The 93,069-nt window shown below is 28.3% G+C and carries 83 protein-coding genes, 4 tRNA genes and 1 other RNA gene; 38 read left to right on the top strand and 50 right to left on the bottom strand.

The genetic code is table 11. The features are described 5' to 3' along the window. Positions 1-167: 167 nt before the first annotated feature. From IMK15_RS02680 to IMK15_RS02670, 3 genes are read left to right on the top strand one after another with little or no spacing between them, the layout of a single operon-like run. On the top strand, positions 168-1,154 hold the full coding sequence (locus tag IMK15_RS02680; protein ID WP_046328891.1) for a LacI family DNA-binding transcriptional regulator: 987 nt from the start codon (positions 168-170) through the stop codon (positions 1,152-1,154). A gap of 1 nt (position 1,155) precedes the next feature. Further along, positions 1,156-2,109 (top strand): sugar kinase, encoded by a 954-nt coding sequence (locus tag IMK15_RS02675; protein WP_192941787.1) that lies wholly within the window; start codon positions 1,156-1,158, stop codon positions 2,107-2,109. Continuing rightward, on the top strand, positions 2,106-2,732 hold the full coding sequence (locus IMK15_RS02670; protein WP_226869172.1) for a bifunctional 2-keto-4-hydroxyglutarate aldolase/2-keto-3-deoxy-6-phosphogluconate aldolase: 627 nt from the start codon (positions 2,106-2,108) through the stop codon (positions 2,730-2,732). The genes IMK15_RS02675 and IMK15_RS02670 overlap by 4 nt, the downstream gene beginning before the upstream one ends. Positions 2,733-2,752: 20 nt before the next feature. Here IMK15_RS02670 and IMK15_RS02665 read toward each other — a convergent pair whose 3' ends face one another. From IMK15_RS02665 to IMK15_RS02615, 11 genes are all read right to left on the bottom strand, one after another. Further along, entirely contained in the window at positions 2,753-3,733 is a 981-nt protein-coding gene (locus IMK15_RS02665) for an ATP-binding cassette domain-containing protein (RefSeq protein WP_192941786.1), read from the bottom strand. Continuing rightward, the gene (locus IMK15_RS02660; RefSeq protein WP_192941785.1) at positions 3,714-4,514 is read right to left on the bottom strand and encodes an ABC transporter permease; all 801 of its coding nucleotides are present in this window, start codon (positions 4,512-4,514) and stop codon (positions 3,714-3,716) included. Before IMK15_RS02660 ends, IMK15_RS02665 begins: the two co-directional genes overlap by 20 nt. Before the next feature lies 1 nt (position 4,515). Continuing rightward, positions 4,516-5,322, bottom strand: coding sequence for an ABC transporter permease (locus IMK15_RS02655; protein ID WP_192941784.1), 807 nt, complete (start codon positions 5,320-5,322; stop codon positions 4,516-4,518). 287 nt (positions 5,323-5,609) lie between these two features. Continuing rightward, positions 5,610-7,364 (bottom strand): beta-glucuronidase, encoded by a 1,755-nt coding sequence (gene uidA / locus IMK15_RS02650; protein ID WP_192941783.1) that lies wholly within the window; start codon positions 7,362-7,364, stop codon positions 5,610-5,612. Positions 7,365-7,376: 12 nt separating this feature from the next. After that, positions 7,377-9,089 carry a glycoside hydrolase family 3 protein gene (locus tag IMK15_RS02645; protein ID WP_192941782.1) on the bottom strand — a complete coding sequence of 571 codons (1,713 nt, stop codon included), beginning with the start codon at positions 9,087-9,089 and terminating at the stop codon, positions 7,377-7,379. Next, positions 9,073-9,876, bottom strand: coding sequence for an HAD family hydrolase (locus IMK15_RS02640; RefSeq protein WP_046328897.1), 804 nt, complete (start codon positions 9,874-9,876; stop codon positions 9,073-9,075). Before IMK15_RS02640 ends, IMK15_RS02645 begins: the two co-directional genes overlap by 17 nt. Continuing rightward, a complete protein-coding gene (locus IMK15_RS02635; RefSeq protein ID WP_192941781.1) occupies positions 9,866-11,284 on the bottom strand; it encodes an MFS transporter in 1,419 nt (472 codons plus the stop codon). The genes IMK15_RS02640 and IMK15_RS02635 overlap by 11 nt, the downstream gene beginning before the upstream one ends. A 3-nt stretch (positions 11,285-11,287) precedes the next feature. Next, a complete protein-coding gene (locus IMK15_RS02630; protein ID WP_192941780.1) occupies positions 11,288-12,097 on the bottom strand; it encodes an SDR family oxidoreductase in 810 nt (269 codons plus the stop codon). Then, positions 12,087-13,142 carry a mannonate dehydratase gene (gene uxuA, locus IMK15_RS02625; RefSeq protein WP_046328900.1) on the bottom strand — a complete coding sequence of 352 codons (1,056 nt, stop codon included), beginning with the start codon at positions 13,140-13,142 and terminating at the stop codon, positions 12,087-12,089. Before uxuA ends, IMK15_RS02630 begins: the two co-directional genes overlap by 11 nt. Position 13,143: 1 nt before the next feature. Continuing rightward, positions 13,144-14,532, bottom strand: coding sequence for a glucuronate isomerase (gene uxaC / locus IMK15_RS02620; protein ID WP_192941779.1), 1,389 nt, complete (start codon positions 14,530-14,532; stop codon positions 13,144-13,146). 105 nt (positions 14,533-14,637) lie between these two features. Continuing rightward, a complete protein-coding gene (locus tag IMK15_RS02615) occupies positions 14,638-15,621 on the bottom strand; it encodes a LacI family DNA-binding transcriptional regulator (protein ID WP_192941778.1) in 984 nt (327 codons plus the stop codon). A gap of 556 nt (positions 15,622-16,177) precedes the next feature. Between IMK15_RS02615 and gpmA the strand changes: the two genes are divergently transcribed. The 6 genes from gpmA (at position 16,178) to IMK15_RS02585 (ending at position 22,691) form a co-directional block, all read left to right on the top strand. After that, positions 16,178-16,867, top strand: a complete 690-nt coding sequence (gene gpmA / locus IMK15_RS02610) for a 2,3-diphosphoglycerate-dependent phosphoglycerate mutase (protein ID WP_046328903.1) — start codon at positions 16,178-16,180, stop codon at positions 16,865-16,867. A 107-nt stretch (positions 16,868-16,974) separates the two neighbouring features. After that, positions 16,975-17,946: a 6-phosphofructokinase gene (pfkA, locus tag IMK15_RS02605; protein WP_046328904.1), complete on the top strand. Its 972-nt coding sequence runs from the start codon at positions 16,975-16,977 to the stop codon at positions 17,944-17,946. A 30-nt stretch (positions 17,947-17,976) separates the two neighbouring features. Next, a complete protein-coding gene (gene pykF / locus IMK15_RS02600; RefSeq protein ID WP_226869171.1) occupies positions 17,977-19,428 on the top strand; it encodes a pyruvate kinase PykF in 1,452 nt (483 codons plus the stop codon). Positions 19,429-19,491: 63 nt separating this feature from the next. Then, positions 19,492-20,082: a recombination mediator RecR gene (recR, locus tag IMK15_RS02595; RefSeq protein WP_192941777.1), complete on the top strand. Its 591-nt coding sequence runs from the start codon at positions 19,492-19,494 to the stop codon at positions 20,080-20,082. Then, complete coding sequence (gene metK / locus IMK15_RS02590) at positions 20,072-21,226, top strand: methionine adenosyltransferase (protein ID WP_192941776.1); 1,155 nt, start codon at positions 20,072-20,074, stop codon at positions 21,224-21,226. The genes recR and metK overlap by 11 nt, the downstream gene beginning before the upstream one ends. Continuing rightward, positions 21,219-22,691 (top strand): peptide ABC transporter substrate-binding protein, encoded by a 1,473-nt coding sequence (locus IMK15_RS02585; RefSeq protein WP_192941775.1) that lies wholly within the window; start codon positions 21,219-21,221, stop codon positions 22,689-22,691. The genes metK and IMK15_RS02585 overlap by 8 nt, the downstream gene beginning before the upstream one ends. Before the next feature lie 170 nt (positions 22,692-22,861). Here IMK15_RS02585 and IMK15_RS06440 read toward each other — a convergent pair whose 3' ends face one another. The 6 genes from IMK15_RS06440 to IMK15_RS02555 all read right to left on the bottom strand — a co-directional run bounded on the left by IMK15_RS06440 (position 22,862) and on the right by IMK15_RS02555 (position 28,397). Then, a complete protein-coding gene (locus tag IMK15_RS06440) occupies positions 22,862-23,131 on the bottom strand; it encodes a hypothetical protein (RefSeq protein ID WP_226869170.1) in 270 nt (89 codons plus the stop codon). A 365-nt stretch (positions 23,132-23,496) separates the two neighbouring features. Beyond that, a complete protein-coding gene (locus IMK15_RS02575; RefSeq protein WP_192941774.1) occupies positions 23,497-24,027 on the bottom strand; it encodes a YadA-like family protein in 531 nt (176 codons plus the stop codon). Next, positions 24,024-25,079, bottom strand: coding sequence for a hypothetical protein (locus IMK15_RS02570; protein WP_192941773.1), 1,056 nt, complete (start codon positions 25,077-25,079; stop codon positions 24,024-24,026). The genes IMK15_RS02575 and IMK15_RS02570 overlap by 4 nt, the downstream gene beginning before the upstream one ends. A gap of 105 nt (positions 25,080-25,184) precedes the next feature. Further along, positions 25,185-26,144 carry an ROK family protein gene (locus IMK15_RS02565; protein ID WP_046328908.1) on the bottom strand — a complete coding sequence of 320 codons (960 nt, stop codon included), beginning with the start codon at positions 26,142-26,144 and terminating at the stop codon, positions 25,185-25,187. A gap of 11 nt (positions 26,145-26,155) precedes the next feature. Then, on the bottom strand, positions 26,156-27,523 hold the full coding sequence (locus tag IMK15_RS02560) for an NADP-dependent glyceraldehyde-3-phosphate dehydrogenase (RefSeq protein WP_192941772.1): 1,368 nt from the start codon (positions 27,521-27,523) through the stop codon (positions 26,156-26,158). Then, positions 27,516-28,397, bottom strand: a complete 882-nt coding sequence (locus IMK15_RS02555; protein WP_192941771.1) for a serine aminopeptidase domain-containing protein — start codon at positions 28,395-28,397, stop codon at positions 27,516-27,518. The genes IMK15_RS02560 and IMK15_RS02555 overlap by 8 nt, the downstream gene beginning before the upstream one ends. Positions 28,398-28,839: 442 nt before the next feature. On the opposite strand from IMK15_RS02555, the gene IMK15_RS02550 reads away from it, so the two are divergent. Then, a complete protein-coding gene (locus tag IMK15_RS02550; RefSeq protein ID WP_192941770.1) occupies positions 28,840-29,973 on the top strand; it encodes a carbohydrate kinase in 1,134 nt (377 codons plus the stop codon). Next, entirely contained in the window at positions 29,960-30,853 is an 894-nt protein-coding gene (locus IMK15_RS02545) for a tRNA dihydrouridine synthase (protein WP_046328912.1), read from the top strand. Before IMK15_RS02550 ends, IMK15_RS02545 begins: the two co-directional genes overlap by 14 nt. 24 nt (positions 30,854-30,877) lie before the next feature. Here IMK15_RS02545 and trxA read toward each other — a convergent pair whose 3' ends face one another. The 8 genes from trxA to IMK15_RS06435 all read right to left on the bottom strand — a co-directional run bounded on the left by trxA (position 30,878) and on the right by IMK15_RS06435 (position 37,870). Next, complete coding sequence (gene trxA, locus IMK15_RS02540; protein ID WP_192941769.1) at positions 30,878-31,210, bottom strand: thioredoxin; 333 nt, start codon at positions 31,208-31,210, stop codon at positions 30,878-30,880. 10 nt (positions 31,211-31,220) lie between these two features. Beyond that, entirely contained in the window at positions 31,221-32,549 is a 1,329-nt protein-coding gene (gene nox, locus IMK15_RS02535) for a H2O-forming NADH oxidase (protein WP_192941768.1), read from the bottom strand. 46 nt (positions 32,550-32,595) lie between these two features. After that, positions 32,596-33,540: a tRNA dihydrouridine(20/20a) synthase DusA gene (gene dusA, locus IMK15_RS02530; protein ID WP_192941767.1), complete on the bottom strand. Its 945-nt coding sequence runs from the start codon at positions 33,538-33,540 to the stop codon at positions 32,596-32,598. Then, positions 33,541-34,761, bottom strand: a complete 1,221-nt coding sequence (locus tag IMK15_RS02525) for a replication-associated recombination protein A (protein ID WP_226869169.1) — start codon at positions 34,759-34,761, stop codon at positions 33,541-33,543. After that, positions 34,751-36,229, bottom strand: a complete 1,479-nt coding sequence (malQ, locus tag IMK15_RS02520; RefSeq protein ID WP_192941766.1) for a 4-alpha-glucanotransferase — start codon at positions 36,227-36,229, stop codon at positions 34,751-34,753. The genes IMK15_RS02525 and malQ overlap by 11 nt, the downstream gene beginning before the upstream one ends. Before the next feature lie 15 nt (positions 36,230-36,244). Next, the gene (hemW, locus tag IMK15_RS02515) at positions 36,245-37,330 is read right to left on the bottom strand and encodes a radical SAM family heme chaperone HemW (RefSeq protein WP_192941765.1); all 1,086 of its coding nucleotides are present in this window, start codon (positions 37,328-37,330) and stop codon (positions 36,245-36,247) included. Positions 37,331-37,336: 6 nt separating this feature from the next. Next, an RNA gene (gene rnpB, locus IMK15_RS02510) (RNase P RNA component class A) lies at positions 37,337-37,668 on the bottom strand. Between the two features lie 49 nt (positions 37,669-37,717). Beyond that, entirely contained in the window at positions 37,718-37,870 is a 153-nt protein-coding gene (locus IMK15_RS06435) for a hypothetical protein (RefSeq protein ID WP_226869168.1), read from the bottom strand. A gap of 491 nt (positions 37,871-38,361) precedes the next feature. On the opposite strand from IMK15_RS06435, the gene IMK15_RS02500 reads away from it, so the two are divergent. The 6 genes from IMK15_RS02500 to IMK15_RS02475 are packed head-to-tail and all read left to right on the top strand — an operon-like array spanning position 38,362 to position 44,531. Continuing rightward, the gene (locus tag IMK15_RS02500) at positions 38,362-40,443 is read left to right on the top strand and encodes a BglG family transcription antiterminator (RefSeq protein WP_192941764.1); all 2,082 of its coding nucleotides are present in this window, start codon (positions 38,362-38,364) and stop codon (positions 40,441-40,443) included. Beyond that, positions 40,424-40,852, top strand: a complete 429-nt coding sequence (locus IMK15_RS02495) for a PTS sugar transporter subunit IIA (protein WP_192941763.1) — start codon at positions 40,424-40,426, stop codon at positions 40,850-40,852. Before IMK15_RS02500 ends, IMK15_RS02495 begins: the two co-directional genes overlap by 20 nt. A 15-nt stretch (positions 40,853-40,867) precedes the next feature. Next, positions 40,868-41,185 carry a PTS fructose transporter subunit IIB gene (locus IMK15_RS02490; protein ID WP_046328919.1) on the top strand — a complete coding sequence of 106 codons (318 nt, stop codon included), beginning with the start codon at positions 40,868-40,870 and terminating at the stop codon, positions 41,183-41,185. Positions 41,186-41,196: 11 nt separating this feature from the next. After that, positions 41,197-42,390, top strand: a complete 1,194-nt coding sequence (locus IMK15_RS02485) for a PTS fructose transporter subunit IIC (protein ID WP_046328920.1) — start codon at positions 41,197-41,199, stop codon at positions 42,388-42,390. Beyond that, positions 42,377-43,573 carry a MalY/PatB family protein gene (locus tag IMK15_RS02480; protein ID WP_192941762.1) on the top strand — a complete coding sequence of 399 codons (1,197 nt, stop codon included), beginning with the start codon at positions 42,377-42,379 and terminating at the stop codon, positions 43,571-43,573. The genes IMK15_RS02485 and IMK15_RS02480 overlap by 14 nt, the downstream gene beginning before the upstream one ends. Further along, positions 43,548-44,531 (top strand): M20/M25/M40 family metallo-hydrolase, encoded by a 984-nt coding sequence (locus IMK15_RS02475; RefSeq protein WP_192941761.1) that lies wholly within the window; start codon positions 43,548-43,550, stop codon positions 44,529-44,531. Before IMK15_RS02480 ends, IMK15_RS02475 begins: the two co-directional genes overlap by 26 nt. A 318-nt stretch (positions 44,532-44,849) precedes the next feature. Here IMK15_RS02475 and IMK15_RS02470 read toward each other — a convergent pair whose 3' ends face one another. The 9 genes from IMK15_RS02470 to hpt form a co-directional block, all read right to left on the bottom strand. Then, positions 44,850-46,856 carry a YadA family autotransporter adhesin gene (locus tag IMK15_RS02470; RefSeq protein ID WP_192941760.1) on the bottom strand — a complete coding sequence of 669 codons (2,007 nt, stop codon included), beginning with the start codon at positions 46,854-46,856 and terminating at the stop codon, positions 44,850-44,852. Between the two features lie 145 nt (positions 46,857-47,001). After that, positions 47,002-48,324 carry a TonB-dependent receptor gene (locus IMK15_RS02465; RefSeq protein WP_192941759.1) on the bottom strand — a complete coding sequence of 441 codons (1,323 nt, stop codon included), beginning with the start codon at positions 48,322-48,324 and terminating at the stop codon, positions 47,002-47,004. A gap of 159 nt (positions 48,325-48,483) precedes the next feature. Beyond that, positions 48,484-48,627 (bottom strand): hypothetical protein, encoded by a 144-nt coding sequence (locus tag IMK15_RS02460; RefSeq protein WP_192941758.1) that lies wholly within the window; start codon positions 48,625-48,627, stop codon positions 48,484-48,486. 295 nt (positions 48,628-48,922) lie between these two features. Continuing rightward, entirely contained in the window at positions 48,923-49,696 is a 774-nt protein-coding gene (locus IMK15_RS02455) for a Nif3-like dinuclear metal center hexameric protein (protein WP_192941757.1), read from the bottom strand. Beyond that, the gene (locus tag IMK15_RS02450; RefSeq protein WP_046328926.1) at positions 49,693-50,550 is read right to left on the bottom strand and encodes a hypothetical protein; all 858 of its coding nucleotides are present in this window, start codon (positions 50,548-50,550) and stop codon (positions 49,693-49,695) included. The genes IMK15_RS02455 and IMK15_RS02450 overlap by 4 nt, the downstream gene beginning before the upstream one ends. Next, on the bottom strand, positions 50,547-50,999 hold the full coding sequence (locus IMK15_RS02445; protein WP_192941756.1) for a DUF2207 domain-containing protein: 453 nt from the start codon (positions 50,997-50,999) through the stop codon (positions 50,547-50,549). The genes IMK15_RS02450 and IMK15_RS02445 overlap by 4 nt, the downstream gene beginning before the upstream one ends. Next, a complete protein-coding gene (gene purB / locus IMK15_RS02440) occupies positions 50,996-52,426 on the bottom strand; it encodes an adenylosuccinate lyase (protein ID WP_192941755.1) in 1,431 nt (476 codons plus the stop codon). Before purB ends, IMK15_RS02445 begins: the two co-directional genes overlap by 4 nt. Before the next feature lie 2 nt (positions 52,427-52,428). Further along, positions 52,429-53,709, bottom strand: coding sequence for an adenylosuccinate synthase (locus tag IMK15_RS02435; RefSeq protein WP_046328929.1), 1,281 nt, complete (start codon positions 53,707-53,709; stop codon positions 52,429-52,431). Positions 53,710-53,928: 219 nt separating this feature from the next. Next, positions 53,929-54,459, bottom strand: a complete 531-nt coding sequence (hpt, locus tag IMK15_RS02430; RefSeq protein WP_192941754.1) for a hypoxanthine phosphoribosyltransferase — start codon at positions 54,457-54,459, stop codon at positions 53,929-53,931. Positions 54,460-54,605: 146 nt separating this feature from the next. Between hpt and IMK15_RS02425 the strand changes: the two genes are divergently transcribed. The 4 genes from IMK15_RS02425 to IMK15_RS02410 all read left to right on the top strand — a co-directional run bounded on the left by IMK15_RS02425 (position 54,606) and on the right by IMK15_RS02410 (position 55,984). Then, positions 54,606-54,681 (top strand) — tRNA-Val (locus tag IMK15_RS02425). Positions 54,682-54,686: 5 nt separating this feature from the next. Beyond that, positions 54,687-54,763 (top strand) — tRNA-Asp (locus tag IMK15_RS02420). 3 nt (positions 54,764-54,766) lie between these two features. After that, positions 54,767-54,842, top strand: a tRNA-Phe gene (locus IMK15_RS02415). A gap of 59 nt (positions 54,843-54,901) precedes the next feature. Beyond that, positions 54,902-55,984 (top strand): MGDG synthase family glycosyltransferase, encoded by a 1,083-nt coding sequence (locus IMK15_RS02410; RefSeq protein ID WP_192941753.1) that lies wholly within the window; start codon positions 54,902-54,904, stop codon positions 55,982-55,984. 28 nt (positions 55,985-56,012) lie between these two features. Here the strand turns inward: IMK15_RS02410 and IMK15_RS02405 are convergent, their stop codons facing one another. Beyond that, complete coding sequence (locus IMK15_RS02405; RefSeq protein ID WP_192941752.1) at positions 56,013-56,834, bottom strand: hypothetical protein; 822 nt, start codon at positions 56,832-56,834, stop codon at positions 56,013-56,015. A 122-nt stretch (positions 56,835-56,956) separates the two neighbouring features. Between IMK15_RS02405 and IMK15_RS02400 the strand changes: the two genes are divergently transcribed. The 17 genes from IMK15_RS02400 to lysS all read left to right on the top strand — a co-directional run bounded on the left by IMK15_RS02400 (position 56,957) and on the right by lysS (position 74,506). After that, positions 56,957-57,664 (top strand): queuosine precursor transporter, encoded by a 708-nt coding sequence (locus IMK15_RS02400; RefSeq protein WP_046328933.1) that lies wholly within the window; start codon positions 56,957-56,959, stop codon positions 57,662-57,664. 3 nt (positions 57,665-57,667) lie between these two features. Next, entirely contained in the window at positions 57,668-58,432 is a 765-nt protein-coding gene (locus IMK15_RS02395; protein WP_192941751.1) for an exodeoxyribonuclease III, read from the top strand. Between the two features lie 33 nt (positions 58,433-58,465). Continuing rightward, positions 58,466-58,549: transfer RNA gene (locus IMK15_RS02390), tRNA-Leu, on the top strand. 22 nt (positions 58,550-58,571) lie between these two features. After that, positions 58,572-59,366: a hypothetical protein gene (locus IMK15_RS02385; RefSeq protein ID WP_046328935.1), complete on the top strand. Its 795-nt coding sequence runs from the start codon at positions 58,572-58,574 to the stop codon at positions 59,364-59,366. Continuing rightward, positions 59,366-60,061, top strand: coding sequence for a tRNA (guanosine(46)-N7)-methyltransferase TrmB (gene trmB / locus IMK15_RS02380; RefSeq protein WP_192941750.1), 696 nt, complete (start codon positions 59,366-59,368; stop codon positions 60,059-60,061). The genes IMK15_RS02385 and trmB overlap by 1 nt, the downstream gene beginning before the upstream one ends. Positions 60,062-60,069: 8 nt before the next feature. After that, entirely contained in the window at positions 60,070-61,692 is a 1,623-nt protein-coding gene (locus tag IMK15_RS02375) for a uracil-DNA glycosylase (RefSeq protein ID WP_192941749.1), read from the top strand. Next, entirely contained in the window at positions 61,689-63,149 is a 1,461-nt protein-coding gene (gene guaB, locus IMK15_RS02370) for an IMP dehydrogenase (protein WP_192941748.1), read from the top strand. The genes IMK15_RS02375 and guaB overlap by 4 nt, the downstream gene beginning before the upstream one ends. Further along, entirely contained in the window at positions 63,149-65,131 is a 1,983-nt protein-coding gene (ligA, locus tag IMK15_RS02365; RefSeq protein ID WP_192941747.1) for an NAD-dependent DNA ligase LigA, read from the top strand. Before guaB ends, ligA begins: the two co-directional genes overlap by 1 nt. Positions 65,132-65,153: 22 nt before the next feature. Further along, a complete protein-coding gene (gene asnA / locus IMK15_RS02360) occupies positions 65,154-66,158 on the top strand; it encodes an aspartate--ammonia ligase (RefSeq protein WP_192941746.1) in 1,005 nt (334 codons plus the stop codon). Then, positions 66,158-66,829 (top strand): dTMP kinase, encoded by a 672-nt coding sequence (locus tag IMK15_RS02355; RefSeq protein WP_046329313.1) that lies wholly within the window; start codon positions 66,158-66,160, stop codon positions 66,827-66,829. Before asnA ends, IMK15_RS02355 begins: the two co-directional genes overlap by 1 nt. After that, the gene (gene hisS, locus IMK15_RS02350; RefSeq protein ID WP_192941745.1) at positions 66,826-68,052 is read left to right on the top strand and encodes a histidine--tRNA ligase; all 1,227 of its coding nucleotides are present in this window, start codon (positions 66,826-66,828) and stop codon (positions 68,050-68,052) included. Before IMK15_RS02355 ends, hisS begins: the two co-directional genes overlap by 4 nt. A gap of 1 nt (position 68,053) precedes the next feature. Continuing rightward, positions 68,054-69,781, top strand: coding sequence for an aspartate--tRNA ligase (gene aspS, locus IMK15_RS02345; RefSeq protein WP_192941744.1), 1,728 nt, complete (start codon positions 68,054-68,056; stop codon positions 69,779-69,781). Positions 69,782-70,021: 240 nt separating this feature from the next. Next, complete coding sequence (gene mutL / locus IMK15_RS02340) at positions 70,022-71,665, top strand: DNA mismatch repair endonuclease MutL (RefSeq protein ID WP_192941743.1); 1,644 nt, start codon at positions 70,022-70,024, stop codon at positions 71,663-71,665. Positions 71,666-71,715: 50 nt separating this feature from the next. Continuing rightward, the gene (locus IMK15_RS02335; RefSeq protein WP_192941742.1) at positions 71,716-72,174 is read left to right on the top strand and encodes a 23S rRNA (pseudouridine(1915)-N(3))-methyltransferase RlmH; all 459 of its coding nucleotides are present in this window, start codon (positions 71,716-71,718) and stop codon (positions 72,172-72,174) included. Between the two features lie 12 nt (positions 72,175-72,186). Beyond that, complete coding sequence (locus IMK15_RS02330) at positions 72,187-72,642, top strand: hypothetical protein (RefSeq protein ID WP_046328944.1); 456 nt, start codon at positions 72,187-72,189, stop codon at positions 72,640-72,642. A gap of 6 nt (positions 72,643-72,648) precedes the next feature. Further along, positions 72,649-73,026 carry a hypothetical protein gene (locus IMK15_RS02325; protein ID WP_046328945.1) on the top strand — a complete coding sequence of 126 codons (378 nt, stop codon included), beginning with the start codon at positions 72,649-72,651 and terminating at the stop codon, positions 73,024-73,026. Between the two features lies 1 nt (position 73,027). Further along, positions 73,028-74,506 carry a lysine--tRNA ligase gene (lysS, locus tag IMK15_RS02320; RefSeq protein WP_046328946.1) on the top strand — a complete coding sequence of 493 codons (1,479 nt, stop codon included), beginning with the start codon at positions 73,028-73,030 and terminating at the stop codon, positions 74,504-74,506. 25 nt (positions 74,507-74,531) lie between these two features. On the opposite strand, the gene IMK15_RS02315 is transcribed toward lysS, so the two are convergent. From IMK15_RS02315 to IMK15_RS02245, 15 genes are all read right to left on the bottom strand, one after another. After that, positions 74,532-76,106: a YadA family autotransporter adhesin gene (locus IMK15_RS02315; RefSeq protein WP_192941741.1), complete on the bottom strand. Its 1,575-nt coding sequence runs from the start codon at positions 76,104-76,106 to the stop codon at positions 74,532-74,534. Positions 76,107-76,255: 149 nt separating this feature from the next. Then, a complete protein-coding gene (locus tag IMK15_RS06655; RefSeq protein ID WP_192941740.1) occupies positions 76,256-78,769 on the bottom strand; it encodes a YadA-like family protein in 2,514 nt (837 codons plus the stop codon). Positions 78,770-78,981: 212 nt separating this feature from the next. After that, complete coding sequence (locus IMK15_RS02305; protein ID WP_192941739.1) at positions 78,982-80,277, bottom strand: YadA family autotransporter adhesin; 1,296 nt, start codon at positions 80,275-80,277, stop codon at positions 78,982-78,984. A gap of 387 nt (positions 80,278-80,664) precedes the next feature. Next, positions 80,665-83,229 (bottom strand): phosphoenolpyruvate carboxylase, encoded by a 2,565-nt coding sequence (gene ppc / locus IMK15_RS02300; RefSeq protein WP_192941738.1) that lies wholly within the window; start codon positions 83,227-83,229, stop codon positions 80,665-80,667. A 6-nt stretch (positions 83,230-83,235) separates the two neighbouring features. Then, positions 83,236-84,819, bottom strand: coding sequence for a DEAD/DEAH box helicase (locus tag IMK15_RS02295; RefSeq protein WP_046328954.1), 1,584 nt, complete (start codon positions 84,817-84,819; stop codon positions 83,236-83,238). Further along, complete coding sequence (gene ylqF / locus IMK15_RS02290; protein WP_192941737.1) at positions 84,809-85,690, bottom strand: ribosome biogenesis GTPase YlqF; 882 nt, start codon at positions 85,688-85,690, stop codon at positions 84,809-84,811. Before ylqF ends, IMK15_RS02295 begins: the two co-directional genes overlap by 11 nt. Then, positions 85,683-86,357, bottom strand: coding sequence for a 16S rRNA (cytidine(1402)-2'-O)-methyltransferase (gene rsmI / locus IMK15_RS02285; protein WP_192941736.1), 675 nt, complete (start codon positions 86,355-86,357; stop codon positions 85,683-85,685). Before rsmI ends, ylqF begins: the two co-directional genes overlap by 8 nt. Further along, positions 86,357-87,658: a S41 family peptidase gene (locus IMK15_RS02280; protein ID WP_192941735.1), complete on the bottom strand. Its 1,302-nt coding sequence runs from the start codon at positions 87,656-87,658 to the stop codon at positions 86,357-86,359. The genes rsmI and IMK15_RS02280 overlap by 1 nt, the downstream gene beginning before the upstream one ends. Next, the gene (locus IMK15_RS02275) at positions 87,648-88,397 is read right to left on the bottom strand and encodes a TlyA family RNA methyltransferase (RefSeq protein ID WP_192941734.1); all 750 of its coding nucleotides are present in this window, start codon (positions 88,395-88,397) and stop codon (positions 87,648-87,650) included. Before IMK15_RS02275 ends, IMK15_RS02280 begins: the two co-directional genes overlap by 11 nt. After that, complete coding sequence (locus tag IMK15_RS02270; RefSeq protein ID WP_192941733.1) at positions 88,394-88,840, bottom strand: divergent PAP2 family protein; 447 nt, start codon at positions 88,838-88,840, stop codon at positions 88,394-88,396. The genes IMK15_RS02275 and IMK15_RS02270 overlap by 4 nt, the downstream gene beginning before the upstream one ends. After that, complete coding sequence (locus IMK15_RS02265; protein WP_046328959.1) at positions 88,833-89,159, bottom strand: YhbY family RNA-binding protein; 327 nt, start codon at positions 89,157-89,159, stop codon at positions 88,833-88,835. The genes IMK15_RS02270 and IMK15_RS02265 overlap by 8 nt, the downstream gene beginning before the upstream one ends. Then, positions 89,146-89,862, bottom strand: a complete 717-nt coding sequence (gene rlmB / locus IMK15_RS02260; protein ID WP_046328960.1) for a 23S rRNA (guanosine(2251)-2'-O)-methyltransferase RlmB — start codon at positions 89,860-89,862, stop codon at positions 89,146-89,148. Before rlmB ends, IMK15_RS02265 begins: the two co-directional genes overlap by 14 nt. Beyond that, a complete protein-coding gene (gene murA, locus IMK15_RS02255; RefSeq protein WP_046328961.1) occupies positions 89,859-91,127 on the bottom strand; it encodes a UDP-N-acetylglucosamine 1-carboxyvinyltransferase in 1,269 nt (422 codons plus the stop codon). The genes rlmB and murA overlap by 4 nt, the downstream gene beginning before the upstream one ends. Then, the gene (locus tag IMK15_RS02250; RefSeq protein ID WP_084710368.1) at positions 91,120-91,722 is read right to left on the bottom strand and encodes a DUF1694 domain-containing protein; all 603 of its coding nucleotides are present in this window, start codon (positions 91,720-91,722) and stop codon (positions 91,120-91,122) included. Before IMK15_RS02250 ends, murA begins: the two co-directional genes overlap by 8 nt. A gap of 34 nt (positions 91,723-91,756) precedes the next feature. Next, positions 91,757-92,761 (bottom strand): PTS transporter subunit EIIC, encoded by a 1,005-nt coding sequence (locus IMK15_RS02245; RefSeq protein ID WP_192941732.1) that lies wholly within the window; start codon positions 92,759-92,761, stop codon positions 91,757-91,759. Positions 92,762-93,069: the final 308 nt, after the last annotated feature.

Here is a 93,069-nt window from a genome sequence, read left to right as displayed (position 1 = left end):
TTTTATCTTTTCTTGTAAGTTTACTCATAAAAAAACTGCACCTCCAATCTTGTGTCCAAGATTTTGGGTGCAGTACAAATTTAATTTGGCACTTTTTTAGTATTCTATTGAATTTTTAAATTTTAGGTAGTATAATATATATGTGTATCGGTTTCTAAGGAGGTTATATGGAATTAACAATAAATGATATTGCTAAATTAGCCAATGTTTCTAAGACTACAGTTTCAAGATTTTTAAATGGTAAGTATGAATTTATGTCTTCTGATACTAGAAAACGTATTCAAGAGATAATAGACAGTACTGGATATACTCCTAGTAATCTTGCAAGAAGTCTTAAAACAAGAAAAGGTAAGATTATAGGTCTGACTATTGCTGATATGCAAAATCAATTTTCTAGTTTTATCTTCAAGGGTATTAGTGAAGTTTGTTGTAAAAAAGGTTATCATGTTTTAGTGACTGAAGTTAATGGCGATGAAAAAGACGCAATAAATTCTCTATTATCATATAATATAGACGGATTAATAATTAATACAATAGGTGGTAATGATGAATATATTATAGACCTTGCAAAGAAAAAAAATATACCTATAGTCCTAGCTGATAGAAGTATAGGCTCAAAAAACACTATAGATACCGTTACTTGCGATAATTATATAGCTAGCTATAATTTAATGAAACATTTAAAAAAACAAGGTTTTGAAAATGTAGCTTTTTTTACAAGCAATATGAAGAATAATAGTGTTAAGAATTTAAGGTATAGTGCATTTTGTGATGCTATGTCAGATATTTTTAAAAGAAACCCTAAAGACACTACCTATATTGATAACTTTAACTTAAAAGACTTTATACAAAAATACAGAAATTCTAATACAGCCATATTTTGTGTAAATGGATCTATATTACTTAAAGTTTTAGATGAGGTTAATAATCTTAATCTATCATTAAAAGAAGAAAATATAGGGATTTGTAGTTTTGATGATTGGGGATGGCAAGAATTATTAAATATCACAACTATACGCCAAGATTCATATGAGTGTGGTAAGATATGTGCTAATCTTTTATTCAAGAGACTAGAAAATATGGATAAAACTGTTGAATTTATAGAATTACCAACAAAATTAATTGTAAGAAATTCAACAAAAAATGAGGTGTAACATGAAAAATATATTATTATTAGGTGAACCCCTAGCATTGTTAGTCGCTGAAGAAATAGGTGATTTAGAAGATATTAATACGTTCTATAAAACAACAGCAGGGGCTGAGTTAAATGTTGCTGTCGGTTTAACTAGGTTAGGTTTTAATACACAATATGTCACAAATTTAGGTGATGATCCTTTTGGAAAGTCAATATATAATTTTATAAAAAAAGAACATATAGGTCTAAAATATATTAATGTTTTAGAAAATGAAAAAACTGGAATAATTTTAAAAGCTAAAACAAATGTAGGTGACCCTAAAGTATATTATTACAGAACCAATAGCGCTGCAACAAAATTAAATGTTTCGAATATAGAAAATATTGATTTTGAAAATATCTGCTTATTACATATTACTGGAATACCTCTTGCAATTTCAAATTCATTCAGAAATGCTATATTTTACGCAATAGAAAAAGCTAAAAAACATAATATTACAATAACTTTTGATCCAAATATTAGGCTATCAATGTGGAAGGATATGGATGACTTAAAAGATACTATACTTAAAGTTGCAAGATTATCTGATTACTTTATGCCTGGTTTAAATGAATGTAAGACTTTGATATCTGAAACTAATATTAATAATATTAAGGAAAAGTTCTTATCAACAGGTATTAAAAGGATAATAATTAAAGATGGTTCTCTTGGATCATATTACATAGATGAAAATCAAACAATATTTGAACCAAGTTTTGTTGTTAAAAAAGTTGTAGATACAGTTGGTGCAGGTGATGGATTTGCTGTTGGGATAATAAGCTCTATATTAGAAAATATAGACTTACATTCTATGCTAATACGTGCTAACGCTATTGGAGCAATACAAGTAACAAGTAAAAGTGATAATGAAGATTTACCATCAAGAAATGAATTATCTAATTTTATATCTAAAAATGAAAGGAAAAAATTATGAAACAAAAAATTTTAAGTAAAATTAAAGAAAATGGCTTAGTTGCTGTTGTTCGTGGTACAGATGATATTAATGCTGTAGAAATTTCAGAAAAAATAATAGAAGGTGGAATAAAAACTATTGAACTTACATTTTCTACTAGATATGCAGACAGTGCAATAAATAAATTAAGTAGAAAATACCATGATGATGAAAATATTTTAATTGGTGCTGGTACTGTATTAGATGATATTACAGCAAGAATTGCCATATTAAATGGTGCTCAATTTGTTGTATCTCCTCATTTTGATAAGAACATTTCTAAAGTATGCAATAGATACTCTATTCCATATTTAGCAGGTTGTGGTAGTGTTACAGAAGTTATATCAGCAATTGAAAATGGATCTGATATAGTAAAAATATTCCCTGGAGGAGTATTAGGAACTAACTTTATTAAAGATGTACATGGACCTATTCCTTATGCAAATATGATGCCATCAGGTGGTGTAAATATCGATAATATGGATAAATGGATAAACGCTGGTGCATACGCTATAGGTATAGGATCTGCACTAACAAAAGGTGGTATGGATAAAATCGTTGATACTACTAAAGCATTCGTTAAAAAATATAATAGGATAAAATAAGGGTAGGCTAAAAACTTACCCTACTCCTCATATATTTTTTTAATAATTTTATCTATATTAACCTCTTCAAATCTTATCTCATCAATATCTATTGCTTGGAAGACTTTAGATAGAACTTTTTTTTCAATTTGTATATCTTTTTTTATTGTTAATTTTAAGATGTTGTTTTCTATGCTATATGATTTAACTAGGTCTTTCATGGTTTCCATTGTATTTTTAATATCCCCTACATTTCTTAGAGTTAATTTTATTAATTTATCATTTCCATAATATTCTTTTAATTTTTCTAGACTATCATCATATATTATTTCACCATAGTTGATTATAATAGCCCTATTACATAAATATTCAACATCTCTCATATCATGAGTTGTTAAAAGAATTGTAACACCCTCATCCTTATTAATCTTTTTTAATGATTTTAATATTTTATCCTTTATTACAACATCTAAACCTATAGTTGGTTCATCTAAAAAAAGTATCTTTGGACTATGTAGCAATGCTCCTGCAATGTCTGCTTTCATACGTTGACCAAGCGATAAAGATCTTATCTGACTATATTTAATTTCATCTAAATTTAAAATTCCATTTAAATATTCATATCTTTTTTCAAATCCTTCATTTGTTAGTCTGTAGATTTCTTTTAAAAGACATAAATTATCCCAAACTGATAAGTCCCACCAAAGTTGTGTTCTTTGTCCAAAAACTACACCTAGATTATATGCATTTTGCTTCCTGTTTTTTATAGGACTAAAACCATTAACAAGACAATCCCCAGAAGTTGGTGTTAGTATTCCTGTTAGCATTTTAATAGTTGTAGATTTACCAGCACCATTAGGACCTAAAAATCCAACAATTTCACCTTTTTTTACGTTAAAGCTAAGGTGTTTTACAACTTCTTTTTCGCTTTTTTCTCTTTTAAATATTCCTATTCTTTTGTAGGTAGTAAACTTTTTAGTTAAATCATTAACTTCTATTATTCTATGATCCTGAGCTTTCATAACGTTTTTCTCCTTCTTTCCAAAATATGCTAGTAAATACGATTAAGATAACTATTAAAAGTATTATAGATACAAAATCCTTTATCTTCATAGGTTCTAGTAATATGTACTTAATAGGGTAATATGCTGTAAATCCATAAGCTAAAATATATGTTAGTATCATTTGCATTACTTTCGGATATATTGTTATAGGATACTTAGCAAAATCTGATACTGAGTATATTGCTCTTAAAACTGTGAAACTACGTTTAATAAAAAATGCAAAAGTTGTTCCTATAATTTTTATAGACGTATAGATTATGCAAGCAATTACTATGAAAAATATTGTTTTTACTAATATTGTGTAGCTAAATGATATATTTAAAGCTTTTAATGAATATATGTATAGGGCAAACCCTGTAATAATTTCTCCTAGTGCATCGAATTGTACGGTTTCTATAATAATCTGAAATAAAGGATTTAATGGTCTTGTTAAGTACTTATCATATGTCCCACTTATTACACCATTTGATGCAAAAAACCAAAGGTAGTCTGAATAAAAATGATCTAGACCCCTTGTTATTTGAGAAAATCCATACAAGGCTATCATTTGATTTAAGTTAAATCCAGCAATTTCTGGAGTTTGTTTGAAAATTATACTAATAAAGAATAATCCACTTATTTGAATTAGCAAAAAGGCTGTAACACCTATAAAAAAATTAACTAGAGAATTACTAAATATCTTAAACGAATATTTAAATCTAATAATATATACTTTAAAATAGTGTAAAAATGTATCCATATTACCCTCCATTTACTGTCAAATACTTTTGTGCTGATAACCAAAGCAAATGTGTTAGTATGCCTAAAATTACACACCATAAAATTTGTATACATATCAATCTATATGTTTCATAAGGGCTAAATTGATTAAGAAGTATAGATACTGGTCCGAAATTCATGTAATAAAAGGGAGTTAGTTTAAGTATCATTACTACTTTATCAGGGAAAAAGGTTAGTGGGAATAGTTGACCTGTAACTAGTGCCATTATAGTAGATTTTAATGTGAAAAATCCCCAGATGTAATTTAAATAGAAAGCTGCAAGACCTATTATGAAACTTAACATAAAGTTTAGTATAATACTAAATATTACCGTTATAGCATAAAAGAAAATACTTAAATATGTGACGTTAAATTTTGTTTTAGAATAAAGTGTATAACAGATAAGTCCAAATATTACTGGAAAAATTAGAAATAGAAAGGTAAATGATATTTCCCCCATTGTTTCTCCAATTAATCTTTTAAAATATGATACAGGTCTTATAAAGTTATTTACTACCTGACCTGACGAAACCTCATCTGCAATAGTATGTTCAATTTCACTATTATACATTCTAACAGTTAAATTAGACATTATTGTATATAGGATTAGTGAATTGAAATCAAATCCTTTAATTAGGTGATTGCCATTGTTTCTATAAACAACATACCAAATAAACATCATACTTATTACATGGAAAATATTAGCAAGTACACCTATAATGAAATTCCATCTATATACTAAGTTCGTCTTCCAAACACTTCGTATATATATTTCCATTGTCTTCATTTTTACCACCTTTTTTAATAGTTTATATGTTATTATATATTTTTTTAAGTTTTATTGTCAATTATATTTTGACTAAAATTAATTTTAATATTGAATATTATATAAAAATTGCTTTTTTAATACACTCTTACAAAAAATCCCTCTATCTTTAAAAATAGAGAGATTTACACACTATAACATTTATACCCCACCATATAGCAAGTGGTTAACATTTACGAACCGAATTATTTATATCCCACACCATCGGCAAGTGGCCAACATTTATCTGATTATATTATATCACAGTATTATTTCTTTTCCAATACTAATTCCTTATACCCATAATTTGGTATCATAGTCCATCTGTTTTTTAGGTGCTTTGCAATTGACTTAGGATTTCTTTCTCTTGTAAATATTCCTTTCTTATTACCTTGAACTCTAAATAGACCATATTTAGTTTGAAAGTCTGCATAATTCCATGTTTGTTCTCCAATAAAGTATGATAAACTATCGAAAACTTCTTCATTCATTTTGTAATACTCTATTTGAAATTCTTCAGAAAAAGGTGTCATTTCATCTATATCATGTATACCAGCTATAGTATCTACGCCATATTCTGTAAACATTATTGGTTTATTAGGATATTTTTCATGCCATAGATTTAATTCTTCTAGCATTTTTTCTCTAGCAACTTTTAAATCTCCTAAATTTACATACCAACCATAATATCTATTAAGGCAAAGTACATCACATAAACTACTAGCTAGACATTTATTTACTGGTGCTAACATAATATTTGCAAAAGTACAAGGTCTTTTTTGCTTATCTAATTTTCTAGCTAATTTAAATAATGGTTCAAAATATTCATAAGCCCCTTTTTCTGCAGTAGATGGTTCATTTGCTATAGACCACATTACAACACAAGCATAATTTTTATCTCTATCTATTAGTTCTCTTATCACTTGTTCATGAGCTTCCTTTGTATTTATTTTTCCCCAAGTATTCTTTTTTTCAGTTGTTCCAATTAAATCAAAACCAAAATTAGCCATAAGACCAACAGCTGTTGTTTCATCTATTACAACAAAACCTTCTCTATCAGCTAATCTCATCATTTCCTCAGAATATGGATAATGTGATGTTCTAAATGAATTTGCACCTAACCACTTCATTCGATTAATATCAGATACATTTAAAACTTCATCTAAGCCTCTTCCATGTATATATGAGTCTTCATGTCTACCAAATCCTTTAAAATAGAATGATTTTCCATTAATTAAAAACTTATTATCCCTAACTTCTACAGTTCTTATTCCAAACTCTTCTGTATATTCATCGATAACTTTGTCATCATTTGATAGTAGTTCTACTTTTGCTTTGTATAAATATGCATTTAACGGCTCCCATAATCTTATATTTGTAATTACACCATCAGTTGACACAACAGTATTTTCTTCATCTAGTATACTTATTTTCAATTTAGGATTTTCAATATTTGTTTTTACATCAAAACTTACTTTAGCATTATTTTTATTAACTTCATATGTAATTACTATATCATCTATATGTTGCTTAGGTTTTATCCATAGTTTAACAGGTCTATGTATACCTGCATAATTAAAGAAATCAAAATTTTCATCAACTTTTTCTTGACCATTTTCATTACTATAGTTTCCAACAGGTAACGAAGTATAGTCTAACTTATTTGAAACAATAACTTTTAATCTGTTTTCTCCTTCTTTTACATATTTATTTATATTAAATTCAAAAGGCGTAAAACCACCTTTATGTGTTCCCACTAATTCGTTGTTTATATATACCTTTGCAATATGTGTAACTGAACCAAATCTTAAAAATATTTCGTTTAGTAACATTTCTTCTTTTATCAAAAAGTCTTTTTGATAAATTAAATTTCCTACATAATTTTTCTTATCATGTCCTACCACTTGATCATTAAACGAACCAGGAACAGCTATCATTTCTTCTTTTTCATTCTCAAAATTAAATTTCCATATACCTGATAAATCTATTAAATCACGTGTTTTAGTTTGTAATGGATACAACATATTATCACCTCGTTATAGTTTAGCTTGAAATTGATTAGCCCAAACATTTTCATTAAAATATTTTCCTTTGAATTCTGATTTACCTAATAGTTTATCTACTAGTTGGTTAATTGTTTCCTTGCAATCAGAATATGCATTAATGTAGCACTTTGCCATTGTTAAGTCATGTAAATGATTTGTAAAATTAAATGAAACAACAACAGTAGGTACTTCATGAACAAACCAAGGTATTTCATTTGACATAGGCCCGCTATATTTAATTCTCATATTATTTTGTTCAGCATACCCTTTAACATCTACAAATACTAATGCTAAATCAACTTCTTTTTTGTATTTTTCTACACTTCCTTTAGCACGAACTCCTCTATCATTTAAAGTTACTATAAATCCTTCTTTTTCTAATTTTTCTACACATAATTTTTCAAATTCTTCGTTTGGCTTATATATTCCATTCTTTTCACCTTCTATTATGTATAGTCTTACTCTTTTATGTTTTTTATTATTAATAGGCAAAACATTTTTTGTATCTTTAATTAAACTAATTCCTTTATCTATAGCTTCTTTTTGCATTTCCTTGTGTTCTTTGCAACCAATTACATCTAAATCTTTTAGATTTCTTTTTGGTTTTTCAATATTTAGTCCTAACTTTGCCTTAAGACCTAAAATTCTTCTTAATGCATCATGTAATCTTTCTTTTGTTATCACACCATTTTTATACCCATTTAACATATAGTTAAAGTCTTCATCTATATCATTGAAGAATAAGAACATATCACAACCAGCTGCTATTGCCTTAGGTACATAGTCTTTTCTTTGCATACTAGAAGTCATACCTAGCATATGTGATGCATCTGTAATAACTAAACCATTAAAGTTTAATTTTTCTTTTAATAAGTCTTGTATTAATTCACTTGCTAATGTTGCTGGTAACACATCTTTATCTTCTAATCCTTTAACTAAGTATTTTTGATAATTAGGTAGTGCAATGTGACCTGCCATTATCATTTCAACACCATTATTTATATGAGTTCTATATACTTCTCCAAAACTTTTTTCCCAATCTTCTATACTTAAATTGTTAATTCCTAACACTAAATGTTGGTCTCTTTCTTCTATTCCATCTCCAGGGAAATGTTTTATGCATTTTATTACTTTGCTCTTATCTAAACCTTTTAAATATGAGACTGTATGTTTAATTACAACATCTGTATCTCTACCATATGCTCTTGTATTAACAATTGTATTTCTAAAGTTTTTTATTATATCTACGCAAGGATCAAAATTAACATTTATTCCTAGTGCTTGTTCTTCTACTCCACTAACATATCCAGCATTATATGAAACAGTTTCATCTCCACTAGCTTCACATTGTGCAGCTGTTGCTATATATGTACCATCGCTACAAGCACCATCTCCACCTGAATCACAATTAGCTGCAACTAATAGAGGTATTTTTGAATATTCTTGTAAATCATTTATTAAATTCATTACAGCTTCTTTATTACCACCTTGGTATCTTGCACCTCCTATATGATATTTTTCTATAATTTCCTTATTTGTTAAATCTGTTTCAGTAAATTTTCTATCTTCTAGACTGAAAAGATTAAAGAATAGTTGTCCTATTTTTTCTTCATCACTCATTGAATTTATTGTATTTTCAACCCATGAAATTTGTTTATCACTCAAATTATATGGTTTTTCTTTTAAATTAACTGTTCTTGGCATCTAAGTCACCTAACTTTCTTTCATATTTTTCTATATATTCAGCATCTTTGTATTCATCTTTCAAAAATTTTTCTAGGATATGGTTTATGAATAAATCCCAACTCTCATTTTCTTCGTTTACTATTATAGGGTACATAAGAACATTATTTTCTTTTGCAGACAATATATCTCCTGGTGAATCACCCATCATTACTATATTTTTAGGTTCATACCCTTTATCAATTAAATATTTAATACAATCTTTCTTTGTACCTTGACTTTGACCCATTACATAATCTACATAATCTATTAATCCAAATTTTTCCCATTCGTCTTTTATAGCCTCATTATTTGCTGCTGACACTATTGCTATATCCACATATTTTTTCATCTTATGTATTGCATCTTTAACGCTAGAAAAAGGCTTAGCCATATATTTTATACCTTCTATTTTTTTATTAACTTCATTGCTCCATATAAGTGCCTTTTCTAGCTCACCACTCTTTTTTTTCGAAATTTCTTTCTCTAAAGACTTATTAGATAACTCATTTGTCGAATTTATCCATGCTTTTAAATCATTTAAAGGTTTATTTATACTATCAAACACTAAGGAAAGTCCAACAAATCTATTTACTCCTCTTGTTTTTGAATAAAGATTTATCTTATTCCATTTTTTTAAAAATTCTTCTTTTTCCTTTATATTAAACACTCTTACAGCAATAGGTCCAAAACAATATATATGTTTGTAATTCATGGTATCCATAGCACAACCATCTGAATCTATACATACAATTTTCCTATTTTGCATTTTCTACCTCTCTACGTTTATTTAATTTTTCTGTATTTATCATAACTTGCTTTATACCTAAAGGATATATAAATAGTAGTACTACACCACATAAAATACAACCTACTCCTTGTGCTAATGTGTATATTGAATAAATACTATTGCTTACACTTACACTTTGTATTACTTGACTTGAATTATATCCTATATATGATAATATGAATCCTGTCATACCTCCTGCTAATGCTTGACCTAACTTTCTAGCAAATGAATACACAGCATATACTGTACCATCTTCTCTACAACCTGTTCTAACTTCTTGATCATCTATTATGTCTGTTATAAAGGCCCAAACTATTACGTTAAAGTATGATGTACCTAGTGCACATAGTACAAAGAACGCAAAGAATACCCATGCATTATTAAGTCTTAAAAGGTATAGGATTATGAATATACCTCCTGATATTAATAGGCCTATTGAACCTGATGTCTTTTTACCTATCTTTTTTACTATTTTACTTGCAATAGGTGAAACAGCAAATGTTAAAATTGCTCCTATCATACCTGAATATGCTAATACTTCTTTGTTTTTAAAATAATCAATATAAATATATGCTGATAAACCACTACCTAACATTGTTGTTAATAAATATATTAAAGATATTACTAAAAATACTTGTAATGATCTATTAACTTTCAAACTATTTCCTATCTTCTTTACTTCTTTTAAAAAACTCTTTTCTTCTTTATTATACTCACAAATTTTAACTTTTACTCTTTCTATAGAAAATTTATAGCAAAACATATAGAATATGAATGATAAAATTGAAAATGCTAAGGCTAAAATTGTAAATCTTTCTGGGACTATTACATTTTCTAACTTACCATTTATATACTTTTCAACAAATATCACTTTAGGAACTATATATGAGATTAATAAAATTGATATACTTGCTCCTACGCTTCTATATACTGATAATGATGCTCTTTGTTCACAATCTATAGTTATGACTGAAGCCATTGATCCATACGGAATATTTATTGCTGTATAGCATATGCTTCCCCAAAAAATGTATGTAACAAATATATATGCTATTTTTATAGGCATTGAAAAGTCTTTAACTACATATACAAATAGTAAAAATGATGATAAACTTACAAAAGGTGCAACCATTTTTATCCAAAATCTAAATTTACCTTCTTTTCTTGGTTTGATTACGTCAACTAATCTCCCCATCCCTATATCAGTAAATGCATCAACTATTCTTGCTGTTAAAAATAGTAATCCTACTACTGCTCCTGATATACCTAATACCTTAGTATAGAATACCATTAAATACATCATTACAAATATAAATGACAAATCATTTGCTACGTCACCTGACATGTATGCTAATTTATCTACCATACCAAATTTTCTATATTCCATATATTATACCCCCGAATATGCACTGAATCCGCCGTCAATAGGTATTATTACTCCTGTAATAAAACTTGCTTTTTCATTATCTACTAAAAATTCTAATGCTCCTAACATTTCTTCTGGTTCTCCAAATCTTTCCATTGGTGTGTTTCTTAATATCTTACCTGTTCTTTGTGTTGGTGTTCCATCATCATTGAATAATAACTTCTTATTTTGATTAGTTACTAAAAATCCTGGTGCTATTGCATTACATCTTACACCTACTTTTGCTAAGTGTACTGCTAACCATTGTGTAAAGTTATTTACACTAGCTTTAGCACCTGAATATGCAACTATCTTTGTTAATGGTGTGTATGAGTTCATACTTGATATATTTATTATGCTACATCCTTTTTCCATATCTTTTGCAATTACTTGTGTTGGTAATATTGTTCCTAAAATATTCAAATCGAAAACAAAACTTATACCTTTAGGATCTAAATCAAAAAAGCTTGTACCCTTGTTTTCTTTATCGTAGAATTCTTGGTCTGCTGTTGCTTTTGGATTATTTCCTCCAGCACCATTTATTAATACATCTACCTTACCCAAATCCTTTTTTATATTTTCATAAACTTCTTCAATATTTTTTTTATCTAAAACATTACACTTATATGCCTTAGTCTTTAGCCCTTCTTTTGCAAATTCTTCTTCATATTCTTTTGCTTTTTCATAATTTAAATCTAGCATCGCTACCTTTGCACCTAACTTTGCAAAATGTTTTGCTATCATTGAACAAATTACACCTGCTGCTCCAGTTACAACTACTACTTTATTTTTCATTTTTACCCCCTTTTAATTTTTCACACATTTCCCATAATCCGTTTATATATGCTACTCCTAATGCTCTGTCATATAGACCATAACCTGGTTTACCTGTTTCTCCCCATATCATTCTTCCATGATCTGGTCTAAAGTAACCTTTGTAGCCTAGATTATAGTATGTCTTAACTATTTCAGAAAAATCTAAACTACCTTCTTTGGTGATATGACCTGATTCTTCAAAGCTTCCATCTTCTAGTATCTTTATATTTCTTAAATGTGCAAAATGTATTCTTCCTTCACTACCAAATTCTTTAACCATAGCTATATAATCATTTCTAGGATCACATCCTAAACTTCCAGCACACATTGTTAAACCATGGTGTTTATCAGGATATATATCTAAAAATCTTCTTAAATTATCTCTGCAAGTTATTATTCTTGGTATACCAAATATTGAATATGGTGGATCATCTGGATGTATTGCCATATATACATCATTTTCTATAGCCACTGGTATTATTTCTTTTAAGAAGTATTCTAGATTCTTCCATAATCCTTCTTCTCCTAATTCTTTATACTCATTAATTAACTTTGCCATTTCTTCAACACTATATGATGAATCCCATCCAGGAAGTGCTAATTTTGTAGGGTCAAGTTTTTTTATTTGATCCTTATAGAATACTAAACATGTTGATCCATCTTCTCTTTTATGATCTAATTCACTTCTTGTCCAGTCAAATACAGGCATGAAGTTGTAGCATATAACCTTTACTCCAGCTTTTGCACATCTTCTAATATTTTCCTTATAGTTTTCTATATATCTTTTGTAATCTCTTTTACCTAATTTAATATCTTCATGTACTGGTATACTTTCTACTACATGGAAGTTAAGTCCTACCTTATTAGCCTTTTCTTTTAACTCTAATATATCTTCCATAGGCCAAACTTCTCCTACTTTTACGCTGTATACAGCTGTTACTACTGTATCTACATTCGGTATATGTCTAATATATTCAACTGGTATATTATCCTCTGTACCGTACCATCTAAATCCTATTTTCATTCTATCTACCCCTTTTTTCAAAATATCTTTTTGCGTTATAGTAACAAATGTTTTGTATTAGTTCTTTTAACATATCCATATCATTTGGTATTTCGTTTCTTTCAACTAAATCAGCAATAAAGTCACATAAAATTCTTCTAAAGTAATCATGTCTTGTATATGATAAGAAACTTCTTGAATCTGTTAACATACCTACAAATTTTGAGAATAAACCATTATTTGCTAAGCATTTCATTTGTTTTAACATACCTTCTTTAGTATCATTAAACCACCATGCAGCACCAAATTGCATATTTCCATTGTTTGGTTGGAAATTTGCTATGGTGCTTGCTATCAAATCATTATACATAGGGTTTAAGTTATATATTATCATTTTAGGTAAACTGTCATTTTCTACCATTTCATTTAATAAGCCATTTAATTTGTATGCTAAATTTGTATCATCAGTAATTGAATCAAATCCTGAATCATAACCTAACTTTTCAAAGTACTTCTTGTTATTATCTCGTATAGCACCAAAATGTATTTGCATAGTCCAGTCATATTTTTTGTATTCTTTGCTTAAATCTACTAAGAGTCTTGTCAAATATTTATTTACTTCTTTTTCACTTAATTCCTCTTTATTTAAAGCTTTCTTAAAAATTTCTTTTACTTCTTCTAAACTAGCCTTTTCAAATGGCATATATGTTAGTCCATGGTCACAAACACAAGTACCATTTTCATCAAAATATTTTATTCTTTCACTTAATGCTCTAACTAAGTCCTCATATTCCTTTATTTCATAACCTACAACAGAAGGAATTTGGTTAATAAAGTTATAGAACTTAGGTTTACCTATACTTAATGCTTCATCAGGTCTAAATCCTGGTAACACATTAGTTTTAAATTTACTTTCACGTATTAATTTATGATATTTTAAATCTGATATTGGGCTATCAGTTGTACATAAAGTATTTACATTAGATATTTCTATCAACTTTCTTGGACTATACTTTATACTATTAACAGCATCCCAAATAACGTTTGCATTTTTACTTGTTAATATTTCATCTATATTGAAATATCTTTTTAATTCTAGTGCATTCCAATGATAAAGTGGATTTAATATGCACTTATCAAGTGTACTAGCCCATGCATAAAATTTTTCATAATCTGTCTTATCACCTGTAATATATTCTTCACGAATTCCATTTGCCCTCATAGCACGCCATTTATAGTGATCGCCATTTAGCCAAATTTCAGAAATATTAGAAAATTCCTTATCTTCATATATTTCTTTAGGGTCTAAATGACAATGGTAGTCATAAATAGGTGCATCTTTCGCATATTCAGCGTATAGCTTATTAGCTAATTCACTATTAAGCATAAATTTTTCCATATCTAATTTCATTTTTGCCTCCTTTTGTCCTCGTTGTCATCTTCTACTACATTGTAACTCGATTTAGAATTTTGTCAATAAAAAAAAAAAAAAAAATAGCCATTTTTTTATGACTATTTATATTGTAGATTCTCTTTCAATAATTTCTGCTGGTATAACCATACTTTTAGGTCTATCCTTATTTTCTATAAGTTCAACTATCTTATCTACTAAATTTTTAGCTATACTTTCGAAATTTTGTTTAATTGAACTCATGCTTGGATATGTTTCGTTACATATAAAGGTATTACCGAAGGTTATAAACTTAAAATTCATTGGACAAGGAATTTTTAATTTATTAATTGCTCTTACAGCACCTAAGCCTAAAACATCACTACCTATTAATGCTCCATCATACAAACTATCTTTTAGATACTTTTTAGTTATTAAAGCTTCAACATCAAAACTAGTTCTGTAATTATAGTGTATATTTTCATCATTTATCATGTATCCAACACTTTTTAGAGCATCAGCATAACCTCTAACCTTTTCTTTATTAGTTATTGTATCTGGATCATCTAGTATTATTGCTATATCCTTACACTTTTTTTTAATAAGTGCCATTGTTGCAATATATCCACTTTCATACTGATCTGTTCCAACACATACATACTTATCACTAATACCTGACATCACAACTGGAAGTTTATCTCTAACAGCCTCTTCTATATCTTCCATTTTTTTAGGGTTCAAAAAGATTATACCCTCATAAAAACCCTTATCTATTTTACCTAAATTATTTCTTTTAACCTTATCTAAGCTTTCATGTACTATAATAGTATAGTCTTTCATTTTCGCAAAGGTTAATATATGATGTAGTATAATATAGTTCTTACTCAATTCATTACTTTTTGTATTTGTTATTACACCTATTTGTCTTGTTCTACTGCTAGCAAGTCTTTTAGCGTTATAATTTACACTAAAGTTTTGTTCTAATAAGATCTTTTTTACTTTTTCTTTTGTTTCTTCCTTTACATTATCTTCATTATTAATAACTCTAGAAACTGTTTTAAACGACACACCTGCCAATTTTGCAATATCTTTAATCGTTAATTTCTTCATAATACCTCTTCAACAATTCATTTTAATTCTAGCTCTATTCTACAACATTTTTTTATAAAACAAAAGAAAAAAAGTTGTCATACAACAACTTCATTTTTCTTATATAAGCATAAATCACACACTTATAGCTATTCTTTTAGCTATTGACCCTAAAAGTGTAAAATCAATGTATTTCCCCAAATACATATGCATTATACCTTCAATCTTTCATAATGTCAAACCAGACTTTTCCCTTCATTTTTTTCAGTATTTAAAGATGTAGTTGGTGTAATTTAATAAGTCTTTATTTTTTGTATTTTGAAAAAATTGAAAAAATATTTTTTTGAGTAGTTTTCTTAATATTATAAATTTTTTATTATTTTTTCACAACATATCTGCTATTTACAAATATATTTTCTGTCATTTGTTAAGTTATTATCCATTAAACTTCTTTTAATTTTGTACATTTTTTTCATGGTTTTCACTTGTATTTTTCATTTTAATCTTTTTTTATTGATAAAAGTACCTGAATATAGTATAATGTATTCAAAGAAAGTTGAAAGGAGATACATACTATATGAAGTTAGTATTAATACGTCACGGACAAAGTGCTTGGAATTTAGAAAATAAGTTCACTGGATGGACAGATGTAGATTTAACTGAAAAAGGTGTTGAAGAAGCTAAAAATGGTGGAAAAACACTTAAAGATTTAGGATTAGAATTTGATGTAGCATTCACATCTTACCAAAAAAGAGCAATCAAGACTTTAAACTACGTACTAGAAGGAATAGACCAACTATATCTTCCTGTATATAAATCATGGAGATTAAATGAACGTCACTACGGTGCATTACAAGGTCTAAATAAAGCTGAAACTGCTAAAAAATATGGTGATGAACAAGTTCACATCTGGAGAAGAAGCTTCGATGTTGCTCCACCTAAGGTTGAAGTAACTGATAAAGAAAGATATCCTAAATTCGACAGAAGATACAAAGATTTAACAGATGAAGAATGTCCAAGAGGAGAAAGTTTAAAAGATACAATTGCAAGAGTATTACCATACTGGAACGATGTTATTTCAAAAGAAATAAAAGATGGTAAAAATGTAATTATTGCTGCTCACGGTAATAGTTTAAGAGCATTAATTAAATATCTTTTAAATATTTCTGATAAGGATATACTAGATTTAAATTTAACAACTGGTAAGCCTTTAATTTTTGACATAGATAAAGATTTAAATATTCTTTCAAAACCTGAAAGTTTTTAATAAATAGCTAGGTTATGCCTAGCTTTTTTTTGTTTTTAATATTGAAAAATCTGCCAAAAAGTGCTATTATCTACTTAACTAAAAAATGTGATCAGAAGGAGTAAATTATGAAAAAAATAGCTATTCTAACTAGTGGCGGTGATGCACAAGGTATGAACACTGCAATTCGTGCCGTTGCAAAAACAGCAATGTTTAAAGGTTGGGAAGTTTATGGTATCAGAAGAGGTTACAAAGGTATGCTTGAAGATGACATATACAAAATGACACCACTAGACGTTTCAAATATTGCAGATAAAGGTGGAACAATATTAAAGACAGCTAGATTGCCTGAATTTAAAGATCCTAAAGTAAGAGCATTAGCTGCAGAAAATTTAAAGAAAAGAGGTATTGACTCTCTTGTTACAATAGGTGGTGACGGTTCATATCATGGTGCATACTATTTAAATATTGAACATGGTATACAAACTGTTGGATTACCTGGTACAATAGACAATGATATTGCAGGTACTGATTTCACTATTGGTTTTTACACTGCATTAAACATTGTAATTGACGCTATATCAAAATTACGTGATACTGCTCAATCTCATGACAGAACTATCCTTGTAGAAGTTATGGGAAGAAATTGTGGAGATATTGCTTTAAATGCTTGTATCGCTGGTGGTGCAAACGGTGTTATTATCCCTGAAATGCCATATAAAATAGAAGCTATTGAAGAAATAATAAGAAAAAGAAGAGAAGAAGGAAAGAATTTTGATGTTATAGTCGTTTCTGAAGGTGTAAAAGAAGGCACTCAAGAAATTGCAAGACAATTAAAAGAAAGAAATCCTAAATTAGATGTAAAAGTTACAACTCTAGGACATATACAAAGAGGTGGATCTCCTACAGCATTTGATAGATTACTTGCAACTAGATTAGGTGTAGCTGCAGTTAATTTAATAGAAAAAAATGAAGCAGATGGAGTTATGCTTGGAATAGAAAAGACTTTAGTTGTTACACACAAATTACAATATGCTTGGGAAAACTATGAAAAGAAAGATCAAAAATTCTATGAAATTGCAATGATGTTATCAATCTAATATAATATATAATATAACTTAGGAGGAAATATGAAAATTAAAATGACAAAAGTTGTTTGTACTATAGGGCCTAAAAGTGAAGATCCAAAGGTATTAAAACAATTACTATTAAGTGGAATGAACGTAATGAGATTAAACTTCTCACATGGTGACCACGAAGAACACGGAAAAAGAATTAAAACATTAAGAAAGCTTTGTGAAGAAACAGGAAAATTTGTTGCAATAATGCTTGATACTAAAGGACCAGAAATTAGAACTGGTGAATTTAGAGAAGGTGACGTTAAATATGATTTAGTCGAAGGTCACAAAATCACATTAACAACTGACTATGCATTCAAAGGTGATGACAAGAAAATATCTGTTTCATACAAAGATATTACAAAAGACTTAAAACCTGGAGATACTGTTTTAATTGATGATGGTTTAATCGCATTAAACGTTGATTCAATCGAAGGTGAAGAATTACACTGTACAGTTAAAAACAGTGGTGCTTTAGGACAAAAGAAAGGTGTTAACTTACCAAATGTTTCAGTAAGCTTACCTGCTTTAGCACCTAAAGATATATCTGACTTAAAATTCGGTTGTGAACAAGGTGTAGACTATGTTGCTGCTTCATTTATAAGAAAAGCATCAGACGTTGCTGAAGTTAGAAAAGTTCTTGATGAAAATGGTGGAGAAAACATTAAGATTATTCCTAAGATTGAAACTCAAGAAGGATTTGATAACTTTGATGAAATACTAGAATTATCAGACGGTATCATGGTTGCAAGAGGTGACTTAGGAGTTGAAGTACCAGTTGAAAGAGTACCATACATGCAAAAGGTTATGATAAAGAAATGTAATGAAGCTGGAAAACCAGTTATTACAGCTACTCAAATGTTAGACTCTATGCAAAAAAATCCTAGACCTACAAGAGCAGAAGCAGGAGACGTTGCTAATGCTATACTAGATGGTACTGATGCTGTTATGTTATCAGGAGAATCTGCAAATGGTAAATACCCAGTAGAAGCTGTTAAGACTATGGCTAGAATTTCAAGTGTAACTGATGAAATAGGAGTTGGAAGAAGAAGTTATACACCAACATCTATGACTATTACTGAATCTATTAGTAAGAGTGCAGTTTATGCAAGTGAAACATTAAATGCTAAATTAATAGTTTGTTGGACTAAGACAGGTAGAGCTGCTAAGATGATAAGAAAGTATAACCCTACTGTACCTATCATTGCTTTAACTGACCACCCACAAACTGCAAGACAATTATCTGTTGTTAGAGGTGTAAGATCAGTATTAGCTACAGGACTTGATAAGACTGAAGACTTCTTCAAAAAAGCTGTAGAAGTTGCTGAAAGTCATGCATTTACAACTGAAGACGAAAATTACACTGGTATTAAAAAAGGTGATTTAATCGTATTAGTTACAGGTATATCTGAAACAGGAACTACAAATACACTTAAAGTTACTAGAATAGGAGAAAACCAATAATAGTAAATATAAAAGGAGTATATTTACCAAAATATACTCCTTCTTTTTTGTAAAGGAATATATATGACAAAATTAGATGAATTAATAAAGGCTTTTTCTGGTCTACAAGGTATAGGAAGAAAAAGTGCTGCAAGAATTGCTTTTGATTTATTAAAAAAAGATGAAAAAGAAGTTAATAAATTCATAAATACTTTGACTGAAGCATATAATACAATTAAACCCTGCACTATATGCAATACTTTAACTGACAGTGGTGTATGTAATATATGTACTAATGAAAAAAGAAACCATTCTGTAATATGCATAGTTGAAGACACTAAAGATGTTTTTGCAATTGAAAATTCTAATGTATATAACGGCATATATCATGTACTTGGTGGAAAAGTTGATCCCCTAAATGGTGTTGGTATAGATGACCTTAATATTTCAACACTTTTAAATAGGCTAGATAATGTAAAAGAAATTATCTTTGCACTAAATCCAGACCTTGAAGGTGAAACTACCATACTTTACCTAACAAAGCTATTGCCTAAAAGTATAAAAATAAGTAAAATAGCAAGTGGTATACCTATGGGTGGTAATATTGAATATACCGACATAGTTACGCTTACTAAATCATTAGAAGGGAGACAAACGATAAATAATGAACAATAATTATTCTTTTTTTACATCAGAATTTGTATCACCTGGGCATCCAGATAAAATATGTGATCAAATTTCAGATGCAATATTAGATGAATGTTTAGCAGATGATATAAATTCAAGAGTTGCTTGTGAAACATTTGCAACTACTGGTTTAATTTTAATTGGTGGTGAAATAACTACTAATACATATGTTGATGTACAAACAATCGCAAGAGGCGTTATAAAAGAAATAGGATACAAACCTGGACTAGGGTTTGACTATGACTGCGGTGTAATAAACACTATTCACGCTCAATCACCAGATATCTCTATGGGTGTTGATACTGGAGGTGCTGGAGACCAAGGTATTATGTTTGGTGGAGCTGTTGATGAAACACCTGAACTTATGCCACTTGCAATTACACTAGCTCGTGAAATAATAAAGAGATTAACTAAGTTAACTAGAGATAATACTCTTCCTTGGGCAAGACCTGATGCTAAATCACAAGTTACACTAAAATATGATAATGATAAAATAGTTGGTATAGATGCCATTGTATTATCTGTACAACATGATGAAAGTGTAACACAAGATATGATTAAAGAAGAAGTTAAAAATCTTGTATTTGAACCTGTACTAAGAAAATATGGATATGATTTACAAGATGTTAAAAAAATCTTCATAAATCCAACAGGACGTTTTGTAATAGGTGGTCCTCATGGAGATACTGGTCTTACAGGTAGAAAGATAATAGTTGATACCTATGGTGGATACTTTAGACACGGTGGTGGTGCATTTTCTGGTAAAGATCCATCTAAAGTTGATAGATCTGCTGCATATATGGCAAGATACATTGCAAAAAATATCGTTGCAGCTAAATTAGCCAAAAAATGTGAAGTTCAATTATCATACGCAATTGGTGTAGTAGATCCAATATCTATTAAAGTTGAAACATTTAATACATCAAATGTTCCAGAACAAAAAATTGAGGAAGTTATACCTCAACTATTTGATTTATCACCACGTGGTATAGAAAAAACATTGAATTTAAGAACACCTAATTTTAAATACAAAGACCTTGCAGCCTTTGGGCACATTGGTAGAACAGATATAGAATTACCATGGGAAAAAATTGATATGGTAGATAAATTATTGGGGGCAATACATGATTAAAAAACTACTTATTTTACTTCTTTTTTGTTTTACTTTTAGTTGTGGTAATACAAATACAACTTTAACATACAATATGGTATCAGAACCTACTACAATAGATCCACATCATTTTAATGAATTAGTAAGTGTACAACTTATGAATAATATTTATGAAGGTCTTCTTAGATTAAATGATAAGAATGAATATGAACCTTGTCTTGCTAGTTCGTATACAAAAAATGGAAATACATTAACTTTTACAATAAGGAAAAACTTAAAATGGAGTGATGGTAGTCCTTTAACTATAGATGATATATTATTTGGATTTAAAAGAGCATTAAATCCAAAAACTGCGTCTAGATTTGCCGAATTACTTTATCCTATTAAAAACGCAAAAGAATACAATGAGGGTAAAGTTAGTGAAGATGAACTAGGTGTTAAAAATGTTAATGGTAAACTTGTCATAACACTAACTAAACCAACTGTATATTTTGAAGATATACTAACCCTACCCATATCTTTTCCTGTAAAAAAAGGAACGACAAAAGATATAGGGGACTTTAAAACAGCACTATACAATGGACCATATATAATACAAAAAATGGATAACTCAAGTATTCTTCTAAAAAAGAATAAGTACTATTGGAATAGTAAGAATGTATACTTTAGTAATGTAAAGTTACTATTTATCTCAGATTTCTCTGTTTTAGAAAATTTAATAAAAAACGATGAAGTTGATCTTGCTCGTGTTGAACCTTATGATCTTGAAAGTAAGAAGAAGAATAATGAGTTAATAAATTATCAAAATGGTAGACTTTGGTACTTAGACTTTAATCTTGATAATCCAATACTAAGTAAAAAAGAAAATAGACTTGCTATACGTGATAGTATAGATAGACAAAAATATGTAAATGTAATTAAAGAAGATGGATCTATTGTAAGTAAATCAATAGTATCTAATGTATTTAAGAAATATAGACAAATGTATCCAGATAAAGATTACTTTAAGGACAATGTTAAATCAAACATATTATCTGGTAAAACTTTAAGACTTCTTACTGGTAATACATCTGTAGAAGTTAAAGAAGCAAACTTTATACAAGAAGAATTAAGAACTAAATTAAATTTAAATGTAGTTGTTACAACTGTAACATTTAAAGATAGACTAGCTCTAACAAGAGCACGTGACTTTGACATTGTATTAAATACATATAGTCCGAAATTTAATGACCCCGTTAGTATGCTATACAGATGGGGCAATAAGGGAAATAAAGAATATGATGATATATTATCGAAAATAGATAATGAACAAAATGAAAATGCTCGTTATTTACTTGTAAATAAGGCTGAAAGATTATTAGTCGATAATGCCATCATTGCACCTCTTTACTACTCTACTGAAAATTGGTTCATACGTAAAGGTCTTAAAAATATTGTAATACACCCCATCACTAATACGATGGATTTATTTAGAATAAAGAAATGAAAATGATACTCTGAGATTTTTTTAAATGTCGGTCTAAATACCAAAAATATCGGCTTAAGGTTTATTACCTTATAGCCGATATTTTATACTATTTGAATACTTCTCACAAAAAATATCTAATGATTTATGCCTTGTAACTTGAATATTTAACTTCAATAGGGCTAATTTTTTTACCATCTGAAATTATGACCATTTGTAGCTAAAATTTGTGCTATAACATTTTCATAAAATATACCTAAATTAACATTTAATTTATCACTTAATAATTTTAAATAAATGTCATTATCAGTAAATTCCCTGTCTTTAAACATTAATGTTACAAGTAATCCTATATCAGATAGGTATAGCTTCATATATACTAGATACTTTCCACTATTATCTATTTTGTAAAAATCATCGGAATACAAATTGATTATTTCTCTTTTAACATCATCTACCATTTTAAGATTATTTGTATTAATAATGTTGTAAATTACCTAAAAAAATCTTTTTATCAAATACTTCTTTTAATATCACCTATAGCCCATAAAAATTCTTCATAGTCTAATGGGTACATATTAATTTTTTTATTGCTTGTCTTGCAGTTGGATAAAACTGCACTTCATCAAAAACTATTAGTGCTTCTTTTTCATTACATTCATGTTTCCGCATTTTTTAAAAGTGGATTTTATCATGTTCCCGCACTTTTTCACATTTTAGCTTTTTGCTACATTTTTCTATTTATTTTTTTTAATTTTTATGATATTATACTCATATAGATAGATTTCCTTTATTATTGTTTTGGTTTTCATATTATAGGGTCTATCTATTTTTTTATTAACTTTCTTAATTCTGTTACTTCTTCTTTTAATTCTTTTATAGTTTCTTCCATTCTCTTCATCTTTTCATCTTTTGTACTACTTACTACTGTCATACCAAAGCCTAATCCTACTCCTACATTTCCTCTCATATTTGTTGATACTCCCAACTTATATGAAAATCTTTCTGTATTTCCACTGATTCCTACTGCTAATGCGTGTTCTCCTCCATACGTTCCATATGCCCCTGTTATATTCAACAATCCTTCTCTTGGTTGTGTCATACTTGACATAGCTATTGCATTGGCTACTCCAGATAGAGCTAAGTTTGATTTTACATTGATACCTTCTAGTTTTTTGTCTACTTCTGCTTTGTTATAGTAATTTTTATACAATTGACCACCTGTAATTACATCTGTTGAATTTTCTTCTATCTTTCCATCTGAAATATTTGTTAGTACTTTCTTAACTGCTGGTTGTAATACTATTTCTCCTTTTGCTTCATTAGGTTGTTGTTCATTTCCACCTTTATTCTTCATTTACCATTTTCATATTTTAATTCTTTAATATCACTAGGCTTATATAACTTTCCATCTTTAGCTTTTACTAATTGTTCATTCCCATCTTTTAATACATAACTAATTGCTCCACCACCTGAAGAAGAATTAGCTGCAACATAATCTTTTAATTGTTTTACATTAACTGCATCTGTATCATCTGTACCAGCTTTAACATATTTAATTTGTCTAGTTGTTTTATCATTACCAATTGATACTGCATTTTCTATTGCTTTAGAACCATTACCTATTACTATTGCGTTATTTTTTTTTGCCATTTTAACACCATTCCCTAAAATAATATTATTATTATAACTTGTAAAATTATTTGACCCTAATACAATATTATTTTCACCATATATTTCATTATTATTACCATGTACCACATTACCATTTTCATTTGTTTCAGATAAATTATTTTTTAAACTATTACTATTATATTTATTACTAGAAGTATTAACAAAACTAGAACTCATATCATCATAATTTATTTCTTCAAATTTTGCTGTTATACTTATATTTTTAGTTATAAATGGATCACTATCTAATTTTAAAATATATGACGGATGTTCTGACTTATATTTTTCTACCAGCAATTTATATGTACCTGTTTCACTAAATCTTTGATATGGCTCTTCATCAGTTGTTTGACTACAAGTCAGACCACTGCAATTACCATATTTGTCTGGAAAGCATAAACTATATGTTAAAGTTACTTTCTTTTTCTTACTTTTTTCATAATCTTTTTTAGAATTATATACTTTATTTCTATTACCTAATATTAAATTATTACTTCCAAATATTTTATTTCCTTCTCCTATAGAGTATATTTTATTACCTACTGATATACTGCCTACACCTATAGTAGTTGAATTATCACCAATAGTTCTAACTTTTGTTCCTATTGCATATGAATTTTTTCCATCTACATATGCGTCATCTCCCATTTCATTTTTTATATCACTAGCTAACACTATTCCACTTTGTATTATAGACAAAATGAAAATAATCTTCCCTAAATAAATCTTTTTCATAATAAGTCATCCCTTATATATATTATTTAACTAAATCTTACCCCCCCCGAAGTTTTGTCAAGTTTTATCGAACAAAAAAAACAGCTTTCGCTGCTTTTCTGTTTCTTACTTATTTTCTTCTTCTAGCATTGATAAGTAGGCTGCACCATATATTCCTGCATCATTTCCAAGTATTGCTGGTTTAATTTCTAAGCCTTCTAGTACTGGTGGTAGGACGTATGCTTTCATTTTCTTTTTTATTCTATCAAATAGTATATCTCCTGCTAGTGCAACTCCCCCTCCTATTACTACAACTTGTGAATCTGTAATATTTAATACATTTGATATACCTAATGCCATCTTATCTGTAACACTTTCAACTATATCTAGTGCGAATGCATCACCTTTTTTAGCTGCATCAAAGACATCTTTTGCTTCAACTTTTCTATCTTGTACCATTTCATAAAGAAGATTATTCTTATTAACTTCTAATCTAGATTGTGCTTCTCTTGCTATACCTGTTGCTGATGCATAAGCTTCAAAACAACCTTTTTGTCCACAACCACATAAAGCTCCATTTGCTACTAACTTTATATGCCCTATTTCTCCACCTGCACCAACTTTACCTGAAATTAATTTGCCATTTGCAACTACACCTGCACCTATTCCAGTACCTATGGCAAGTCCTAGAACATCTGTATAACCTTTTGCTGCTCCTGTCCAAACTTCACCTAAAGTTATTACATTAACATCATTATCTAGGTATACAGGTTTTTTTAAGTATTTTTCAAATTCTTTTGCTAAATTCAAATTTTTACCCCAAGGAAAATTAGCAAAGAACTTAACAATTTTCTTCTTAACTACGGGTCCTGGAATTCCAACACCAAATGATACAACATCTTCCATTGAAATTTCTGCTGCTTCAATTTCATGAATTAATACTTCACAAATTCTTTTAACAGTTATTTCATAACCTTCTTCAGATGAAGTTTTAATATTAGTCTTTAATATTAATGTTCCTTTTTCATCTAACAACCCTATTTTTGTATTTGTTCCACCCAAATCAATTCCACCATAATACTTCATTTTTCTATCTCCTATATATCAAATATTATATTTTTTAATCTTGTCATACTTTCAATGCTATACTTAATTCCTTGAACACCTAATCCACTATTTTTTACACCTAAAAATGGAAAATTATCTGGTCCTCTTTGTGTCTTGTTATTTATATGAACACTTCCTACTTCTAATTTTCTTGCAACGTAGAAAGCTTTTTTCATATCTTTTGTAAATACAGAACTTTGTAATCCATATTCAGACTTATTTGCTATTTCTATACCTTCTTCAACATCTTTTATTGAAATTATTGGTAAAACTGGTCCAAAAGGTTCTTCAAAATATATTCTCATATTTTCTTTAACGCCATCTAATACACATGGGTATATTAAATTCTTTTCTCTTTTATCACCTATTAATACCTTGGCACCTTTACTTTTTGCATCATCAATTAAACCTTGTACATAATCTGCACTCTTATCATCAATTAACGGTGTAACAGTTGCATTATCCATAGGGTCTCCAACCTTTATTTTACCCACTTTATCTAGTATCAATTGAACTAGTTCTTCTTTCACACTTTCAACAACCAATACACGTTTTATAGCGGTACATCTTTGACCTGAATAATTAAAAGCACCTTTTACTATTTCGCTACTTGCCTTTTCTAAGTCTGCATCTTGTAGGACTATAGCGGCATCTTTACCACCTAATTCCATCATAAGACCTTTTAATCCAGCTTGATTTGAAATTCTTTCTCCAACTTTTGTACTTCCAGTAAAGTTAATAAATGATATATCTTTATGTGTATTAATGTAATCTCCTATTTCACTTCCACGACCTGTTACTATTTTCAATATACCCTTAGGTAATACTTCATTCATTAATTCAACTAATTTTGTACAAACTACAGACCCTTGTGTAGGTGGTTTAAATAGGACAACATTACCTGTTATTAATGCAGGAACTATCTTAGATAAAGAAAGGTTAATAGGATAATTAAATGGTGCTATGCACAATACTACACCTAGAGGTTCTCTTATGCTAAGACATATCTTATCTTTAACTCCATATGCTTCCCCACTAGACATTTCACCTTGTAATCTTATACCTTCTTCTATAGTATAGTCTATCATTTCAACTGATCTTAAAACTTCTGTCAGGCTATCCTTATACCCCTTAGAAATTTCTTTAGTCATCAAAAGTGCTAATTCTTCAGAATGTTCTTTTAAAACTGCACTTACTTTCTTTAAATATTCTGCTCTTTTTGTAACAGCTAATTCACTAAATGTCTTAAAATTTTCTTTTAATTCTTTTATCATATCATCTATATGTTCTTTTGTCATAGCAGGCACTTCGCCAATATATTCATTGTTAATGGGTGAATATATTTTAATACTACTCATTTGTTACCTCCTTTAGCCATTCATTTATTTTACTATATACTACGTCCTTATTTACTTCAAGTAAACTATTTCTTCTACCTTTTTCATTTTTAAATATTCTAATATTTCTTGTATTACTATTTATTCCTATCATATATTTCTTTATTTTATCACTATTTAAATATATGTCTTCTCCACCATAAATATTTAGTATATTAACTCCATCTGGAATATTTTTAAAATTCTTTTTTACATATCTACATAGTCTTAACATATCATTAAAGTATGCAGGACTTGCAGATATCATATATTTTTTATCTTCTTTTAATTTTTTCTTAAAATTACTATCAGCTGTTATCATACCATGCACACCTTCTTTAAGGTATTTTTTAGATGTACTATAGTAATACTTATTTAATCTGCTATTTTTTACATTTGCTTTTTCTTCTATTTTAGATAAAAGTATATTTGCGTTAATTGTTATTAAATTTTCCATAAATAGGGAAGAAAGTATAAGGGTATTAAATTTATTACCTATGAAGGTATAGTAACTAATTAAAGCTCCTATTCCTTGACCTACTAATATTATATCGCTATATCTTACATTAACAAATTTTTTATGTATAAATATATCTATATCTTTTAAAACTGCTTCTATTCTTCCTTCGCCAAAATCTGTATATTCTTTTTCACGTAAATTACCATTACCTCGTATTTCTGGTACATATACATCATAGCCCTGATTAAAAAAATATTCTATAAAATCTGTATATAGGTCTATATCCTCAAACATATCATGTATTAATACTATCTTCTTACATTTTTTATCAGTATGTTCTTTCATATAGTACTCTATATTTTGGTGGTTATAACCCTCAAAAAACTCTTTAACCATTGCTAAATCCTCTTTTCTTTTTTTATTTAAATTATATCAGAACTTAAAGTAAATATCTAGTATTTAGAAGTGTAAAAAAATATATATTTTGTTAACAAAACTTAAAAAAGTTCTATGCAAGCCCTTGCAAAAAATATATATTCTTTTTATTAGTTTTTATAATATATATTGTCCTACAGTTTTTTCATGTTGCAAAGTATAATAAAAAAACAAAAATATATTTAAACATTTTTCGGATTATATCTCATATTTCTTGCAGTTTAACCTTACATTTTTCTTATTTTTATTAAAATATCTCTCATTTTTTCAATATACCCACCCTCAGGATATACACTTTATGCTTTTTTTAACTTTGTTATTTTTTTATTTTTAATATATGTTGATTTTTTTTTTTAGAAACATATATAATAGTTCTGTACTTAAAAATAGGAGGGATTTTTTTATGACAAAAAGGGAAAGACAAATTTATGAGCTTATAAAATCTAGACCTAGTATTACTCAAAATCAAATAGCAAGAGAACTTAAGATCTCAAGAGCTTCTGTTGCAGTACATATTACACATATAATTCAAAAAGGATTTATACTTGGAAGACAATATGTTATTAAAACAGATCCAGCAATACTAGTTATAGGAGCTTGTAACTTAGATTTACAAGGTGTCCCTGAAGATACCTTAAAATTTCATGACTCAAACATTGGAAAAATAAATATTAGACTTGGCGGTGTCGCAAGAAATATAGCAGTCAACTTGAAGAAATTAATGACTAACATTAAATTCATAACAGTTTTAGGTGAAAATTTCTACAGTAACAAATTAATAGACGATTTAAATATTCGTAGAATAGACACAACTGATATTTTAAGAGTTCCTGATGAAACTATATCTATGTACTTATCAATATTAGATAATAACGGTGAAATGGTTTCTGGCATAACTGATATGGATATATTAAAATATATCACACCAGACTTCTTAAAAGAAAAAATTGATGTTATTAAAAATGCTGAAATTATCGTAGTTGATACTAATATTTCTCAAGAAAGCTTAGAATATTTAGCAAGTATCAAAGGAACTAATCAAAAATTAGTTGTTGATACTGTTTCAATTAAAAAGTCTGAAAGAATTAAAAACATTTTAGATAAGATTGATGTTTTAAAGACTAACAAACTTGAACTTGAATCTATCTTCGGTAAAACATTTAGAAACAAAAAGGAAATGAGACAAGCTATGAGAGAACTTATAGCCAAAGGTGTTAAAGACGTTTACATAACTCTTGGTTATGACGGCATCTTAGCTATGAACGCTAAAAAATCTTTAAAATTGCCTCTACCTATAGTAAAACATGTTGAAGATATCACAGGTGCTAGTGACATATTTACAGCTGCTTTAGTATACTGTGCAAAGAATGACTTACCATTAACTAAAACTGCTAAAGTTGCACAAGCTGCATCAATTTTAAAGATGTCACAAACTGGAACTATTCCAGAAGAATTTTCATTTGACTTATTAAATGAAAAAGTAAAAGAACTATACAATCAAGCTATATTCAATGGCGAAGATGATGAAGAACTATAAAATATACATTGCTCCAATGTCTGGTATAACCGATTATTCGTATCGTCAGATATTAAAAAAGTTCCATCCAGATCTTATGTATACTGAGATGGTTAATTCCACTTTATTTACTCGTGAAAATGAAAAAACATTAAAAACTATCATGAGAATGAGTAAAGATGAAAATACTGGCATACAATTATTCGGTTCTGACATGGATGAACTTTTTTCAAATTTTTGCAAACTACATGAAATGGGCTACCATGATTTACTTTTAAATATGGGCTGTCCTAAACCAAAAATTTTGAAAAATGGTTCTGGAGCTGGCTTACTTGATAGAATAGATGATATCGATTCACTGCTTACTAGGCTAAATAGGGAAAAAATTAAAGTGTCACTAAAGATTAGACTCTGTGACAAAATCGATGAATACTTCGCCTTAGCGTATAAACAGGAAATTCCTTATCTTTGTGTTCACGCAAGAAGCTTACAAGAAAAATTTGAGTCTGATTCACATTTTGAAGAAATCAAAAGGTTATCTAAATTACCTAGAAACTTTGAATTTATCGCTAATGGTGGGATATATTCACTTGAAGACTTCAAAAATATACAAGACATAAATATAGATGGTATTATGCTTGCAAGAGGAATAATAGGAAATCCTTGGTTAATTTCAGAAATACAAAATGGCATTAATTATACACCTACATTAGATGAAATTAAATCTACATTAATTGAACACATTCAATTAATTAAAGAAGACAAAGGAGAAAAAAAGGCTGTTATAGAAATAAATAAATTTTTAGAACACTACTTTAAAAACTTTAATATCAACTATACCGACATTATGTTAGAAATGGATTATGCTAAAAAAATTGAGTATATAAAAAGGGCTATCTAAACTAGTTAGAGAACCCTTTCTTTTTTATTTAGTTGCTTTTTCAACATCTTCATTTAATTGTTCTTTTGATCTTCCACCTATTAATGTATCGACAGGTTTTCCATCTTTAAATATTACTAATGTAGGAATACTTCTAACTCCATAGAATGCTGCTAAATCTGGATATTTATCAACATCTACTTTTACTATTCTGTATTCTACTTCCATAGATAACTCATCTAATACAGGCCCTAATGCTCTACATGGTCCACACCATGTTGCAAAAAAGTCTACTACTGTAACTCCTTTTTCTAAAACAGCTGATGCTAATAAGCTATCTACTACATTTTCTCCTTCGTAATGAACTACTTTACTCATATTCTCCCCCTTATTTTGCAGATAATGCTGCCATTGTTATATAGTTATATGGTTGGTTAAAGTGTGGTAAGAAGAATATATCTAATAATTTAAACTTATCTATTGTTATACCTTCTTGTATTGCTAGTGAGAATACATGTATACCCATAGATATGTCGTATTTAGATGCAATTTGTGCTCCAACTATTCTTCTTGATTCTTTTTCATAAACTATTTTTATCATAACTTTTTCATTTTCAGATTCCATAAATCCTGGTTTTTGAAGATCGTTATAACTTGTAGATAATACATCCATTCCTAATGCTTTTGCCTTTTCTTCACTTAAACCTGTTGAAACCATATTAAATCCATAAATTGATATACCATTTGAACCTTGTACACCTATTGATTCTAACTTAGTTCCACAAGCATTGTGTGCTGCGATAATACCTGATCTAACTGCATTAGTTGCTAATGCAATGTAGTCTATACTTCTTGTTGCATTGTCATATATACTTGCACAGTCTCCTATTGCATATACATCTTTTTGACTTGTTTCTTGGTTTCTACTAACCTTGTATGCATTCTTGAATAATTCTAACTTATCTTTCAATAAGTCTGTGTTAGGTCTAAATCCTACACAAAGTATAACCATATCTGTGTTTATAGTTCCCTTATCTGTTTTAACACCAGTTACCTTTGTATCTCCTAGTATTTCTACTAATTTTTCACCATAGTGAGTTTTGATTCCATGTTCAACTAATACCTTATTCATTTCTTCTCTGAATTCTTTATCATAGTATGTTGTTAAACACATTTCTTTAGCATCAAGTAATGCTACTTCTTTACCTATTCTCTTAAATGCTTCAGCTAATTCAACTCCTATATATCCTGCACCAACTACTGTTACATGGTTTATCTTTTCATGATCAATCTTATCAATTACTTCTTGAGCGTTTTGGAATAGTTTTACAAATTGTACATTTTCTAAGTCTCTTCCAGGTACCTTTATATCTATTGGTAATGAACCAGTTGATAATATTAATTTATCATATTTTTCTTCATATTTCTTTCCATCTTTTCCTACTGCATAAACAACTTTTTTGTCAAAGTCTACATTTGTAACTTCTGTTTCCATATGTACAGTTGCACCTTTTCTTTCAAAAACGTCTTTTGAGCAATAGAACAATCCATCTGAACCCTTTATTTGCTTACCTATCCATAATGCCATTCCACAACCTAAAAAGCTAATGTTGCTATTTCTTTCAAATACAACTACTTCATTTCCTTTATAGTTGTCTAAAATTGTATTTACAGCAGCTGTTCCTGCATGGTTTGCACCTATTACAACAATTTTCATTTTCATACCTCCATGTTTTTTTATTCAAGTTTATTTGACATCTTTATTATATCATATCTTTTAATTTTTTCAAGAATTCTTTTAAATCTGCCACTGTTATACTCGAATTAGATGCAACATTTTTCCATATTTTACTGTATTTTGTAGCGTAAAATAGACCTAATGTGTGCATAGTAAAATGATAAACTCTTCCATCATATTTTTCTAAAAATTTTATCATTTTTTCTAATATTTCTATTCTTGATATCCTATCTTCGTTAAATAGCATGGGGTTATCGTAACTTGCTCTACCTATCATAACAGAATCTACATGCTTTAATTGTTCTTCTACATCTTCTAATGTCTTTATACCACCATTTATCTCTATATCATATTCTGGTCTATCTTTTTTTAACCTATACACCATATCATAGTCTAATTGGGGTATAGTCCTATTTTCACTTGGACTAAGACCTTTTAATATTGCTATTCTTGCATGAATAATATTTCTTTTAACACCAGCTTTATGTAATTTATCAACAAAATTAATTAATTCTTCATAGCTAACTATTTTTCTATCATTTTCTAGTATACCTGTACCATCTATACCTATTCTATGTTTTACCGTTACATCTTTTTGACAAATATCTTGTATTACCTTAACCATATCGCAGACCAAATCTGGTTGGGACATTAAATATGCTCCCATATGGTTATCCGATACCCTATCAGATGGACAACCTGCATTAATATTAATTTCATCAAAGCTATATTCTTTCAGTATTTCACAAGCTTTTTTTGTATACTCTATACTAGAAGTTGCTAATTGAAATACTAATTTATGTTCATTTTCATCAAATTTTAATATTCTATCTCTATCACCATTTATTACTGCCTGAGCCGTAATCATTTCAGTGTATAGGGTAGATTTTGTATTAAACATTCTAATAAATTGCCTAAAATTATATGTCGTCCTATCCACCATAGGTGCTATACTCATTTTTTCTACCATCTAGTTATTTTCCTCTTTTATTTTACTCCAAACTTCTTTCATGCTCTTTTCAAACTTATTGTCTGAATACTCATAAAATTTAATTGGATTATTCATATATACTTGTTTTGTGTAATGATTCTTAAAATTATGTGGATAAACATATTGCTTAATACCTTCTCTTGTTAAGTGCTTAGGTACATCTTGAACTCCATTTTCACGTATATTTTCTAGTGCACTATTTATCGCGTTATAGCTACTATTACTCTTAGGTGATAGGGCAAGATATATTACACACTCTGCTAAAATTATTCTAGCTTCTGGTAAACCTATTTTTTCAACTGCACGCATGCACGATACAGCTACATCTAATGCTTTTACATTTGCAAGCCCTATATCCTCACTAGCTAATATTACAAGTCTTCTTGCTATATACAATATATCTTCTCCACCATCTATCATGCTTGCTAGCCAGTAAATGCTTGCATTTTCATCACTACCCCTAATACTTTTTATCATGGCAGATATCCTATCATACTTGTCACTATCGTTATATCTTCTCCTAATATCTAAGCCCTGCTTTACAACATCAAAGCCCACTTTACCAATCAATTCTAGTGTGTTTATAGCTATTCTAGCATCTCCATCATAAATAGATAATATATATCTTCTTATTTCTTCTGTCACCTGTATATCATATTTTTTTGAAACATTGTCCACTATTTTTAAGATTTCATCAGTACTTAATTTATCGAATTTTAAAACTACACATCTTGATACTAATGCCTTGTTTAGGTTATAGAAAGGGTTTTCTGTTGTTGTACCAATAAGGATAACATTCCCCTCTTCTATGTCTTGTAATAAGGAATCTTGTTGTGATCTATTAAATCTATGTATTTCATCAAAAAGTAATATTGTCTTTTTGTTATTCAAGTTCATCATTTCTTTTGCTCTTAAACAAACACTTTTTACTTCTTGTACACCTGTGTTAATAGCATTTAGGTACTCAATATTATACCCCAACTCTTTAGCAAGTATTCTTGATAAAGTTGTTTTACCAGTCCCTGAAGGCCCATATATTAAAAGATTTACTAATTCTTTTTTCTTTACTATTTTCTCTATTATTCCCATAGCATAAGATTGACCTACAAATTCTTTTAAACTTGTAGGTCTTGCTCTATATGCCAATGGCTTATCTTCTTTTTTACTATATATCCCTAATTGCTCCATATTATCTTCCATATATTTCAGTTATATGCCCTATAGCACTAGCTAATTCATGTGTTAATACTCCTTCTCTTAACTTGAATTGCCAGTTACCTGAACCTACACCTGGAACATTCATTCTTGTATCGCTACCATAACATAAGTAGTCTTGTATAGGAATTATACTATACTTTGCTACACTTCTATGTGCAAGACGTATAAGTCTCCAACACATACCATCATCGCTTGCTGAGTCTGTATAATCTCTTACAAGTCCTCTTTCATATTCATTTAATGAATTGTACCAACCTTGTGTTGTATCATTGTCATGTGTACCTGTATATACTACACAATTAGTTGTTGTGTAATTATGTGGTAAGTAAACATTATCTGGATCATCATCAAATGCAAATTGAAGTATCTTCATTCCAGGATATCCTGTTTCTTCTACTAATTTAATATCTTCTTCTTCAAGATTACCTAAATCTTCTGCAATAATTTTTAAGTTTGGATATTCTTCTTCTATTGATTTGAATAAGTCTATTCCAGGTCCTTCTACCCATTTACCATTTATTGCAGTTTCTTCACCATAAGGTATTTGCCAGTATGCTCTAAATCCTCTAAAGTGATCTATACGTATTATATCGCATAATTTCAAGTTAGCTTTTATTCTATCTTTCCACCACTTATACCCTGTTCTTTTTAGCTTCTTCCAGTCATATAGAGGGTTACCCCATAATTGACCTGTAGCACTAAAGTAATCAGGTGGAACTCCTGCTACACAAACTGGTTTTCTATCTTTGTCGAATAAGAATATTTCTGGATTTGACCATGCATCTGCTGAATCAAATGATACAAATATTGGTATGTCCCCTATAATTTCTATTCCCTTGCTATTTGCATATTTTTTAACATCATTCCATTGTTTGAAGAATAGGAATTGTATGAATTTTTGCACATCTACTTCTTTTTCTAATTTCTTAGCATATTTGTCCTTAGCTCTCTTATGTGCTAATCTTAATTCCTTATCAGGCCATATATCCCATGATGCTCCATTGAAATAGTTCTTGACTGCTATAAACAACGCATAGTTATCTAGCCATTCTGCATTTTCTTGTTTAAACTTATCGAATTCTTTTTCTAAAATTTCTTTTTTGTCATACGCTTTCATAAGTATTGGGTTTTTTACATTGTATAATTTACCATAATCTATTACTAAATCATTTGTTCTCATAGGTTGTATATCATCGTATGTAAGTAAACCATTTTCAACTAACTTTTCTAGGTCAATTAAATATGGGTTACCTGCAAATGCTGAAAAACATTGATATGGTGAATCACCAAAACCTGTGGGTCCTAGAGGAAAAATTTGCCATAATTTTTGTTTTGCCTCATGTAGAAAATCAATAAATTCAAAACACTTTTTACCTAATGTACCTATACCATATTCACTTGGTAATGAAATAGGTTGCATTAAAATTCCTGCTTTTCTTTCTTGTTTCACTTTAATACCTTCTTTCTATATTAACTCAAGTATAACGCTATCTGCTAGCATTATTCCCTTTTTCGTCAAGTATATTCTATTATCTTTGTGTGTGATTAGCCCTCTTTCTATTAGACTATCAATTTTATGCTTATCTTCTTCAAAAAATTTTGCTCCCGTTTGAAGTTTTCTTAACCCTAGAATATATTCTAATTCTTTTTTATCTTTTTCATTAACTTTTTCTAGAGTTAGTAGGTTAATCGGAAGCTTACCTTCATCAATTTCTCTATAATATGTTAAAAGTTTTCTTGCCTTCTCATATCTTTCGCCTTGTAAATAGCTTGATGCACTTATACCAACACCAATATATTCTTTGTTTTCCCAATACTTCATATTATGCCTACCATACAACTTCTTTTTACAAAAACTTGATATCTCATAATGTTCATAGCCTAATTTTTCCAAACTATTCATAACATACTCGTACATATTAGCTTCCATCTCTTCATCTAGCTTTTCTAATTTATGCTCCCTTAAAAGTTTAGAAAATCTTGATTTTTCTTCCCATATTAAGGAATATATGGATATATGATCTGGATTAAGTTTTTTTATCATAGATATATCATACTCTAAATCTGACATACTCTGTCCTGGAACAGCGAATATTAGGTCTATGGAGATATTTGTAAAGCCTGCTTTTCTTGCCTGCATAAATGTATCTATGTTATCCTTTGCTGTATGTTCTCGATTCATAAGCTGTAATATCTTATCATTAAAACTTTGCATACCTATGCTAAGTCGATTAATTCCTAGTGAGTGTAATTGACATAGTTTGGTATAGTCCATATTTGTTGGATTAAGTTCTAAAGTAATTTCTGTTTTTTCTGTAAATTTAAGTGTATTTAATATTCTTCCTATTTGTTCTACACTAAGTACAGATGGTGTACCTCCACCAAAGTAAATACTATCATATACGACATCTTTATCATACATAGATATTTCCTTTATTAAATATTCTGTATATTTTTCATACTGATTTTGCATATTAGTTAGAATGTAAAAGTCACAGTATGAACATTTTTTATTGCAAAAAGGAATATGTATATATATACTATCTACCATAAATTTCTCCTTGGCACTTTATAAGCCGAATTCTGTATTTGTTAATCATTTTTCTAGACTTATACTTGCGTATAGGTTCAAGCGAATACCCCAAAGACTCAGCGGGCAACCGATATATCTTTAATTTTTCTTGCTTCAGAAGGGGTTTACCTAGCTATCTTAGTCTCCTAAGACACTGGTGAGCTCTTACCTCACCGTTTCACCCTTACAATTTCTTGCGGTCTATTTTCTGTGGCACTTTCCTTAGAATTACTTCTAGCAGCCATTAACTGCCTTCCTGCCCTATGAAGTTCGGACTTTCCTCAAAGTTTTACCCTTGCGATTAACCAAAGTACCAAGGCAAATAAATTATACTATAATTTGCATTGTTTTTCAAATTGAATGATTTTATAATTCAAAAAAATTATTCATAAGTAAAATTTTTTTTATTCCAATGTAGTAAATTCCATACTCATCGTATCTTGGAACTATATTATCTTTAACAATAATAATTTTTTTAAAGGAATCATCAATTCGTTTTAATGAGTTTCTTTTATTCATATCAAAAGATGATTGAATATAGTATCTGCTATTTCCTTTATTAATAACAAAGTCAACTTCTAACTGTATTCTACATTAAATCCTCTTCTTATTAAATCATTATATATAATATTTAAGCGGTGTGGAAAAGTATTTTGAACCTTTAATGTCATATCTTTTATCAGAATACAAAATATATGTTTCTTCAAATAGTATCTTTTGCCATCACTTATTTTACTTTTTATATATTCATTTTTTTAATAAATAATTCTTGTACAGTTCAAACAACAAATATGACTTACCACATCTTCTGATAACTGTAATGATTTTGCTCCTTACGAATAATTTATGTGAATTCCCACGTTTTTTATTCGTACATATTTTAACATAAAAAATATGTACAAGAAGAAAGATATGTATAATTCCTTTTATTTCATTAAATATTGAAAAAATTTAAATCTTGAATTATACCATTGTGCGATTATACTAATAATAATAAGGAGGACATATATATGCTAACTAAACGGAGTATTGATTTGATTTATGATATTTCCACAGAAAAATATACTCTCACTGAACTAGCTAATAAACATCATATATCTGATAGAATGTTAAGATATGATATAAATGAAATAAATGAAGTTTTTATTAAATATTTTAATGATAATATTATTGAAATAAAAAATTCAAATGTATATTTATTAATAGATCCTACAACATATAATAAATATATTTCTCAATTACCTATAGAAATTTATACTCTTACCTCAAATGAACGTGAATACTTAATTATTTTAGATATTTTATTATTTAACAATAAATTTAAGATTCAAGAAATATGTGATACATATTTAGTTAGTAAAAGTACTACAAGACAAATCATAAAAAATATTTCTTATATACTATCAAAATATAAATTAAAACTTTGCGTATCATCAAGCATAAATAAAGGTTATACACTTGTAGCAAATGAATTAGACATTAGAAAATTTTTGATTAATCATTTACAAGACAAACGTCAAATAACAGAAAATAATCCTTTTATGAAAAAATTAATTGAAAATAAAATAAACAAATTCTCTTATGTAACTACAATAAAACAAGCTAAAAATGAAATTTTAAATTTTTTAAAAGAATATGACCTAAACATTAATGATGAAGCTTTTATGATTGTTTCTTATTACTTATTTCTTGCTAAAAATAGAAATTATCAAGGTTTTTATATTAAAAATGAAAGTATAGATAATAGAACATTTTTATACAACACAAAAGAATATAATTGTGTTAAGCAAAAAATAAATAAAGTATATTTTAATGAAAATGATATTTTAGTTATAACTGATTTTTTAATAGGTCTGTATAATTTCAATAAAAACTATTCTTTCTTCGCAAATTGGGTTTTAACTGAACAACTAGTGTTTAATATTTTAAAAAAATTAAGTGATGAATTTAGCATAGATTTTACTAAAGATAAAATTTTAATAAATGAATTATTGCATCATATTAAACCTGCAATTTATAGAATGAAAAATAATTTAAAATTAAGTGAAAGTATTGTAGATCAAGTTATTAAAGAATATGGTGAAACTTATTTCAAAGTAAATAAAGCTTTAGAATATTTGAAAGATATTCTTAATATAGAATTAGATGCTGATGAAATATCCTTTATCACAATTATGATACAAAGATCTGTAAAAAGAAATTCGAAAATTAAAGTAAGTAATTATCCTAAAATACTAATAATTTGTGGATTTGGTTACTCAAGTTCAAAATTAATAGCAGAAAATTTAAATGAAAATTTTTATGTAAATATAGTGGATACTATTCCATATAATAAGCTACAAAATTATAAAAATATATCTAATATTGATTTAATAATAACAACAATAGATATTACACTAAATACTCATGATATTTTAAAAGTGAACACTATTTTCAATGAAGAAGATATAAACAAATTATCTGATTATGGACTTGTAAAAAGAAATATAAAAATTCCTGAAAAAGAATTATTAGAGTTTATTGAAAATAACAGAAATCTCTCTAAAGAAAATTTAAAAATAAAAATAAGAGAAAACTTTAAAAATTATATTTTAGAAGAAATTGATGAAAATAATTACAAAAAATTTTATGAATTTTTAAATAAAAATAATACTAGATTCCAATTAGATATTAATAGTTTAGATGAACTTTTAAATACAATCAATGAATTAATGTGTTCTAATGGATATACTACTCCAAAATATATTGATTCTCTAAAAATACAAATTAAAAAATATGGTTCATATATACAAATCGGCAAAAAAACAATTCTACCTCATGGAGAATTAAACGTTGATGTTTTAAAAACTGGGTTTGTTTTAATAACTTTAAAAAAACCAATAAATTTCTTTGGAGAAAAAATAAGTATAATTATTGCTCTAGCGTCTAAAAATGTTGAAGAACATAGACTTGCAGTTTTAGATATAAATAAATATTTGAAAAATAATGATTTTGAAACAAAATTAGAAAAAATAAAAAATTACATTGAATTAATTAAATTTTTAAAGTCATTATCTGTAGAAGGTGATTCTAATGAAAATAGTAGATATTAATAATATCTTATATAAAGAAAAATTAAAAACGAAAGAAAAGATTATAAAAAAAATGCTAGCTAAAGTTACTAATGATACATTAAAAGAAAAAAATCTTTTCAATGAAATTATTAAACGTGAAGAAATAGAAAATACTGTCATTGGCTTTAATTTCGCTATCCCACATTCGAAAACTGATTTTGTTGACAAACCTTATGTTATTTATGCACAATTAGAAAATGAAATTGAATGGGCTAAAAATGAAGAACTTGTAAAATATGTCATGCTAGTTCTAGTACCTAAAAAAAATTCTGATGTTCACATTGATATTTTAAAAGATATTTCAACAAAACTTATTAATGAGGACTTTAGAAAAAAATTAGAAAATGTAAAAAATATTTCAGAAATATATGAAGTATTAAATGTTTAAGGAGATGAATATATTATGGCAAAATTTGTTGCAATCTGTGCATGCCCTATGGGATTAGCACATACATTTATGGCAGCTGATTCTTTAAAAAAAGCTGCTGAAGAATTAGGAGTAGAAATTAAAATAGAAACTCAAGGTGCTGATGGCATAAAAAATGAATTAACAAAAAAAGACATTAAAGAAGCTGATGCTGTTATACATGCAATTGCTATCACACCTCAAGGTATTGAAAGATTTGATGATGTTGATGTTTATGAAATATCATTGAAAGAAGCTATTAGAGAAGGAAAACAAGTTCTTCAAGAAATAATGGAAGAATTAAATTTAAAATAGGAGGATAGTTTATGGCTATAAGAAGAAGAGGACATGAAGTCTCAGGATTTCAAAGTTTTTACAAACATATTATGACAGGTATATCATATATGATACCTATTCTAATTATGGGTGGATTAATTGGAGCATTTTCACAAGTAATTCCATATGTAATTTTTAAATTAAGTCCATCAGTATCAATTTTAGATGCTATAAATTCTGGTAATTTTACAGGTATGAATCTACAATTATTAAAATTAGCTTCACTTATGGAAAGCTTTGGATTTACATTATTTTCATTTGCTATACCTATGTTTGCAGCATTTGTTGCAAATTCAATAGGTGGTAAGACTGCATTAGCTGCAGGATTTATAGGTGGATATATTGCAAATAAACCTATATCTGTTATAAAACTAGTTGATGGTGTTTTTGATAAAGTATCACCTGTTCCAAGTGGTTTCTTAGGAGCTATATTAATCGCTATATTTGTCGGATATACTGTTAAATGGCTAAATAAACATATTAAATTACCTGAAAATTGGTTAGCATTTAAAACTACATTTTTAATACCATTATTATCAGCTGTATTATGCATGATAGCTATGATTTTCGTAGTAACACCAGTAGGTGGATGGATAAATATCCAAATTAGAAATATTCTAGAATTAGCTGGTAAACAAGGTGAATATGTTTATGCATTAATATTATCAGCAGCAACTGCTTTTGATTTAGGAGGACCTGTTAATAAAGCAGCAGGATTTGTTGCATTAGGATTTACAACTGAAAAAATATTACCTTTAACAGCAAGAAATATTGCTATAGTAATACCTTCTATTGGTCTTGGATTATCAACTATGATAGATAGATTATTAGTCGGTAGAAGAGTATACAATAAAGAATTCTATGATGCTGGTAAAACTTCTATGTTCTTAGCATTTATGGGTATAAGTGAAGGAGCTATTCCTTTTGCATTGGAAAATCCTATGTTTGTTATCCCACTATATGTAATATCTGCAATAATAGGATCATTAACTGCAATTTTACTTGGTGCTGTACAATGGTTCCCTGAATCAGCAATATGGGCATGGCCATTAGTAGAAGGTTTACCTCAATATATACTTGGTATTTTAGTAGGTTCAGTTATAATTGCTATTGTAAATGTATTCTATAGAAACTATCAAATTAAAAATGGAAAAATACAAGTAGATGACGATGATGAAATATAATTTTGATGAAATTGTTAATACAAATAATGATATAAGAAGAAAATGGAATAAGGATATAATTAGAAATGTTTTTAATATAGAACCTACTAAAAATTTTGTACCTTTATGGATAGCTGATATGGATTTTAAAATGCCTGAAAATCTAAAAAACGAAATAATAAAGTTTATTTCAGAATCAAATATGGGTTACACTTTTCTTACCGATGACTTCTTTAATTGTATAATAAATTGGTATAATAAAAGGAAAAATATTGTATTAAAAAAAGAATGGATAAATATTACATATGGTACTGTTGGAGCATTACATATATTAAATCAAGTATTTCTGAATGAAAATGATTGTTCACTTATACTTACACCAGTATATGAACCATTTAAAAATGCAGCAACAGATAATAACAAAAATATTGTAACATCTAAATTAATTATAAAAGAAAATCGATATTATATAAATTTTTTAGATGTAGAAAATAAAATCAAAAAATTTCATCCAAAATTATTTATCCTATGTAATCCACATAATCCATCTGGAAGAATATGGAACTTAAATGAATTAAATAAAATTGCTAAATTATGTTATGAAAATGATGTTATACTTGTTTCTGATGAAGTCCATTCTGAAATGATTCATATTGGAAAATATTATAGTTCTTTAAATATTGATAATAAATATATTAATAATTTAATTGTTTTGAGTTCACCTAATAAAGCATTTAATCTTGGTGGACTTAAAACATCATATTCTATCATACCTAATAAACTACTAAGAGAAAAATTTAAATGTGGAATGAAAAAAAATTCTGTAACATCTCCTAATATAATAGGTTTAATTTGTTTAGTTACAGCATATAATAAATGTGAAGATTGGTTAGATGAATTAACAAAATATATTTATGAAAATTATAAACTTTTTTCATCTAATTTAGAAAAAATAGGGCTATCTTATCAAAAAATGGAATCATCATATCTAATATGGGTGAATTTAGAAAATACAAAAAAAGATGGAAAATGGTGGACAACTAAACTTAAAGAAAAAGGAATATTAGTTGAAACTGGTTATGATTTTATTGAAAATGGAGAAAATTTTATAAGAATAAATTTAGGTATCCCAAGAAAATATCTATTTAAAGTACTAGAAATAATGAAAGAAGAATGTTATGAACTTACTAGAAACTCTAAGTAATTTAGATGCTGTTGCTTCTAATGAAGATGAAATTAAAAACTTTTTAAAAACTGAATTGTCACAATATGCAGACGAAATTCTGTATGATAATCTAGGATCAATAATATTTAAAATTGGAAATAATGATAATTTTAAAATTATGCTTGATGCTCATATAGACGAAGTAGGTTTTATTGTAAAAAATATATTAGATAATGGAAAAATATTATTAAAAGAATTAGGAAATGTTAATGATTATGCAAAATTTAACATTAGAGGTAGAATAACTACTACTTCTGGAAATAAAGTATACGGAATAATTAATGGAGGCTCTAATGACTTACATTTTGATTTAGGAATAACTAATAAGACTGATATTGAAAAATTAGGAATAGAAGTAGGTAATATGGTTTGTTTTGCTACTGAATTTAAAGATTATAAAATAAATAATATCGTTGAAGGTAAAGCATTAGATAATCGTGTTGGATGTTATATTTTGGCACAAACTATAAAAAAATTAAAAAATAAAAATCTAAATTCAAGTATATATTTTGCATTTTCATCAAGTGAAGAAGTTGGATTAAGAGGTGGAAAAACTGCAGCTAGTTTAATAAATCCAAATATTGCTTTTGTAATTGATGTAGTTAGTGCAAAAAATGTATTTGATAATAGTGGTTTAAATACTCGAAAAAATGGAAATGGTTTTTTAATAGAAGTTTACGATAAAACTTTTGTCCCATCTAAAAAAATGATTAATCTAGTTAAAAATATTGCTATAAAGAAAAATATTAAATACCAACTTGATACTATGAATGGAGGTGGAACTAATGCTGGAGAAATACATAAATTAGGAAAAGGTATTCCAAGTCTAGTAACTGCTATTTCTCTTAGATATTGCCACGGATCTCATAGTATGGTAAATATGAATGATGTAAATGATTTAATAAATGTATATGTTCAGTTATTACAAGAAATATAAAAAAAGGGAGTGTGTAATAAAGTGTGTAAATTATAAAAATAATTTATGCACTTTATTTTTATTTAAAAACAATATATATCAATAGAAATAAATTGAAAGAAAATGAATTAATTTGTTATGTTAGTAAGAAAAAATAAATGTAGTGAAGCAAGTAAAGCAATAAGCAAAGGCTATTGCCTAAAAGTGATAAAGAGATGCAAGATGCTCTTTATGAGAAATATTAAAAATAGTGAGACCTATAATGCTTCTCATAGATTTTGAATACATTATATATTTAGTCTCACTAAAATAAAATTTACATAACTTGCTTGTCAAATTCTAATTTTTTTTAATTAATTTTCTTAATTCTTTCATTTCATTTTCTAATTCTTTAATTTTTTCGTTTTGTTCTTTACTTTCTTTCATATACTCTAGAATTTTCTTTCCCATTCTTTTTATAACATCATCTTTTGTACTACTTACTACTGTCATACCAAAGCCTAGTCCTACTCCTACATTTCCTCGCATATTTGTTGATACTCCCAACTTATATGAAAATCTTTCTGTATTTCCACTGATTCCTACTGCTAATGCGTGTTCTCCACCATATGTTCCATATGCCCCTGTTATATTCAACAATCCTTCTCTTGGTTGTGTCATACTTGACATAGCTATTGCATTTGCTACTCCACCTAGGGCTAAGTTTGATTTTGCATTAATACCTTCTAGTTTTTTATCTACTTCTGCTTTGTTATAGTAATTTTCAGCTGAAAAAGAATTAGCCGCAACATAGTCTTTTAATTGTTTTACATTTACTGCATCTGTATCAGCTGTTCCTTTTGCAACAAATTTTAATTGTCTTTGTGTATTCTCATTACCAATTGATACTGCATCTTCTATTGCTTCAGAGCCATTACCTATTACTACTGCGTTATTTTTTTTATTAATTTTAACTTCATTCCCTAATACAATATTATTTTCACCATATATTTCATTATTATTACCATGTAATATATTATTATTTCCAACAGTAATATTTTCAACTCCAAATACTTGATTTTTATCTCCTTTAGTATAGTTTTTTTCACCTATAGAATTAGAACCATTACCAAAAGTTGCACTATTAGAACCAATTGTTACAGAGTCAACACCCATTGTTAAAGCATTAGTACCTATAGCATAAGATCTAATCCCTATTGCATATGAAGAAGTTCCATATGCTAAATTATCTTCTCCTTTATATTCAATACTTTTTAAAAGTCCCTTCAATTCATCATTAAATTTTTCTTTCCATTCTGTAAAATATGCTGTTCTTTCTTTAAATTTATTTAACAAATTTTCTTTATTTTCTACTTCTTTCTTTAACTCGTCACGTGTTTTTTTTACTTCGTAGTGTGACACTTTATTCCTAAAAGCAATTTTGTATAACTCTTCACTACAATTATCCATCTTATCAATTTCAAATTCTTTATGAGCTTCCAAAAAACTTTGTATTAAAGGCAATCTATATGTTTTTATTTTTGCCTTTATATCCTTAACATTTTCATTTATTATATTATTGTCTTGTGGTTTACCATAATATGGACTAATGTCATATACATTACCTGACATAGGCTCTTTTAATTTATAACTAATACAATCTGATAAATATTTTTTCAAATTTTTTTCATCATCTAATTTCAAATAATCCCAAACAACTTGATCATTAATAAATCCTTTTATTTTAGCCTTACTTAAATTAGAATTTCTATTATCATCAGCTTCATCTTTAAATGTAATATTTTCTATTTTTTCACCAACTAATCCTTTTTTATCTATTAAATAATCAGCTATTTTTCTCAAAGTAGCTCTATATGTTCCAATTTGTGTAATAAGATTAAAATTATTTTCATAAGTTTTTAATATTATCGTATTAGCAACTTTTATAAATCTATCTCTATCATCTGTAACTTGTTTTAATTGCATTTCTACTTTTTGTTTATCTTCAAAAAAATTATTTATTATTTTCATTTGACTTTCTATATAATTTATTCTTTTTAATTTTTCTATATATTGTTTTTTTATACCATTAACTCTATTATCTATATCTGCTTTTGTTTTTTGTATTTCATTTTCTATTTTACTCTTATCAGTTAAATTTGGATCATAATATTCAAAATAATTATCTAAAGAATTAGAATTTGTTCCAATTGCTATACTATTTTTTGTTAAACTTATACCATCACTACCTTTAACATAAGAATTTTCACCTATTTCAAACTCTTTTGGTTCATTCTCAGATAAAGTAATACTACCAGTAATTACAAATAAAATTATTATTAATATTTGTCTTGTATTTTTATTCATTTCTACCTCTCCCTATCCCATTATATACCCCCCCCCGAAATTTTGTCAAGTTTTATTATCCAAATGTTAACTTTTTTTCATCAAAAAAAAACCCTAGCTACTATACTAGGGATTAAAAACAATTATATATCAAACGTGTTGATAACTATTTCCATTCATATTTTAAGTTTAAACTTGTTTTAATTTGAGTATCTGTATACTTAAATTCTTTTCCAACTGTCTTAAATTTAACTGGAGTTTCAACACTTCCTGTTAATGTTAATGTGTCAGTCGGTTTGTATTCAGCTGATACTTTTGGTGTTAATGTTAATTCTGTACCTGTTAATGTTCCTTGTAATGTATTCAATGTAAGGTGAGCTGTTGCTTCTGGTGTTACATTAAATTTTTCATTTACATCATATTTGTATTTTGCATTTACATCAAAATCAAATTTACCATGGTGAGCCATTCCTACTCCATTTAATAGTAGAGAAGCTCCTTGTAATTTAGATTTACCTGTTAATGTTAATTTATCGTTTAACATCTTGTATTCAGCTTCTAAGTTTACACCATATGTTACTATATCAGAACGTAATACATAAGTTTCAAATAGGTTGTAGTGCCCTAAGAATGGATTAACAGTTAATTTTAATCCTTCAACACCTGTATATATCGCTTTGAAGTCATATGTATCTGAGTAATTGTATGCTCCTATTGTATCTTTAAAGTCACCATCATCTAATTTTGCAACCTTATTTACATTTACCTTAAAGTCAAATGCTCCTTCTAGTCTTAATTTTTCTACACCTTCATAAGCTGCACCTAAGTGACCTGAAACGTAGTCTACTCTTTCTCCAGGTTTTACAACATTTTTAGCATAGTTATGTTTGATTTCAAGATTTGATTCTACATCTCTTAATCCTTTAACATATACATCTTTATCTTTTTCACTTTCAACAAAGATTTTGTGAGTTGATTTAACATATCTACCATAATCAGCAGCAGTTGCTTCAACAAATTTATCATTTTCATATGCATATGTTTTGTTACTAAATGGGAAGTTAGTCTTAGAATTAAATCCAAATGTTAACATATCATGTTTGTAGCTTATTTGTCCTTCTAATTCTGCACTACCTTTATCTACGTTTTTTGGAGTAACATTCTCAAGAGTTGCATCATTTCTAGCTTTATCTTTAGCTTTTTGTACAGCTTCATAAGCATCACTAACTCTCTTTTTAGCGTCTACCATATTATTTATACCATTTATTTTATCAAACGTAGCTTTAAGTGATTCTGCAGATGCTGTTTTACTTCTCTTTAAAATGTTTACATATACTCCTGTTAGATTTTTTTCTGAAATTACTTTGTTTATTTCATTTCTTAATTTTTCTGTAGTTTCTTTTCTTGCTTCATCCACTCTTTTGTTTACATCAACGTGTTCTTCTAATATTCCCACAAACTTAGGACTAACACTTGCCTTAACATACATATTAAGTCCTTCAGTTAATTCAGGTAATTCATATTTAGCCCATATGCTTGAGTGGTTTAATAGGTTTGGTTTTGTGATTTTACCTAATTCTAAGTCTTTTGCTACAAAGTCTCCACCAAAGCTAAATCCTGTTCCATTTACTTTAACTTCTGTTTTAACTCATGTTTTCTTTGCTACAAATCTTGGCTTTTCACCTTTTACAAATGTAGCTTCATTTTCGTTGTATGCTTCAACTGATCCAGTTGTTGCTGCAAATGTAGTTACTAAAGCTATTAAGCTTGCTAATAGTAATGTCTTTTTCATAATTTTTCTACTTTTTAATATAATATATTTATAGTAGTCAAGATATTTTACATTAAATTAGAGGTAATAAGAATAAAGGTTTAATTAATTTCTTACTTATTTTTTAACCACATTAATTTTAATATGTGTCGAGGTTTTTGTATAATGACATTCTTTTATGTACTACTTTTTTAACCTTTTGTGTTTTTTTAATATTTTTCTTTAAAAATACAATAATATACTCTGACTAATATAAATTTAAAAATATTTTTATGAAAAAAATGATGGAATTTTATCTTCCATCATTAATATATTATTAATAAATATATACTGGATTGTTGTGAAACTCAACAATTTGTATATTTGTAGTTTCTTTTAAATAGTTTGATAACAGGTCTACTGCATGAACTTCACTTTCAAGATGCCCAAAGTCTATTATACTAACACCTTGTTCTAATGCATCTTGTGCTTCATGATATTTAACATCTGCTGTAATGAATAAGTCTACCTTATCTTTTACCTCATTAAAAAAGTCCATACCTGATCCTGTTACAAGAGCAAAACTCTTTATATCTTTTTTTGTATAATACTCATCATATATTACTCTAAGTTGAGAAATATTCAACTTTTCTTTTACAACTTCTACCATTTCTTCAATAGTCATCTTTTTAGTTAGATTAAAATATCGAAGTGGTCTATTTTTAGTTTCATCCTCATACATTCTTTTTGCATCTAAATCTAGTAATTTAAACACATAATCATTTAATCCACCTGTTGCAGAATCAAGGTTAGTATGCATAGCATATACAGCTATATCATTTTTTAAAAGACGCATAATTCTTGAGCCTATCATGTCATCTTTTGTAATTTTCTTTAAAGATTTAAATATTAATGGGTGATGTGATATTATCACATCAACTCTTTCTTGTATAGCCTTATCAATAGCTTTAGAATTAACTTCTAGGGCTATTAAAACCTTTTTTACTTCTTTATCTTTGTCGCCTAATAGTAGACCAACATTATCCCATGATTCACAAATATTTTCTGGAAATTTCTCATTCAACTTATCTATCAATTCAGTTAATTTCACGCTTCCTCCGTTTCACTAACCTTTTTTAATATATCATTTAGCATTTCATCATACTTTTTATCCTCTATTTTCAATGCTTTGCATATATCATCTTTAGTATTCTTTTTATCTTCTAAATTTAAATACTTAATTAAAAGATTTTCTTCAAAATAGTTGAACATGAATATTTGTCTATTACTATTAAATTCATCAGTAACTTTTTCTGTATATGAGTATACATCTCCTAAATCTTCTATTTCTATACCCCTATACATTTGATCTAGATTTTCAAAGTATTCTTTCTTTAGACCCATACCTTTCAATACACTATTTAATTCTTCATTCTTTTCTAGTCTATCTCTAACTTTTAAGTAGACTAGTATTGATATCTTAGTAGAAAATTCTTCATTTTCCTTCTTTATTTGTAGCATAAGTTGCTTAATAGCACAATAAACATCAAAAATTTCACTTATCTTTTTTTCATCATACTTCTTAGATAATTTAGGATAGAAATTTTTTAAAAATTGTAAGGTTATTAAATTTGTTTCATTTATTAATTCAATCAATGAAAAGTGTGCCTTAATATTTTTAATAGCTTGTATTACACCTCTATCTATTAAGTTACTAAATACCTTATCCTTTATTCCTTCCTTATTTTCACCTTTTCGTATACTTTCTAGGTAAAACTTAGTTGTATCACTAATTTCTGATGTAGCATCTTTTTTATCATATGATTCTCTAACTTGTGCTATGTTATTATCAACAATATACGTAGAAAGAAGTAAAGCCTTAATATCATCTAAAATTAAAGTCTTTAACTCTAAATTTAAATCTATACTCTTACTTTTTTCTATTTTTTTCAATAATTCATTCATTTTTTCAAGCCCTCAACAAATTTTTCAACATCTTTTTCTACATATTTCTTATACTCTTCTTTGGTCTTTTTTTCTAAGCTCTTTTTAAATGCAACACTTCTAACTATGCAGAATAAGCTTGCAAACCCTATTATACACATTAAAAGGACATTAGAATTAGGTTTAAATCCAAAAGCGACTATGCATGTAATTACTAGCATATATATAGCAAAAAAGATTACTTCTCTAAAGAATATTCTTTGTGCTCTTTTAACGTATTGTTTATAGCTTTCTTTTACTACTTTATTTAATTCATCTTGGTCATATTCTTTTAAAACTTCTTTGTAGTCTTCCTTCTTGTCTTCTATATACTCCCTTATTTTATCAAAAACATATTCAGCTTGTACCAAATTATCTGAACTTTCTTTTAAGATATCTAATAATTTACGTATATTTTCTTTAACTGTCATAGAGTCACTTCCTCGTCTTCTATATCTAGATACTCTTTATTCTTATCTAAAATTTTTCTAACTTTTTCTAGATACTCTTTTGTTTGTTTAACAGAAAATCCTATATATTTACTAGGTATTAATATATTATCTAATTCTTCCTTAGTTAATTTTAATCTACCATCAGAAACTATTCTATCAATTAAATGATTATCATTTCCATGAATTTTAATACTCTTAACTTCTTCCATAGATAATTCTCTAATTATTTCATGTACTTCTTGTCTATCCATACCTTTTTTTACAGCATCCATTATTATATTCTCTGTTGCCATAAATGGTAATTCTCTAATTACATTCTTTTTTATCATTTCTTCATAGACTACAACACCATTTAATATGTCTTCTATTATCACCAATATTGCATCTACTGCTAAAAAACTTTGTGGATATGAAAGTCTCTTGTTTGCTGAATCATCTAAAGTTCTTTCAAACCATTGTGTCATATGTACTAAATGCCCATTTAATTCTTGACTTATTACAAACTTAGCTAATGAAGACACTCTCTCACATCTCATAGGATTTCTCTTGTATGCCATAGCTGAAGACCCTATTTGGTTTTTACCAAAAGGTTCTTCTATTTCTTTTTCATGTTGCAACATTCTAAAATCATTAGTAAATTTATGTGCAGAACTTGCAAGTGATGCTAGTGTTTGTAATATATATGTATCTTGTTTTCTATCGTATGTTTGCCCACTTACTTCTTGTTTTTTACTAAATCCCATTTTTTGAGTAACTAATTCATCAAGTTTTTTAAATTTTTCATAGTCATCTCCAAATAGTTCTTTAAAGCTAGCACCAGTCCCTGTAGTACCTTTTACACCTCTAAATTCCAAGTTTTCTATTCTTCTATCAATTTCATCTAGGTCATACATAAATGACTTTAACCACAGTGTAGCTCTTTTACCCACTGTACTTAACTGTGCTGCTTGATAGTGTGTGTATGATAAGCAAGGTAAATCCTTATATTTATCAGAAAATTTAACTAAATTTTGTATTACAGCTAGCAGTCTCTTTTTTACCAATATTAGTGCTTGTCTTATTTGTATCAAATCTGTATTATCACCAACATATGCACTTGTAACTCCTAGATGTATTATCCCTCTAGCTTTTGGACACACATCTCCAAATGTATATACATGAGCCATGACATCATGACGTAATTTTTTCTCATATTCTCTAGCTACATCAAAGTCAATATTTGATATATTATCTTTCATTTCTTTTAATTGTTCATCTGTAATATTTGATAAACCTAATTGCTTTTGTGATTCTGCTAGTGTATACCACAATTTTCTCCAAGTTGTAAATTTATTATCACTAGAAAATATATACTGCATTTTCTTACTTGCATATCTAGTACATAATGGATTTTCATATCTATTCATACTTAAAACTCACTTCTATATATATTTTGTGTTCTTTCAGGCCCTACTGATACTAATGATACCTTAACACCTAAATGATTTTCTATAAACTCAATATATTTTCTACAATTTTCAGGTAATTCGCTGTATTCTTTGATATTAGTAATATCTTCAGTCCATCCTTTAAATGTCTTGTATATTACTTTAAATTTCTTAGATTGTCTTAAGCTACTAGGATAACTGTCATATACCTTACCATCTATTTCGTAACCTACAGCAACTTTAATTTCTTCTAATCCTGTTAATACATCTATTTTTGTTAATACTATATCAGTTAAACCATTTATCATAGTTGCATATTTACCCATAACAAGATCTAACCAACCACATCTTCTTGGTCTACCTGTTGTAGCTCCGTATTCATATCCTTTTTTTCTAATTAATTCTCCTAAATCATCTAATAGTTCAGTAGGATATACACCTTCACCTACTCTTGTTGTGTATGCTTTCATTACACCTAATATTCTATCTATTTTCTTAGGACCTACACCTGTACCTGTACATACTCCACCTGCTGTTGGTGATGAAGCTGTTACATATGGATATGTTCCAAAGTCTATATCCAACATTAAGGCTTGTGCACCTTCAAATAGAACTCTTTCACCTTTTTCTATTGCATTATTTAATACGCTAACGCAGTCAACAACCCTATTAGAAATCTTTTCTGCTAACTTCATATATTCATTATACATTGTGTCAAAATCAAAAGTTTCTTTGCCGTATCTTGTTAAAATGTCATTCTTTTCTTTTAAGTTCCATAAAAGTTTGTCTTTAAATCTATCTTTATCTAAAAGATCTCCTATTCTTATACCATTTCTTGCAATTTTATCGTTATAGCAAGGACCTATACCTCTTTGTGTAGTCCCAATCTTGTTTTCCCCTAAAGCTTCTTCTTTAGCTTTATCAATTGCAATATGATAAGGGAATATTATATGTGCTCTTTCATCGATGTATAAATTAGATAAGTCATATCCTCTTTTTTCTAATTCTTCCATTTCTTCTAGTAAGACCTTAATATCTACTACTACTCCAGCACCTATAATGCACTTACCTTTTGAACTAATTATACCTGATGGTAATAGGTGTAATACAAATTTATCTTTTCCTACTACTACAGTATGCCCTGCATTATTCCCACCTTGAAATCTAACAACATAATCTGCTGTTGGTGCTAAAACGTCAATAATCTTACCTTTACCTTCGTCACCAAATTGTGTTCCAACTACTACAAATGTTTTATCCATTATTCTTCCTCCTGTACAACTCCAAAATTTAGCCCTTTTATATTATTTAATTTGCTCTATTTTTCCATACATATATTACACTATTATTCATAAAAAAGTAAATAGTTTGTGTATAAAAAATAGTTACTAGGCAAGTAACTATTTATACTGTTTTTTTTCTTGAAACGAATTTCCTTTACAACAATTTTATATCATATTTTAAATTATTGTTCAACTAACTTATTCTTTATCTTGCACAACTTCTCCTAAATAAGGTAATGTTCTATATTGTTGTGCATAATCTATACCATATCCTACAATAAATACGTCTGGTATTGTAAACCCTATGTAATCTACCTTAACATCATGTATTCTTCTTGAAGGTTTGTCTAATAGAGTACAAATTTTAAGGGTTTTGGGATTTCTCTGTAATAGAAATTCCTTTATTTTGTATAATGTTGTACCTGTGTCTATTATATCTTCTATAATCAATACATTTTTACCACAAATATCTTCATCTAAATCTTTTTTTATGTTGATATTTCCACTAGTATTCATTTCATTACCATAGCTAGAAACGCACATAAAATCTATACGACATTTACTTGTAATTTTTCTTGAAATGTCAGCTAAAAATAGGGCTGATCCTCTTAATAACGCTACTAAAATTACCTCTTCATCTTTGAAGTCTTCTGAAATTTGTTTTCCTAATTCTTCAATTCTTTTTGCGATTTTTTCTTCGCTTATCAGTTCTTCAATATGATGTTTCAAATTAATCCCTCCATAATAATTGTTTCGTAAAAATGCTTTTTACTTTTTATTTTACCACTTATATGATTTTTTCGCAAATTATTCCCCACAAAATATTTTTTTGTTGACAATAGGTTTTTTTTATTGTACACTATGCTAGTAAGTGTGGTCGCATAGCTCAGTTGGGAGAGCACCTGCCTTACAAGCAGGGGGTCATTGGTTCGAGCCCAATTGTGACCACCATACGTGGAGGTGTAGCTCAGTTGGTTAGAGTGCTTGCCTGTCACGCAAGATGTCGCGAGTTCAAGTCTCGTCACTTCCGCCATTTGCCCAGATAGCTCAGTCGGTAGAGCAAGGGACTGAAAATCCCTGTGTCCGTGGTTCGATTCCGCGTTTGGGCACCATAACTCTTTAAATACTTTGAGCTATAGTTTAAAGTATTTTTTTAAATTCAGGAGATTTTATGAAGTATTTAATTTTAACCGCTGCAACAGGTGGTGGTCATATTCAAGCTGCTAACAACTTGAAAAAAGAAATAGAAAAAGATGGAGATACTTGTATTGTTTATGGGCTTTTTTCAAAATCTAAATTTAAGATTGTTGAAAAAGGTTATGATTTTTTATTAAATTCTAACCTATTAAAAGCATATAGCCTATTATACAAAATATCTGACATCGACTTTGTTAATCAATTCATTTTAAAGAATACCTTTATACACTACGAATTGAATCTAAAAAAAATTTTGGAACAAGAAAAACCAGATGTAATAATCTCAACACATCCATTTGGTGTTCCGATTTATTCACAATTAAAAACACTATTTCATTTTAAAATACCATACATACAGATAATTACAGACTTTAAAGCTCACTCTACTTATATAGACAAAAAAGTAGATGCATATATCACTGGTAGTGATTATACAAAAGAAACTTTAATAAACAAAGGTATTGATAAAGACAAAATATTTGTATTTGGTATACCAGTAAAAGAAGAATTTAGAAATACTACTTCTAAAAAAGATGATAATAGCTTTAATATATTAATTATGGGTGGATCTTTAGGTCTTAAAAAAATGGAAAATGTTGTTGATACATTGATGCATTCTAATTTGGATATAACATTAGATGTGGTTTGTGGTAAAAACATTAAATTGCAAAAAAGAATAACTAAGATTTTAACTAAGGATATTATCGAAGGAAAAGCTAATGTATATGGATTTACTGATAAGGTTAGTGAAATTATGGATAGATCTAAATTGATCATTACAAAGCCTGGTGGTCTAACTTCTAGTGAAGCGATTAATAAGCATATACCTATGCTAATACCATTTTACATACCTGGTCAAGAAGAAGAAAATACAAGCTTCCTTGTTGAATCAAATATGGCACTAGAAATACGTAATATTAACTATATACCTGAATATGTTAAATTTTTAAAGGATAATAAGGAATATTATGAAAAGATGGTAGATAATATGAAAAAATTATCTAAATGCTATTCGGTTAGTAAGATTATTGAACTTGCAAAGAGTTTAAAAAAATAGCTAGTAGAATTAACTACTAGCTCTTTTTTTATGCTAACATAATGAATAAATTAAATGTCTTTAGTATTGAATAAAAGTCAACAACTGCTTCTTTATTTCCTTCTAGTAAATCTACAAAAATATCTCTTATCTTATCTGTAAAATCTTTTACTGTCTTGATATCAGAAGCTTTTATTACATTCTTTTTAACATTATTACCCTTTAAGTATTTGAAGATATAGTCACATTGTTCTTTTGATAATTCTATTTCTTCTATATTCATACAATAAAAATCAAATGCAACCTTAGTTAAAACTTTATCGCTTTCTGTAACTGTTAAGACTTCTGTAAATTCTCCTCTTTTCCCAAATTCTCTATTAATTAAATTTAAATTTCTAATACATGCGTCCACTAGTCTTACTAAACCATCTATACAGTATGCATGTATATTTATCTTACCACGATTTTCTTTTCTAATATTAGAAATTTTTTCTAAAACTTTATCAATCTTATTTTTAGTTAATAATTCTAATACTTCTTTTTCTTCTTTAGTATCAGCCTTTATATCTTCTAACTTTCTGGTATTTTGTAAAAATTGAATTACACTACTGTCAAATTCTAAATAAAATCTTCCCTTTACTTCTTTGACTTCCTTTTTAGAATTTAGCTTACTTTCTATCTTAGAATCAATATATTCAGCTAATTTTCCTTCTTTATTTCTAATATCTTCACAAAATACTTTTAAGTCTTCTAAAGTCTTTATATTATTAATCTTTTCTTCATATTTTTTGTTAATATTGTTCTTATTGATAAAGTTGATTATACCTTTTTTTGTCATAGGATGTAACTTATTTTTCAAATTATCTGACATAGCTTATTCTCCTTTTTTTAGTTAAGTAAATTATATATAATTTAATATTCATAGTCAAGCATAGTTTGTGTTTTAAAATATTTTATGTTATTATTTAATAAATATTTTTAAAAGGAGATTTTATGGGAAGAAACGAACTTATTTGGTTTTGCTATTTAGTAGTTAATTACGGTTTTATACTGTACGCTTACAAAAAATGGGGTAAAATTGGACTTATGTTATTTATACCTCTTTCTATCATTGTAGCTAATATACAAGTCAATAAATTTATATGTCTATTCGGCATAGATGCTACTATGGGAAACATTGCTTATGGGGGTATATTCTTAGTTGCTGATATTTTATCTGAAAATTATGGTAAAAAATACGCAAAACATATTGTTAGTATGGGATTTTTAACAATGATATTTATGACGGTTATAATGAACATAGCTTTAAAAATATCACCTACACCTATTGATACATTACAACCGCACTTAGAAGCTTTATTCACACCATTGTATCGTTTAACTTTCGCATCTCTTGTGGCATATGGTGCATCAAGCCTTATAGACGTATACTCATATCAAGCGATAAGAAAGGTTTTCCCAAGCTTTGGATCTATATGGATAAGAAACAATCTTAGTACCATATTCAGCCAAATTATTGATAGTGTAGTATTTACAGTTATAGCGTTTATAGGGGTAGTAGATACTAAGACTCTGCTTTCTTTCATCTTTACAACTTATGCACTTAAATTTATTGTAGCACTTTGTGATACACCTTTTGTGTATATAGCTGCACACTGGAAGAAAACTGGTAAAATTAAGGAATTAATAGAAAGCGAGTAATATATGTTAAAACTTTTTTCATGGAATGTTAATGGTTTTAGGGCTGTATTAAAAAAAGGATTTATGGATTTTTTCAATGAAGTAAATCCTAGTATTATAGCCTTACAGGAAATTAAGTTGTCTTGTGGTCAAATAGACTTTTCTATACCAGGATATACATTGTATTGGAACTATGCAGAAAAAAAAGGATATTCTGGAACAGCAATTTTTACAAAAAAAGAAGCACTTAATGTTCAATATGGTATAGGTATAGAAGAACATGACAAAGAAGGTAGGGTAATATCTCTTGAATACGATGACTTTTTCTTTGTAACTGTCTATACACCTAACTCAAAAGATGGACTTTTAAGACTAGACTACAGAATGGAATGGGAAGATGCCTTCCTTAACTTCCTGAATGAATTAAAGAAAAAAAAGCCAGTAATTGTTTGTGGGGATTTAAATGTTGCACATAATGAAATTGACTTGAAAAACCCAAAAACAAACACAAAAAATGCTGGATTTACTATACAAGAAAGAAATAAATTTAGTAATTTAATAGATAACGGGTACGTTGACACATTTAGATACCTATACCCTACTATGGAAAATATGTATACTTGGTGGTCATATAGACAAAATTCAAGAGCTAAGAATACTGGTTGGAGAATAGACTACTTCGTTGTCTCAGATAACTTAAAAGGCAAAATTGAAGATTCTATAATTCATTCAGATGTTTTAGGTTCAGACCATTGCCCTATACAATTAAATATGAACTTGACATTTTAGGCTAAATTTAATAAAATAGGGTGTCATTTAGGTGCCTGGGTGGCGAAATGGTAGACGCATCAGACTCAAAATCTGACGGAGAAATCCATAAGGGTTCAAGTCCCTTCCTAGGTACCATTTTTATATATTAGGAGGAATTATGTTAACACTTGAGATGACTAGTGATGAATTAAAAGCTGTAGAGTATAACGAAGAAGCTATAAAAAATATTCTAGTTTCAAGAGCGATATATAACGAAAGCTACAATTATGAATTTAACGAAAAGGAAGCTGAAGAAATTAAATATCTTGAAAAAAATGAAATAATACGTTTATACATGCACAAAACTGTAGAACCTAGAGTTATTGTCACAGAAAACTCTATTATAGACAGATATAACAAGGATAAGGCATATTTTGATAATCAAAACATACCTTTTACAAAGGCTCATGAAATAATTAAGAGTCAATTAAATGCTGAAGTAAACTATGGTCTTGAACAAGATTTAGTTACTAATTTAGTTCATAATATGGCTGATACTGTAACTTTAAAAAAGGAAGATATTATCTTTTCTAAAGGAGATCCTGAATTAATTAAAACTATGGTTCTTTTTGAACTACTAACAATAGAAGCTAATAAAATAGACTTCTTCAATAAGTATGCAAAAGATATAGATATACTTAAAAAAGAAGTTAGAATTAAATACTACGTTAACCACATCTGTTCTAAAGATATTAAAATAACTGAAGAACAAGTAAGTAAGTTCTATGTAGATCACACAAATGATTTTTCAGGTGTAGATATACAAGTTGCATACAACAACATTGCATCATACTTATTCCAACAAGAAATGGATAAAAGAACTAACGAATACATACTAAGTATTTCAGAAAAATATCATTTAGATGAAGAAGTTAAAAAATACAAAAAAGATGACAAGGATGTAGTTAACTAATGATAGAATACAAAGGAAAAGAACTTTGGACATACTTTTTTAATAAACCTAAAAACCACTACAATCAATATATGTTTGAGATGATTAACTATGAATCTTTCCTATATTTTGATGAAGAAGAAATTTTATCTTTCAAAAAGAATTGGTCTAAAGTATTTAATAATACCAACCCCATATTTTTAGAAATAGGTTCTGGTAGTGGTAATTTTCTAATAGAATTAGCTAGTAAAAAACCTTTATGTAACTATATTGGTGATGAATTAAGACTTAAACGTTTAGTTTATGCTAGTAGAAAGGCAAAAAATCATAGTCTTAATAATGTTAAATTTATTAGAATTGATGCAAATAAACTAGATAAATTCTTAGATAATGGTGAATTATCTGGTGTATATATTAATTTCCCTGATCCATGGGAAAATGAAGAACATAAAAGAATATTGTCAAACGATCTTTTGGAAAAACTATACCCCATATTAAAAGAAAATGGTAAAATATTTTTCAAAACTGATCATACTGATTATTACAACTCTGTTTTAAAACTTATTAGTGAGAATAAGAAGTATAAGTTGGTGTTTAATACAGATGATTTACACTCTACCGAACTAAGACATGATAATATTAAAACAGAATTCGAACATTTGTTTATAAACAAGATAAAAACAACTATTAAATACATAGAAATTATTAAGTGTTAGGATAATATATGAAACTCATATTAAAGCAATATATAACTCCTAGTTTAAAAACTAGGGATTTTGAAATTAATCCTCTTACAAATACACTTATTACAGTTGGTGATAAACTTACTTTCTATAATAAAGAATATAAGGAGATTAAAAGTTTTAAAAGAAAAATAAATAACAGTGATAATATACGATATATTAAAGAGGAAAATCAATTATTTGCTTCCTCTACTTTTTATATCACAACATCAAAAAATGAAGTATATAAATGCGATAGTTCTACTAAAAAAATAATAGATTGCATTTTTAAACCTACTAATACAATTTTATCTATTGCAGTTAGTCCTTTAGGTAAAATTGTATATATAGACTCTAGTTCATCAAAATTATGCCTTATTGATACATTAAATAAGACTAAAAAGGAACTAGAACTTGATGATATATATAGCAATAATTATTCTGTATATATCTATAACGAAAATGTAATACTAAAAAGCAGAAAAACTGATGAAAACTCTAATAATATCCGTATATTTACAGCCGATTTAGAAGAAATTAGTAATATCTCTTCTAAGGATAATAATATATTTATAAAACTTGTAGGTATTAATCTACTTATGACAAAATTGGATGGATATGTAGAAATATGGGATGCTTCTACAAGTGAAATTTATGATTACAGCCATATTTCAGAGTATAAGATAACATATCTTGAAAATGATGATGAGTGGTTCTATTTTGGAAACTCTATGGGTGAGATTATAGTCACTAATGATAAATTTAAAGTAGTTAGTAAAATAAAGGTATTTAAAAGTGAAATAAAAAAACTCCTATACATCGAGGAAGATACGCTTTATGCACTTAGTGAAGATGGAGAAATTGCTATTATCCTAATAGTTGATGATGATAATACTTCTGTTGTAGGTAAATTTATGAAAATGTACAATATTCATCATGACTATACAGAGTTTTTCACAACAGAAAAGGTTTCTATTATCGAGAATTTCTTAAAAAAATTAAATATGAATAAGAAGAGCTATTCTCCACATGATAATAATATCTTCAAGGCATTAGAAACTAGTATCATGGATAAAAAAGTTTGTATACTAGGTAAAGAACCTTACCCACAACCTAATCTTTCAACAGGGCTAGCCTTTGAGATTAAGACAAAATCATGGGGAACAAAATTAGTAAATAAATCTCTTAAAAATATACTAAGATTACTTTACTATTCATATACTAAAGAATTAAAAGATGTTAATGAAATTTTAGCAGATATAGAAACAGGTAAATTTAAAATTTTACCACCCGATAAACTATTTAAATCATGGGTTGATCAAGGTGTGCTTTTACTTAATACAGCACTAACAGTAGAAGTCGGACTACCTAGTTCACACCATAAATTCTGGGATGATATATGTAAGGACTTAATTAAATATATTTCTATAAAAAATCCTAATATAACATACCTATTATGGGGAAAAGATAGTCAACAATTTGAAAAATACATATTATCTGGTAAAAAGATTATGCACAATCACCCATCAAATAACATTAATTTAGAAAATCCTAATGACTTTCTAAATGGTAAATCGTTTGTTAGTACCATGAGTACAATAAACTGGTTAGGAGGAGAAAATTGAGTAAAATTATAGCCGAAGGATTAACATTTGATGATGTATTACTAATACCACAAGCATCTAGTGTAATCCCTAGTGAAGTAAGTTTAAAAACTAATCTAACAAAAGATATCGTACTAAATGTTCCTATACTAAGTGCTGCGATGGATACAGTTACTGAATCAAGACTGGCAATTAGTCTTGCAAGAGTTGGGGGTATAGGTTTTATACACAAAAATATGACTATAGAACATCAAGCAGAAGAAGTTCATAGAGTTAAACGTTCTGAAAGTGGTATGATAACAAATCCTATTACATTAAATGTAAATTCAGTACTTCAAGATGCTGTTGATTTAATGAGAAAATACAAGGTATCTGGATTACCTGTAATAAACGATAAAAATGAACTTTTAGGTATCATTACAAATAGAGATATTAAATATAGAGAAGATTTAACTCCAAAAGTTACTGATGTAATGACTAAAGATAACCTAATTACTGCTAATACAGATATTACATTTGAAGAAGCAAAACATATCTTGCTTGAAAATAGAATAGAAAAATTACCTATAGTAGAAGGTAAAATATTAAAAGGTTTAATTACTATAAAAGACATAGATAATATTGTAAACTACCCTAATGCTTGTAAAGATAAAAAAGGTAGATTAAGAGTAGGTGCTGCTGTTGGTATAGGTACTGATACTCTAAGAAGAGTAGAAGCTTTAGTTGAAGCTGGTGTTGATATAATTACAGTAGACTCTGCACATGGACATTCTAAAGGTGTCATAGAAAAAATTAAAGAAATTAGAAAAGCTTTCCCTAACCTACCTCTAATTGGTGGTAATATTGTAACAAAAGAAGCTGCAAAAGACTTAATAGATGCTGGTTGTGATGCTGTAAAAGTTGGTATAGGACCTGGATCAATTTGTACAACTCGTGTTGTTGCAGGTGTTGGTATGCCACAATTAAGTGCTGTTATGGAAGTTAGTGAATACTGTAATTCTAAAGGCATAGGAGTAATAGCTGATGGAGGTATAAAGTTATCTGGAGATATAGTTAAGGCTTTAGCTGCTGGTGCTGATTGTGTAATGCTTGGTGGCTTATTAGCTGGTACAAAAGAATCACCTGGTGAAGAAATCTTATACAACGGTAGAAGTTACAAGAGTTATGTTGGTATGGGATCTCTTATTGCAATGAAAAGAGGAAGTAAAGATAGATACTTCCAATTAGAAGCTGCAACAGATAAATTAGTCCCAGAAGGTATTGAATCTATGGTTCCAACTAAAGGTAGTATAAAGGATACAGTATTTCAATTATGTGGTGGACTACGTGCTGGTATGGGATACTGTGGTACAAAGACTATCGCTGAATTAAAAGTTAATGGTAAGTTTGTTAAAATTACTAATGCTGGACTTAAAGAATCACATCCTCACGATGTAATTATAACAAAGGAAGCACCTAATTATTCTGGAGCAAAATAATGCTAGATAGATATTTAAAATTAAAAGAATTAGTAGAAAAATATTCATATTACTATTATGAAAAAAGTGAAACACTAATCTCTGATGAAGAATTCGATAAGCTTTTAAAAGAACTTGAAGATATTGAAAAACTACATCCTGAGTACAAAAATCAAAAGTCACCCACTCAAGTTGTTGGTGGTTTTGTTAATACAAAATTTACTAAAGTTAGACATAATAAACCTATGCTAAGTCTTGCTAATACATATAGTATAGAAGATATTAAAGACTTCGATACTAGGGTTAGAAAAATATTAAATAGACCTGTTATCTATGTATTAGAGTTAAAATTGGATGGACTTAGTATAGATTTACAGTACAAGAAAGGAAAACTTGTACTAGCCTTAACTCGTGGAGATGGTATTTTTGGTGAAGATGTTACAGATAATGTTTATCAAATACAAAATATACCTAAAATTTTAAAAAAAGATATAGACATTGAAGTTAGAGGTGAAATAATCTTACCTATTTCTGAATTCAACAGAATCAATAGAGATAGAGAAGCTAATGGTGAACAAGTATTTTCTAATCCAAGAAATGCAGCTAGTGGTACTATACGTCAATTAGATTCAAGTATAGTTGCAAGTAGAAAACTTTCTTGCTTCCTATACTATGTAATAAATACACAAGATTTTAACATTACTACTCACCTTGAAAGTATCAATCTTTTAAAAGAACTAGGTTTTGAAACTGCCAATGTTTTTGAAACATATACTGATTTTTCAAGTATGAAAAAAGCTATAGACGAATGGGACATAAAAAGAAAAAAATTAGACTTTGAAACTGATGGACTTGTTCTAAAAGTTAATGACTTATCTACATATGATATGCTTGGTTATACTGCTAAAAGTCCTAAATGGGCAATAGCGTATAAGTTTAAACCAGATCAACTATATACCAAAATTTTATCAGTTGACTATCAAGTAGGTAGAACTGGTGTAATAACTCCAGTAGCTAATTTTAAGCCTATTAATCTTTCTGGCTCTATTGTTAAAAGGGCATCAATGCATAATTTTGATGAAGTAGAAAAAAAGGATATTAGAATTCACGACACTGTCTTGGTTGAAAAAGCTGCTGAAATAATACCACAAGTTGTTAATGTTGATTTTTCAAAAAGAACAGGTTTAGAAGAAAAAATTATAGAACCTAAATTTTGTCCTGCTTGTAATGAAAAACTATATAAATCTGATAAATTAGTTGCTATTAAATGTATTAACCCCTTCTGCCCTGAAAGAATTATGAGATCTATTGAATATTTCACTTCAAGAGACTGTATGAATATCAAGGGATTGGGTGAAAAAATAGTTAAAAAATTAATTGATATTGGTTTAATTACTAATATATTGGATATATACAACCTACATAATTTTAAAAATGAATTAATTACCTTTGATAAGATGGGACAAAAAAATGTAGATAATTTAATAGGTAATATTGAAAAATCTAAGTCTAATTCTTTTAGTACTGTACTTTATTCTTTAGGTATACCCTATGTAGGTAAAACTACAAGTAATCTAATTTGTGATAATATTACAGATATTGATAAACTAATTAATGCTAGCTTTGATGATTTAGTTAGTATAAAGGGTATAGGTGATAAGGTTGCAACTTCTATCATCGAATACTTTAAAGAAAAAAATAATATAAGGCTTATTAAAGGCTTGCAAGAAATAGGCTTTGTACTTGAAACAAAACAAAAAGAAAAAAAATACAATAAATACATTAGTGGAAAAACATTTCTTGCAACTGGTACACTTAAAGAATTTACAAGAGATGAAATAAAGGATATAATCATAACTAACGGTGGTAAATACTTATCTAGTGTATCAAAAAATTTAAATTACTTAATTGTTGGTGATAAAGCTGGTTCTAAGTTAGAAAAAGCAAAGAAATTAAATATTGCCATACTAACAGAACAAGACTTATTAGATATGATAAAATAAAACAAAATAAAAGGAGACACTTATGGCAAACACAATTATACCTAAAGGATATAAATCAAAACACACTATACTTGAAACAGAAATATTAATTAAATTAATTAAAGACTTCTTTCAAGTAGAACTTGCAAAAGAGTTAAAATTAACAAGACTTTCTGCACCACTTTTCGTTAGAAAAGAATCTGGATTCAATGACACTTTAAATGGTGTTGAAAGACCAGTTAGCTTTGATATGTTAGAAGAACCAGGAAGACAAATAGAAATAGTTCACTCTCTTGCAAAATGGAAGAGATTTGCACTAAAAAGATATGGTGTACAAACTGGTTATGGAATTTACACAGATATGAATGCTATTAGACGTGATGAAGAATTAGATAATCTACATTCTATTTACGTTGACCAATGGGACTGGGAAGCAATAATAACTAAAGAAGATAGAAATATTGACTTTTTAAAAACTATGGTTAAAAAAATATACAGTGTATTTTTAAGAACTGAAGATATGTTATCTAAAAAAATACCTGATTACAAAAAATTCTTAAGTAAAGACATTTTCTTCTTAACTTCACAAGAATTATTAGATATGTATCCTAATCTTAGTCCAAAAGAAAGAGAAAAAGAAATAGCTAAAAAATATGGTGCTGTTTTCATTATGAAAATAGGAGATCTTTTATCTAATGGACAAAAACATGATGGACGTGCTCCTGACTATGATGACTGGAAATTAAATGGAGATATTATTGTATATAACGAAGTTTTAGATATACCATATGAATTATCTTCTATGGGTATTAGAGTTGATAAACAAGCTTTATTAGAACAATTAGAAAAAGCTAATGTAAAAGAACAATCAAACTTCCATAAAATGCTATTAAATGATGAATTACCATTAACTATAGGTGGTGGAATAGGTCAATCAAGAATTTGTATGTTATTCTTAAAAACTGCCCATATAGGTGAAGTTCAAGCATCTCTTTGGACAAAAGATATTGAAGAAGCTTGTGAAAAAGCAGGTATCAATCTATTATGATAGGAAAATTAATTGTTATAGAAGGTACTGATGGTAGTGGTAAACAAACACAATCTAATCTTTTGTATGAGAATTTATCAAATTTAGGGTATAAGGTTAAAAAAATTACTTTCCCTAATTATGAAAGTAATGCTTGTTATCCTGTTAAAATGTACTTAAATGGTGAATTTGGTAATAACGATGATGTAAATGTTTTTGCATCATCTACCTTCTATGCTGTTGATAGATATGCTTCATTTAAGACTACATGGGAAAAGCTATATAACGAAGGGTATATAATAATAGCAGATAGATATACTATTTCTAATATTATACACCAAGGTAATCGTATAACAGATGAAAAAGAATTTATGGAATACAATAAGTGGATAATAGATCTTGAATGGAATAAATTTAACCTTCCTACTCCAGACTTAATAATTCTATTGGATATGCCTTATACATATTCAAATCTTCTTATAAAAAATAGAAAAAACAAAATAAATGGAAGTATGAAAAAAGATATATTAGAAGCTGATGAAAAACAAAAAAAGCGTGCATATGATGTTACAAAAAAAATTGCTAAAATGTACGATATGAAAATCATTAATTGTACAATAAATGATAGTATAAAAGATATAGAAGATATTCAAAATGAAATATTAAAATTTGTAAAGGAGATTATTAAATGATACAAATTTTAAAAGGTATGAAAGATATACACTATGATAATATGGATAAGTTTTCTTTTGTAACTAAGACAGCTGATGAAGTATTTACAAGATATGGTTACTCAAGAATAATTACACCCATATTAGAAGAACTAGACCTATTTAAAAGATCTGTAGGTGATGAAACAGATGTAGTTTCTAAAGAAATGTATGTATTCAAAGATAAAGGTGATAGAAATGTTGCACTAAGACCTGAAGGTACTGCTGGTGCTGTAAGAGCATTTTTAGAAGCTAAATTATACAACATACAACCAGTTACAAAATGGTACTATTACGGAAGTATGTACAGATATGAAGCTCCTCAAAAAGGAAGATATAGAGAATTTAATCAAACTGGTGTTGAATGCTTTGGAATTAGAAATCCCCTACTTGATGCAAGCCTAATATCTATGGCTTTAGAATTTTTAGATAAGCTAGGTATTAAAAATTTAACTCTTGAAATTAATAGTTTGGGGAATAAGGAATCTAGAGTTAAATATATTAAAGCTCTACAAGAATACTTAATTAAAAACTATGATAAATTATCAGAAATATCTAAAGTTAGATGCTATAAAAATCCATTAAGAGTTTTAGATTCTAAAGATGATGATGAAATTGTTAGTAATGCACCTAGCTTATACGACTACTTTGATGATGAAAGTACCAAGTACTTTAAAGATGTTTTACACTACCTAGATAAATTTAATATTAAATATGTGGTTAATAACAAGCTTGTACGTGGTTTGGACTATTATAGCGATACTGTATTTGAAATTAAATCAAACGCATTAGGTTCTCAATCAACTGTATTAGGTGGTGGTAGATATGACAAGCTAATTGAAAATTTAGCGAATAAGTCTATACCTGCTATTGGTTTTGCTGCTGGTATAGAAAGAATCTTACTATTACTAGATGAAACCCTACTACCTAAAAAGAAAGAAAAAATCTTTATAGCCTACTTTGAAGAAACTAAAGATTACTTGTTCGATGTCTTAAATGAATTAAAAGACTGTGATGTAGAAATTAATTATGAATATACTATTAAAAACTTTAGTTCTCAAATGAAAAAGGCTAATAAGTTAAATGCTGCTCGTGTTTTAATACTAGGTGAAGATGAATACAAGAATAATAGTGTATCCATTAAGAACTTTGAAACTGGTTTACAAAAGACTGTAAAATTAAATGAATTGAAAGGAGAACTATAATATGTATAGAACAAATAAGCTAAATGAATTAAGAATAGCTGATTGTGGTAAAACTGTTACTCTTTCAGGTTGGGTATCTACTATACGTAATCTTGGATCGTTTGCATTTATTGATTTACGTGATAGATATGGAATTACACAAATTTTAGTTAAAGATGACCTTACCGACTTAGTTAAAGATATTAAAAATGAATATGTCTTAAAAGTAACTGGTTTAGTACAAGAAAGATCTTCTAAAAATCCTAAATTAGATACTGGAGATATTGAAGTATTAGCTAATAGTATAGAAGTTTTAAGTAAGTCTAAGGCCTTACCATTTGAAATTAATGATGAAGAAGTTGCAAATGAAAGTTTAAGACTAAAATATAGATATCTTGATTTAAGAAAACCTAGAATGTTAAATAACATTATTAAAAGAAATACTATGCTATTCTCAATGAGAGAATTTCTAAATCAAAATGGCTTTCTAGATATTGACACACCAGTACTAGCTAAAGCTACACCAGAAGGTGCTCGTGACTTTATAGTCCCTAGTAGAATTCAAAAAGGAAGTTTTTATGCTCTTCCTCAATCACCTCAATTATTCAAACAAACTCTTATGATTGCTGGTCTTGACAAATACTATCAACTAGCAAAATGTTTTAGAGATGAAGACTTAAGAGCTGATAGACAACCTGAATTTACACAATTAGATATAGAAATGTCATTTGTTGAACAAGAAGATATAATAAATATGGCTGAAAAATTAGCTAAAAAAGTATTTCACGATGTAACTGGTAAGACTATTGACTATACTTTCCCTCGTATAGAATACAATGATGCTATGGAATTTTATGGATCAGACAAACCAGATACAAGATTTGAAATGAAGTTAATAGATATTAAAGACTGTGTTCAAAATAAAGGATTTAGTATCTTTGATAATGCTGAATATATAAAGGCTATTGTAGTTAATAAGCTACTATCTAGAAAAAATGTTAAAGACTATGAAGACTTTGTTAAAACATATTATCACGCAAAGGGTCTAGCCTTTATTAAAAAAGAAAATAATGAATTAAGTTCACCAATATTAAAATTCTTTGAAAAAGAAACAATTGATAAGTTAGAATCTGTACTTCATTTAGAAAATAATGAAACAGCTCTAATAATCTCAGATACAAAAGAAGTAGTTCTATCTAGTCTTGGTGCTCTACGTCTTAAGATTGCTGATGAACTTAACTTAATTGATAAAGATAAATTTAACTTCTTATGGGTCGTTGACTTCCCTATGTTTGAATATAGCGAAGAAGAACAAAGATATAAGGCATGTCACCATCCATTTACTATGTTGAAAAAGGAAGACATTCCTCTATTAGAAAAGAATGACTTAAAATATATTAAGTCTGACACTTATGACATAGTACTTAATGGATATGAAATTGGTGGTGGAGGTATTAGAATACATGATTCTAATCTTCAATCATTAGTATTCGATAGATTACTAATTGATAAAGAACAACAAGTAGATAAATTTGGTTTCCTACTTGAAGCACTAAAATACGGAGTTCCACCTCATGGGGGACTAGCATTCGGTATTGATCGTTGGTTGATGGTTATGTTAAATCAAAATTCTATTAAAGAAGTTATACCATTCCCTAAGACAAATAAAGGACAAGATCTATTAACTGATGCTCCTAGTGATGTTGACGAAAAGCAATTAGAAAAGGACTTACAGTTAAAAAAATTATAGACAATATTATGTTTAACTGATATAATAAATTATAAAACTAGAGTTTAGAGTACTAACAAATTTTTGGGCTTTACTCAAATTTACTGGGGGTGTCCCTGGATTACGTGCCTCAGGTTAATCACGAATGACTTAGAGCTTAAACGGATTCTGTACACGTTTTCTAAATACCTGCCACTTGTCTTTTCGTAAAAGGCATCCAAAAATTTGGTACTAACTCTAGTTTTTATTATGAGGTGATTTATGGGTATTATTAAAATTCTTGATGAAAATGTTTCTAATATTATTGCCGCAGGTGAAGTTGTTGAAAATCCTGCATCTATGCTAAAAGAACTCTATGAAAATAGTGTCGATGCTAAAAGTTCTAGTATAGAAATCAGTATGAAAAGTGATTTAAGCTATTTTAAAATTGTTGATGATGGTATAGGTATGAAAAAAGAAGACGTATACCTATGTATACAACGTCATGCAACATCTAAATTGCAAAAAAAAGAGGATATATTTAATCTTAAAACATTTGGTTTTAGGGGTGAAGCACTTGCCTCTATTTCTAGTGTTTCAAAATTATGTATATCAAGTAAAACAGATACTGATAAACTAGGTACGAAAATAACGGTATATGGTGGGAATATAATAAACGATACAAGTGTTGCAATGAAGACTGGTTGTATTATTGAAATACGTGATTTATTCTACAATACACCAGCTAGAAAAAAATTTTTAAGAAAAGAAAAAACTGAAATAAGTGTAATAAAAGATATATTAGTTAAATTGGCTCTGTCTAATCCACTAATTAAAACTAAATTAATAATAGATTCTAAAGTAATATTTTCAACTTCAGGAACTAACATGGATAATACCATAATAGAACTACTAGGTAAAAATATATTTAAGAATTTAAAAAAGTTTAAGTATGGCTATCTTGGTAATCAAGAAATTTACCGTGGCACTAAAAACTATATCTACACCTACATAAACAATAGATACTGTAAATCTAACGTAATTGAACGGGCAGTAATCGATGGATACTACACCAAATTAATGAAACATAAATACCCTTTTGCACTCATTCTATATGACATAGACCCTACACAAATTGATGTAAATGTACATCCCTCAAAAAAGATTATTAAATTTTCAGACGATAAGATTGTATACAAGCAAATTAGAACTAGTATAGAAGAATTTTTCTATGAAGATGACAGAAAAACCTATACTCCTGTCATACATGAACAAAAAGAAGTTTCAATAAATGAAAATGTTAGTACAACACAACAAGAATTATTCACATATGATACTCATGATGATGTCGTAGAAAAAAATAACTATGATATATTAGCCCAAGTATTTGATACGTATATTATAGTAAAAAACAAGGACAGCCTTGACTTTTACGATCAACATGCCATGCACGAAAGAATAACTTATGAAGCACTTAAAGACAAATACTACAATCAACAAATGGCAAAAAAACAGCTACTAATACCTGAGGTAATAGAACTATCTCTTACAGAAAAAAATGTATTACTTGCCAATATTAAAATATTTGAAGATTTTAAATTTGAACTTGATGAAATAAGTGAAACTGAAATAATTATACGTGCTGTTCCAGATTTTGAACTTAGAAACTCAAATGAAAGAATTATTAAAGGCATAATAGAATGCCTAATGGAGAATAAGACTGTTACAGATATTAGAGAAAAAGTAATAATCTCTATGGCTTGTAGAACTTCTATTATGGCTGGTCAAAAATTAAGCTATAATCAAATGACTGAATTAGTTAATAAGCTGCATGAAATAAATAAGTTTAACTGTCCTCATGGTAGACCCGTAATCTCTACAGTAACGAAAAATCAATTAGACAAATTATCTAAAAGAAAAATTTAGTTTTTACTTGTAATTTTTTTTAAAATATGTATAATAAGGTAGGATATTATATGCTAAAAATTAATATAATCACAGTTGGAAAAGTAAAAGAACAGTATATTAACGAAGGAATAAAGGAATTTTCTAAACGTCTTTCTAAGTATGTTAGCTTAAAAATTGTAGAATTGGCTGAAGAGGCTGACAATGCCACTTCTGTTGATATAGAATCTAATAGAATATTAGCTTATCTTGAAAAAACTAAAGGCTATACTATACTTCTTGATTTAAAAGGAAAAGAACTTGATTCTGTAGAATTATCTAATAAAATATCTAAACTTACTATTAATTACAGTGAAATATCCTTTTTAATAGGAGGATCTAAAGGAATAAATAATATGGTACGAGAAAAATGTGATTATTCACTTTGTTTTTCTAAGTTTACCTTCCCCCATCAACTATTTAGATTAATACTATTAGAACAAATATACAGATCTATCTGTATAATAAATAATATAAAATATCATAAATAATGGAGGTTGAATATGTACTCATACGATGATGAGTTTACTTACACTATTGACGGAGAATTAGAATATTTTACATGTATTGGAAATGTTAAAATAAAGGATAACGAATATATTATTGGTGAAAATGACTATGGTCAAAAAAGGGCGTTTAAAGTTGACGAGGATGAAGAAGAACTTTACTTACTAGATGATGATGAAGAAGAATATGTTTTTGAATGTTTTCAAAGACAATCATTAGATGAAGATCCTGATTTTGGTGATTTAGATGATGATTATGAATATGAATCAAAATATATAGAAGGTCATAATGATGATGACGATAATGAATTTGATGATTTTGTTGATGACAATGAAAAAAGTAATTATCCTGTATTTGATTATGACGACAATGATGATAAAGATATTTATGATAGTGATATAGATGATGATAGCTTCATAAATGATTTACTTGAAGATGAAGAAGAAGAATAGAAGAAAATGATTAATATAGATATCTGTAGTGTATTTAATTACTATGATAGCAATACTGAGAATATTGATTCATTAAATCTTGAATTTATTAGGTTAAATAAAGAAACTCTTTATTGTGAAAATGAAAAACTCTATTTAATTTTAGAAGAAAATAAGATTACAATAAAAAAAGACGATAAGCTTAGCTATACTAAGGTATTTGACCTTGATAACTATACTACCGCCTTTTTAAAACTTGATAATATGGTTATGAATACTAAAATTAAAACCATATTCTTAAGAAATACTAATAACCATATTAATATTAATGCTAAAGAATATTCAATAAATGATGAGTTCTTATCTGAAATTAATATTAATATATATTTTAAAGGAGAAAATTAAAATGGCTGAACAAACAACTAGCTATATCATGGGTGAAAAACTTAAAAAAGTTCAACAACTACGTGATATGGATATAGAACCTTATGGTAGATTTTTTGATAAAAAAGATATGATAAAAGATATTTGGAACAACAAAGATGATAGCGAACGTATATTTATTACCGCTGGACGTATAGTTTCATACAGAAGAATAGGTAAAAATGGATTTGCTCACTTAAAAGATCCATCAGGTAAGATACAAATATATGTAAATAAAGGTGAAGTTGGCGAACAAGAATATGAAATATTCAAAAATATTGGTGTTGGTGATTTTATCGGTATAGAAGGTAGACTATTCTACACTCAAACTGGTGAATTAACACTAAGAGCTATAAAATACACTGTTTTATCTAAGAATATTCGTCCATTACCTGATAAGGTTCATGGTTTAACTGATGTTGAATTAAGATATAGACAAAGATATGTTGATCTTGTCATGAATGATGAAGTAATGGATACAATGAAAAAAAGATTTAAGATTATTAGCTACATCAGAAGATATTTGGAAAATAAAGGATTTTACGAAGTTGAAACACCTATGCTACATCCAGTTGCAAGTGGGGCTAATGCTAAACCTTTCGTAACTTTCCACAATGCACTAGATCAAGAAATGTACTTAAGAATAGCACCTGAACTATACTTAAAAAGACTATTAGTTGGTGGATTTGAAAAGGTATTTGAAATTAACCGTTCATTTAGAAATGAAGGTATTTCAATTAAACATAATCCAGAATTTACAATGATGGAACTTTATCAAGCTTTTGCTGATTTTAATACTATGATGGATATAGCTGAAGATTTAATATCTTCTCTTGCTTTCACATTATACGGTAAGTATGAATTAGAATATGAAGGTAAGATGATAAATCTTGCTAAACCATGGAGAAGAGTCACTATGGCTGATATAGTAAAGGAAAAGACAGGATTTGATATACATAAGGTTACATCTGATGAAGAAGCTATTAACTTTGCTAAAAGCATAGATATACCTTTAGATCCTAAGGTTAAATACACTAAATATGGTATCTTAAACTTACTATTTGAAGAAAAGGTAGAATCTACATTAATTAATCCTACTTTTGTTACAACTTATCCAAAAGAAATTTCACCTTTATCTAAAAATTCATATAAGAGTGAAGACTGGGTAGATAGATTTGAATTATTCATAACTGGTAGAGAATATGGTAATGCATATTCAGAACTAAATGACCCTATGGAACAAAAAGCTAGATTTGAAGACCAAGTTAAGAAAAAACAAGAAGGTGACGATGAAGCTTGCGATATGGACCTAGACTATATCAGAGCCCTAGAATATGGAATGCCACCTGCTGGAGGTCTTGGAATAGGTATTGATAGACTAACAATGCTATTAACAAATTCTGCCTCAATTAGAGATGTAATCCTATTCCCAACATTAAAAAAAGAAAAGAATATAGATTAAAAAAATGCCAGACACATCTGGCATTTTAATTTTGACCTAATCTTTTCATGACTTTTTCAAGTTGTTTTTCTAATCTATTAGTCTTTTCAGTTTGTTCTTTTAATCTAGTTTCAAGATCGCTAATTCTCTTATCCTTACTATTTACACTACCAAGCATTACTCCAGCACCAATACCAAAGGCAAGATTACCCTTACTATTAACTGATCCACTTAGTTTGTAGATAAAGTTTTGATTATCATTTGTTCCACTAAATCCAACAGCTACTGCATGAGAACCACCATAATATCCATATGATGCTGCTAAATTAAACTTCTTATCTCCCATTACTTGTGGTAAGTTAGCCATAGCCACTGCATTTGATACTCCACTTAATGCTAAATCAGATCTCTTATTTACTTCCTCTATCTTTTTATTTATTTCTGATTTATTGTAATAATTATCTTGTATTACACCTTGATTTTGCATACTTTTTTGAACTTTTTTTAATTGTGCAACAGTAACTGCTTCATCATCTTCTGCACCATCTGCTAGACCTTGGATTCTTCTTTTTATTTTTTCTCCTCCAACAGATACTGCATAAACATCTTTTGTATCTTGATTTGTTAAATATCCTTTGTTTTTAGACTCTTTTGTTTCACTAAATGCTCCTAATGCTACATCGTAACTATTATATACTTTAGAAGCAAGGCCAATAGCTGTTCCAAATTCTATAGAATTATTATCTTCAGACAAAATTTTTGCTCTTAATTTCATACTTTCTATATACCATTTTTTATTTTCTTTATTTTGATCAATTTTAGCTATTTCATCAAATTCTTTTTTATACTTTTCTTTTATTTCATTCTTTTGTATTAATTGATTATAATATCCTGTAATCCCATTATTTTTATTATACTCTTCCTCTTTCTGTTTATCACCTACATATGACGCTGCACCTAAAGTAACAGAACCTTTACCAAACGCTTTAGACATAGCACCAACAGTTGTACTATTTTCTCCAGCATATGCTGATCCTCCCAAGGCTGTTGAGTATTGATTAATAGCATAAGAGCCTGTACCTAAAGCTGTTGACATAGTATCAAAAGCATTGGCTTGAGTCCCAACTGCTGTTGAAAAAAATCCTAAAGTTGTTGCTTGATATCCTATTGCATTAGATGAATATCCTGCTGCATATGCTCCCATTCCAATACTATGAGAACATTGCATATCTACTTTAGCTCCTATACCTATTGCCATTGAATTATCATATAAAGCTTGTGCATTTAAACCTATTGCCATTGAATTTGTTTTATTTGCGAGTGCATCTGGACCTATAGCCATAGAAGCCTCCATTTTAGCACCATCATTATTAATATTCCCATCAGTTATGCTTGGTCTTATAGAAAAATAATGTAAACCATTATCAATAGCTTTGTACTTATTCTTTTCTTCATTTGTAAGATTATTATATTCTTTTTCTGTTAAAATATCTTGTGTTTTAATGTATATTTTAGAATTATCTGCGTATCCTATATTGCTATATAATAAGAATGGCAATATAGTTAGTATCATTAATTTAAGTTTAAATTTAAAACTAAACTTAATGTCATTTATATTCATATATAATCCCCTCCAGCTATGTATTTTACCCCCCCCCGCATATTTTCAAGGATTTTTAAACACTTTATATAAACATTTTTTAACATAAAAAAAGATGAAGCTCGCAACAGTTTGCAATACCTCATCTTCTTTCTATTAATGTTTATTAACTATTTATTCATTAATCTTTTCACAATATCTTCTAGTTTTTGTATTCTTTCATTTTGTTTTCTAATATTTTCTGCAAATATATTATTTTGTTTAGTTAATTCTTCTATTTTCTTATCCTTACTATTTACACTACCCATCATAACACCAGCACCAATACCAAAAGCAAGATTACCCTTACTATTAACTGATCCACTTAATTTGTAGATAAAGTTTTGATTATCATTTGTTCCACTAAATCCAACAGCTACCGCATGAGAACCACCATAGTATCCATATGATGCAGCTAAATTAAACTTCTTATCTCCCATTACTTGTGGTAGATTAGCCATAGCTACTGCATTTGATACTCCACCTAAAGCTAAGTCTGATTTCTTATTTGCATCTTCTATCTTTTTATTCATTTCTTCTTTTTCCTTGGCTAATAGACCAGCACCTTTTGTTATATCCTTGAAAAAGTCTTCTTCCTTAGCATTAGGCTTATTTTTCTTTTCTTTCCATACTTCAAAGGCACTCTTTCCATCTTGTCCATCTTTTCCATTTTTTCCATCTTGCCCTTTATCCCCTTTATCGCCTTTTAACCATTTAACAAAGTCTCCTTCACTTTTGCCTGCATTACCATCTTGCTTTAACCAACTTTGATATGCAGATTCACCATCACCTTTTATTCCTTGTTCCCCTTTTAATGAATCAATAAAATCTAATTCAGTTAAATCTTTCAATTTTTTATTATGCTTATCTACATATTCAACAGCTTTAGATGATGTAGCCCATATATCATATGCACTCTTTCCTGCTTTTAATGTAACTTTTTTATCTACATAACTTCTCATTGCTTTTAATTGAGCAACATTAACTGCATCTGTATCTTCACTACCTGCTGAAAGACCTGTTAATTGACGAGTTATACCTTTATCAGGATTACCTATAGATATTGCACTAACTGTACTAAAATACGGTGTTACTCCTTTAATTTTATCTTCTAATTCTTCTAATGCTTTATCTAATGTCTTTCTTTCATTTTTTAAACGTTCTATTTTTGTTTTATTATTTTTTAAATTTTTTTCCAAAGAATCTTTTGTTTCTTTAATTTGTTGTAAAATATTAAATTCATATTTTCCAGTTTTTTCATAGACATTAGTTTCATTAAATTCATTAAGACCCTTTATATTAATTTCATTTTTTTCATTTTCTTTTTCTAATTTTTTTATGCCATAAATATTTTTCTTTATTTCATATTTTTTATCTTTTATTTTTTCTATATAGTCAGCATATTTTACATTTTCATCTAAGCCTAAATCTTTATTTGTATATTCTTTATTTTCTATAACATTATATCCATACTTACCTTTTTCTCTATCTGCTAGTGCTTCGCTACCTATTGAAAATCCTTCTTCAATTTTTGTTACTGCACCTTTACCTATAGCTACTCCCTCAGTTGCACTAGGTTCTACAGTTCCTCCTGAAAGTGCAAGTGAATTTTTAGCCTTTGCATAACTCCAGCTACCCATTGCAATTGCATTATTTCCATATGCTTCTGATTCATAACCACTCGCAAACGATCTATTACCATAAGCTTTAACATAATATCCAAATGACATTGATTCCTTACCTGCTGAAAGTGTATTATTACCATAAGAAATTGAATTAATTCCTGAAGATATGGCATTTTCACCACCTGCAAATGTTCCTTTATTACCTGCAACACTTTCTATTCCTATTGCAAATGCTCCTTGTCCATATGAAGCATTTCTAACTCCTATAGCTGTTGAATAATTATTATTTGGTTCACCAAATCCCTTTTTAAGACTATAATAATTATGATACAAATCATAATTTTTAGCATAAGGCTTATTTTTCTCCTTAATTCCTGGATTACCTCTTTCTTGTTCATATCCAATTATTAATTCATTATCATCCATACCATCAAATATCTTCTTTTTAATTGGTTTTAATTGCATTCCAGCACTATTTCCCCAACCTAAAGCAATGTTAGAACTTAACTCTCTCCACTTTTTTCCTTTATACACATTATTATTAAACATTGCTAAGTATTGTGCAGTATCTTCATTAGCAGTATATATATTCCCATGTAATCCATCAAATTGCAAAGCTCCTAAGCTAAACTTATGATTATATAAGTCTAACATTGTTCGTACAAATGCTCCTCTTACAAATCTTTCACTGTCTACAACTCTACTTGAAATTATTTGATTTTTACCATCAAAATCAAGATATCCTACAGAAAATTTAGCTCCCCCACCTTTTTCACCATCTTCTTTTATTTCTATTTTAACACCTGGATAAGTTCCACTATCTTTTGTTCTTTTGAATTTACCAATTTCTATATTTTCTAAATATTGCTTTATTTCTGATTTCAATTCTGTTTTTACTTTATTTTTTATTTCTTCAATTTCATCTTCTGTTACATCAGCATATCCTACACTTGTACATACAAGTAATATACTTGAAATAATTAAAATTAAATTAATTTTTTTCTTACCACTTTTTTTCATACTAATACCTCAACTTAAAAATATTTCAGATAATTGTACCCCCCCCCATTCTATTTTCAAGGTCTTATTCAGTATTAGTAAATACTTTTATTAACTTATCAATGACTACATTGTTACTTTTTATTATATATTGCTTTTTATTATCTCACATTTTTTTAACTGTATATAAAAAGACAAGTACACTTTAATATACTTGCCAAAATACTTATTATTTATTTTCTAATAATTGATTCTAATTTTTGTATTATTGTATCTTGTTCAATCATTCTTTGCTTTATTGCACTGTTTTCTTTTTCTAATTTAATTATTCTTTCATATAGTTCTTTTACATTAATATCTTTATGTTCTAAGCTTTCTTCCTTATTACCTAGCATTACTCCAGCTCCAACTCCAAGGGCAAGATTTCCCTTATTATTAACTGAGCCACTTAGTTTGTACACTAATCTTCTATCCTTTGTTACTCCACTAAAGCCTAATGCAACAGCTTGTGTTCCACAATAATATCCATATGCTGCACTTAAATTATGTCTATAGTCTGAATATGAATTCACTTGTACTAAATTAGCCATAGCTATAGCATTTGCTACTCCACCTAAAGCTAAGTCTGATTTTTCTGTAGAACCTTTTACTTCACTTTTTAATTTTTTCAATTGTGCAACTGTTACTGCTTCATCATCTTCTGCACCATCTGCTAATCCTTGTATTCTTCTTTTTATTTTTCCTCCTCCAACTGATACAACATAATGTGGATTATTTTTTTGATCAGTTAAATATGCACTTTTCTCAGATAACTTAGTTTCACTAAATGAACCTAAAGCTACTGAATCGCTAAATGTTGCTTTACTACCAGCTCCTATAGCTACAGAATTTATAGCATTAATTAAATTAGCACTAGCTCCTATAGCTATACCAAAATTACTATTTTCTGCATTTATATTTGCACCAAATATATATGAATAATTTGAGTTATTTATTTTATTTTTATTACCTAAAACTTTTGTATTTTCACTTTTTACTACTTCATTTAATTCTCCAATTGTAGTTGTTTGTTTTGAATTTGTAATTGTATTCTTTTCACCAATTATATTTGAATTAATTGAATCTTTAATAATAATATTTCTTCCTAGTATATTTGCATGTTCACTACTTTCTGCTTGTATATTTGTACCAAATATATATGAATACTTTGAGCTATTTATGATATTATTATTACCTAAAAGTTTTGTGTATTCACTATTTTCTATGTTATTTAATTCTCCAATTACACTTGTTTGTTTTGAATTATTAATTTTATTCAATATACCAAATATATTTGAATATTCACTATTAGTAATGGTATCACTTGCTCCAAAAATATTTGAAAATTTACTATTAGTAATTTTTGAGTTATTATATGGACTAATAATTATACTTGTTGGATCATTTACTTCCTTATTTTCTATAGTTTTAGTTTCTGCTTCTGATATCATACAGCCTAAAAATATAATAAATAATACTGTTTTTTTCATTTATATCACCTCAAACAATATTCTACCCCCCCCGAAAAAATCAATGTTTTTTTCAATATATTTATATACTTTATTTAACTTTTTAAGTATATATTTCTGTATCGCAACATATATGCATTGTATTACACTACACACTTTTTTAACTTTATAATCTATATATATTAATATACAAATATATCATATTTTAAATCGAAAGGATAACAATGCTAACATTAGAAGATTTGCCTAAATTAAAAATTTTTGCTGATAATTCAAATATTAAAAAGTTAATTTCTCTAAAATTGCTAAAGAATTAGGAAAAGATAGAAGAACAATTTACTACATCAGTAATTTATGGAATTACTTAAACAAAAAAGCAAGCATACTTTCATACACTTGCTCATTTTCTCACCCTGAATTTCTTAGACCTGTTGCAATTCCATTTATACATGTATGTATTGCCTTTATTAGGTCTTCGTCATCCATTCCTTCTCTTCCTTTTTTCAATAGCTTAATTTGTAAGTTATTTAAAGCGTTAAAGTATGGCATTCTATTTTCTAGGCTCTTTTTTAATTCTAAATTATCTTCTAATAGTTCTTTCTTTTCTGATACTTCAAGTATTAACTTCTTAGTTAGGTTATATTCCTCTAATATATCATTAAAGATCTTTCTTGCATTTTCCTTATCATCAGCTAATTCTATATATTCTCTAGCTATATCCATATCTGTCTTAGCTAAAAGCATATCTACATTAGATATTTGTGTTCTAAAGAATGGGAATGTCTTATACATTTCCTTTAATTTGCTCATATCAGCACTTTTTAGAGCTGTACCTAGTCCATACCAACCTGGTAGCATTATTCTTGCTTGTGACCAAGAGAATACCCATGGTATAGCACGAAGATTTTCTATGCTTCTACCTTGTTTTCTAGAAGAAGGTCTTGAACCTAAGTTCAACTTAGATATTTCTACAATAGGTGTTATTGTGTAGAAGAAGTCTATAAAGCCTTTTGTTTCAAATACCAAACTTCTATATTTTCTATAACTAATATCCGACAAGTCTTTTAATATATTTTCATAATCTTTAAAGTCTTTTTTTGTATTACTCATGCTAACTTCAAGACTTGAAGTTACTAATGCTTCAAGGTTATATATCCCATTGTTATAGTTTCCGTATTTAGCTTCTATTATTTCACCTTGTTCAGTTAATCTAATCTTACCCTTTATACTTCCACTTGGTTGAGCAAGTATAGCTTCATAACTAGGTCCACCACCACGTCCTACTGTTCCTCCTCTACCATGGAAGTAACTTATACTTACTCCATATTTTTCACCTAATTCTATCAAATTCTTTTGTGCTTGATAAAGTGAAAAACTAGATGTTAGATATCCACCATCCTTATTACTATCTGAATATCCCAACATTATTTCTTGTTCATTGTTGTTTTTCTTTAATAGTTCCTTAACTAAAGGAATATTAAACCATTTTTCCATTACTTTAATAGAATTTTGTAAGTCTTCTATAGTTTCAAATAAAGGAACTATATTAACATCCAAATTAGCTTCCTTTAAGAATATTAATGCTTCTAACATATCTGAAACACTAGTTGTATGTGATATTATATTATGCTTTATTACATCTTTTCCAAACATATCATGCATTTTTTTAGCTGTTGTATATATATCTAATTCTTGCTTTAACAAATCGCTTTTAGGTATATTATCACTTGATAAAGGTCTTGGATCATTTTCTAATATATTTAGTAGTAGTTTACACTTTTCATCTTCATTTAAATTTAGATAATCTTTATGTATATTAGCAGATTTCAATAATTCATCCACACATTTTTCGTGTATACTTGAATCTTGTCTTAAGTCCACTGTAGATAAGTAGAATCCAAACACTTTAACTGCTGTTATTAATCTTTCTAGTGTACCTTTTACTAAAATTTCACCACTGTATTTCTTTATTGAATCTTCAATTTTTTGTAAGTCGCACAAGAACTCATTACTATCCTTATACCCTTCTAAATCTGTATTATCAGGCATAGTAGTTGTATCTAGTTCTAGCATATATGCTGTTGCAATTATTCTGTCTTTAATATAGCTAATGGCTCTTCTATATGGTTCTTTTTGTCTATGTATAGATAAATCATGTGACTTATCTACTAATTCTTGTACTTCTTTAGAATAATTTACAAGTTCATAACTCATAGAAAATTCACGGTACAACTTAGACAACTTAGAAATATATTCATTAAATATTACACCACTTGCCATCTTTATTGTCTTATTCAATGTATGTGCTGATACATAAGGATTACCGTCTCTATCTCCACCTACCCATGTACCTATTCTTACAGGAATTACAGTCTTTTTAATTCCATATTCTCTAGCTAATTTATTATACTTTAAAATTAAATCAGGTATTGCAGACAAGAATGTTGTGTTATAGTAACTCATAATATTACTAATTTCATTATCTACTCTTAATTTTGTACTTCTTAAAGTATCTGTTTGTAGTAAAATATTGATATCTCTTTTTAATGCTGTCTCCCATTCATTTCTATCAATCAAATTACTCTTAACAGCATCATATGCCTTAATTAAATCATATATATTTGCCATTAAATCTAGTATACTTTTTCTTTGTATTTGTGTTGGGTGTGCTGTTAACACTGGTGTTACTTCTATTCTTTCTATTGCTTCCCTTTTTTTCTTGTTTAAAAAAGCATGTTCTAGATTTTCTCTTTTTATCTTGCCCTGATTTTTCTCACATATCATTTTCTTAGATGATATTGCATCTTCTGCTATATTAATTAAAAGTGGTATAAATGCTAAAACTCTCGATAATTCATATGCTTTCTCGTATGGAATATTATCGATATTTTGTGTTAATGCCGCTTTTTGTATATCCTTGTCTTTCAAGGAATTAATTAATGTATTAACCAAAATTTCAATTTCTTCACTCATTTCATATTACCTTCTACCTTTTTTTGATTTTGACTTCCCATTTGATATTTCTACTATAGGTTTTTTTGCATCTTTTCTATTCATTGCCTTCATTATTTCTTCTGCTTCCTTGAATGGAACAGTGATAAATGAAAACTTATCCATAATCTTTATGTCCCTTATCTTTCTACCTGGAACTTTTGCTTTTTTATGTAATAGTTCTAGTAGTTTTGATGGTTTCATACCATCTCTTTGTCCTAGGGCTATGAACAGACGAGTTTTATCGTCTACTTTTATGCTCACATCTTTTATTTCGTTATAGTTTTCCTTTAAGAATTCATCATCATATACATGTCTTAATAGTGATGCTACAATTACATCATGATTTCTATTTGACAGTATCTTTCTTGCTAAATCCATATATTGACCATAGTCATCTTCTAACACTATTTCATCTATACTTGCTAATAGATTTTCTTTCTTAGCTTCTAATATTTGTTCTACATTAGGAACACTTTCTTTAACTATTTCAGATTTTGTTAGACGTTTAATTTGTAGTAACTTATTAATTTCCTTAGGTGTTACAAATGTTACAGCCACTCCCTTTTTACCAGCTCTTCCTGTTCTTCCTATTCTATGAACATAGGCTTCTGGTTCTTGTGGTATAGAGTAGTTTATTACATGTGTTAAATCTGATACATCTATTCCTCTTGCTGCTACATCTGTTGCAACCAATACATTTAATATTTTTTGTTTGAATAAATCTAGTGTCTTTTCTCTTAGACCTTGTGTAATATCTCCATGTATACATTCAGCACTATATCCTCTTGCCTTAAGTTTTTTAGTTACTTCATCTACATCTTGCTTAGTCTTACAAAATACTATTCCATAAAAGTCTGCCCTATAGTCTAGTACTCTACATAATGCTTCAAACTTATCATCTGGTCTTACTTCAAAGTATATTTGCTTTGTTAAATTAGTTGTTAACTCTTTCTTTTTAACCTTTATCTTCTTAAAGCTAGGCATAAACTCTTTTGCAATAGCTAATATTTCATCTGGCATAGTAGCTGAGAAGAACAACATTTTCTTATCATCATTAGTACTTTTTAAAATTTCCTTTATGTCGTCTATAAATCCCATATTAAGCATTTCATCAGCTTCATCTAATATGAAATATTCTAATTGTTTTAATTTCAATGCCTTCTTATTTATCATATCCATTACACGCCCAGGTGTCCCAACAACTATATCCACACCTTTTTTTAATGATCTTAATTGTGTTTCTATTGATGCTCCACCATATACTGCAAGTATACGGATATCCTTATCACCCTTTAGTGAATATATTTCTTCTGATACCTGTACAGCTAATTCTCTAGTTGGTGTTAAAATTAAAGCCTTTACATCTTTTGTAGGTTCTAAAAGTTCTAGTATAGGCAGTGAAAACGCTGCTGTTTTACCCGTACCTGTTTGTGCTTGACCTATTAAGTTAGTACTCTCTTTTAAAAGTTCGGGTATAACTAACTTTTGTATTTCTGTTGGCTCAGTAAATCCTTTCTCCATAATCGCTTTTAGCGTAGATTCGCTAAGTCCTAATTCATTAAATTTCATCTATTTCCTTTCTTGGTAACTCAAGGAAGAATTTTCCTAATTTTCCTTGTCTATAATCTTTTAAAATTCTTTTTGAAACTTGTTCATAATCAAATTCCTTTGTGTTAATTAACAATCTGTTCTCTATTTTTTTTAGTAAGACATGATAATCATCATCACCTTCTTCTATTCCATATACACTATATACATTACCTAATATTTCATATTCCTTCATCTTCTTAAGTAATTCTATACATACTTCTTCTATAGGTAGCACATCATCTTTTATTGATCCTGTTATGGCTAAGTTTACTGCTACACTATGACTATCAAATTTAGGCCATAATACACCTGGTGTATCTAGTATGAAGAAATTATCATCTACATTTATCCATTGTTTACCTCTAGTAAAACCTGGCATATTACCTACTCCAGCTTTACTTTTACTTGACAGCCTATTTATTAGTCTAGACTTACCTACATTTGGTATGCCTGCTATAATAGAACGGATTTGTGTTTTTCTTAAACCTTTTTTAGCTACTTTTTCAAGCTTTTTATTGTATAATTCCTTTATCTTACTCTTAATATCTTTAATATTCATTCCTTTTTCTGCACTTATGGGAATAATGTAGTCGGCTGTATTAGTTTTTAAAAAATATTTTTTCCATATATCTAATTTATTTTTATCCACTAAATCAACCTTGTTTAGTAAGACTATTCTTGTCTTATTCCCCACTATTTTCGATATTTCAGGATTTCTACTTGATAATGGTATTCTTGCATCTAATATTTCTAATACCACATCAACTTGCTTTATTTCTTCGCTAAACATATCCATAGTTTTTTTCATATGCCCTGGATACCAGTTTATGCTTGTTTTATCACTATTCATCCTTATCACAAAGTCCTTTTATTATCAACACCATTTCGCCTTTTAGAGGTTTTTTCTCTACCTTATCTATTAAATCTAATACCTCTCCTCTAATAACTTGTTCGTAGACTTTAGTTAATTCCCTTGCAATAACTATATGTCTATTCCCTAAGTAGCTATATATATCTTTTAAAGTTTTAAGTAGTCTATTTGGTGATTCAAGAATGATAATAGGGCGTTTTTCCTCTTGTAGGCTTAAGAATAGAGTTTGTCTACCCTTCTTTTTAGGTAAAAATCCCTCATACGCTATTCTTCTCATACTATACCCAGATATACTAGCTGCACTTAAAATTGAAGAAGGTCCAGGTACAGTAACCACCTTTATACCCTCTTTCAATGCCTCATTTACCAGCTCATATCCTGGATCTGATATACAAGGCATACCAGCATCTGTAACTATCGCAATATCCTTATCTTCTTTTAATAGGTTGATAATATTTGGAATTTGATGCATTTTGTTATGTTCATGATATTGGTATATAGTATTCTTTATTTCATAATGATCTAATAGTTTTCTTGTTACTCTCGTATCTTCTGCGAAGATATATTCAACCTCTTTTAATGTTCTAACTGCTCTAAAGCTAATATCTTCTAAATTCCCAATAGGAGTACCTACAACGTATAACATTACTTACCTTCCTTTAAATATTCAATAGCTCTTTTTAACTGAGTATCTCCTTCTTTAATCATCTTGTCTGCTTCTTTTTTACCATGTATTTCAACTAATAGTTTTTCTATTTCTTTCATTCTATTTTTCTTTGCTTGTTCTGTTTCTGAGCTATATCCCTTACTTGATAATAGAGTTTCCATCTTTACTGTAATATCTGGTTCTATTCCTTGTTTATTAATATTTTTACCCTTAGGTGTGTACCATTTAGCAATAGTAATTTTTAATGCATCTCCTGATCTAAATGGTAATATATTTTGTGCAACACCCTTACCATAAGTCTTTTCACCTATTATTTTCGCTCTGTTATAGTCCTTAAGTGTACCTGTTAATATTTCTGATGCTGATGCACTTCCTTTATTAACCAACACTACCATAGGCCCTGTATATATTTGCTTATTTGTTCTCTTAAATACTGTTTCATTACCATTTTTGTATTTTAAGCTAACAATATTGTCTTCCTTAACAAATAGAGAGGCTAAGTCTACAGCTTCCTTAAGTGATCCCCCTGGATTAGTTCTTAAATCAAAGATTAATTCTTTCATACCCTTAGATTGAAGATCCTTTATTGCATCATCTATTTCTTTTGCTATACCTTCACCAAATTGAAGTAAACTAATATATCCAATATTCTTATCTAACATCTTGTATTCAACATTATCTAATTTAATATTATCTCTTACTAGAGTAATAACTAGAGGTTTTTTAAGTCCCTTTCTTACTACTTCAACAGTAACACTAGTTCCTTTTTTACCTTTTAACATCTTAGAAGTTTCTGTTGCTGTTTTATCACGTATATCTTGATTATCAACTTTAGTTATTCTATCCCCTATTTGTATACCTGCTTTAAATGCTGGTGAGCCTATAAAGGGTGATATTACTTCCATTGATTCACCTTTTTGTTTTCTAATTGACATACCTACACCTGAATATGTACCATTTAAACCTTCATTCAAGTCTTTAAATTCTTCTTTAGATAAATATTCTGAATATGGGTCATCAAGATCTGACAATATTCCTCTTAAAGCTGCTTGATATTGTCCATCAAGTGTTAATTTCTTATCACCAACCCATATTTCATTAACAGTATTAATAGTTTCAATTATTTTTTGTAATTGTGTAATATCCTTAAAACTTGCCTTATTTGAAGATGTCGCACTTAAAGGCATCGTAGTTGTTTTAGCATTGCAATATTTTGAAACACTTACTGTCATCAATATTCCAGCTAAAAAGCATAAAAAATATCTTATCTTACTTTTCATTTTGTTCCTTTCTAACATAAAGTAAATATTCAACATTTCCTTTTGTTCCTTTTATAGGGGAAGTTTCAACGCCCAATATATTAAAACCTTTATCTAAAAAACAATTTACAACTTTTTTTATTGCCATATCATGAGCATCTTTATCCCTAACTATTCCATTTTTACCTATATATTCTCTTCCTACCTCAAACTGTGGTTTAATTAAAAGTACAGCTTGTGCATCGCTCTTACTAAGTAAATATACATAATCAACTATTTTTGTTAGAGAAATGAAGGAAACATCTGCTACTACTATATCTGCTAACCCTTTTACTAGCATATCTTTTGTAACCTTATTAATATGCATATTTTCTATACTTAATACTTTTTCATTCTGTCTTAGGGTATAGTCCAATTGATTTGTACCAACGTCTATACTATACACAAAGCTTGCACCGTGTTGTAAGCTACAATCTGTAAAGCCTCCAGTTGATGCTCCAATATCTAATACTATCTTATCATTAAAGTCTATATCAAAGCGTTTTATAGCCCCCTCTAACTTAAGTCCTCCACGACTAACATAGGCTAATTTTTCTTTTATTCTAATACTTTTAATATCTTCTTCCTTAAACATAGTACCAGCTTTAGTTACAGCATGTTCGTTGATTATGACATTTTCTGCCATAATTTCCCTTTTTGCTTTTTCTCTTGTACTAAAATATCCTTTTTCACAAAGTATTAAATCTAGTCTCTTTTTCATACTAAATATCCTTTTAATATTACTGTTATTATTATACCCAATAAGCAACCCATAAACACTTCAAAAGGAGTATGTCCTAAAAATTCTTTAAATGATTTAAATTCTTCACTTTTGAATATATCCTTGTCACTAGATATTATCTTATTAAGTGCCTTTGCGTGCTTACCTGCTTCTCTTCTAATACCTGTTGCATCATACATTACTACAGTTGCTAATACAAAGGTTATTGAAAATAGGGGGCTTGCAACTCCATACACCAATGCCATTGCTGTACATAGTGAGCTAACACTAGCAGAGTGTGAACTGGGCATACCACCTGTTTCAAATATTTTTGAAAAATCTGGTGATTTACCCTTTAACATAGGCATAAATATTTTTAATCCCTGTGCTATTACTACAGACAGAATTACGATTAATAATATATTATTTCTATTTTTATCCATTTCTATTTCTCTTTCTAAATTCTAAGAAATCGCTTGTAATCTTACCTTTTTTATTTTCCTTAAAGAATATCATAGTATGCCCTATATCATATACTGCAACACATTTTGCATACTCTTCTATTTCTTTTTGTAAATCACGTGTAATTATCTCATCTGAATTAGATAATATTTTAATTTTAATTAATTCCTGCTTTGTTATCGCCTTATTAATACTATCTAAAACAGTTTCATTTAACCCTTGTTTACCTATTCTTACCACTGGCTCTATATCATGGGCTAATTTTCTTAAATAATTTCTTTCTTTACTACTTAACTTCATTTTGCTCCTCTTGCATTTTAGCTAAAAATATACCCGTTGCAACACTTACATTTAATGAATTAATTTTTCCTAATAAAGGTATCTTAACTATCATATCACTATGTTCTCTTACTTTTTTTCGTATACCATTACCTTCATTACCTACAACTAAGACTTTCTTTTTAGCATATTCTATCTTATCGTATTGTTTATCGCCTTCACCTGCTGCAGCATAAACAAAATATCCATATTTTTTTAACTTATCTATTGTATCAGAAATGTTTACAACTTGTACTATATCCATATGTTCTATTGCACCAGCAGATGATTTGATAACAGTTTCAGTTACCTTAACATTATTTCTATCTTGTATTATTATACCCCTAACTCCAAAGCACTCACACGAACGAATTATGGCACCAAAATTACCTGGGTCTTGTATTTGATCTAGTATAACTATTAATGACTCATCATGTATTAATTCTTTTTCTAAAAAAGCTTCTAAAGTTGTATAATAGTCGTATTCTAATAAGTATCCTACTATACCTTGTGAATTATCAAATCTTTTATTGGTATAGTTTATCTTAATATTATTAGTACTTGCTATTTTTAATAGTTTTTTTATACTCTCTTTTTTTATACCTGTATATATTTCTATCTTTTCAAAGCTTTTACCACTATCAAGTGCTTCTATTATTGGATTCATACCTATTATTTTCTTCATATTTCAAATTTCTCCCTCTTAATATCTGCACCTAATTTTATTAGCTTTTCTTCTAATTTTTCATATCCTCTATCTACATGATAAATTCTATTTAACCTAGTTTGTCCTCTTGCAACTAGCCCTGCTATAACTAAAGCTGCTCCTGCTCTTAAATCAGATGCCATAACATCTGCACCACCTAGATGGTCTACACCCTCAATTATTGCAGTATTGTGATGTATCTTAATATTTGCACCCATTCTATTGAATTCTGCAACGTGCATAAACCTATTTTCAAATACAGTTTCTTCTATTTCACTCTTTCCTTTAATTAAGGCTAGTAAAAGCATTGTTTGTGCTTGTGCATCTGTTGGAAAACCTGGATGTGGCATAGTGATAATATTTGCAGGTTTCAAATCTTTTACCTTACCTATTACTTTTAATATATTGCCATCTTTAACAAATTTAACCCCCATAGATTCTAATTGTGACTTAAATATTCCTAAATCTTCTAAGTTTCCGTTCTTTATATACATCTGTCCTTCTGTAACAAGAGATGCTATTACATAAGTTGCTGTTTCTATTCTATCTGGCATTATACTATATTCCACAGCATGTAATTTTTCTACACCCTCTATTTCTATTTCATCTGTTCCAAGACCTTTAATTTTAGCTCCCATTTTAATTAAGAACTTACCTAAGTCAACTATTTCTGGTTCTTTTGCTGCATTGATTATTCTAGTTGTACCTTTTATCTTAGTTGCAGCTATTAAAATATTTTGTGTTGCACCTACTGATGGGAAACTTAAAACTATATCATCACCTTTTAAATTGCTAGAATCTACATACACATAACCATGTTCTTGTATAATCTTAGCACCTAATTTTTCGAATCCAAATAAGTGTAAGTCCACAGGTCTTGAACCTATAGAACAACCACCAGGTAATGAGATTATTGCTTCATCAAGATTTGCAACCATAGGTCCCATTACTAAAAAAGATGCTCTCATCTTTTTTACTATTTCATATTCTGCCTTATTATTTGTTATTCCGTTATTTAAAATTTCATATTCATGATCACCAATTTTTGTAACTTTTAATCCCAATGATTCTAAAAGTTTAAATAGAACACGTATGTCTGATAGATTAGGTACATTCTTTATTGTATACTTACCTTTTTCAATTAGTGTTGCTATAATTATCGGCAATGCTGCATTTTTTGCTCCACTTACTTCTATAACTCCATTTAAAGGTTTTCCTCCTGTTATTACGAATCCATCAACCATATATCTTTCCTCCTAATTTTTCTTCTAATGGGCATTTTTCTCCACAAAGTTTATCAAAAAAACTTAGCTCCATGTATTGATCTTTTAACTCTGGTAAAAGCTTTTTTACTATTTTCATATATCTATGACTTATCTTTTTACCTAAAGCCTCATAATATACAATAGGCATACCTCTTTCTTTAATAATTTCTAATCTAGATTTAACAACGGGATCTTTTTTTCTATCTACTGCATCATCAGCACACACAACAAGACATATGTCGCTTTGATAAGATAATCCATCTACTATTTTACAACTTACCCCATAAGTTTTAGCTAAATCTATGTATTTTTTTAAGAATTTCATATCTACTTTTCTTGATAAAATCATTTTAGTTGCTATTTTCTTCTCCAAAGCCTTAGAGACCTCAGGGTAAGCTAACTTTTCTTCTACTTCCTCCTTAGTTAGTGCAACTATAACCCTTTCTTTATATATCCCTAAGAATTGATTTTTTTCATAAAAAGCTTTTCCAACTCTTTCTCTCTCTTTTTCTAATTTTTTTAACACATCATTTTCTAAATTTTCCATAAGTAAATAGTAACATAAAAGCGTCATAAATGCAATAAAAATAAGCTACACATAAAGGTAGCTATTGTTTATTTTTATTCAAAAAAATTGTGATTATAAAGGGAATAAAAAACGCTAATATTAGGCCTATAAAAAATTCTAACCACTTTGCTACAGGGATAGCTATGAACCCTAGTACACTAGATATACCTAATGTAAATGCTAATATGTGATTGTATGAAATGTATATAGATGCTATCATACTTCCTATTAAAGATGCATAGAAAGCTTTTCTTTTCTTTAAAGTTACACCAAACATTGCAGGTTCAGTTATACCCATTAGGGCTGAAAACATTGCAACTTTTTGTACATTTTTTTCTTTTTTATCTTTTTCTGTTAACATAACAGCTAAAACTGCACCTGCTTGAGAAACATTAGACATTATTGCAATAGGTGTGATAAAAGTACCACCTGTCTTTGAAATTTCAGCTATTAATTGTGTTTCTATAGGTAAAAAAGCATGATGTAGGCCTGTTACAACTAGAGGTGCATATATTAACCCTAGTATCCCACTACCTATATATCCAAATTTTGTATAGATATAGCAGATGAATTTGGTTAACATCTCCCCTAAGTTATATAACATAGGTCCTAAAAGGAAAAAAGTCAACCCACTTGTTATAACTATAGCTATAAGGGGAATAACCATTTCGCCAACATTTCCTAATATATATTTTTTTAAAAATTTTTCTATCTTAACTTGAATGTAGCATAAAACTATTATCGGTAATACTGTTGCAGTATAATTTACATGATAAGTCGTATAGCAACTTTCACTTACTAATATTAGTCCCAAACTTGCACCTAAATACACATTACCACCATACGCTTTTGCTGCAGAATAGCCTAGTAGGACTGGTAATAGCATCAATGGTGCTTGTGATACAACAAAAAACATATCATGTAAAAAAACTAATTTTGGAAAGTGTAATAATATCTTAGCTACACCACCTAATAACCCACATATTAGAAATATGGGGATTATAGGGATAAATATATCGCTTAATTTTGTAATAATTTTTTTCATATTTCCTCCAAGTATATTATACTAGTTTTAAAATCGAGTAGGGACTAAAATATAGCCCCCATCACACCACTGTACGTGCCGTTTAGCATACATATGATAGCATATCTATCTATTTTTTTATACTTTTTCGTCATTTAATTATACAGTTTTTACTTTTCAATTTTTTTGTTTTAATATAATTTGCTTAAATTTGCTCTTCTAAGCTCCAAAATCAAAAAAGGGGTGCTTTTTTGTACTGCACCCAAAATCTTGGACACAAGATTGGAGGTGCAGTTTTTTTATGAGTAAACTTACAAGAAAAGATAAAA

Source organism: Sneathia sp. DSM 16631 (assembly GCF_014892235.1).
GTDB classification, from domain to species: domain Bacteria; phylum Fusobacteriota; class Fusobacteriia; order Fusobacteriales; family Leptotrichiaceae; genus Sneathia; species Sneathia vaginalis.
The sequence above is the reverse complement of the archived record's forward strand: the minus strand, read 5'-3'. Positions and strand labels throughout refer to the sequence as shown.

Coding starts and splice junctions, on each gene's coding strand:
- hisS (WP_192941745.1), top strand. CDS start 66,826: ATGATACAAATTTTAAAAGGTATGAAAGATATACACTATGATAATATG.
- IMK15_RS02630 (WP_192941780.1), bottom strand. CDS start 12,097: ATGAAAAATAAAGTAGTAGTTGTAACTGGAGCAGCAGGTGTAATTTGT.
- nox (WP_192941768.1), bottom strand. CDS start 32,549: ATGAAAATTGTTGTAATAGGTGCAAACCATGCAGGAACAGCTGCTGTA.
- IMK15_RS02495 (WP_192941763.1), top strand. CDS start 40,424: ATGAAAATAGTAGATATTAATAATATCTTATATAAAGAAAAATTAAAA.
- IMK15_RS02460 (WP_192941758.1), bottom strand. CDS start 48,627: ATGAAAAAGACATTACTATTAGCAAGCTTAATAGCTTTAGTAACTACA.
- IMK15_RS02270 (WP_192941733.1), bottom strand. CDS start 88,840: ATGGATAAAAATAGAAATAATATATTATTAATCGTAATTCTGTCTGTA.
- ylqF (WP_192941737.1), bottom strand. CDS start 85,690: ATGAATAGTGATAAAACAAGCATAAACTGGTATCCAGGGCATATGAAA.
- uxaC (WP_192941779.1), bottom strand. CDS start 14,532: ATGAAATTAGATATGGAAAAATTTATGCTTAATAGTGAATTAGCTAAT.
- IMK15_RS02640 (WP_046328897.1), bottom strand. CDS start 9,876: ATGCAAAATAGGAAAATTGTATGTATAGATTCAGATGGTTGTGCTATG.
- mutL (WP_192941743.1), top strand. CDS start 70,022: ATGGGTATTATTAAAATTCTTGATGAAAATGTTTCTAATATTATTGCC.
- IMK15_RS02470 (WP_192941760.1), bottom strand. CDS start 46,856: ATGAATAAAAATACAAGACAAATATTAATAATAATTTTATTTGTAATT.
- IMK15_RS02665 (WP_192941786.1), bottom strand. CDS start 3,733: ATGAAAGCTCAGGATCATAGAATAATAGAAGTTAATGATTTAACTAAA.
- IMK15_RS02565 (WP_046328908.1), bottom strand. CDS start 26,144: ATGAAGTATTATGGTGGAATTGATTTGGGTGGAACAAATACAAAAATA.
- trxA (WP_192941769.1), bottom strand. CDS start 31,210: ATGAGTAAAGTAGTTCATTACGAAGGAGAAAATGTAGTAGATAGCTTA.
- IMK15_RS02675 (WP_192941787.1), top strand. CDS start 1,156: ATGAAAAATATATTATTATTAGGTGAACCCCTAGCATTGTTAGTCGCT.
- aspS (WP_192941744.1), top strand. CDS start 68,054: ATGTATAGAACAAATAAGCTAAATGAATTAAGAATAGCTGATTGTGGT.
- ligA (WP_192941747.1), top strand. CDS start 63,149: ATGCTAGATAGATATTTAAAATTAAAAGAATTAGTAGAAAAATATTCA.
- IMK15_RS02395 (WP_192941751.1), top strand. CDS start 57,668: ATGTTAAAACTTTTTTCATGGAATGTTAATGGTTTTAGGGCTGTATTA.
- IMK15_RS06435 (WP_226869168.1), bottom strand. CDS start 37,870: ATGAATAAAAGAAACTCATTAAAACGAATTGATGATTCCTTTAAAAAA.
- metK (WP_192941776.1), top strand. CDS start 20,072: ATGAACAATAATTATTCTTTTTTTACATCAGAATTTGTATCACCTGGG.
- IMK15_RS02570 (WP_192941773.1), bottom strand. CDS start 25,079: ATGAAAAAGATTTATTTAGGGAAGATTATTTTCATTTTGTCTATAATA.
- IMK15_RS02525 (WP_226869169.1), bottom strand. CDS start 34,761: ATGGAAGATAATATGGAGCAATTAGGGATATATAGTAAAAAAGAAGAT.
- rsmI (WP_192941736.1), bottom strand. CDS start 86,357: ATGTTATACGTTGTAGGTACTCCTATTGGGAATTTAGAAGATATTAGC.
- IMK15_RS02550 (WP_192941770.1), top strand. CDS start 28,840: ATGACAAAAAGGGAAAGACAAATTTATGAGCTTATAAAATCTAGACCT.
- IMK15_RS06440 (WP_226869170.1), bottom strand. CDS start 23,131: ATGGTAGATGATGTTAAAAGAGAAATAATCAATTTGTATTCCGATGAT.
- murA (WP_046328961.1), bottom strand. CDS start 91,127: ATGGTTGATGGATTCGTAATAACAGGAGGAAAACCTTTAAATGGAGTT.
- IMK15_RS02385 (WP_046328935.1), top strand. CDS start 58,572: ATGTTAACACTTGAGATGACTAGTGATGAATTAAAAGCTGTAGAGTAT.
- ppc (WP_192941738.1), bottom strand. CDS start 83,229: ATGAGTGAAGAAATTGAAATTTTGGTTAATACATTAATTAATTCCTTG.
- IMK15_RS02315 (WP_192941741.1), bottom strand. CDS start 76,106: ATGAATATAAATGACATTAAGTTTAGTTTTAAATTTAAACTTAAATTA.
- IMK15_RS02435 (WP_046328929.1), bottom strand. CDS start 53,709: ATGGATAAAACATTTGTAGTAGTTGGAACACAATTTGGTGACGAAGGT.
- IMK15_RS02465 (WP_192941759.1), bottom strand. CDS start 48,324: ATGTATGTTAAGGCAAGTGTTAGTCCTAAGTTTGTGGGAATATTAGAA.
- dusA (WP_192941767.1), bottom strand. CDS start 33,540: ATGGTAGAAAAAATGAGTATAGCACCTATGGTGGATAGGACGACATAT.
- IMK15_RS02680 (WP_046328891.1), top strand. CDS start 168: ATGGAATTAACAATAAATGATATTGCTAAATTAGCCAATGTTTCTAAG.
- IMK15_RS02450 (WP_046328926.1), bottom strand. CDS start 50,550: ATGAATGAATTATTGAAAAAAATAGAAAAAAGTAAGAGTATAGATTTA.
- uidA (WP_192941783.1), bottom strand. CDS start 7,364: ATGTTGTATCCATTACAAACTAAAACACGTGATTTAATAGATTTATCA.
- trmB (WP_192941750.1), top strand. CDS start 59,366: ATGATAGAATACAAAGGAAAAGAACTTTGGACATACTTTTTTAATAAA.
- pykF (WP_226869171.1), top strand. CDS start 17,977: ATGAAAATTAAAATGACAAAAGTTGTTTGTACTATAGGGCCTAAAAGT.
- lysS (WP_046328946.1), top strand. CDS start 73,028: ATGGCTGAACAAACAACTAGCTATATCATGGGTGAAAAACTTAAAAAA.
- IMK15_RS02375 (WP_192941749.1), top strand. CDS start 60,070: ATGAAACTCATATTAAAGCAATATATAACTCCTAGTTTAAAAACTAGG.
- IMK15_RS02670 (WP_226869172.1), top strand. CDS start 2,106: ATGAAACAAAAAATTTTAAGTAAAATTAAAGAAAATGGCTTAGTTGCT.
- rlmB (WP_046328960.1), bottom strand. CDS start 89,862: ATGAAGAAAATAATAGGTATGAATCCAATAATAGAAGCACTTGATAGT.
- IMK15_RS02615 (WP_192941778.1), bottom strand. CDS start 15,621: ATGAAGAAATTAACGATTAAAGATATTGCAAAATTGGCAGGTGTGTCG.
- purB (WP_192941755.1), bottom strand. CDS start 52,426: ATGAATAGATATGAAAATCCATTATGTACTAGATATGCAAGTAAGAAA.
- IMK15_RS02555 (WP_192941771.1), bottom strand. CDS start 28,397: ATGGTTAAAGAGTTTTTTGAGGGTTATAACCACCAAAATATAGAGTAC.
- IMK15_RS02585 (WP_192941775.1), top strand. CDS start 21,219: ATGATTAAAAAACTACTTATTTTACTTCTTTTTTGTTTTACTTTTAGT.
- IMK15_RS02275 (WP_192941734.1), bottom strand. CDS start 88,397: ATGAAAAAGAGACTAGATTTAATACTTTGTGAAAAAGGATATTTTAGT.
- IMK15_RS02635 (WP_192941781.1), bottom strand. CDS start 11,284: ATGGAATATAGAAAATTTGGTATGGTAGATAAATTAGCATACATGTCA.
- hemW (WP_192941765.1), bottom strand. CDS start 37,330: ATGGTAGATAGTATATATATACATATTCCTTTTTGCAATAAAAAATGT.
- recR (WP_192941777.1), top strand. CDS start 19,492: ATGACAAAATTAGATGAATTAATAAAGGCTTTTTCTGGTCTACAAGGT.
- IMK15_RS02295 (WP_046328954.1), bottom strand. CDS start 84,819: ATGAAATTTAATGAATTAGGACTTAGCGAATCTACGCTAAAAGCGATT.
- IMK15_RS02645 (WP_192941782.1), bottom strand. CDS start 9,089: ATGCCAAGAACAGTTAATTTAAAAGAAAAACCATATAATTTGAGTGAT.
- IMK15_RS02490 (WP_046328919.1), top strand. CDS start 40,868: ATGGCAAAATTTGTTGCAATCTGTGCATGCCCTATGGGATTAGCACAT.
- uxuA (WP_046328900.1), bottom strand. CDS start 13,142: ATGAAAATAGGATTTAGATGGTACGGTACAGAGGATAATATACCAGTT.
- IMK15_RS02400 (WP_046328933.1), top strand. CDS start 56,957: ATGGGAAGAAACGAACTTATTTGGTTTTGCTATTTAGTAGTTAATTAC.
- IMK15_RS02245 (WP_192941732.1), bottom strand. CDS start 92,761: ATGAAAAAAATTATTACAAAATTAAGCGATATATTTATCCCTATAATC.
- IMK15_RS02660 (WP_192941785.1), bottom strand. CDS start 4,514: ATGGATACATTTTTACACTATTTTAAAGTATATATTATTAGATTTAAA.
- IMK15_RS02280 (WP_192941735.1), bottom strand. CDS start 87,658: ATGAAAAGTAAGATAAGATATTTTTTATGCTTTTTAGCTGGAATATTG.
- asnA (WP_192941746.1), top strand. CDS start 65,154: ATGGCAAACACAATTATACCTAAAGGATATAAATCAAAACACACTATA.
- IMK15_RS02445 (WP_192941756.1), bottom strand. CDS start 50,999: ATGACAGTTAAAGAAAATATACGTAAATTATTAGATATCTTAAAAGAA.
- IMK15_RS02655 (WP_192941784.1), bottom strand. CDS start 5,322: ATGAAGACAATGGAAATATATATACGAAGTGTTTGGAAGACGAACTTA.
- IMK15_RS06655 (WP_192941740.1), bottom strand. CDS start 78,769: ATGAAAAAAAGTGGTAAGAAAAAAATTAATTTAATTTTAATTATTTCA.
- IMK15_RS02500 (WP_192941764.1), top strand. CDS start 38,362: ATGCTAACTAAACGGAGTATTGATTTGATTTATGATATTTCCACAGAA.
- IMK15_RS02405 (WP_192941752.1), bottom strand. CDS start 56,834: ATGTCAGATAATTTGAAAAATAAGTTACATCCTATGACAAAAAAAGGT.
- IMK15_RS02265 (WP_046328959.1), bottom strand. CDS start 89,159: ATGAAGTTAAGTAGTAAAGAAAGAAATTATTTAAGAAAATTAGCCCAT.
- pfkA (WP_046328904.1), top strand. CDS start 16,975: ATGAAAAAAATAGCTATTCTAACTAGTGGCGGTGATGCACAAGGTATG.
- IMK15_RS02325 (WP_046328945.1), top strand. CDS start 72,649: ATGATTAATATAGATATCTGTAGTGTATTTAATTACTATGATAGCAAT.
- IMK15_RS02545 (WP_046328912.1), top strand. CDS start 29,960: ATGAAGAACTATAAAATATACATTGCTCCAATGTCTGGTATAACCGAT.
- IMK15_RS02330 (WP_046328944.1), top strand. CDS start 72,187: ATGTACTCATACGATGATGAGTTTACTTACACTATTGACGGAGAATTA.
- IMK15_RS02485 (WP_046328920.1), top strand. CDS start 41,197: ATGGCTATAAGAAGAAGAGGACATGAAGTCTCAGGATTTCAAAGTTTT.
- IMK15_RS02335 (WP_192941742.1), top strand. CDS start 71,716: ATGCTAAAAATTAATATAATCACAGTTGGAAAAGTAAAAGAACAGTAT.
- IMK15_RS02575 (WP_192941774.1), bottom strand. CDS start 24,027: ATGAAGAATAAAGGTGGAAATGAACAACAACCTAATGAAGCAAAAGGA.
- IMK15_RS02475 (WP_192941761.1), top strand. CDS start 43,548: ATGAACTTACTAGAAACTCTAAGTAATTTAGATGCTGTTGCTTCTAAT.
- IMK15_RS02305 (WP_192941739.1), bottom strand. CDS start 80,277: ATGAAAAAAACAGTATTATTTATTATATTTTTAGGCTGTATGATATCA.
- gpmA (WP_046328903.1), top strand. CDS start 16,178: ATGAAGTTAGTATTAATACGTCACGGACAAAGTGCTTGGAATTTAGAA.
- IMK15_RS02560 (WP_192941772.1), bottom strand. CDS start 27,523: ATGAGTAGTATTAAAATATATTCACCCATTAACAATGAATATATTGGC.
- IMK15_RS02250 (WP_084710368.1), bottom strand. CDS start 91,722: ATGACGCTTTTATGTTACTATTTACTTATGGAAAATTTAGAAAATGAT.
- IMK15_RS02410 (WP_192941753.1), top strand. CDS start 54,902: ATGAAGTATTTAATTTTAACCGCTGCAACAGGTGGTGGTCATATTCAA.
- IMK15_RS02480 (WP_192941762.1), top strand. CDS start 42,377: ATGATGAAATATAATTTTGATGAAATTGTTAATACAAATAATGATATA.